Annotated in this window: 113 protein-coding genes and 1 tRNA gene (2 of these 114 only partly in view); 55 read left to right on the forward strand and 59 right to left on the reverse strand. The window is 63.2% G+C overall.

Annotated elements, in window-relative coordinates; translation table 11 throughout:
• From LOKVESSMR4R_RS07990 to LOKVESSMR4R_RS08005, 4 genes are all read left to right on the forward strand, one after another.
• On the forward strand, positions 1-1,843 hold the 3' portion of the coding sequence (locus LOKVESSMR4R_RS07990; protein WP_087212849.1) for a DEAD/DEAH box helicase. Its footprint begins 344 nt before the window's first position; 1,843 of the gene's 2,187 nt are visible here — the last part of the coding sequence; its start codon lies beyond the left edge, outside the window; it ends in the stop codon at positions 1,841-1,843.
• 105 nt (positions 1,844-1,948) lie between these two features.
• On the forward strand, positions 1,949-2,095 hold the full coding sequence (locus tag LOKVESSMR4R_RS20140; protein ID WP_157898174.1) for a hypothetical protein: 147 nt from the start codon (positions 1,949-1,951) through the stop codon (positions 2,093-2,095).
• A 50-nt stretch (positions 2,096-2,145) separates the two neighbouring features.
• A complete protein-coding gene (locus LOKVESSMR4R_RS08000) occupies positions 2,146-2,481 on the forward strand; it encodes a TfoX/Sxy family DNA transformation protein (protein ID WP_087207301.1) in 336 nt (111 codons plus the stop codon).
• Between the two features lie 117 nt (positions 2,482-2,598).
• A complete protein-coding gene (locus LOKVESSMR4R_RS08005) occupies positions 2,599-3,654 on the forward strand; it encodes a cytochrome-c peroxidase (protein WP_087207304.1) in 1,056 nt (351 codons plus the stop codon).
• Between the two features lie 98 nt (positions 3,655-3,752).
• On the opposite strand, the gene ndk is transcribed toward LOKVESSMR4R_RS08005, so the two are convergent.
• Positions 3,753-4,175 carry a nucleoside-diphosphate kinase gene (ndk, locus tag LOKVESSMR4R_RS08010; RefSeq protein WP_007204997.1) on the reverse strand — a complete coding sequence of 141 codons (423 nt, stop codon included), beginning with the start codon at positions 4,173-4,175 and terminating at the stop codon, positions 3,753-3,755.
• Positions 4,176-4,312: 137 nt separating this feature from the next.
• Between ndk and LOKVESSMR4R_RS08015 the strand changes: the two genes are divergently transcribed.
• The 3 genes from LOKVESSMR4R_RS08015 to LOKVESSMR4R_RS08025 are packed head-to-tail and all read left to right on the forward strand — an operon-like array spanning position 4,313 to position 7,389.
• Positions 4,313-6,166, forward strand: coding sequence for an ABC-F family ATP-binding cassette domain-containing protein (locus tag LOKVESSMR4R_RS08015; protein WP_087207306.1), 1,854 nt, complete (start codon positions 4,313-4,315; stop codon positions 6,164-6,166).
• Positions 6,163-6,792, forward strand: a complete 630-nt coding sequence (locus LOKVESSMR4R_RS08020) for a MarC family protein (RefSeq protein WP_087207308.1) — start codon at positions 6,163-6,165, stop codon at positions 6,790-6,792. Before LOKVESSMR4R_RS08015 ends, LOKVESSMR4R_RS08020 begins: the two co-directional genes overlap by 4 nt.
• 18 nt (positions 6,793-6,810) lie before the next feature.
• Positions 6,811-7,389 carry a retropepsin-like aspartic protease family protein gene (locus tag LOKVESSMR4R_RS08025; RefSeq protein WP_087207310.1) on the forward strand — a complete coding sequence of 193 codons (579 nt, stop codon included), beginning with the start codon at positions 6,811-6,813 and terminating at the stop codon, positions 7,387-7,389.
• Positions 7,390-7,601: 212 nt separating this feature from the next.
• Here the strand turns inward: LOKVESSMR4R_RS08025 and LOKVESSMR4R_RS08030 are convergent, their stop codons facing one another.
• On the reverse strand, positions 7,602-8,069 hold the full coding sequence (locus LOKVESSMR4R_RS08030; RefSeq protein ID WP_087207312.1) for a DNA polymerase III subunit chi: 468 nt from the start codon (positions 8,067-8,069) through the stop codon (positions 7,602-7,604).
• The gene (locus LOKVESSMR4R_RS08035) at positions 8,070-9,539 is read right to left on the reverse strand and encodes a leucyl aminopeptidase (protein WP_087207314.1); all 1,470 of its coding nucleotides are present in this window, start codon (positions 9,537-9,539) and stop codon (positions 8,070-8,072) included.
• Between the two features lie 151 nt (positions 9,540-9,690).
• Here LOKVESSMR4R_RS08035 and LOKVESSMR4R_RS08040 point away from each other — a divergent pair, with 151 nt between their 5' ends.
• Genes LOKVESSMR4R_RS08040 through rsmA form a run of 6 tightly spaced genes read left to right on the forward strand, consistent with a single transcriptional unit; the run spans position 9,691 to position 17,052 of the window.
• A complete protein-coding gene (locus LOKVESSMR4R_RS08040; protein WP_087207316.1) occupies positions 9,691-10,803 on the forward strand; it encodes an LptF/LptG family permease in 1,113 nt (370 codons plus the stop codon).
• A complete protein-coding gene (gene lptG / locus LOKVESSMR4R_RS08045) occupies positions 10,800-11,894 on the forward strand; it encodes an LPS export ABC transporter permease LptG (RefSeq protein ID WP_087207317.1) in 1,095 nt (364 codons plus the stop codon). Before LOKVESSMR4R_RS08040 ends, lptG begins: the two co-directional genes overlap by 4 nt.
• On the forward strand, positions 11,894-13,987 hold the full coding sequence (locus tag LOKVESSMR4R_RS08050) for an LPS-assembly protein LptD (RefSeq protein WP_087207319.1): 2,094 nt from the start codon (positions 11,894-11,896) through the stop codon (positions 13,985-13,987). Before lptG ends, LOKVESSMR4R_RS08050 begins: the two co-directional genes overlap by 1 nt.
• A 16-nt stretch (positions 13,988-14,003) precedes the next feature.
• Complete coding sequence (locus LOKVESSMR4R_RS08055; RefSeq protein ID WP_087207321.1) at positions 14,004-15,221, forward strand: peptidylprolyl isomerase; 1,218 nt, start codon at positions 14,004-14,006, stop codon at positions 15,219-15,221.
• Positions 15,218-16,210, forward strand: a complete 993-nt coding sequence (pdxA, locus tag LOKVESSMR4R_RS08060; RefSeq protein WP_087207323.1) for a 4-hydroxythreonine-4-phosphate dehydrogenase PdxA — start codon at positions 15,218-15,220, stop codon at positions 16,208-16,210. The genes LOKVESSMR4R_RS08055 and pdxA overlap by 4 nt, the downstream gene beginning before the upstream one ends.
• Positions 16,207-17,052 carry a 16S rRNA (adenine(1518)-N(6)/adenine(1519)-N(6))-dimethyltransferase RsmA gene (gene rsmA / locus LOKVESSMR4R_RS08065; protein ID WP_087207326.1) on the forward strand — a complete coding sequence of 282 codons (846 nt, stop codon included), beginning with the start codon at positions 16,207-16,209 and terminating at the stop codon, positions 17,050-17,052. Before pdxA ends, rsmA begins: the two co-directional genes overlap by 4 nt.
• 3 nt (positions 17,053-17,055) lie before the next feature.
• Here rsmA and LOKVESSMR4R_RS08070 read toward each other — a convergent pair whose 3' ends face one another.
• From LOKVESSMR4R_RS08070 to LOKVESSMR4R_RS08100, 7 genes are all read right to left on the reverse strand, one after another.
• Positions 17,056-17,628 carry a DUF4167 domain-containing protein gene (locus tag LOKVESSMR4R_RS08070; RefSeq protein ID WP_087207328.1) on the reverse strand — a complete coding sequence of 191 codons (573 nt, stop codon included), beginning with the start codon at positions 17,626-17,628 and terminating at the stop codon, positions 17,056-17,058.
• 212 nt (positions 17,629-17,840) lie between these two features.
• Complete coding sequence (gene prmC / locus LOKVESSMR4R_RS08075; RefSeq protein ID WP_087207330.1) at positions 17,841-18,674, reverse strand: peptide chain release factor N(5)-glutamine methyltransferase; 834 nt, start codon at positions 18,672-18,674, stop codon at positions 17,841-17,843.
• Positions 18,671-19,726 carry a peptide chain release factor 1 gene (prfA, locus tag LOKVESSMR4R_RS08080; protein WP_087207332.1) on the reverse strand — a complete coding sequence of 352 codons (1,056 nt, stop codon included), beginning with the start codon at positions 19,724-19,726 and terminating at the stop codon, positions 18,671-18,673. The genes prmC and prfA overlap by 4 nt, the downstream gene beginning before the upstream one ends.
• Before the next feature lie 18 nt (positions 19,727-19,744).
• Positions 19,745-20,191, reverse strand: coding sequence for a DUF1499 domain-containing protein (locus tag LOKVESSMR4R_RS08085; RefSeq protein ID WP_087207333.1), 447 nt, complete (start codon positions 20,189-20,191; stop codon positions 19,745-19,747).
• A complete protein-coding gene (gene speB / locus LOKVESSMR4R_RS08090; protein WP_087207335.1) occupies positions 20,188-21,129 on the reverse strand; it encodes an agmatinase in 942 nt (313 codons plus the stop codon). The genes LOKVESSMR4R_RS08085 and speB (LOKVESSMR4R_RS08090) overlap by 4 nt, the downstream gene beginning before the upstream one ends.
• On the reverse strand, positions 21,126-22,097 hold the full coding sequence (gene speB, locus LOKVESSMR4R_RS08095; protein WP_087207337.1) for an agmatinase: 972 nt from the start codon (positions 22,095-22,097) through the stop codon (positions 21,126-21,128). The genes speB (LOKVESSMR4R_RS08090) and speB (LOKVESSMR4R_RS08095) overlap by 4 nt, the downstream gene beginning before the upstream one ends.
• 49 nt (positions 22,098-22,146) lie before the next feature.
• Positions 22,147-23,307, reverse strand: coding sequence for a M20 aminoacylase family protein (locus LOKVESSMR4R_RS08100; RefSeq protein WP_087207339.1), 1,161 nt, complete (start codon positions 23,305-23,307; stop codon positions 22,147-22,149).
• A 62-nt stretch (positions 23,308-23,369) separates the two neighbouring features.
• On the opposite strand from LOKVESSMR4R_RS08100, the gene mazG reads away from it, so the two are divergent.
• The 3 genes from mazG to LOKVESSMR4R_RS08115 all read left to right on the forward strand — a co-directional run bounded on the left by mazG (position 23,370) and on the right by LOKVESSMR4R_RS08115 (position 26,109).
• Positions 23,370-24,200, forward strand: a complete 831-nt coding sequence (mazG, locus tag LOKVESSMR4R_RS08105) for a nucleoside triphosphate pyrophosphohydrolase (protein WP_087212852.1) — start codon at positions 23,370-23,372, stop codon at positions 24,198-24,200.
• Positions 24,201-24,269: 69 nt separating this feature from the next.
• A complete protein-coding gene (locus LOKVESSMR4R_RS08110; RefSeq protein WP_087207342.1) occupies positions 24,270-25,274 on the forward strand; it encodes a Fe(3+) ABC transporter substrate-binding protein in 1,005 nt (334 codons plus the stop codon).
• Between the two features lie 118 nt (positions 25,275-25,392).
• Entirely contained in the window at positions 25,393-26,109 is a 717-nt protein-coding gene (locus LOKVESSMR4R_RS08115; protein WP_087207344.1) for an SDR family NAD(P)-dependent oxidoreductase, read from the forward strand.
• On the opposite strand, the gene LOKVESSMR4R_RS08120 is transcribed toward LOKVESSMR4R_RS08115, so the two are convergent.
• Together LOKVESSMR4R_RS08120 and LOKVESSMR4R_RS08125 are read right to left on the reverse strand one after the other, a co-directional pair.
• Positions 26,110-27,918, reverse strand: coding sequence for an ABC-F family ATP-binding cassette domain-containing protein (locus tag LOKVESSMR4R_RS08120; protein ID WP_087207346.1), 1,809 nt, complete (start codon positions 27,916-27,918; stop codon positions 26,110-26,112).
• Positions 27,919-27,959: 41 nt separating this feature from the next.
• On the reverse strand, positions 27,960-28,676 hold the full coding sequence (locus tag LOKVESSMR4R_RS08125) for a GNAT family N-acetyltransferase (protein WP_087207348.1): 717 nt from the start codon (positions 28,674-28,676) through the stop codon (positions 27,960-27,962).
• A gap of 66 nt (positions 28,677-28,742) precedes the next feature.
• Here LOKVESSMR4R_RS08125 and msrB point away from each other — a divergent pair, with 66 nt between their 5' ends.
• The gene (msrB, locus tag LOKVESSMR4R_RS08130) at positions 28,743-29,135 is read left to right on the forward strand and encodes a peptide-methionine (R)-S-oxide reductase MsrB (protein WP_087207349.1); all 393 of its coding nucleotides are present in this window, start codon (positions 28,743-28,745) and stop codon (positions 29,133-29,135) included.
• Here msrB and LOKVESSMR4R_RS08135 read toward each other — a convergent pair.
• Positions 29,132-29,608 (reverse strand): outer membrane protein assembly factor BamE, encoded by a 477-nt coding sequence (locus LOKVESSMR4R_RS08135; protein WP_087207350.1) that lies wholly within the window; start codon positions 29,606-29,608, stop codon positions 29,132-29,134. The two genes, msrB and LOKVESSMR4R_RS08135, sit on opposite strands and share 4 nt — an antisense overlap.
• A gap of 91 nt (positions 29,609-29,699) precedes the next feature.
• Between LOKVESSMR4R_RS08135 and LOKVESSMR4R_RS08140 the strand changes: the two genes are divergently transcribed.
• The 8 genes from LOKVESSMR4R_RS08140 (at position 29,700) to LOKVESSMR4R_RS08175 (ending at position 35,247) form a co-directional block, all read left to right on the forward strand.
• Positions 29,700-30,236 (forward strand): YceD family protein, encoded by a 537-nt coding sequence (locus LOKVESSMR4R_RS08140; protein WP_237331938.1) that lies wholly within the window; start codon positions 29,700-29,702, stop codon positions 30,234-30,236.
• Between the two features lie 235 nt (positions 30,237-30,471).
• Positions 30,472-30,678, forward strand: coding sequence for a 50S ribosomal protein L32 (rpmF, locus tag LOKVESSMR4R_RS08145; protein WP_087207352.1), 207 nt, complete (start codon positions 30,472-30,474; stop codon positions 30,676-30,678).
• 22 nt (positions 30,679-30,700) lie between these two features.
• The gene (gene plsX / locus LOKVESSMR4R_RS08150; protein WP_087207354.1) at positions 30,701-31,813 is read left to right on the forward strand and encodes a phosphate acyltransferase PlsX; all 1,113 of its coding nucleotides are present in this window, start codon (positions 30,701-30,703) and stop codon (positions 31,811-31,813) included.
• 4 nt (positions 31,814-31,817) lie between these two features.
• Positions 31,818-32,789, forward strand: a complete 972-nt coding sequence (locus LOKVESSMR4R_RS08155; RefSeq protein WP_087207356.1) for a beta-ketoacyl-ACP synthase III — start codon at positions 31,818-31,820, stop codon at positions 32,787-32,789.
• 96 nt (positions 32,790-32,885) lie between these two features.
• Positions 32,886-33,188: an integration host factor subunit alpha gene (ihfA, locus tag LOKVESSMR4R_RS08160; RefSeq protein WP_087207359.1), complete on the forward strand. Its 303-nt coding sequence runs from the start codon at positions 32,886-32,888 to the stop codon at positions 33,186-33,188.
• 3 nt (positions 33,189-33,191) lie between these two features.
• On the forward strand, positions 33,192-33,824 hold the full coding sequence (locus tag LOKVESSMR4R_RS08165) for a MerR family transcriptional regulator (RefSeq protein WP_087207361.1): 633 nt from the start codon (positions 33,192-33,194) through the stop codon (positions 33,822-33,824).
• Between the two features lie 111 nt (positions 33,825-33,935).
• A tRNA-Pro gene (locus LOKVESSMR4R_RS08170) sits at positions 33,936-34,012 on the forward strand.
• Positions 34,013-34,164: 152 nt separating this feature from the next.
• On the forward strand, positions 34,165-35,247 hold the full coding sequence (locus LOKVESSMR4R_RS08175; RefSeq protein ID WP_204248744.1) for a 2'-deoxycytidine 5'-triphosphate deaminase: 1,083 nt from the start codon (positions 34,165-34,167) through the stop codon (positions 35,245-35,247).
• On the opposite strand, the gene LOKVESSMR4R_RS20435 is transcribed toward LOKVESSMR4R_RS08175, so the two are convergent.
• The 7 genes from LOKVESSMR4R_RS20435 to LOKVESSMR4R_RS08205 all read right to left on the reverse strand — a co-directional run bounded on the left by LOKVESSMR4R_RS20435 (position 35,237) and on the right by LOKVESSMR4R_RS08205 (position 41,851).
• Positions 35,237-35,413: a hypothetical protein gene (locus LOKVESSMR4R_RS20435; RefSeq protein WP_204248745.1), complete on the reverse strand. Its 177-nt coding sequence runs from the start codon at positions 35,411-35,413 to the stop codon at positions 35,237-35,239. The genes LOKVESSMR4R_RS08175 and LOKVESSMR4R_RS20435 overlap by 11 nt on opposite strands.
• A gap of 47 nt (positions 35,414-35,460) precedes the next feature.
• Positions 35,461-36,102, reverse strand: coding sequence for an SMC-Scp complex subunit ScpB (gene scpB, locus LOKVESSMR4R_RS08180; protein ID WP_087207363.1), 642 nt, complete (start codon positions 36,100-36,102; stop codon positions 35,461-35,463).
• Positions 36,095-36,889, reverse strand: coding sequence for a segregation and condensation protein A (locus LOKVESSMR4R_RS08185; RefSeq protein WP_087207365.1), 795 nt, complete (start codon positions 36,887-36,889; stop codon positions 36,095-36,097). The genes scpB and LOKVESSMR4R_RS08185 overlap by 8 nt, the downstream gene beginning before the upstream one ends.
• A gap of 6 nt (positions 36,890-36,895) precedes the next feature.
• Positions 36,896-37,885 (reverse strand): beta-N-acetylhexosaminidase, encoded by a 990-nt coding sequence (gene nagZ, locus LOKVESSMR4R_RS08190; RefSeq protein WP_087207368.1) that lies wholly within the window; start codon positions 37,883-37,885, stop codon positions 36,896-36,898.
• Positions 37,886-38,815 carry an SPOR domain-containing protein gene (locus tag LOKVESSMR4R_RS08195; RefSeq protein WP_087207371.1) on the reverse strand — a complete coding sequence of 310 codons (930 nt, stop codon included), beginning with the start codon at positions 38,813-38,815 and terminating at the stop codon, positions 37,886-37,888. It lies immediately after the preceding gene.
• 70 nt (positions 38,816-38,885) lie between these two features.
• Positions 38,886-40,628 carry an arginine--tRNA ligase gene (argS, locus tag LOKVESSMR4R_RS08200; protein WP_087212861.1) on the reverse strand — a complete coding sequence of 581 codons (1,743 nt, stop codon included), beginning with the start codon at positions 40,626-40,628 and terminating at the stop codon, positions 38,886-38,888.
• Positions 40,629-40,678: 50 nt separating this feature from the next.
• On the reverse strand, positions 40,679-41,851 hold the full coding sequence (locus LOKVESSMR4R_RS08205; protein ID WP_087207374.1) for a deoxyguanosinetriphosphate triphosphohydrolase: 1,173 nt from the start codon (positions 41,849-41,851) through the stop codon (positions 40,679-40,681).
• Between the two features lie 70 nt (positions 41,852-41,921).
• Here LOKVESSMR4R_RS08205 and LOKVESSMR4R_RS08210 point away from each other — a divergent pair, with 70 nt between their 5' ends.
• Entirely contained in the window at positions 41,922-42,248 is a 327-nt protein-coding gene (locus LOKVESSMR4R_RS08210) for a HesB/IscA family protein (protein WP_087212864.1), read from the forward strand.
• Positions 42,248-43,027 carry an exodeoxyribonuclease III gene (gene xth / locus LOKVESSMR4R_RS08215; protein ID WP_087207376.1) on the forward strand — a complete coding sequence of 260 codons (780 nt, stop codon included), beginning with the start codon at positions 42,248-42,250 and terminating at the stop codon, positions 43,025-43,027. The genes LOKVESSMR4R_RS08210 and xth overlap by 1 nt, the downstream gene beginning before the upstream one ends.
• A gap of 32 nt (positions 43,028-43,059) precedes the next feature.
• Here the strand turns inward: xth and LOKVESSMR4R_RS08220 are convergent, their stop codons facing one another.
• Together LOKVESSMR4R_RS08220 and dksA are read right to left on the reverse strand one after the other, a co-directional pair.
• Positions 43,060-44,193, reverse strand: a complete 1,134-nt coding sequence (locus LOKVESSMR4R_RS08220; protein ID WP_087207378.1) for an FAD-dependent monooxygenase — start codon at positions 44,191-44,193, stop codon at positions 43,060-43,062.
• A 1-nt stretch (position 44,194) separates the two neighbouring features.
• On the reverse strand, positions 44,195-44,617 hold the full coding sequence (dksA, locus tag LOKVESSMR4R_RS08225) for an RNA polymerase-binding protein DksA (protein ID WP_087212867.1): 423 nt from the start codon (positions 44,615-44,617) through the stop codon (positions 44,195-44,197).
• Positions 44,618-44,795: 178 nt separating this feature from the next.
• Between dksA and LOKVESSMR4R_RS08230 the strand changes: the two genes are divergently transcribed.
• From LOKVESSMR4R_RS08230 to LOKVESSMR4R_RS08250, 5 genes are all read left to right on the forward strand, one after another.
• Complete coding sequence (locus LOKVESSMR4R_RS08230; protein WP_087207381.1) at positions 44,796-45,635, forward strand: AAA family ATPase; 840 nt, start codon at positions 44,796-44,798, stop codon at positions 45,633-45,635.
• Positions 45,632-47,026, forward strand: a complete 1,395-nt coding sequence (locus LOKVESSMR4R_RS08235) for a DUF2927 domain-containing protein (RefSeq protein WP_087207384.1) — start codon at positions 45,632-45,634, stop codon at positions 47,024-47,026. Before LOKVESSMR4R_RS08230 ends, LOKVESSMR4R_RS08235 begins: the two co-directional genes overlap by 4 nt.
• A gap of 46 nt (positions 47,027-47,072) precedes the next feature.
• Entirely contained in the window at positions 47,073-47,243 is a 171-nt protein-coding gene (locus tag LOKVESSMR4R_RS20440; protein WP_087207386.1) for a hypothetical protein, read from the forward strand.
• A 4-nt stretch (positions 47,244-47,247) separates the two neighbouring features.
• A complete protein-coding gene (locus LOKVESSMR4R_RS08245) occupies positions 47,248-48,435 on the forward strand; it encodes a vWA domain-containing protein (RefSeq protein ID WP_087207388.1) in 1,188 nt (395 codons plus the stop codon).
• Between the two features lie 102 nt (positions 48,436-48,537).
• Positions 48,538-49,224 carry a M48 family metallopeptidase gene (locus LOKVESSMR4R_RS08250; RefSeq protein WP_087207391.1) on the forward strand — a complete coding sequence of 229 codons (687 nt, stop codon included), beginning with the start codon at positions 48,538-48,540 and terminating at the stop codon, positions 49,222-49,224.
• Here LOKVESSMR4R_RS08250 and LOKVESSMR4R_RS08255 read toward each other — a convergent pair.
• From LOKVESSMR4R_RS08255 to LOKVESSMR4R_RS08265, 3 genes are read right to left on the reverse strand one after another with little or no spacing between them, the layout of a single operon-like run.
• Positions 49,221-49,766 carry an RSP_2648 family PIN domain-containing protein gene (locus LOKVESSMR4R_RS08255; protein ID WP_087207393.1) on the reverse strand — a complete coding sequence of 182 codons (546 nt, stop codon included), beginning with the start codon at positions 49,764-49,766 and terminating at the stop codon, positions 49,221-49,223. The two genes, LOKVESSMR4R_RS08250 and LOKVESSMR4R_RS08255, sit on opposite strands and share 4 nt — an antisense overlap.
• Positions 49,763-50,968: an RSP_2647 family RNA methyltransferase gene (locus tag LOKVESSMR4R_RS08260; protein ID WP_087207395.1), complete on the reverse strand. Its 1,206-nt coding sequence runs from the start codon at positions 50,966-50,968 to the stop codon at positions 49,763-49,765. The genes LOKVESSMR4R_RS08255 and LOKVESSMR4R_RS08260 overlap by 4 nt, the downstream gene beginning before the upstream one ends.
• Positions 50,969-51,019: 51 nt before the next feature.
• A complete protein-coding gene (locus tag LOKVESSMR4R_RS08265) occupies positions 51,020-51,586 on the reverse strand; it encodes a DUF6778 family protein (RefSeq protein ID WP_087207397.1) in 567 nt (188 codons plus the stop codon).
• Positions 51,587-51,757: 171 nt separating this feature from the next.
• Between LOKVESSMR4R_RS08265 and edd the strand changes: the two genes are divergently transcribed.
• The 3 genes from edd (at position 51,758) to LOKVESSMR4R_RS08280 (ending at position 56,560) form a co-directional block, all read left to right on the forward strand.
• The gene (gene edd / locus LOKVESSMR4R_RS08270) at positions 51,758-53,563 is read left to right on the forward strand and encodes a phosphogluconate dehydratase (RefSeq protein ID WP_087207399.1); all 1,806 of its coding nucleotides are present in this window, start codon (positions 51,758-51,760) and stop codon (positions 53,561-53,563) included.
• 81 nt (positions 53,564-53,644) lie between these two features.
• Positions 53,645-54,289 (forward strand): bifunctional 4-hydroxy-2-oxoglutarate aldolase/2-dehydro-3-deoxy-phosphogluconate aldolase, encoded by a 645-nt coding sequence (gene eda / locus LOKVESSMR4R_RS08275; RefSeq protein WP_087207401.1) that lies wholly within the window; start codon positions 53,645-53,647, stop codon positions 54,287-54,289.
• 69 nt (positions 54,290-54,358) lie between these two features.
• Positions 54,359-56,560, forward strand: coding sequence for a methyl-accepting chemotaxis protein (locus LOKVESSMR4R_RS08280; RefSeq protein ID WP_087207402.1), 2,202 nt, complete (start codon positions 54,359-54,361; stop codon positions 56,558-56,560).
• A gap of 209 nt (positions 56,561-56,769) precedes the next feature.
• Here LOKVESSMR4R_RS08280 and LOKVESSMR4R_RS08285 read toward each other — a convergent pair whose 3' ends face one another.
• Both LOKVESSMR4R_RS08285 and LOKVESSMR4R_RS08290 read right to left on the reverse strand, forming a co-directional pair.
• On the reverse strand, positions 56,770-57,045 hold the full coding sequence (locus tag LOKVESSMR4R_RS08285) for a hypothetical protein (RefSeq protein ID WP_087207405.1): 276 nt from the start codon (positions 57,043-57,045) through the stop codon (positions 56,770-56,772).
• Positions 57,042-59,801, reverse strand: coding sequence for a glutamine-synthetase adenylyltransferase (locus tag LOKVESSMR4R_RS08290; protein ID WP_087207407.1), 2,760 nt, complete (start codon positions 59,799-59,801; stop codon positions 57,042-57,044). The genes LOKVESSMR4R_RS08285 and LOKVESSMR4R_RS08290 overlap by 4 nt, the downstream gene beginning before the upstream one ends.
• Before the next feature lie 79 nt (positions 59,802-59,880).
• On the opposite strand from LOKVESSMR4R_RS08290, the gene LOKVESSMR4R_RS08295 reads away from it, so the two are divergent.
• The 3 genes from LOKVESSMR4R_RS08295 (at position 59,881) to LOKVESSMR4R_RS08305 (ending at position 61,839) form a co-directional block, all read left to right on the forward strand.
• Positions 59,881-60,351, forward strand: a complete 471-nt coding sequence (locus tag LOKVESSMR4R_RS08295) for a YbaK/EbsC family protein (protein ID WP_087212870.1) — start codon at positions 59,881-59,883, stop codon at positions 60,349-60,351.
• Positions 60,352-60,461: 110 nt separating this feature from the next.
• Positions 60,462-60,890 (forward strand): DUF2852 domain-containing protein, encoded by a 429-nt coding sequence (locus LOKVESSMR4R_RS08300; protein ID WP_087207409.1) that lies wholly within the window; start codon positions 60,462-60,464, stop codon positions 60,888-60,890.
• Between the two features lie 142 nt (positions 60,891-61,032).
• Positions 61,033-61,839 (forward strand): arginyltransferase, encoded by an 807-nt coding sequence (locus tag LOKVESSMR4R_RS08305; protein WP_087207412.1) that lies wholly within the window; start codon positions 61,033-61,035, stop codon positions 61,837-61,839.
• A gap of 9 nt (positions 61,840-61,848) precedes the next feature.
• On the opposite strand, the gene LOKVESSMR4R_RS08310 is transcribed toward LOKVESSMR4R_RS08305, so the two are convergent.
• The 3 genes from LOKVESSMR4R_RS08310 to LOKVESSMR4R_RS08320 form a co-directional block, all read right to left on the reverse strand.
• Positions 61,849-64,203 (reverse strand): TRAP transporter large permease, encoded by a 2,355-nt coding sequence (locus LOKVESSMR4R_RS08310; RefSeq protein WP_087207414.1) that lies wholly within the window; start codon positions 64,201-64,203, stop codon positions 61,849-61,851.
• Positions 64,204-64,218: 15 nt separating this feature from the next.
• The gene (locus tag LOKVESSMR4R_RS08315; protein ID WP_087207417.1) at positions 64,219-65,163 is read right to left on the reverse strand and encodes a TRAP transporter small permease subunit; all 945 of its coding nucleotides are present in this window, start codon (positions 65,161-65,163) and stop codon (positions 64,219-64,221) included.
• Between the two features lie 98 nt (positions 65,164-65,261).
• Positions 65,262-66,344, reverse strand: coding sequence for a TRAP transporter substrate-binding protein (locus LOKVESSMR4R_RS08320; protein ID WP_087207419.1), 1,083 nt, complete (start codon positions 66,342-66,344; stop codon positions 65,262-65,264).
• A gap of 184 nt (positions 66,345-66,528) precedes the next feature.
• Between LOKVESSMR4R_RS08320 and LOKVESSMR4R_RS08325 the strand changes: the two genes are divergently transcribed.
• Both LOKVESSMR4R_RS08325 and LOKVESSMR4R_RS08330 read left to right on the forward strand, forming a co-directional pair.
• Positions 66,529-67,947 (forward strand): cache domain-containing protein, encoded by a 1,419-nt coding sequence (locus LOKVESSMR4R_RS08325; RefSeq protein ID WP_087207420.1) that lies wholly within the window; start codon positions 66,529-66,531, stop codon positions 67,945-67,947.
• Complete coding sequence (locus LOKVESSMR4R_RS08330) at positions 67,944-68,573, forward strand: response regulator transcription factor (protein WP_087207422.1); 630 nt, start codon at positions 67,944-67,946, stop codon at positions 68,571-68,573. Before LOKVESSMR4R_RS08325 ends, LOKVESSMR4R_RS08330 begins: the two co-directional genes overlap by 4 nt.
• Before the next feature lie 52 nt (positions 68,574-68,625).
• Here LOKVESSMR4R_RS08330 and LOKVESSMR4R_RS08335 read toward each other — a convergent pair whose 3' ends face one another.
• Positions 68,626-69,720, reverse strand: a complete 1,095-nt coding sequence (locus LOKVESSMR4R_RS08335; protein WP_237331939.1) for a LysM peptidoglycan-binding domain-containing protein — start codon at positions 69,718-69,720, stop codon at positions 68,626-68,628.
• 295 nt (positions 69,721-70,015) lie between these two features.
• Between LOKVESSMR4R_RS08335 and yghU the strand changes: the two genes are divergently transcribed.
• The 4 genes from yghU to ilvN all read left to right on the forward strand — a co-directional run bounded on the left by yghU (position 70,016) and on the right by ilvN (position 74,463).
• A complete protein-coding gene (yghU, locus tag LOKVESSMR4R_RS08340) occupies positions 70,016-70,858 on the forward strand; it encodes a glutathione-dependent disulfide-bond oxidoreductase (protein ID WP_087207426.1) in 843 nt (280 codons plus the stop codon).
• A 99-nt stretch (positions 70,859-70,957) separates the two neighbouring features.
• Entirely contained in the window at positions 70,958-71,875 is a 918-nt protein-coding gene (locus LOKVESSMR4R_RS08345) for a calcium/sodium antiporter (protein WP_087212873.1), read from the forward strand.
• Positions 71,876-72,116: 241 nt separating this feature from the next.
• On the forward strand, positions 72,117-73,868 hold the full coding sequence (locus LOKVESSMR4R_RS08350; protein ID WP_087207428.1) for an acetolactate synthase 3 large subunit: 1,752 nt from the start codon (positions 72,117-72,119) through the stop codon (positions 73,866-73,868).
• A 31-nt stretch (positions 73,869-73,899) separates the two neighbouring features.
• Positions 73,900-74,463, forward strand: coding sequence for an acetolactate synthase small subunit (ilvN, locus tag LOKVESSMR4R_RS08355; RefSeq protein WP_087207430.1), 564 nt, complete (start codon positions 73,900-73,902; stop codon positions 74,461-74,463).
• Between the two features lie 146 nt (positions 74,464-74,609).
• Here ilvN and LOKVESSMR4R_RS08360 read toward each other — a convergent pair whose 3' ends face one another.
• Complete coding sequence (locus tag LOKVESSMR4R_RS08360; protein ID WP_087207433.1) at positions 74,610-74,840, reverse strand: hypothetical protein; 231 nt, start codon at positions 74,838-74,840, stop codon at positions 74,610-74,612.
• Between the two features lie 145 nt (positions 74,841-74,985).
• Between LOKVESSMR4R_RS08360 and LOKVESSMR4R_RS08365 the strand changes: the two genes are divergently transcribed.
• Entirely contained in the window at positions 74,986-75,924 is a 939-nt protein-coding gene (locus LOKVESSMR4R_RS08365) for a nucleoside hydrolase (protein ID WP_087207436.1), read from the forward strand.
• Positions 75,921-77,315, forward strand: a complete 1,395-nt coding sequence (locus LOKVESSMR4R_RS08370; RefSeq protein ID WP_087207438.1) for a protein adenylyltransferase SelO — start codon at positions 75,921-75,923, stop codon at positions 77,313-77,315. Before LOKVESSMR4R_RS08365 ends, LOKVESSMR4R_RS08370 begins: the two co-directional genes overlap by 4 nt.
• Before the next feature lie 74 nt (positions 77,316-77,389).
• Here LOKVESSMR4R_RS08370 and LOKVESSMR4R_RS08375 read toward each other — a convergent pair whose 3' ends face one another.
• Both LOKVESSMR4R_RS08375 and LOKVESSMR4R_RS08380 read right to left on the reverse strand, forming a co-directional pair.
• Positions 77,390-77,935, reverse strand: coding sequence for a peptidylprolyl isomerase (locus tag LOKVESSMR4R_RS08375; protein WP_087207441.1), 546 nt, complete (start codon positions 77,933-77,935; stop codon positions 77,390-77,392).
• Positions 77,928-78,434 carry a peptidylprolyl isomerase gene (locus tag LOKVESSMR4R_RS08380; RefSeq protein ID WP_087207444.1) on the reverse strand — a complete coding sequence of 169 codons (507 nt, stop codon included), beginning with the start codon at positions 78,432-78,434 and terminating at the stop codon, positions 77,928-77,930. The genes LOKVESSMR4R_RS08375 and LOKVESSMR4R_RS08380 overlap by 8 nt, the downstream gene beginning before the upstream one ends.
• A gap of 129 nt (positions 78,435-78,563) precedes the next feature.
• Here LOKVESSMR4R_RS08380 and LOKVESSMR4R_RS08385 point away from each other — a divergent pair, with 129 nt between their 5' ends.
• From LOKVESSMR4R_RS08385 to LOKVESSMR4R_RS08410, 6 genes are all read left to right on the forward strand, one after another.
• Positions 78,564-79,739 (forward strand): phosphoglycerate kinase, encoded by a 1,176-nt coding sequence (locus tag LOKVESSMR4R_RS08385; RefSeq protein WP_087212877.1) that lies wholly within the window; start codon positions 78,564-78,566, stop codon positions 79,737-79,739.
• Positions 79,740-79,888: 149 nt separating this feature from the next.
• On the forward strand, positions 79,889-80,818 hold the full coding sequence (locus LOKVESSMR4R_RS08390) for a class I fructose-bisphosphate aldolase (RefSeq protein ID WP_087207446.1): 930 nt from the start codon (positions 79,889-79,891) through the stop codon (positions 80,816-80,818).
• 89 nt (positions 80,819-80,907) lie between these two features.
• Entirely contained in the window at positions 80,908-81,207 is a 300-nt protein-coding gene (locus LOKVESSMR4R_RS08395; protein WP_204248746.1) for an FtsB family cell division protein, read from the forward strand.
• Positions 81,208-81,388: 181 nt separating this feature from the next.
• Complete coding sequence (gene pdhA / locus LOKVESSMR4R_RS08400; protein ID WP_087212883.1) at positions 81,389-82,399, forward strand: pyruvate dehydrogenase (acetyl-transferring) E1 component subunit alpha; 1,011 nt, start codon at positions 81,389-81,391, stop codon at positions 82,397-82,399.
• A gap of 3 nt (positions 82,400-82,402) precedes the next feature.
• Entirely contained in the window at positions 82,403-83,791 is a 1,389-nt protein-coding gene (locus LOKVESSMR4R_RS08405) for a pyruvate dehydrogenase complex E1 component subunit beta (RefSeq protein WP_087207448.1), read from the forward strand.
• A gap of 12 nt (positions 83,792-83,803) precedes the next feature.
• Complete coding sequence (locus LOKVESSMR4R_RS08410) at positions 83,804-85,135, forward strand: pyruvate dehydrogenase complex dihydrolipoamide acetyltransferase (protein WP_087207450.1); 1,332 nt, start codon at positions 83,804-83,806, stop codon at positions 85,133-85,135.
• A gap of 87 nt (positions 85,136-85,222) precedes the next feature.
• On the opposite strand, the gene cysE is transcribed toward LOKVESSMR4R_RS08410, so the two are convergent.
• The 24 genes from cysE to fabD all read right to left on the reverse strand — a co-directional run bounded on the left by cysE (position 85,223) and on the right by fabD (position 105,129).
• Complete coding sequence (cysE, locus tag LOKVESSMR4R_RS08415) at positions 85,223-86,032, reverse strand: serine O-acetyltransferase (RefSeq protein WP_087207453.1); 810 nt, start codon at positions 86,030-86,032, stop codon at positions 85,223-85,225.
• Complete coding sequence (locus LOKVESSMR4R_RS08420; protein ID WP_087207455.1) at positions 85,998-86,381, reverse strand: hypothetical protein; 384 nt, start codon at positions 86,379-86,381, stop codon at positions 85,998-86,000. Before LOKVESSMR4R_RS08420 ends, cysE begins: the two co-directional genes overlap by 35 nt.
• Positions 86,378-90,277 carry a baseplate multidomain protein megatron gene (locus tag LOKVESSMR4R_RS08425; protein ID WP_087207457.1) on the reverse strand — a complete coding sequence of 1,300 codons (3,900 nt, stop codon included), beginning with the start codon at positions 90,275-90,277 and terminating at the stop codon, positions 86,378-86,380. Before LOKVESSMR4R_RS08425 ends, LOKVESSMR4R_RS08420 begins: the two co-directional genes overlap by 4 nt.
• Position 90,278: 1 nt before the next feature.
• Entirely contained in the window at positions 90,279-90,713 is a 435-nt protein-coding gene (locus tag LOKVESSMR4R_RS08430; RefSeq protein WP_087207459.1) for an NlpC/P60 family protein, read from the reverse strand.
• The gene (locus LOKVESSMR4R_RS08435) at positions 90,710-91,591 is read right to left on the reverse strand and encodes a DUF2163 domain-containing protein (protein ID WP_087207461.1); all 882 of its coding nucleotides are present in this window, start codon (positions 91,589-91,591) and stop codon (positions 90,710-90,712) included. Before LOKVESSMR4R_RS08435 ends, LOKVESSMR4R_RS08430 begins: the two co-directional genes overlap by 4 nt.
• Entirely contained in the window at positions 91,588-92,217 is a 630-nt protein-coding gene (locus tag LOKVESSMR4R_RS08440; protein WP_087207463.1) for a DUF2460 domain-containing protein, read from the reverse strand. Before LOKVESSMR4R_RS08440 ends, LOKVESSMR4R_RS08435 begins: the two co-directional genes overlap by 4 nt.
• An 11-nt stretch (positions 92,218-92,228) precedes the next feature.
• Positions 92,229-92,888 carry a phage tail tape measure protein gene (locus tag LOKVESSMR4R_RS08445; protein ID WP_087207465.1) on the reverse strand — a complete coding sequence of 220 codons (660 nt, stop codon included), beginning with the start codon at positions 92,886-92,888 and terminating at the stop codon, positions 92,229-92,231.
• Positions 92,875-93,084 carry a rcc01693 family protein gene (locus tag LOKVESSMR4R_RS08450; RefSeq protein ID WP_087207467.1) on the reverse strand — a complete coding sequence of 70 codons (210 nt, stop codon included), beginning with the start codon at positions 93,082-93,084 and terminating at the stop codon, positions 92,875-92,877. Before LOKVESSMR4R_RS08450 ends, LOKVESSMR4R_RS08445 begins: the two co-directional genes overlap by 14 nt.
• On the reverse strand, positions 93,081-93,395 hold the full coding sequence (locus tag LOKVESSMR4R_RS08455) for a gene transfer agent family protein (RefSeq protein WP_087207468.1): 315 nt from the start codon (positions 93,393-93,395) through the stop codon (positions 93,081-93,083). The genes LOKVESSMR4R_RS08450 and LOKVESSMR4R_RS08455 overlap by 4 nt, the downstream gene beginning before the upstream one ends.
• Positions 93,395-93,811 (reverse strand): phage major tail protein, TP901-1 family, encoded by a 417-nt coding sequence (locus LOKVESSMR4R_RS08460; RefSeq protein ID WP_087207470.1) that lies wholly within the window; start codon positions 93,809-93,811, stop codon positions 93,395-93,397. The genes LOKVESSMR4R_RS08455 and LOKVESSMR4R_RS08460 overlap by 1 nt, the downstream gene beginning before the upstream one ends.
• Before the next feature lie 25 nt (positions 93,812-93,836).
• Complete coding sequence (locus LOKVESSMR4R_RS08465; RefSeq protein ID WP_087207472.1) at positions 93,837-94,250, reverse strand: DUF3168 domain-containing protein; 414 nt, start codon at positions 94,248-94,250, stop codon at positions 93,837-93,839.
• On the reverse strand, positions 94,247-94,585 hold the full coding sequence (locus LOKVESSMR4R_RS08470; RefSeq protein ID WP_087207474.1) for a head-tail adaptor protein: 339 nt from the start codon (positions 94,583-94,585) through the stop codon (positions 94,247-94,249). The genes LOKVESSMR4R_RS08465 and LOKVESSMR4R_RS08470 overlap by 4 nt, the downstream gene beginning before the upstream one ends.
• Positions 94,582-95,175, reverse strand: a complete 594-nt coding sequence (locus tag LOKVESSMR4R_RS08475; protein ID WP_087207476.1) for a head-tail connector protein — start codon at positions 95,173-95,175, stop codon at positions 94,582-94,584. Before LOKVESSMR4R_RS08475 ends, LOKVESSMR4R_RS08470 begins: the two co-directional genes overlap by 4 nt.
• 156 nt (positions 95,176-95,331) lie before the next feature.
• Positions 95,332-96,522 carry a phage major capsid protein gene (locus LOKVESSMR4R_RS08480; RefSeq protein ID WP_087207478.1) on the reverse strand — a complete coding sequence of 397 codons (1,191 nt, stop codon included), beginning with the start codon at positions 96,520-96,522 and terminating at the stop codon, positions 95,332-95,334.
• Between the two features lie 24 nt (positions 96,523-96,546).
• Complete coding sequence (locus LOKVESSMR4R_RS08485; RefSeq protein WP_087207480.1) at positions 96,547-97,077, reverse strand: HK97 family phage prohead protease; 531 nt, start codon at positions 97,075-97,077, stop codon at positions 96,547-96,549.
• On the reverse strand, positions 97,074-97,283 hold the full coding sequence (locus tag LOKVESSMR4R_RS08490) for a hypothetical protein (protein ID WP_087207483.1): 210 nt from the start codon (positions 97,281-97,283) through the stop codon (positions 97,074-97,076). Before LOKVESSMR4R_RS08490 ends, LOKVESSMR4R_RS08485 begins: the two co-directional genes overlap by 4 nt.
• On the reverse strand, positions 97,276-98,451 hold the full coding sequence (locus LOKVESSMR4R_RS08495; RefSeq protein ID WP_087207485.1) for a phage portal protein: 1,176 nt from the start codon (positions 98,449-98,451) through the stop codon (positions 97,276-97,278). The genes LOKVESSMR4R_RS08490 and LOKVESSMR4R_RS08495 overlap by 8 nt, the downstream gene beginning before the upstream one ends.
• 232 nt (positions 98,452-98,683) lie before the next feature.
• Positions 98,684-100,006 (reverse strand): DNA-packaging protein, encoded by a 1,323-nt coding sequence (locus LOKVESSMR4R_RS08500; protein WP_087207487.1) that lies wholly within the window; start codon positions 100,004-100,006, stop codon positions 98,684-98,686.
• Positions 99,933-100,331 carry a hypothetical protein gene (locus LOKVESSMR4R_RS08505; RefSeq protein ID WP_237331940.1) on the reverse strand — a complete coding sequence of 133 codons (399 nt, stop codon included), beginning with the start codon at positions 100,329-100,331 and terminating at the stop codon, positions 99,933-99,935. Before LOKVESSMR4R_RS08505 ends, LOKVESSMR4R_RS08500 begins: the two co-directional genes overlap by 74 nt.
• Before the next feature lie 159 nt (positions 100,332-100,490).
• On the reverse strand, positions 100,491-101,648 hold the full coding sequence (mltG, locus tag LOKVESSMR4R_RS08510; protein WP_087207489.1) for an endolytic transglycosylase MltG: 1,158 nt from the start codon (positions 101,646-101,648) through the stop codon (positions 100,491-100,493).
• On the reverse strand, positions 101,648-102,910 hold the full coding sequence (fabF, locus tag LOKVESSMR4R_RS08515; protein ID WP_087207490.1) for a beta-ketoacyl-ACP synthase II: 1,263 nt from the start codon (positions 102,908-102,910) through the stop codon (positions 101,648-101,650). Before fabF ends, mltG begins: the two co-directional genes overlap by 1 nt.
• A 152-nt stretch (positions 102,911-103,062) precedes the next feature.
• Positions 103,063-103,296 carry an acyl carrier protein gene (locus LOKVESSMR4R_RS08520; protein ID WP_007205102.1) on the reverse strand — a complete coding sequence of 78 codons (234 nt, stop codon included), beginning with the start codon at positions 103,294-103,296 and terminating at the stop codon, positions 103,063-103,065.
• Between the two features lie 146 nt (positions 103,297-103,442).
• A complete protein-coding gene (gene fabG / locus LOKVESSMR4R_RS08525) occupies positions 103,443-104,180 on the reverse strand; it encodes a 3-oxoacyl-[acyl-carrier-protein] reductase (RefSeq protein ID WP_087207493.1) in 738 nt (245 codons plus the stop codon).
• Between the two features lie 10 nt (positions 104,181-104,190).
• Positions 104,191-105,129, reverse strand: coding sequence for an ACP S-malonyltransferase (fabD, locus tag LOKVESSMR4R_RS08530; RefSeq protein ID WP_087207495.1), 939 nt, complete (start codon positions 105,127-105,129; stop codon positions 104,191-104,193).
• A gap of 166 nt (positions 105,130-105,295) precedes the next feature.
• Between fabD and LOKVESSMR4R_RS08535 the strand changes: the two genes are divergently transcribed.
• Complete coding sequence (locus LOKVESSMR4R_RS08535; RefSeq protein ID WP_087207497.1) at positions 105,296-106,483, forward strand: cytochrome b/b6 domain-containing protein; 1,188 nt, start codon at positions 105,296-105,298, stop codon at positions 106,481-106,483.
• A 215-nt stretch (positions 106,484-106,698) separates the two neighbouring features.
• Positions 106,699-107,478 (forward strand): hypothetical protein, encoded by a 780-nt coding sequence (locus LOKVESSMR4R_RS08540; RefSeq protein ID WP_087207499.1) that lies wholly within the window; start codon positions 106,699-106,701, stop codon positions 107,476-107,478.
• A 72-nt stretch (positions 107,479-107,550) separates the two neighbouring features.
• Here LOKVESSMR4R_RS08540 and LOKVESSMR4R_RS08545 read toward each other — a convergent pair whose 3' ends face one another.
• On the reverse strand, positions 107,551-108,120 hold the full coding sequence (locus tag LOKVESSMR4R_RS08545) for a YceI family protein (RefSeq protein ID WP_087212889.1): 570 nt from the start codon (positions 108,118-108,120) through the stop codon (positions 107,551-107,553).
• A 300-nt stretch (positions 108,121-108,420) separates the two neighbouring features.
• Here LOKVESSMR4R_RS08545 and rpsF point away from each other — a divergent pair, with 300 nt between their 5' ends.
• Positions 108,421-108,439, forward strand: partial view of a 30S ribosomal protein S6 gene (gene rpsF / locus LOKVESSMR4R_RS08550; RefSeq protein WP_087207500.1) — the 5' end (the start) only. 365 nt of this gene lie beyond the right edge of the window; the window shows 19 of its 384 coding nt (coding positions 1-19); the start codon lies at positions 108,421-108,423; the stop codon falls past the right edge of the window.

Below are 108,439 nucleotides of genomic sequence, written 5' to 3' on the forward strand. Positions count from 1 at the left end.
GGAACGCGGCGCACAGATCGTCGTGGCCACGCCGGGGCGGTTGCGCGACCATATCATGCGCAGCACGATTGACCTGTCCGATATCAAGGCCGTCGTGCTGGATGAAGCCGATGAAATGCTTGATCTGGGCTTTCGCGAAGACCTCGAATTCATCCTCGACCAGGCCCCGCCCAGCCGCCGCACGCTGATGTTCTCGGCCACCGTGCCTGCGGCCATCGCGAAACTGGCGCAATCTTATCAAAAAGACGCCGTGCGCGTGGCCACCGCAACCAAGGAAAGCCAGCATTCGGATATCGAATACCGCGCCCTGACCGTCGCCAACCACGATATCGACGCGGCGATCATCAATGTGCTGCGGTTCTATGACGCCCCCAATGCGATTGTTTTCGCCAATACCCGCGCCATGGTCACGCGGCTGACCACACGTCTGGCCAATCGCGGCTTTGCCACGGTCGCGCTGTCAGGCGAGCTAAGCCAATCTGAACGCACCCATGCGCTGCAAGCGATGCGCGACGGGCGCGCGCGGGTCTGTGTGGCCACCGATGTGGCGGCGCGCGGGATCGATCTGCCCAATCTGGAACTGGTGATCCACGCCGAATTGCCGACCAATGCCGAAACCCTGCTGCACCGTTCGGGACGCACCGGCCGCGCCGGTCGCAAGGGCATTTCCGCGATGATCGTGCCTGCGAAAATGAAACGCCGCGCGCAGAACCTGCTGACCTGGGGCAAGCTGCAAGCCACTTGGGCGCTGCCCCCCACCGCCGATGAGGTCACCGCCCGCGACGAAGACCGGCTGCTGAATGACCCGGTCTGGTCCGAAAGCTTTACCGACAGCGAACAGGATTTCGCCGCGCGGCTGCTGGCGCAACATGCGCCCGAAAAGATCGCCGCGGCCTATCTGCGGCTTTACGCAGGCAAGCAATCCGCGCCCGAGGAATTGTCCGATTACAAAGACGGCCCCGCCACGGCGGACCGGGCGGACAAGGACCGCGCGCCGCGCGATCACAAATCCTTTGGCCCGTCCCGCTGGTTCCGCGTCGATGTGGGCCGCGAAGGCAAAGCCGAGGCGCGCTGGCTGCTCCCGATGATCTGCAAGGCCGGTGGCATCACCAAGACCGAAATCGGCGCGATCCGCATCCAGCCCAATGAAACTTTCGTCGAAATCTCGGAACCTGCCGTCGCCGGTTTCCTGGCCGCCATTGGCCCCGATATGGTGCTGGAAAATCAGGCGAAACTGACCAAGATGGATGGCGCACCGCAGATCGGTGAACGCGGCCCGCGCGCCACCAAGCGCGATTACGACAGCCCCAAACCCAAACGCCACGCGCCGCGCGGTCAGGATGCGCCACCGCCGTCGGCGCAGGCCGATGTGGCCCCGATCCAGCCGATCCCCGGTGCCGCCGATGATGATCAGGCCCGCAAACCGCGCCACAAACCCGGCCAGAAACCCGAACGCCGCGATCACGGCGATGCGCTGGTGCCTTACGGCGCCAAGCCTGCCTATAAGGGCAAATCGGACAAACCGCCCTATAAGGGCAAATCGGATAAACCGCCCTACAAAGGCAAATCCGAGGGTAAACCACCCTATAAGGGCAAATCCGAGGACAAGCCCGCATGGAAGGGCAAGACCGAGGGCAAACCCGCCTATAAAGGCAAATCCGAGGATAAAAAACCCGGTGGCTTCGCGCGTCCGGGCAAACCCTCTTTTGCCAAGTCCGGCGACAAGCCGCGCCCTTCGGCCAGCGATACATCCAAGCGCTTCACCCCGCCCGGCGGCGCTGGCAAACCGCGCAAACCGGCGGGCAAAGGCGGTGCCGCAGCCCCGAAACGCGGCAAGCCCTGACGTCACAAAATTGTCACGTCCGCACGGCGGCGGATCAGGCGGGCTGGTGCGACATACCGATCCGCCTGTAAAAGCAGGTATCGGCAGCAATTAAGGACCATGAAGATGGCCAGTTCCCAACCCGCCCAGACACAACAGCCCGCACAGATGGGCCAGATGTCGCAGGCCCCGTCACAGGCTTCATCGCAGATGACAGCCCAGATACCGGCAGCCCCGCGCAAACCGATCTTTACGGATTTCGCCAGCATCTAGCACCGCGATATCGCGCTGGATTTCGCGGCCCCGCGCGGTAAGATCGCGCCATGACCGCGCTTGAAACCATTCGCAATATCGGCCCCGCTTTTGGCGCATCATTGCGCCGCGCGGGGATCATGGATGCCCAAAGCCTGCGGGAAATCGGCGCGGATGCGGCCTATGCGCGGCTGCTGGAAAACGGCGAACGGGCGCATTTCATTCCCTATTATGTGCTGCATATGGCGCTGCAAGGCAGGCCCTGGAATGATTGCAAAGGCGCTGAAAAAGACGCGTTACGCGCCAAGTTTGACGCGCTCAAAGCGCGCCATTGCGACAGCGATCATGCAGAGATGGAAAAGATCCTGAACCGGATCGGCGTATTGCCGGCAAAAATAAAATCCTGAGATGCTCTATTCTTTTTGCACGATTTGATCCCGATCAAGAAAAGCCCTGCGCCAATCCGCTAATCTTGTGCTGACGTTATCCGCAGTCTTGTCCGCTGCATCAGCTCAGAGGCGAAAATGCATTCTATTCCCCTTGCCGCGACGGCTGCGATTGCCACGACATTTGCCGGAATTGCCCTGGCGGATGATGATTTGCGCGCGCAGGAATTACGCGAAGATGCGCAATATATGTTTGAACCAATCCCGCTATCGATGCCCGATATGCCAAACAATATCCTCAGCACGGACCGGATCGCCCTTGGCACCATGCTGTTTTTCGATCCGCGCATGTCCCGTTCGGGCGTGTTTTCCTGCCATTCATGCCATAATGTCGGCATCGGCGGGGCGGACGGGCTAGAGGTGTCCATCGGCCATGGCTGGCAAAAAGGCCCGCGCAATTCGCCGACCGTCTTTAATGCGGTCTTTAATATCGCGCAATTCTGGGATGGCCGCGCCGCCGATTTGGCCGAACAGGCCGAAGGCCCGGTGCAGGCCGGGGTCGAGATGAACAATACCCCCGACCGCGTGCTGGATACGCTGGCATCGATGCAAGGCTATGTCGATGCTTTTGCCACCGCCTTTCCGGGCGAGGACGATCCGATCACATTCCGCAATTTCGCGCTCGCCATCGAGGCATTCGAGGCCACGCTGACCACCCCCAATTCGCGTTTTGACCAATATCTGATGGGGGCCGATACGCTGGACGATCAGGAATTGCGCGGCCTGTCGGCATTCATGGATCAAGGCTGCGCCTCTTGCCATGCGGGGGTCAATATGGGCGGGCAGGAATATTACCCTTTCGGGCTGGTCGAACGCCCCGGCGCGGATGTGCTGCCCGCGGGCGATCGTGGCCGCTTTGCCGTGACGGCGACTGTGGCAGATGATTATGTGTTCCGCGCGGCCCCTTTGCGCAACATCGCGCTGACCGCGCCCTATTTCCATTCCGGCGTGGTCTGGTCACTGGAAGAGGCGGTCGCCGTCATGGGTGTATCCCAATTGGGCGCAGAGCTTGACGAAGCCGAAATCGCCGATATCGCGGCCTTCCTGCGGACCTTGACCGGGGAAATCCCGCAGGTCACGCATCCTGTCTTGCCGGTGCGCAGCGCGACGACACCCTTGCCCGAAGACATGTAACACGCTGCACAAACAAAAGGGCCGCCCCAATCAGGCGGCCCGTAGGGTGCGCTTCAGCGCACCGCGGCATGAAGGCGCGCCAAAGCGCCCCCCACCTGTTATCCGACGAGTTCGAGACCCGAGAAGAAGAAAGCGATTTCTTCGGCAGCGGTTTCAGGCGCATCCGACCCATGGACCGAGTTTTCGCCGATCGACAGCGCAAATTCCTTGCGGATCGTGCCGGGCGCGGCATCGGCGGGGTTGGTGGCCCCCATGACTTCGCGGTTTTTCGCAATCGCGTCTTCGCCTTCCAGCACCTGCACGACGATGGGTTCGGAAATCATGAATTCGCACAGCTCGCCAAAGAACGGCCGGTCCTTGTGGACGCCGTAGAACTGCTGCGCCTGCGCCAAGGTCAGGTGAATACGCTTGGATGCGACAATGCGCAGCCCGGCCTCTTCGAATTTGGCGACAATCGCGCCGGTCAGGTTGCGCTTGGTCGCATCGGGTTTGATAATCGAGAATGTGCGCTGGATCGCCATTTTTCAGGGTCTTTCATGGTTTGGGTTGAACTGCCCGCCCCCTAGCATGGGCATCAGGGCATGAAAAGGGCCGCATCCCCCGCGATAGATCATTTCCCCCGATTGACCCGGCCCCTGGGATCAGGCAAGGCAGCTGCATGTTGAAAATCTCCGATCTTACCTATTCCGTCGAAGGCCGCACCCTGGTCGAAAACGCGACTGTCACCATTCCCACCGGCCATAAGGTCGGGCTTGTGGGCCGCAACGGCTCTGGCAAGACCACCTTGTTCCGCATCATCCGCGGCGAAATGGTGCTGGATACCGGCAGCGTGACGATCCCGCGCGGCTGGAAGATCGGCGGCGTGTCCCAAGAGGTGCCGGGCAACGAGGTGTCCTTGATCGACACCGTGCTGCGCGCCGATCAGGAACGCGAGGCGCTGCTGGCCGAGGCTGAAACCGCCACCGACCCCGGCCGCATCGCCGAGGTGCAGACCCGGCTGGCCGATATCGACGCCTGGTCCGCCGAGGCCCGCGCCGCCACGATCCTCAAAGGTCTGGGGTTCACCCATGAAGAACAGCAAATGCCTTGTTCGGCCTTTTCGGGCGGTTGGCGGATGCGGGTGGCGCTGGCGGCCGTGCTATTCAGCGAACCTGATCTGCTTTTGCTGGACGAGCCGACAAACTATCTCGACCTCGAAGGCGCGCTCTGGCTCGAGGCGTATCTGGTCAAATATCCCCATACCGTGCTGATCGTCAGCCATGACCGCGAATTGTTGAACCGTTCCGTCGGCGGCATCCTGCATCTGGAAGACAAGGGGCTGATCTATTACACCGGCACCTATGACATGTTCGCCAAACAGCGCGCCGAAAAACGTGCGCTGATGGCCTCCGCCGCCAAGAAACAGGATGCCAAACGCGCGCATCTGCAAGCTTTCGTGGACCGGTTCAAGGCCAAGGCCTCCAAGGCCAAACAGGCCCAATCCCGCGTCAAGATGCTGGAAAAGATGGAAACCATCCGCGCGCCCGAAGATGCGGCGCGCACCGTGTTCACCTTTCCCGAACCCGAAGAATTGTCGCCCCCGATCATCGCCACCGAAGGTGCCGCCGTGGGATACGGCAACCACATCGTGCTGCATGATCTGAACCTGCGCATCGATCAGGACGACCGGATCGCCCTGCTGGGCCGCAACGGCGAAGGCAAATCGACGCTGTCGAAAATGCTCTCGGGGCGTCTCGATGTCGCGCGCGGCAAGATGATCACATCCAACAAGCTGCGCATCGGGTTTTTCGCCCAGCATCAGGTCGATGAACTTTACGTCGATGAAACGCCTTTGCAGCATCTGATGCGCGAACGCGCCAGCGAAGGCCAGGCCCGGTTGCGCGCGCGTCTGGCGGGGTTCGGCCTTGGCGCTGATCAGGCCGAAACCGAGGTCGGGCGCCTATCAGGCGGGCAAAAGGCGCGTCTGTCGCTGCTGCTGGCCACCCTGCCCGCGCCACATCTGCTGATCCTGGACGAGCCGACAAACCACCTTGATATCGAAAGCCGCGAAGCTTTGGTCGAGGCGCTGACCGCCTATTCGGGTGCGGTGATCCTTGTCAGCCACGATATGCATCTGCTGTCGATGGTCGCCGACCGGCTCTGGCTGGTCAAGGATGGCCATGTCACATCCTATGACGATGATCTGGAGGCCTATCGCCGCCTGCTGCTGACGCCGGACAAACCGGCCGAAAAGGACAAGCCCAAGGTCAAAACCGCGCCCAAACCCACGCGCGACGAAATCCTCGCCCTGCGCGCCGAGGTGCGCAAAAACGAAGACCGCGTCACCAAGATCAATGATATGCGCGACAAGCTGGCCAAGAAACTGGCCGATCCGATGCTCTATGAAGACGGCAAGGCAGGCGAGCTGGCCACCTGGAACAAGAAATACGCCGAAATCATGGACGGTCTGAACCGGGCCGAGACGATGTGGATGGCCAGCCTCGAAAAGCTTGAAAAAGCGCAAAACGCATGACCGAGCTGCCCGCCCTCATCGCCGCCTTCACGACGATGTTCATCATCATGGACCCGCCCGGCCTGGTGCCGGTCTTTATCGCCCTGACCCAAGGCATGAGCCCCCAACAACGCCGCGCCATTGCGCTGCGCGCCTGTCTGGTCGCGGGCCTGCTGATGATCCTGTTCTTGTTCGTGGGCGAGGCCGTGCTGGGCTTTATCGGTATTTCCATGGATGCCTTCCGCATCGCGGGCGGGATCTTGCTGTTTTTGACCGCGCTTGACATGCTGTTCCAGCGCCGCCAGGCGCGGCGCGCGGATAATGCCGCCGAAGGCCAGGCCGAACATCAAGATGACCCTTCGGTCTTTCCGCTGGCGATGCCGCTGATCATGGGGCCGGGGGCGATCACGACGATCATCCTGCTGGCGGGCAATGCAACCTCTGCCGTCGATTTCGGCGCGATTGCAGCCGTGCTGATGGCGGTGCTGCTGATCACCTTCCTGGCCTTTCTCGCGGCGCCCACGATCGAACGCGGCTTGGGCAAAACCGGGTTGAACATCGTCACGCGGCTGCTGGGCATGTTGCTGGCCGCGCTGGCGGTGCAATTCGTGCTTGATGGGCTGCGCGGCTTTGGCATCGGCGGCTGAGGCCCTATATAGGTCAGCATGACCACCGATCAGATCATGCAATTGACCTATCTTGTGCTGCTGGGCGCCGCAATCGGCGGCTCTGCCATCGTGGCGGGGCGTAACAACCTGGGCCGCATGGCGCAGCAGGCTGCGATCTGGGCGCTGATTTTCATCGGCGTGATCGGAGCTTACGGGCTTTGGGGCGATATCAGCCAGAATCTGAACCCGCGCCAGGCCACGATGGCCGACGGCCGCATCGTGATGCCGCGCGGCCAGGGCGGGCATTACCTGGTCGAGATCGCGGTCAACGGCACGCCGGTGCGCTTTGTTGTCGACACCGGCGCAAGCCAGGTAGTGCTGTCACAAAGCGACGCGCGCCGCATCGGCCTCGCCCCCGAAACGCTGCGCTATTCGGGCATGGCCGCGACCGCCAATGGCATGGTCCGCACCGCCCCCGTGACCTTGGACAGCATGACATTGGGCGGCGTGACAGACGGCCCGATCCAAGCCGTCGTCAACGGCGGCGAGATGGAGGAAAGCCTGCTGGGCATGACCTATCTGGGACTTTACCAGCGGATCGAGATTGCCAATGGCACAATGGTGCTGACAAGGTGATCTGGCCGCCAGCGCGCCCCGCGCCACAATGACCTGCCGATCCTGACGCGCGCTTTGGGCTAAAAAACTTTTCGGCCTCCGGCGGGGATATTTGGGCTCGGAAGATGGATGATGGTCCGCATCTTCTTTTTTCCAAAAATACTCAGCCTGCACCGGACTTGATCCGGGGGGGTGATCCCGGATCAAGTCCGGGAGAGGGGCAGCGCCCCTTTTCAGTCAGCGCTGCGTGCGTCACGTTCCGCTTTCTTGACCCAGCGCCCCTGCTCTTGCGCCCAATATTGCGCGGCGATCCCTGCATCGGTCAGGGTTTTCCACTGCAGTCTTGCCGCGGCCTTGGCGCTGTCATCGCTGTCGAACAGAATGCAGGCGCGCGCCAGCTGCCGCGCCTCCTCGGCGGTCACGGCGGCACCGCCCACGGCCATGACGCAGGCGAAACCCTCTGCCGGTCCATCGCCCAGCAGGATCGGCTGCGCGGCATCATGCGGCCCGCCGGCCAGCCCATGCGGCAGAAACCCCTCGACCGGGCCATGCCATAACGCCTCGTCGAGCTGCGCCAAAAGCGCGGCGTCGGTGCCGCGCACCAGCACCCGCCAGCCCTGCGCGCGCGCCTTGTCCAACAGCATGGGCAAGGTCACCTCGAGCGGCGCGCCTTGCAATTCATAGAAAAATACAGCGCCCATCTAATCCTCGTAATGATCCGCGATCAGCCGGTTCAGCGCCATCACGCCCCAGCCCGTCGCCCCCGCAGGGGCCAGCGCGGTTTCGGATGTCACATGCGCCACACCGGCGATATCCAGATGGCACCAGGGCATGTCGTCTTTGACAAAGCGTTGCAGGAATTGCGCCGCCGTGATCGCCCCGGCATTGCGCCCGCCCACGTTTTTCATATCCGCGATCCGGGATTTGATCAGCGCGTCATAGGGTTTGGCCAAGGGCATCCGCCAAGCGCCTTCGCCTTCGGCCTCGGCCGCTTGCAAGAACTGGCTGCAGAGCTTGTCATTATTGGAAAACAGCCCCGCCTTTTCATGCCCCAGCGCGACCAGGATCGCGCCGGTCAGCGTGGCCAGATCGATCATCCCGCTGGGGGTGAACCGGTCCTGCGTATACCATAGCAAATCGGCCAGCACCAAACGCCCCTCGGCATCGGTGTTGATGATCTCGACACTCTCGCCTTTCATCGAGCGCACCACATCGCCCGGCCGTGTCGCCGCACCAGAGGGCATATTCTCGACCAGCCCCACGACGCCCACGACATTGGCGCGGGCCTGGCGCAAAGCCAGCGTGCGCATGACACCGGCCACAACGCCTGCGCCGCCCATATCCATCGTCATTTCTTCCATGCCGGCGGCGGGTTTGATGCTGATCCCGCCGGTATCGAACACCACCCCCTTGCCGACCAGGGCGAAAGGCGCATCCCCTGCCTTGCCGCCGTTCCAGGACATCACCACCACCTTGGACGGGCTGTCGGACCCCTGCCCCACCGCCAGCAATGTGCGCATCCCGAGCCGGACCAGATCCGGCTCCTCCAGGATCTCGACCTGCAGCCCAAGTTCCTGCATCGCGGCCAGCCTTGCGGCGAAATCATCGGTGGTCAGCACATTGGCCGGTTCATTGGTCAGATCGCGGGTGAAAAACACGCCTTCGGCCAAAGCCGCCATCGGCGCTGCGATCTTGGCCAGGGCTTGGGGATCGGCCACCATGAAACAGATCTTGCCGGGGGTGGCTTTGTCGCCGGTCTTATGGGTGTCGAAATCATAGCCGCGCAGGGCCAGCCCCAGCGCGATATCACCCGCGCGCGGCGATGTGCCTGCCAGCACATGCAGATCCTGGCCGTTTTGCGCCTTGGCCAGCTCTGCGCCCGCCTTGCGCGCCTCGGCCTGGTTGGGGCGGCGCGGCAGTTTGACCACGCAAAGCGTCTCTGCCGCCAGCCCGGCGGGATAGCTGATCACCGCCAGATCGCCCGCTGCCATCTTGGCGAATCTCTCGCTGGCGACCAGCCTTTCCAGCGCCTTGCGGGTCAGGCTGTTCAGCTTGCGTCCGGCCGGATCCATACGCCCTTCCATATCCACGAAAACGGCAATCTTGCCCGTCAAAGTGGCGATCTGGTCAAGCGCTGTTTCGGCAAAGCGGATTTCTGCGGGGGTTGGCATGGTCTCTCCTGTCGGGTCAGTGGTCCTGAGCGATACCTAGCCCGCAGGCCCGCCGAAGGCCAGTTAGCTGTTCAACCCGGCCCCGGCTTAGGCTAGTTTGCCGCAAGGGCGGAACAAGAGGACCCAGCATTTGGCACGATTTGACAGATATATGCTGTCCCAGCTGATCATGCTGTGCGGATTTTTCGGTCTTGTGCTGGTGCTGGTCTATTCGATCAACCGGGCGGTCTTGTTGTTTGACCAATTGATCGCGGATGGCCAATCGGCGGGGGTATTCATCGAATTCACCGCGCTGACGCTGCCTGCGGTGATCCGGCTGGCGCTGCCTTTGGCGGCTTTTGCCGCCGCGATCTATGTCACCAACCGGATGACCAATGACAGCGAATTGGTGGTCGTGCAGGCGACCGGCTATTCCTTGTTCCGCATTGCGCGGCCGGTGGTCTATTTCGGGCTGATCGTGGCGCTCTTGATGTCTTTGCTGATGCATGTGCTGGTGCCGCGCAGTGCCGCGCAGCTGGCGCTGCGCCAGGCCGAGATTGCGCGCAATGCCACCGCGCGCCTGCTGACCCCCGGCACGTTTACAGAGCCGATCGCCGGCGTCACCTTTTACATCCGCGACCTTGGCCCCGAGGGCGAATTATACGATGTCTTTCTGTCCGATAATCGCGGCCCCGAGGATCACGTCACCTATACCGCGTCACGCGCCTTTCTGGTGCGCGAGGCAGAGCAAACCCAGCTGGTCATGATCGACGGCATGGTCCAGACCCTGCGTCTGGCCGACCAGCGGCTGTTCACCACGCGCTTTGCCGATCTTTCCTATAATGTCGGCGCTTTGCTGACCCCAGCGACAACGGGCGGACGGCGGGCGGCGCATCTGTCGACATGGGCGCTGTTGCATCCGACGCCCGCACTTGTTGCCGAAACCGGCAGTTCGGCGGCGCGGATGATCGCCGATGGCCATGACCGGTTCAGCCAATCGCTGCTGGGCATGGTGGCGGCGCTGATCGGCTTTGCCACGCTGATGGTCGGCAGCTACAGCCGCTTTGGCGTCTGGCGTCAGATCGTCGCGGCCATTGCGCTGATCGTGGTGGTCAAGGCGCTGGAAACCGCCGGGCTGAATGCCGCGCGGGCGGATGCGCGGCTGTGGTTCATGACCTATCTGCCCGGTGTTGGCGGGCTGGTGATCGTCTGGGCCTTGCTGTTCTGGGCCAGCAGGCCCTATCTGTTCAAGCGCCGTCCGACCGCGCAGGAAGGGCCAGCATGATCCTGCACCGCTATTTCGCGCGCCGGTTCCTGATGACCTTTCTGGGGGTCTTGGTGGTATTCTTGCTGATCATGACCTTTCTTGATCTGGTCGAGCAATCGCGCCGCTATGCCAGTGCCGAGGCCGGTCTGCGCGATCTGCTGGCGCTGACGCTGCTGAATATTCCGCGCGCGATTTATGAAATCCTGCCATTGATCATGATCCTGGCGGCTATTGCGCTGTTTTTGGGGCTGGCGCGCTCATCGGAATTGGTGGTGACACGGGCGGCGGGGCGCTCGGCGCTGCGCGCCATGGCCGCCCCGCTGACCGTTGGCCTGTTGATCGGGGTCGTGGCGGTGGCGGTGCTGAACCCGATCGTGGCGGCGACATCGAAGGAATACGAGGCCCGCGGCGGCGCTTTGCGCGGCAATGCCTCGGTCTTGGCGATCGGATCATCGGGGCTGTGGCTGCGCCAGGGGGCCAGCGACGGGCAGACGGTGATCCGCGCGGCGGGGGCCAATCTGGATGGCACGGTGCTGACGGATGTGACCTTTTTGACCTTCACGCCCGATGTCGGGCCTGCGCGGCGGGTCAATGCGGCCTCTGCGATCTTGACCGATGGTGCCTGGGTTTTGGCGGATGCCAAGGTCTGGACCTTCGGCGGCACCCTGACCCCCGAGGCGGGCGCGACCACCCAGGCCAGCCTGCGTATCCCCTCGACGCTGACACCCGACCAGATCCGCGACAGTTTCGGCACGCCCTCGTCGATCCCGATCTGGCAATTGCCCGCCTTTATCGACCGGCTGCGCGATGCGGGTTTTTCCGCGCAGCGGCATCTGGTCTGGCTGCATAGTGAAATCGCGCAGCCGGTGTTCTTGATGGCGATGGTGATGATCGGGGCCAGTTTCACGATCCGCCACCAGCGCGGCACCCGCACCGGGCTGGCGGTGATGACGGCGATTGTCGTGGCTTTCGTGATCTATTTCATCCGCAATTTCGCCCAGGTGCTGGGCGAGAACGGCCAATTGCCCGCCGCCCTGGCCGCTTGGGCGCCGCCGCTTGCGGCGATGGCGCTGTCGCTGGGGATCTTGCTGCATAACGAGGACGGCTGATGCGCTGGCTTGCCCTGATCTTGATGCTGCTGCTGCCGCGGCTGGCGGGCGCGCAGAATGTCGCCACGCTGGTCGCGGATGATGTGACGCTGACCGCCGATGACCAGCTGATCGCCAGCGGCAATGTCGTGGCGTTTTTCGAGGGCACCCAGCTGCGCGCCAGCCAGATCATCTATGACCGCGCCGCCGACCAGCTGCAGATCACCGGCCCGATCATCGTGCAGGACCCGGCTGGCAATCTGGTCACCGCCGCCAGCGGCACGCTGGATCCACGGCTGGAAAACGGCATCCTGCTGGGCGCGCGCATCGTGCTGGACCAGCAATTGCAACTGGCCGCCAACCAGATCGACCAGCGCGACGGGCGGTATCTGCAACTTTATCGCAGCACGGCCTCATCCTGTCAGGTCTGCGGCAACCGCGCGCCCCTGTGGGAAATCCGCGCTGAAAAGGTGACGCATCACACGTTGGAACAGCAGCTTTATTTCGAGAATGCGACCTTTCTGATCCGCGGATTGCCGCTGTTCTGGCTGCCCGCGATGCGGCTGCCCGATCCGACGCTGGACCGTGCCACGGGCTTTTTGATCCCGCGCCAGCGCAGCACCAGCCAATTGGGCACCGGGATCAAGCTGCCCTATTTCATCACGCTGGGTGATCATGCCGATATGACGCTATCGCCCTATGTCTCGGCGCAGACCCGGACGCTGGAACTGGAATTGCGCCGCGCCTTTGCCACCGGGTCGCTGTCGCTGCGCGGCGCGGTCAGTGACGACACGCTGCAAGATGACCTGCGATCCTATCTGTTCGCCAATGGCAGCTTTGCCCTGCCCGCCAATTACCGTCTGGCCTTTAAGATCGAGACCGTGTCCGACAAGGCCTATCTGCTGGATTACGATTATGACGACAAGGACCGGCTGGAAAGCGACCTGAGCCTGCTGCGCGTCACCAATACCACCCTGACAGAGGCACGGCTGAGCTATTTCCAGACCCTGCGCGAGGTGGAAACCAATGCCTCTCTGCCGCCGATCATCGGCGAGGCGCGCCACGAGGCCCGGATCCAGCCGGGCTTTGGCGGCACGCTGATCTATGCGACCAGCATTGATACCGCCTATCGCCCCGATCGCACCGATGGCAGCGCCGGGCGCGATGTTACCCGCGCGGGCGGGCGGGCCGAATGGCGGCGCGACTGGATCTTGCCGGGCGGGATCGTGGCCACGGCACAGACCGGCCTGCGCGGCGATCTTTACGGCGTGCGCGACGATAGCAGCTATCCGGACAGCGATCTGCGGCTGGTGCCCAGCGGCATGGCGACGCTGCGCTGGCCGCTGGCCCGGCAGGGGGCGGCCAATCACCTGATCGAGCCGACCCTGACGCTCAGCTGGGCCGATGTGCATGGCGCAGCCCCCCCCAACGAGGACAGCGCCCGCAGCGAATTTGACCCCGCCAACCTGTTCGACCGCAGCCGCTTTACCGGGCAGGATGCGGTGGAAACCGGCACCCAGCTGGCCGCCGGGCTGACATGGACACGGGCCGGACCGGGGGGGGCTGCCTCTTCGCTGACATTCGGGCGGGTGTTTCGTGACAGCGCGCAGCCCGATTTCACGCCATCCTCCGGGCTGGACGGGACGGAATCGGATTGGCTGGTCTCGGGGCAATATACAACGCCGGGCGGCTTTGTGATCGAATGGCGCGGGCTTTTCGATGATGATATCGAAACCACCCGCACCGACGGGCGCGCACGCTGGAGCAATGAAAGGCTCAATCTTGGGGCGACCTATATCTGGCAGGGGCGCGATGCGGCGGAAAACCGGTTAGACACGATTTCGGAATGGACGCTGGATGCGGGGTTCCAACTGACCGATACGCTGCGGATGGCGGCGGATGCCCGCTATAACGTGGCCGCCGACCGGCCGGTGCAGGCGGGCTTGGGTTTCACCTGGCAAAACGAATGTGTGACCCTCGCGGTTTCCGCCTCGCGCCGGTACACGGCATCCAGTAGTGTTGATCCGACCACCACTTTTGGGCTAGTCGGATCATTGGCAGGGTTTTCCACCGGCCGGTCCGCCAAAGGCCCCGCCGCCCAATGCCGGCAATGACAAGAAAGAGAACCGCATGCGTGTAATTTCGACTTGGACAGCCGTTCTGGCGCTGGCGCTGGGCCTTGGTCAACCGGCGGCGGCGCAAAACCAATTCGCCCCCGCGATCACCGTGAATGAACGCGTCATCACGCAATATGAGCTCAGCCAGCGGATCCGCCTGCTCGAAGTGTTCGGCACAAGGGGCGATATCGCGCAGGCCGCGCGTGACGCGCTGATCTCGGACCGGCTCAAGCAGCAGGAAATCGACCGCGTCGGCCTGCGCGTCCCGCCCGAGGCGATCACCGCGGCGCTGGATGAATTCGCAGGCCGCGCCGATATGGATCTGGCGCAATTCAACGCGATGCTGGCCGAAAACGGCGTCGATGCCGCGACGCTGCGCGATTTTGTCAGCATCGGCGTGACATGGCGCGATTATGTCCGCGCAAGGTTCAACCGCGAAGTGACCGTCACCGATGCCGATATCGCCCGCGCACAGGGCCAGCTGGGCCGCGCGCGCAGCGAGATGGAGGTTTTGTTGAACGAGATCATCATCGCCGCCCCCCCCGAAATGGCCGAACGCGCCGCCCAAGCCGCAGAACAGATCGCCCAGATGCGCGATTTTGCCGATTTCGAGGCTGCCGCGCGTCAGGTATCCGCGCTGCCATCGCGCGATCAGGGCGGCCAGCTCGATTGGCTGCCGATCTCGAATTATCCGCCGCAATTGCAGGGGCTGATCCTTGATCTTGAAATCGGCGAGGTCACCGCCCCGATCATGATCCCCAACGGGATCGCCTTGTTCCAGATGCGTGGTCGGCGCGAAGCCGTGCAGCCTGCACCGCCGCCCGCCAGCATTGATTATGCCGCCTATTACATCGCCGGTGGCCGCAGTGACGCGGCACTGCGCATCGCGGATGACGTGGCCAATCGCGTCGATACCTGCGACGATCTTTACGGGATCGCGCGCAACCAGCCCGCCGAGGTGCTGGACCGCCGCGCCCTGCCCCCCGCCGAAATCCCGCAGGATATCGCGCTGGAACTGGCCCGGCTTGATCCGCATGAAGTATCCACCAACCTGACACGCGACAATGGCCAGGTGCTGGTCTTCTTGATGCTGTGCCAGCGCGTGGCACCCGATCTGGCCGCCGCCGATCCCGAGACCCTGCGCAACCAGATCCGCGGACAGCGCCTGACCACGCTGGCCGATGCGCTGGTCGAGGATCTGCGCGCGCAGGCGGTGATCGTCACCCGATGAAACCGATTGCTGTCAGCTGCGGCGAACCGGCCGGGATCGGGCCGGAAGTCGCGGCCAAGGCCTGGGCTGTCCTGCGCCATGATCTGCCGATGGTCTGGATCGGTGATCCCGCGCATCTGCCAAAAGGCACGCCTGTGCGCATCGTGGATGATCTGCGCGATATCACGCCCGATGCCATGGCGGTGCTGGCGCGTGATTTCGGCAGCCCCGCGGTCGCAGGCCAGCCCGACCCCGCCCATGCCCAAGGCGTGATTGACGCGATTGCCACCGGCGTTGATCTGCTGCGCGACGGTCAGGCCAGCGCGCTTTGCACAGCGCCGATCCATAAGGCCGCGCTGATCGCGGGCGCGGATTTTGCCTATCCGGGCCATACCGAATATCTGGCCGCGCTGGCCGGAATGGACCGCGTGGTGATGATGCTGGCCTGCGAGGGCCTGCGCGTCGTGCCCGCCACGATCCATATCCCGCTGGCCGATGTGCCCGCCGCGCTGACAGCCGCGCTTTTGACCGATACGATCCTGATCACCCATGCCGCCCTGCGCCGCAATTTTGGCATCGCCGCACCGCGTATCGCCGTGGCGGGGTTGAACCCGCATGCGGGCGAGGATGGCAAGATGGGTCTGCAAGAGGTCGAGATGATCACCCCCGTGCTCGAGGCTTTGCGCGCCGAAGGGTTGCAGATTTCCGGCCCCCATTCCGCCGATACGATGTTTCACGCCGCCGCCCGCGCGCGCTATGACGTGGCGATCTGCATGTATCACGACCAGGCCCTGATCCCGATCAAGACCATTGATTTTGCAGGCGGCGTCAATGTCACGCTGGGCCTGCCGTTTATCCGGACCTCGCCCGATCATGGCACGGCTTTTGATATTGCGGGCCTTGGCGTGGCGGACCCTGCATCAATGATCGCGGCCTTGCGGCAAGCCGCGCGGATGGCGCAAAACTTTGAGGCCTCCGGCGGGGATATTTGGGCTCGGAAGATGGCATGAGCGGGATTGATGATCTGCCACCGCTGCGCGCGGTGATTGCGCGCCATGATCTGGCACCAAAGAAATCATTGGGGCAGAATTTTCTGCTGGATCTGAACCTGACCGCCCGGATTGCGCGGCTGGCGGGGGATCTGGCGGGGGCGGATGTGCTGGAAATCGGCCCCGGCCCCGGCGGCTTGACGCGCGGCTTACTGGCCTCGGGCGCGCGCCGCGTGCTGGCGATCGAGAAAGACCCCCGTTGCCTGCCGGCCCTGGCCGAGATTGCCGCCGCCTATCCGGGCCGGTTGCAGGTGATCGAAGGCGATGCGCTGGCGGTTGATCCGCTGGAATATCTGCAAGCCCCGATCAAGGTGGCGGCCAATCTGCCCTATAATGTCGGCACTGAATTGCTGGTCCGCTGGCTGACGCCGCAGGTCTGGCCGCCGTTCTGGGACAGCCTGACCTTGATGTTCCAGCGCGAGGTGGCCGAACGGATCGTGGCCCAGCCCGGTGGCAAGGCTTACGGGCGGCTGGCGCTGTTGGCGCAATGGCGCAGCGATGCCAAGATTGTCATGAACCTGCCGCCCGAGGTCTTTACCCCGCCGCCCAAGGTGCATTCGGCGGTGGTCCATCTGACCGCCCTGCCCGCGCCGCGCTATGCGGCGGACCCTGCTGTCTTGAACATGGTGGTGGCCGCGGCCTTTAACCAGCGCCGCAAGATGCTGCGCTCGGCGCTGAAATCGATCAGCCCGGCGATCGAGGATCATTTGCGGGCGGTCGGCATCGCCCCCACAGAGCGCGCCGAACAGGTCGGGCTAGAGGCGTTTTGTGCGCTGGCGCGCAGCCTGAAAGCCGCGCGCTAGGGTCTATTCGGCGGCTTCGGGCGAGCTGTCGCGCGGATCGGGGCGCGGTTTACGCGGGGCACGGGGTTTGCGCGCGCGCTGCTGGGGTTTTTCCTCGGGGGTTTCGACCAGGCCGGTATCGCTGTTTTGTGGCCCCGTGTCATCGGCCGACCGTGGATCGGGGCGTGGATCGGGGCGGGGATCAGGGCGGGGATCGGGCCGCTGCTCGGCACTGGGCTGGTCGCTGCCCGCCTGATCCTGCGCCTGCATCCGGTCATTGCGTTCCTTGTCGCGTTCGGCCTGCCGTTCGCGGTTCTGCGCTTCGAGTTCTTCGCGGCGCTGATCGACCTCGCGCTGGGCTTCGGCCAGCAGGCGGGTGTAATGTTCGGCATGCTGGGCAAAGTTTTCCGCATTCACCCGGTCGCCGGACAGCTGCGCGTCGCGGTGCAGCTGGTTGTATTTTTCAATGATCTGCTGGGGCGTGCCGCGCACTTTGCCATCCGGACCGGAGCTTTCGAAAACCCGGTTGATGATATTGCCGCCCGAAGGACGAGGCGTGCGGTTCTTGTTCCGCGACCGTGACTTGGATGATCTCATTGATATGCTTTCGAGCCTTTGGCTGACCTTGCGCTGGCGCTGTATCGCGCAGCGGCGCGTCTTTGATGTGGTGGCCTTGGAATGTTTTGGCAACTGATCGGAGAGAGATGAAAACTCTCGTACCCATCCGATATATCGCAATAAGCATGGCACGGCGGGCATGACAAGTCAAAATTGCCCCCGCCTGCCAGATTAGCGGGCCAGCGCCGCGATCAGGACGCAGCTGCACCCCATTGCCCCGCGATCCCGCGGTCGCGCCCGTCCAGATCGGGGATCACGCGCAGATCACGCAGCCCGGCCGCCGTGAAAATGGCGCTGACCGCCGCCGCCTGTGTCGCGCCGATTTCCACGATCAATCGCCCCCCCGGCACCAGATGTGCCGCCGCGCCCGCCGCGATGATCCGGTAGCACGACAGCCCGTCGGCAGCGTCGGTCAGGGCCAGATGCGGCTCGAACAGCCGCACTTCGGGTTGCAGGGCGGCCATTTCATCCGCCGCGATATAGGGCGGGTTGGCGATGATCAGATCGAATCTGCCGCTGACGGCGGCGAACCAATCCGAGCGGGCCAATGTCGCGCGCGCGTCAAGCCCAAGGGCGCGCCGGTTGCGCGCCGCCACGCCAAGCGCTGCCGCAGAGATATCAACGCCCAGCCCTGTCGCCTGCGGCCGCGCGGCCAGCAGCGACAACAGGATGCAGCCCGATCCGGTGCCAAGATCAAGCACAGAGGCAAAAGGCCATTCCAGCGCCGCCGCCACGATGGATTCGGTATCAGGGCGCGGGTCCAGCACATCGGGCGTCACGATGAACCGGTGGTCATAAAAATCGCGGTAGCCCAGCAGATGCGACAGCGGCGCGCGCGCGGCCCGGCGCGTCACCAGCGCGGCAAAGCCTGCCCTGTCGCCCGTGACATGCGCCCAGATCAGCCGCGCCTCGTGGCCGGGGTCCGCGACCCCGGCTGCCGCCAGCGCGGCGCGGCCTTGATCAAGGACCGCCTGATCTGCCGCCGTCATGTCCCAGAACCGCCCGCCTGCAAAAAAGCCGCTCACGCGCCCATCTCGGCCAGCAGGGCGGCCTGGGCCTCGGCCTGCAGCGCGTCGATGATCGCATCCAGATCGCCCGCCATCACCTGCCCCAAAGCATAAAGCGTCAGGTTGATCCGGTGATCGGTCAGCCGGCCTTGGGGGAAATTATAGGTACGGATCCGTTCGGATCTGTCGCCCGAGCCCACCTGCGCCTTGCGATCGGCGGATCGTTCGCCGTCAATGCGCTGGCGTTCCAGATCAAAGAGCCGCGTTTTCAAGACCTGCATCGCGATCTCGCGGTTGCGGTGCTGCGATTTCTCGGCGCTGACCACGATCAACCCGGTGGGGATATGCAGGATGCGCACGGCGGAATCGGTGGTATTGACATGCTGGCCGCCCGATCCGCTGGCGCGCATCGTATCAATGCGCAGATCACCCGGGTTGATCTGGATATCGACATCCTGCGCCTCTGGCAGCACGGCGACGGTGGCGGCCGATGTATGGATACGCCCGCCGCTTTCGGTTTCGGGCACGCGCTGGACCCGGTGCACGCCGCTTTCATATTTCAGCCGCGCAAAGACACCTTCGCCCGCCACCCGTGCGACGACCTCTTTGATGCCGCCCAGCTCGGTCAGGCTTTGTTCGAGGATCTCAAAGCGCCAGCCCTGATTTTCGGCATAGCGTTGATACATCCGCAGCAGATCGCCCGCGAATAAAGACGCCTCATCCCCCCCCGTGCCGGGCCGGATTTCCAGCAAGGCAGGGCGCGCATCGGCGGCATCTTTGGGCAAAAGCGCCAATTGCACGGCATGTTCCGACGCGGCCAGCGCGGCCTTCAGCTCTGGCAATTCCTCTTCGGCCAGCGCGCGCATCTCGGGGTCTTGCACCAGGGCCTGGGTATCGGCGATCTGTGCCAATAGGTCTTTATAGGCGGTGACAGTCTCGACCACGGGGCGCAATTCGGCATATTCGCGCCCCAGGGCTGCGATATCGCCACCATGGGCGGCATCGGACATCTTGGCCTCCAGAAACCGGAAACGGTCGATGATCTGTTCGATTTTATCAGCGGCTATCATGACGCCCCGATTGGCCGATCAGGGGGGCGCGGTCAAGGGGCCAAGCTGGTCCAGCCAATCCAGCACCCGCGCCCGGTTGACCCCCATATCCGACTGGCCAAAGCGTAAACGGGCATGGATCACCAGCAGATCGCCCTGCACGGCAATGGTCGTATGATCGGGAAAGCCCCAGATCAATGACCGCGTCTGATAGGTCACCATCCGTTCCGCGATGCTGCCCGCAATGGGGCGGGTGCGCGGCGTGGCGCGCGCGATAGCGTCCAGCCGGGTCAAAACCTCTTCTTGTGCGGCGGTGATCTGGCGCACGGCCTTGAACCCGCCGGGTTCCTGCACATCCCCCGCTGTCGTCACCGGATCGAGCTGGTGCCAGCGCGCAACATCGGTCGGGGCAAGGCGGACATAGGTCATGGCACCGATCACCAGCGCCAGCACAAGGACAATCACCCGGATCATGATCTCGATCATCGGTAAGGCACCCCCGGCAGGATAGACAGCATCTCGAACATCAGGTTCGCCCCGGTCAGCGCGGTATTGCCCGACGGATCATAGGGCGGCGACACTTCGACCAGATCGCAGCCCACGATATTCAGCCCGCGCAAGCCCCGGATCAGCTCCATCGCCTGGGCCGTGGTCAGCCCGCCGATTTCGGGCGTGCCGGTGCCGGGCGCATAGGCGGGGTCCAGAGAATCGATATCATAGCTGATGTAACAAGGCTGATCACCGATCTTTGCCTTGATCGCAGCGGCCAGCGGGGTCAGCGATTTATGCCACAATTCTGGGGCCAGATATTGGTTGAACCCCCAGCCTGCGGCTTCGGTGAAATCATCCGCCGTGTAACCGGTGCCGCGCAGCCCGATCTGGAACACTTTATCGGCGGTGATCAGCCCTTCCTCATAGGCGCGGCGAAAGACGGTGCCATGGGTCTCGCGCTCGCCGAACATCTCGTCATTGACATCGGCATGGGCATCGACATGGACCAGCGCCACAGGGCCATGTTTGGCCGCGATCGCCCGCAGCACCGGCAGGGTCAGTGTATGATCGCCGCCCAGGGTCATCGGGATAAAATCATGCTTGAGGTGTGCTGCGTAAGTCTCTGTAATGATGCGGATCGTGTCACTGAGATTGAAAGTATTGATCGCCACATCGCCCAGATCGGCGCATTGCAAAGCATCAAAAGGCGCGGCCCCCGTCTGGATATTATAAGGCCGGATCATCGCGGATTGTTCGCGCAGCTGTTTCGGGCCCATCCGCGTGCCGGACCGCCAACTGGTGCCGATATCCATCGGGATACCGATGAACCCGACATCCAGCCCCGCCGCAGACTCCAGCTGCGGCAGGCGCATGAAACTCTGCGGCCCCGAAAACCGGGCCAGATCATTGCCGCTGATCGGTTGATTTTTCATCCCTTTTTCCTTTTATTCCAAAGCGCCAGACAGCAAAGCTCCATCGCGACATGGGCACCGGCAATGGCGGTGGCGCCGGTGGTATCATAGGGCGGCGAGACTTCGACAATATCGCCGCCCACCATATTGATCCCCGCCAGATCGCGCAGCAGCGCCGCCGCCTGCCAACTGGCCAGCCCGCCCCAGACCGGCGTGCCGGTGCCCGGCGCAAAGGCCGGGTCCAGCGCATCGATGTCAAAGGTCACATAGGTCGGATGATCACCGACGATCCCGCGCATTTCGGCCACGACATCGGCGACACCGCGCGCGTGGCAGGATCGCGCATCAATATACCGCATCCCCAGATAATCGTCGCATTGCGTGCGAATGCCGATCTGCACCGATCGCGCAGGATCGACCAGCCCCAGCTTGACCGCCTTATACATGAAAGTGCCGTGATCAATCCGCGCCATATCCTCATCAGGCCAAAGATCGGAATGCGCATCAAACTGAATGACCGACAAAGGCCCGTATTTCGCCGCATAGGCGCGCAGGATCGGCAAAGTGATGAAATGATCACCGCCCAAAGTGATACTCGCCGCCCCTGCGGCCAGGATCCGCGCGATATGCGCCTCGACCAGCGCCGGCACGCCTGCCACCGATGCATAATCAAAAGCCATATCGCCATAATCGACGATGGAAAATTCCGACAAAGGGTCAAACCCGTCCCAGCCATAAGGCGGATCATAGGGCTGCAGGCAAGATGCCTCGCGGATCGCACGCGGCCCGAACCGCGCGCCGGGCCGATGCGTCACCGCCTGATCGAACGGAATGCCCGTGACCGCCAGATCGACGCCGCTCAGCTCCTTGCTATAAGCGCGGCGCAGAAAGGACACCGCGCCGCCAAAGGCATTCTCGAAGGCCAGCCCGCGCCTGTCTTGCCGTGTAAAGGCCAGATCGACCTGCGCTTTCGCATCTTCCAACGCCATTCTTCACACCTTCTTTTTTCCAAAAATACTCCCGCCGGAGGCATCAAAGTTATGGCGCTACCGGCAAGGCCCGCTCGACGATACGGGCAAAGAACGAGGCACCCACAGGGGCCACGGCATCATCGAAATCATAGGCGGGATGATGCAGCCCTGCGGTATCGCCATTGCCGACAAACAGATAGGCCCCGGGGCGCTGGTTCAGCATATAGGCAAAATCCTCGGCCCCCATTTCAGGCGCGGCGTCATCCACCACATCGGCGGATATTTCGCGCGCGACCGCGGCGGCAAAGGCGGTCTTGTCCGCGTCATTCACCGTCGCGGGATAGCCGATCTCGTAATCCAGCGTCGCCGTGACGCCGTAAGCGGCGGCCTGCCCCGCCACGATCCCGGCCAGACGGTCCTTGACCATCGCCTGCACGGCGGGATCAAATGTGCGCACCGTGCCATTGATATAGCCGGTATCGGGGATCACATTATCCACCGTGCCGGTGTGGATCTGCGTGACCGAAACGACCAGCTGGTCAAAGGCAAAATGGTTGCGGCTGACAATGGTCTGGATCGCGCTGACAATGCCGACACAGGCGACCACGGGATCGGCGGTGTCATGCGGCATGGCCCCATGCCCGCCGCGCCCTTGGACATGGATGTGAAATGTATCCACCGCCGCCATGATCGGGCCGGGGGTGGTATAAAACGCGCCCACCGCCGTGCCGGGGGCATTGTGCAGGGCGTAAACCTCGGCCACGTCAAAACGGTCAAGGATACCTGCGTTCACCATCACCTCGGCCCCGCCGCCCGCTTCCTCGGCGGGCTGAAAGATCAGCGCGACACGGCCCGCGAAATTGCGCGTCTCGGCCAGATATTTCGCAGCCCCCAGCAACATCGTCGTGTGTCCGTCATGGCCGCAGGCATGCATCGCGCCTGCCACGGTGGATGCGTAATCCAGCCCTGTCACCTCTTCCATCGGCAGCGCATCCATATCGGCGCGCAGCCCGATGGTGCGCCCCGCCCCCTGCCCGTTGATGATGGCGACGATGCCGCTGGTGGCGATGCTTTCATGAATTTCATCGACCCCGAATTCCCGCAGCTTTGCCGCGACAAAGGCCGCTGTCTGGTGGCAATCGAATTGCAATTCGGGATGCGCATGCAGATGACGGCGCCAGCCGGTCATTTCTGCGGTGAAATCGGCGATGCGGTTGATGACGGGCATGGGATGGCGCTTTCTGTGGCGGGGCAATAGGGTCAGTTGAACCCAAGTTGAAGGTGGCTGCAATGGCGGAAGATGCCCTGATCCATGACCCTGACGGCGGGATGCCGCGTCTTTTGGAAATCATGCGCCGGTTGCGCGACCCCGATAAAGGCTGTCCGTGGGATATCGTGCAGGATTTCGACACGATCGCGCCCTATACGATCGAAGAAGCCTATGAGGTCGCCGATGCCATCGCCCGCGCCGATTGGCCCGACCTCGAAGGCGAATTAGGCGATCTGTTGCTGCAAACTGTCTATCACGCGCAAATCGGGGCCGAGGCCGGGCATTTCACCTTCGAGAGCGTGGTGCGCAATATCGCCGACAAGATGGTCGCGCGCCATCCGCATGTCTTTGGCGATGATAACCGCGACAAATCCCCCGCCCAGCAGGTCGCCGATTGGGAAAAGATCAAGGCCGCCGAACGCGCAGGCAAGGCGCAGGGCGGCGTGCTGGACGGTGTCGCCCTGGGCCTGCCTGCGCTGATGCGCGCGGTCAAATTGCAAAAACGCGCAGCCCGGGTGGGATTCGACTGGCCCGACACATCCCATGTGCTGGATAAGATCATCGAAGAGGCCGCCGAGCTGGTCGCCGCCCGCGACAGGCTGACACAGGTCGAGATTGCCGATGAGATGGGCGATCTGCTGTTCGTGCTGGCCAATCTGGCGCGCCATCTGGGGGTCGACCCCGAGGCGGCCCTGCGCGGCACGAATGAAAAATTCACCTGCCGTTTCAAAGGGATAGAAAAAGCTTTGGCCGCGCGCGGCAAATCCCCCGCCGACAGCAATCTGGCGGAAATGGATGCGCTTTGGAATGCGCAAAAGGCGCTGGAAAGAGCGCCGGAAAAGTCCGAGTAAATTATTCAGGTATTGACCAAAGTAAAAGACTCGGATTTACAGGCGCCAGTTCAACCAAGGAGGCTTTCCATGAACCTGCGCAACATCCTTTTGGCCAGCACCTGTGCCGCCATTGCCGGCCCTGCCATTGCCGATGTGAATATCTACACCACCCGTGAACCCGGCCTGATCCAGCCGGTCATGGATGCATTCACCGCCGAAACCGGCATTCCCGTGAACCTGTCCTATATCAATGATGGCCTGGTCGAACGTCTGACCGCCGAGGGCGCCCGTTCGCCCGCTGACCTGGTGATGACGGTCGATATCGCCAATCTGAAACAGATCGTGGATGCCGGTGTGGTGCAGGCGGTGGAAAGCGACGTTCTGAACGCGGCGATCCCTGCCGAGCTGCGCTCGGATGAAAATCTGTGGTTCGGCCTGACCACCCGCGCGCGGATCATCTATGCCTCCAAAGAGCGGGTGGCCGATGGCGAAGTCACCACCTACGAGGACCTGGCCAGTGACAAATGGGAAGGCCGGATCTGCACACGTTCGGGCATGCATAATTACAACCTTGCGCTGCTCTCGGCCGTGATCGCGCATCATGGCGAAGACGGCGCGCGCGACTGGGCCGCAGGTATCCGCGAGAACCTGGCGCGCAAGCCCGAAGGCAACGATCGCGCGCAGGTCCGCGCGATCTGGGCCGGTGAATGCGACATCAGCTTTGGCAATACCTATTACATGGGCGGCATGCTGGCCGATCCGGAACAGCAGGCATGGGCCGATTCCGTGCGCATCGTTTTTCCGACCTTTGAAGATGGCGGCACCCATGTGAACGTCTCCGGCATGGCCATGACGCAATCCGCGCCGAACCGTGACGAAGCCGTGCAGCTGATGGAATTCCTTGTCTCGCCAGAAGCGCAGGCGATCTATGCGGAAACCAATCACGAATATCCAGTGCTGGAAGGCGCGGCGCGGTCCGAACTGGTCGCCAGCTGGGGTGAATTCACGCCAGATACGGTCGATCTGAACGAACTGGCTGCGAACCGTCCGGTATCCGTGCGGATCACCGAAGAAGTGAATTTCGACGGCTGAATCGCGAAAGCTGGGGGGCTGTCGGCCCCCCAGACCCCCCCGAGGATATTTGGGCTCGGAAGATGGGGTTGGCATTTCTCTTGGGCGTGGGCAATCTGCGCGGCAACAGGAGGAATGCATGGATATCTCAACAGCAGTGGCGATTGTGACCGGCGGCGCATCCGGTCTGGGGGCGGCGACGGCGCAGGCCTTTGTGGCCGCAGGCGCGCAGGTGACGATCTTTGATCGCGATCCGGCCGGGGCGGGATTTGCCAAGCAGATCGGCGCGGCATTCGCGCAGGTCGATGTCACCGATGAAGACAGCATTGCCGCAGGGCTGGACCAGGTCAGCGGGCTGAATGTCGCGGTCAATTGCGCAGGCATCGCCACGGCAGAAAAGACGCTGGGCCGCGATGGCCCGCACCGGCAGGCCAGTTTTGCGCGCACAATCGATATCAACCTTTGTGGTACGTTCAATGTCGCGCGCCTGGCCGCCGCGCGGATGGCGCAGGGCGGTGTGATCATCAACACGGCATCGGTCGCCGCTTTTGACGGGCAAAAGGGTCAGGCGGCCTATGCGGCGTCAAAGGCCGGTATCGCCGGTCTGTCCTTGCCGATGGCGCGCGATCTGGGGCGCAACGGGATCCGTGTCATGGCCATCGCGCCGGGGATTTTTCGCACGCCGATGCTGATCTCGCTGGGCGAAGAGGTCATGGCGGGGCTGGCGCGCGATGTGGTCTATCCCGCACGGCTGGGTGATCCGGCGGAATTTGCCGCTTTGGCGCGGTTCATCGTGGAATGTGATTACCTTAACGGCACCACGATCCGGCTGGATGGTGCTTTGCGGATGCCCTGATCAGCCCGCGGCTTTTTCTTCCAAGATCAGCCATTCATCCTCGGCATCCGACAGCTGCATCTGCCGCGCGATCAGCGCATCGGTGGCCTTGGCGAATTTCACCGGATTTTCGGTGAAAAGCGCCGGATCGGCGAGCAATTCTTCGAGCTTGCCGATTTCCGCGCTCAGCGTGGCGATCAGCCCGGGCAGCGCGTCAAGCCTGTGCTTTTCCGTAAAGGACAGCCCGCCGCTGGATTTTTTCTCGGCGGGTTTGTCCTTTTTGGACAATGGTTTGGTCGCCGTTGCTGATTCGGTGAAATCGCCACCGCGCTGGTCGCGGTAATCCGACCAGCCGCCCGGATAGACCACGGCCTGCCCGTTGCCTTCCATCGCGATCGTGGTCGTCGCCACCCGGTCCAGAAAATCGCGGTCATGGCTGACCAGCAGCACCGTGCTGTCGTAATCGCCCAGGATATCCTGCAACAGATCCAGCGTTTCGATATCCAGATCATTGGTCGGCTCGTCCAGCACCAAAAGATTGCTTTCGCGCGCCATCAGCCGCGCCAGCAACAGCCGCGCCTTTTCGCCGCCTGACAGCGACCGGACAGGGGCGCGGGCCTGTGCCTCGTCAAAGAGGAATTCCTTGAGATATCCCACCACATGTTTCGGCGTGCCGCGCACCATGATCTGGTCGGATTTGCCCGAAACCCCCAATTCGGGGTCCGAGGCCAGATTTTCCCACAGCGTCATATCAGGGTTCAGCGCGGCGCGGGTCTGATCAAAGACCGCGATATCAAGTTTCGTGCCGAGTTTGACCTGCCCCGCGTCAGGCGCGACCTGCCCCAGCAACATCTTGATCAGCGTGGTTTTGCCCACGCCATTCGGCCCGACAAAGGCGATCCGGTCGCCGCGCTGCACGGTCAGATCCAGCCCCTGCACGATGTTTTTGCCGTCGAATGCCTTGCTCAGACCGAAACATTCCACGACCTTGCGCCCCGAGCTGGACCCGCCGTCAAAGGCCATCGCCGCCGTGCCCTGCCGGCGGATCTGGCCGGCCTTTTCGGCGCGCAGGTCTTGCAATGCGCGCAGACGCCCCTGGTTCCGGGTGCGGCGGGCGGAAATGCCTTCGACGGCCCATCGCGCCTCGGCCTTGATCTTGCGGTTGAGTTTATGGCGCTGCTGGTCTTCTTCTTCCCAGATCTTGTCGCGCCATTCCTCGAAAGCATCAAACCCCTGTTCAGCGCGGCGCACCGCACCCCGGTCGATCCACAAAGTCGCCCGCGTCAAGGCGCGCAGGAAGGCGCGGTCATGGCTGATCAGCACAAAGGCCGCGCGGGTCTGTTTGAGTTCGTTTTCGAGCCAGGCGATGGCCTCGATATCCAGATGGTTGGTCGGCTCATCCAGCAGCATCAATTCAGGCGCTTCGGCCATCAGCTTGGCCAGTGCCGCGCGGCGCCGTTCACCGCCCGATGCCGTGGCCACAGCACCGGCAGGATCGAATTTCAGCCCTTCGGCGACCATATCGACCTTGTAGGATTCCACGGGCGGCAGGCTAGAGGCGGCATAATCGCCCAAAGTGGCAAAGCCCTTCATCTCGGGGTCTTGTTCCATATAGCCGACCTGCACGCCGGGGGATGCGACGCGCGTGCCGCTGTCAGGCAGCACAAGGCCTGCCATGACCTTCATCAAGGTGGATTTGCCCGATCCGTTGCGCCCCACCAGCGCCACACGGTCGCCCGGCTGGATCACCAGCGACAGGTCGGCAAAAACAGGATCGCCGCCAAAGGTCAGGGCGATATCGGAAATCTGAAGAAGGGGTGCGCGTGCCATGCCCGCCTGCTATTGCGTGGCTTGCGCCAGTGCAAGGGGTTTCAGCGCGCCCCCGCCACGGCGCGCAAGGCCCGTGCGCGTGCCGGTGGGATGGCGGCGATATCAAGGCAGGTAAAGACATGCAGCGTGTTCATCTGCCGGTCCACCACCGCGTGATCGCTGACCCAGCCGCCCATCGCCAGATAGGACCGCAGCAAGGACGGCATGGGCGCGGACCCGTCACCCTGGCCCTGCAGCGCCACCACCTCGGCTGCCTTGACGCCGGGGCGCAAATGCGCGGGGCCTTGATGCTGGGCGGCCAGCCGCGCCAGGGCCAGCCCATAGCGCGCAGGATCAATGCCCGCGAAACTGGTGCAGCCGAACAGGATCTGCACCCCCGCGTCATCGACGATCTGCGCCAGCGCGCCCCAGGCGACGCGCACGACATCCGCGTCCAGCACATCGGCGGCGATGCAGAACCGCCCCATTTCCATCAGCGGGCCGGATAAGCCCGCCAGACCCGACAGATCATAAAACTGCGCCGCATAGCTTTGCGCGATATCGCCGCCCTGCCCGATCAGCATGATCCGCGCCACAGCGACCAGCCGGCCTGTGCGATCCGCGATCATCAGATGCTGGCAGCGCGCGTCAAAACGATCCGCATCCCGCCCGGCCCGGCCGAAAAAGCAGCGGTGCCGCAGCTGCTGACAGGCGGCCAGATCGGCGGGGCTTGCCGCCAGACGCGCGTGATAGCCTGCGATCTCGAATGCGATTGTCATGGCCTGCCTTGGCGATAGGGGTCTTGCGCCCTACCTTATGCACAATGGCTGAAAAAGGAATATGACATGGATAAAATCATCAAATCCGATGCCGAATGGCGCGACCAGCTGTCTGATCTGGCGTTCAAAGTGACGCGCAAACATGGCACCGAACGCGCAGGCACGCATGAGGATTTTCCCAAGACCCCCGGCACCTATCTTTGCGTCTGCTGCGGCGCGCCTTTGTTCGACCAAGGCGCCAAATTCGAAAGCGGCACCGGCTGGCCGTCTTTCTATGAACCGATCGCGCCCGAACAGGTCGGGGAATCGGTGGATCGCGGGTTTTTCATGACACGCACAGAGGTCCATTGCGCCCGTTGTGACGCGCATCTGGGCCATGTCTTTCCCGATGGGCCTGCCCCCACGGGGCTGCGCTATTGCATGAACGGGGTCGCGCTGACCTTTGAACCGGCGGATTAGAAATCGTCATCCGCGCCCAGCAATGTGCCCGCATCCAGCCGCCCGAAAGACCCAAGCAGCTGTTCCAGCACGCCCAGATCCCCGATCCCGTCATCGGTGACGCGGCGGTCCAGCGTGACCACGCGCCCGTCCTCGAGCGTATAGCGGCTGACGTTGCGCAACCGGTCGGCGCTGTCAAAGCGCAGGGCAATCACAGTGCGGTCCACCTCTTGCGGGGCAAAGGGGCCGATCCGGTCGAATTGGCTGGCGACGTAATAAAGCGTATCATCGCGCAGGGCGCCGTCCGATGTGGGCGGGCCAAAGAGCGTCATCACCTCGTCGCGCGTGGTCTGGCCGACCGCAAGCTGCGCCAATTCGCGCGCATCAGGGGCGAAACCGTGGAACCTTGTCATCGGGGTGCAGGCCGTCAGCGCCACGACAGCCAGCACAAAAACCGGAGCCCGCAGGCTGGCGCGCAGTTTGGTCATGGTCATGTCAGGCCCCTTGCTTTGGCATCTGATGCCTTTTATTCCCCCTACATCACCACCCGCCCCTGTTCAAGAATCGAAAGCACCCTTGCCCCAGATGCCTCAATCACTCTTGCGTTTGGCCGATCTGGCCGCCGCGCGCGGAACCAGCTTTGTGCTGGAACCCGATGCCGCCGAACGCGCCTCTCTCGCGGATACTTTGGGGATCGTCAGCATCAAAAAGCTGCGCTTTGCAGGCAAGCTGTCCCCGCAAGGCCGCAAGGATTGGCATCTGAGCGCCCAGCTGGGGGCGACGGTCGTGCAGGATTGCGTGGTCACGCTGGACCCTGTCACGACCCGCATCGACGAGGATGTGACCCGCCAATATCTGGCTGATCTGCCCGAACCGACCGGCACCGAGGTCGAAATGCCCGAGGATGACACCACCGAACCGCTGCCCGACAGCATCGACCTTTACGCCGTGCTGGCCGAGGCTTTGGCGCTGGCGCTGCCGCTTTATCCGCGCGCCACGGGGGCGGAACTGGGACAAAGCGTCTATACCGAAAAAGGCGTCGCCCCCCTGACCGATGAAGCGGCCCGCCCTTTCGCTGGGCTGGGTGCCTTGCGTGACAGGCTCAAGGACAACGACGGCTAAAGCGCCCCTCTTTCAACATCTTTTTCGTAAAAATATCCCCGCCGGAGGCATCAACTGTGGCGCAGCCACAGGCAGACCCCGGCAGATCAGGCAAAAAAGGGTTGCGCCGGACGTTTATCGCGGTATTTAAGCGACCTCTTTCATACAGCGTCTCGACAGGGCTGCCAGATTGGCGTAGGACCCCCGACAGATGCACAAATCAGGGCCGCGCGCCCGTCTATCATAGGGTTCCGTCATGGCCGTCCAGCAGAATAAAGTTTCCAAATCCCGCCGCAACAACCGGCGCGCGCACGACTCGCTTGTCGCTGCAAACCCCAACGAATGCGATAATTGCGGTGAAATGAAGCGTCCGCATCATGTCTGCCCATCCTGCGGCCATTACGCGACACGCGAAGTCGTCGCCAGCACGACCGAGGTCGATCTGGACGAAGACGCAGCATAAGCTGTAACGCAGGCACAACAGCATGATACAGCGCCAGACGGGACCAGTCTCGACATCGGCCAATGTGCTTTCTGTTGATGCTATGGGTGGCGACAAAGGGCCTGCAACCGTGGTTGCGGGCCTTTCAAAGTTTCTGGCCGCCACACCTGATGCCCATGCCCTGCTGCATGGCCCCAAGGCCGAGCTTGATCCTTTGGTCGCCGCGCATCATCTGGCCGGTCGCGTGACCGTGCATGATGCATCCGATGTCGTAAAAATGTCGGACAAGCCCAGCCATGTGCTGCGGCATGGCAAGAAAACCTCGATGTGGTCGGCGATTGACGCGGTGCGCGACGGTCAGGCTGCGGTCTGCGTATCTTGCGGCAATACCGGCGGGCTGATGGCTTTGTCGATGCTGCGCCTGCGCAAGGCCGAAGGCGTGAACCGCCCCGCGATTGCCTGTCTTTGGCCCTCGCGCAACCCTGCGGGGTTCAATGTCATGCTGGATGCCGGGGCCGATATCCGCGCCGATCAGGATGATCTGCTGACCTATGCGCTGATGGGGGCGTCATATGCGCGCAACGGGCTGGATATCGCCCGCCCCCGCGTCGGGCTGCTGAATGTCGGCACCGAGGAACATAAGGGCCGCGCCGAATTGAAGGTCGCGCATGAGCTGATCGCGCGTGCCGCCGAGAAGGGCGAGTTTGATTATATCGGATTCGTCGAAGGCGGCGATCTGCCCTCGAACAAGGTCGATGTCATCGTCACCGACGGATTCACCGGCAATGTCGCGCTGAAAACCGGCGAAGGCACCGCCTCTTTGGTGGGCGAATTGCTGCGTGGCGCGATGATGGGCAATCCTTTGTCGATGCTGGGCGCGCTGCTGGCGCGCGGATCCTTGCGCCGCCTGCGCAAAAGGATCGATCCGCGCCGGGTGAATGGCGGTGTCTTTCTGGGGCTGAACCAGACCGTGATCAAAAGCCATGGCTCGGCTGATGCGACAGGTGTCGCCGCGGCGCTGCATCTGGCCTACCGGCTGGCGCAGACCGGTTTTTCGGACAAGCTGGCCGCGCGGGTTGCATCCGCCGCCACACTTGCCCAAGATCAGGGCCAAGATAATGCCGCCGAGACAGGCAGCAACAAAACGGGCGATTAACACGATGACACGGCGCGCAGTGGTCAGGGGCATCGGGCATTACCTGCCCGACAGGATCGTTCCCAACAGCGAATTCGAAAAGACGCTGGACACATCGGATGAATGGATCAAGACCCGGTCCGGCATCGAACGGCGTCATTTCGCAGCCGAAGGCCAGACCACATCCGACCTTGCGATCCGTGCCGCCAAAGCCGCGCTGGCCATGGCCGCGATCGACCCCAATGAGATTGACGCCATCGTCGTGGCGACATCGACCTCTGACCTGACCTTTCCCTCGACCGCGACGATGGTGCAGAATGCCATTGGCAATACCACGGGCTATGCCTTTGATATCCAAGCGGTTTGCGCCGGTTTCGTCTATGCGATGTCAACCGCGAATGCGCTGATCATCTCGGGGCAGGCCAATCATGTCATGGTGATCGGCGCGGAAACCTTCAGCAAGCTGATGGATTGGACCGACCGGGCGACCTGTGTCTTGTTCGGCGATGGGGCCGGCGCGCTGATCCTGTCGGCCGAAGACGGCGATGGCAGCACTGCTGATCGCGGCATCCTGTCGGTCGATCTGAATTCGGACGGGCGGTACAAGGATATGCTTTATGTCGATGGCGGGGTCTCGACCCGGACCACCGGCGTGCTGCGCATGGAAGGCCGCGAGCTGTTCCGCCATGCCGTCGAAAAGCTGGCCCAGACCGCCGATACCGCCCTGCATAAGGTCGGGCTGACCGCCGATGACGTGACCTGGGTCGTGCCGCATCAGGCCAATATCCGCATCATCCAGGCCACCGCCAAGAAACTGGGTGTGGGCATGGACCGCGTGGTCGTGACCGTGCAGGACCATGGCAATACATCCGCCGCCTCGATCCCGCTGGCGCTGTCGGTCGGCGTGGCCAATGGCCAGATCAAGCGCGGCGATCTGGTCGTGACCGAGGCGATTGGCGGCGGTCTGGCCTGGGGGTCGGTGGTGCTGCGCTGGTAGCCGGGTCATGTCTTGCAAAGCCCTGTTGCAAGCCCTTGTTATTGACTCTGAAATTGGCCCGCGCCAATGTGATGCGAAATCGCGGGGATATGGTGCATGACGGATAAGACTTTGACACGGATGGATCTGGCCGATGCGGTCCATAACGAAGTGGGCCTGTCGCGCAACGACAGCGCCGATCTGGTGGAAAGCGTGCTGACGCATATTTCCGATTCGCTGGTGGCGGGCGATACGGTCAAGATTTCGTCCTTCGGCACTTTTGCGGTGCGTGACAAAGCCGCCCGTATCGGCCGCAACCCCAAGACCGGCGAAGAAGTCCCGATCCATCCGCGCCGCGTGCTGACCTTTCGGCCCTCGCATCTGATGAAAGATCGCGTCGCCACCGGGAACAAGACCTGAGCCATGGCCAAAGCCCGCGAAGCCTTTCGCACGATTTCCGAAGTCGCGGAATGGCTGGATACCCCGACCCATGTGCTGCGCTTTTGGGAAACCAAATTCAGCCAGATCCGCCCCGTCAAAGGGGCCGGTGGCCGGCGCTATTACCGGCCCAGCGATATGGATCTTTTGGGCGGGATCAAGCAATTGCTGCATGAAGACGGGCTGACCATCAAAGGCACCCAGAAATTGCTGCGCGACAAGGGCGCCAAATATGTGGCCACGCTGGGCCAAAGCGTGACGCCAGAGACCGCCGAAGAGGTTGCGCCTGCACGCGCGCCCGAGAGCGTGGCAGCGCCAGAGACACATCCAGAGATTGCAGCAGCGCCCGCAGCCCCGGCGCCAGTCGTGGCCCCGGCCCCAGTCATGGCCCCGGCCCCGGCCGCCCCCCCGGCGCAGACAGCGCTGGCCTTTGATGATGCGCCGCAACCGCCGCGCCATCCGGTCTTTGCGGCCCCGCCACAAGAGCTGCCCGATCTGCCCGGCCGCCTGATCGGACGCGCACCGCTGCACCCCGGCGCCTTGCAGGCGCAAGCCGCCCGGATCGCGCCGCTGCTGGCCCGGCTGGAGGGTCTGCGCGCCCGGATGCACCGCGCCTGACAGCGCTGTCGCGCCGAAAAACTTTTTGCCTCCGGCGGGGATATTTAGGCTCGGAAGATGATGCTTTTCGGGCTTGTCCCTGCGCCAGATTCCAGTATGAACACGCCTAGTCGGGCTATAGCGCAGCCTGGTAGCGCGTCCGTCTGGGGGACGGAAGGTCGCAGGTTCGAGTCCTGCTAGCCCGACCAATACAGCGTTTCAGGACAGGCCTGGAACATGATCTGTTGCTTTTCGCGGTTTTGCGCAGCGAAACGTGACACAGGTCTTTGCTGAAACGCTGATCATCGCCCGCTTGCCTTTCTGTGCAGCGGGCGTTTTGATATCCGCAAAGGGGCGAGAGATGCAAAACGGCGTTCTGGCAGACCATCAGATCCGCGCGCTGATTGCGCGGGGCGCGATCCATGCGTCAGCGCCGATTGCGGCGGGTCAGATCCAGCCCGCCTCGCTTGATCTGCGGCTGGGGTCCACGGCCTACCGCGTGCGCGCCTCGTTTCTGGCCGGCCGCGCCCGGACGGTGACCGAACGGCTGGCGGATTTCCAGATGCATGCCATTGATCTGACCGGCGGGGCGGTGCTGGAAAAAGGCTGCGTCTATGTGGTGCCCTTGATGGAAAGCCTGTCCTTGCCTGCGGGAATGACGGGGGCGGCCTCGGCGAAATCATCCATCGGGCGGCTGGATCTGCTGACGCGGATCATCACCGATCATGGTGTCGAATTTGACCGCGTGCCTGCGGGATATAAGGGGCCGCTTTTTGTCGAGATTTGCCCGCGGTCCTTTTCGGTCGTGGCCCAGCCCGGCCAGATGCTGAACCAGATCATTTTCCGCCAGGGCAAGACCATCATGTCCGATGAAGAGCTGCGCGCGCTGCATGCCGTCACGCCTATCGTGTCGGGTGATCCGGTGATTTCGGAAGGCTTGGGCTTTTCCGTCGATCTGCGCCCCGCGGCGGGCAATCTGGTCGGGTATCGCGCCAAGCCACATACCGGCGTGATCGATCTGGCCAAGCTGAACCATTATGACCCGGCCGAATTCTGGGAAAAGGTGCATACCGATAGCGGCTGGATCATCCTTGATCCGGGTGCCTTTTACATCCTTGTCAGCCGCGAGGCGATTGTCATCCCGCCGATGCAGGCGGCCGAAATGGCCCCCTATCTGGCGATGGTGGGCGAATTTCGCGTGCATTACGCGGGGTTTTTCGACCCCGGTTTCGGCTATGCCGCCGCAGGTGGCACCGGATCACGCGGCGTGCTGGAAGTCCGCTGCCACGAGGCGCCTTTCGTGCTCGAACATGGGCAGGTCGTGGGCCGGTTGGTTTATGAACATATGGCCGCCCTGCCCGAGGCTTTATACGGACAGGCGATCCAGTCCAATTACCAAGGACAGGGGTTGAAACTGTCCAAACATTTCAAAGCTAGCGCATGAGGCGGCGCAGCAGGCGCATCCCCTGTTGCAATTTCTTGCCCTGACCGGCACCGGGCGCGGGTTTGCCCGCCTGTCCGCCGCCTTTGGACAGCTTCTGCATCCCTTTGCCGATCCCGCGGTTCATCACCTGCCGAAGGATCATCGTGACCACACGGTTCATATTCATCGTTACAGCCTTTCACACCAAACAGGCGCGAGGATAGCGCCGAACCCTCAATCTTCAAACAATTCGGATTGATCTTGATCGCCGCTGTCTTCGCCCGCATCCTCGGGCGCGGCCGTGCCGGGGGGGGGCCGGTTTTCCAACAGGCCAGCGGCGCGCAATTCCTTGAGCCCGGGCAGGTCGCGGGCGTTTTCCAGACCGAAATGATCCAGAAACACCTGCGTGACGACAAAGGTGACCGGCCGCCCCGGTGTCATCTTGCGCCGGCCAAAGCGGATCCATTCCATTTCTATCAGCTGGTCGATGGTGCCGCGGCTGACGCTGACGCCGCGAATTTCCTCGATCTCGGCGCGGGTCACGGGCTGGTGATAGGCGACGATGGCCAGCGTTTCGATCGCCGCGCGCGATAATTTGCGGGTTTCGACGATTTCCTTTTGCATCAGGAACCCCAGATCGGGGGCCGTGCGGATCGCCCAGGCATCGCCGATGCGCACCAGGTTGACGCCGCGCCCTTCATAGCGTTTGCGCAAATAAGCCAGCGCCTCGGCGGGGTCGCAGCCATGCGGCATCCGCCCGATCAATTCTTGCAGCGTGACCGGATCGGCGGTGGCAAAGAGGATCGCCTCGACCATGCGTTCCTGTTCGCCCATCGGGGGCGCGTCAAACAGGCTGTCATTTTGCGGTTTAGCCATTGCGCGGTTCTTTCTTGCGTATCTGGATCGGAGCGAATGTATCGCCTTGGCGGATTTCGATCTTGCCTTCTTTGGCCAGTTCCAGCGAGGCGGCGAAAGTCGCCGCTGTCGTGGACCGTCTGCGTTGCGGATCGGCATTCCAACCATCGGGCAGATAGCTGGAAATATCGGTCCAGTCACCGGCAAAGCCGATCAGATGGCGCATCCGTTCCAGCGCCTGTTCCATCGTCATCACATGCTGCCGGTCCAGCACGAAGGGCCGGAAATCATCGCGGGTGCGGATCCGCGCATAGCCTTGCATCAGGTCCAGCAGCGTCGCGGTATAGCTGATGCGGCGCACGCGCTGCACATCTTCGGTGATGCCACGGGCAAAGAAATCGCGCCCCAGCTGGTCACGCGCCATCAATTGCGCCGCCGCTTCGCGCATGGCGGCCAGACGTTCCAGCTGGAACGCCAGATGGGCGGCGAGTTCCTCGCCCGATGGTCCCGCCTCGCGCGGGTCAGGCGGCAGCAAGAGCCGCGATTTGAGAAAGGCAAGCCAGGCCGCCATCACCAGATAATCGGCGGCCAGTTCCAGCCGCAGCGCCTTGGCCTGTTCGACAAAGGCCAGATATTGCTGTGCCAGCGCCAGAATGGAAATCTGGCGCAGGTCGACCTTTTGGGTGCGCGACAGCGTCAGCAGCAGATCGAGCGGCCCTTCAAACGCGCCGACATCGACGATCAGCGCCTCGGCGGCGACGCGGGCGCTGATACGGTCGGTATCTTGTTCAAATTCATCGGGCTGCATCGGGCCTCACGCTATCAGCGTGTCAAATTCGGCCTCCAGCGCGGCAATGTCAATCTTTTGCGGATCACCCCGCAGCGCAAGCGCATGATCGGCGCGCCGCTGCGCTGTGGCTGACAGCGCACCGGCGGCGGCGGCGACCTGCGCCATTTCATCCGCATCCCCGTTGCAATGCAGGATCAGATCGCAGCCAGCGGCGATGGCGGCCTTGCTGCGGTCGGTCACCGAACCTGCCAGCGCCTGCATCGACAGATCATCGGTCATCAGCAGCCCGTCAAACCCGATCTGGTCGCGGATCACCTGCATCATCACCGGCGATGTCGTCGCGGGCCGGTCGGGGTCAAGCGCTGTGAAAACGATATGCGCGCTCATCCCCAAGGGCAGATCGCGCAGCGCCGTGAAAGGCGCGAAATCATGGGCGGTCAGATCATCGACGCTGGCACTGACACGCGGCAAGGCCAGATGGCTATCGGCCTGCGCGCGCCCGTGACCGGGGATATGTTTCAGGACCGGCAGCACGCCGCCCGCCAGCAAGCCATCGGCGCAGGCCCGCGCGGCGGCGATCACACTTGGCACATCGCGCCCGTAAAGGCGGTTTTGCAGGAAAGGATGGGTCGCATCCTCGGCTACATCGGCCAGAGGCGCGCAATTGACGTCGATGCCCACGGACAGCAGATCATGGGCGATCAGCCGGTAGCGCAGCCATTGTGCGCGCAAAGGATCGCGCGCGCGCGCCATCTGGTCCAGCGCGGGCAGATAGTCGCGCCAATGCGGGCTGCGCATCCGTTGCACGCGCCCGCCTTCTTGGTCGATCAGGATCGGGGCATCGCGGCCCACAGCAGCGCGCAGATCGCCGGTCAGGCGGCGCAGCTGGTCGGGGCTGTCGATATTGCGCGCGAAAAGGATGAACCCCCAAGGGTCGGCGTCACGGAAAAACCCGCGTTCCCATGGCGTGATATCCAGCGCGGCTGGCCCGAAAATCGCCGCTGTCTGCGTCACTTAATTGACCACGACCGCGATACATTCGGCCCCTTCGGCCTGCAGCGCAGCACAGAACCGGCGGGCATCGTCGCGGTCGGCAAAGCCGCTGGCGCGCAACCGGTACCAGGTGCCGCTGCTTTGGGTGCTGACCTGCACGACGCGTTCGCGCCCGGCCATCAGCGGACCAAAGCGCCCAGCCAGCCGCGCCCATTCTTCGGCGGCCAGCGCGGGCGATGAAAACGCGCCCAACTGCACCAGATCAGTGCCGGTGGCGAAACTGGCGGTGCTGACAGGCACCTCTGAAAGCGTCGCCGCAACAGGCGCGGACGGGCTGGCCGCCGCCGCCCCTGCCGCAGCCGTGCGCAAAGAGGCAGGCCGCAGCACCGGACGCAGCGACAAGGCGACACCGGGCACAGAGACAGGCACCCGGCCTGCCACGGTGGTTTCTGCGGGGGCGGCATCCTCGGCGGTGATCTGGGTGACCATGGCCAGCACATCCTCGACCGTGGCGCCCATATTCTGGGCGGGCACGGCAAGCGCGGCGGCATCGGGCAACAGGGCGACGGGTTGCATCGTTTCTTCGCCCACATCATCGACGCTGGCCATCGGCACAGCCTCGAGGTCTTCGCGGGCAAGACCGGGCATGCGCGGGGCCAGCACAAGGCGGTCCTCGGGGGCTGCGGCCTCGCCCATGGCGACCAATTCATTGACGGACAGGCCGACATGACGCGCGATATCACCGCCCGGATCATCGGGCAGCACGCGCATATCGCCTTCAATCGCGCGGACCACGGGGATGCCCGTCACGTCACGCATGATCAATTGATATCCCCAATATCCGATCCCGAAAATCAGCGACAAAGAGACCAGCGCCCCGGTCGCATTCGTCCAAGATTGCGCGGGACCATTGCCCGACCGCGGGGGAAACCCCTGCTCGTATGTTGCCATCACTGCCTCACTGCCCGCGCCGTTTACGGCTTGTCGGGTCGTCTGCTCTGCCTTTGGCCGGCGGGCTGCGTTAGCGCATTTCCTCTGCCGGTTTGACGCCAAGAATACCCAAACCGTGCGAAATAACAATCGCAACAGCCCGGATCAGCGCAATTTTCGCTTGTGTTGTATCAGAATCACCCATTTGCAGGAAGCGCAGGCTGGTATCGTCATTGCCCCGGTTCCACAAAGCGTGGAAATCCGACGCCAGATCATAAAGATAAAAGGCGATCCTATGGGGTTCATGACCCTTGGCCGCGATTTCCACCAGACGCGGCCATTCCGCGATCTTGCGCGCGACCGCCAGTTCGGCATCATGGGTCAAACCCGCCAGATCGACCGCGGCCAGCGTGGCATCATCAACGGCAATCCCGGCATCTTGCGCCTTGCGCAGCACCGAATTGACCCGCGCATGGGCATATTGGACGTAAAAGACAGGGTTATCCTTGGATTGTTCCAACACCTTGGCAAAGTCGAAATCCAGCGGCGCGTCATTCTTGCGCGTCAGCATGTGGAAACGGGTCACGTCGGGGCCGACCTCGTCCACCACATCGCGCAGGGTGATAAAGGTCCCTGCCCGTTTCGACATTTTGAAAGGCGCGCCGTTTTGATATAATTTTACCAGCTGCGTCAGCTTGATATCCAGCGGCACCTTGCCATCCGATAGCGCGGCCACAGCCGCTTTCATCCGTTTGACATAGCCGCCGTGATCAGCACCGAAGACATCGATCAGCGCATCATAGCCGCGCTGTACCTTGTCGTAATGATAGGCGATATCGGGCGCGAAATAGGTCCAGGCGCCATCCGATTTCTGCACCGGCCGATCCACGTCATCGCCATGCGCGGTGGATCTGAACAGGGTCTGTTCGCGCGGTTCCCAATCTTCGGGCGTCTTGCCCTTGGGCGGTTCCAGCACGCCTTGATAGATCAGCCCCTTGGCTTTCAATTCCGCAATCGCTTTTTCGATCAAGCCGCTGCCATAGAGTGACTTTTCCGAATAGAAATGATCCATCGTGATGTTCAGCTGCGCCAGATCCTCGCGGATCAGATCCATCATCGCATTGGTGGCGAATGCGCGCACATCTTCTAGCCAGAATTGTTCGCCCTTGTCGATATAGGCATCGCCGACCTTGTCCTTCAGCGCCTCACCCACGGGGATCAGGTAATCGCCGGGATAGGTGCCTTCGGGCCAATCCACCGATAGATCATGCGCTTCGAGATAGCGCATATAGACCGATCGCGCCAAAACATCGACCTGCGCGCCACCGTCGTTGATGTAATATTCGCGGGTCACGTCATAGCCTGCGTAATCCAACAGGCTGGCCAGCGCGTCACCAAAGACCGCGCCGCGCGTATGGCCCACATGCAGCGGGCCGGTGGGGTTGGCGGAGACATATTCAACCATCATCCGCTGCCCCTGCCCCAGATTGGACCGGCCGAACGCGGTATCTGACAGCGCTGCCTTGACGATCCCATGCCAGGCGGCGGGGACCAGACGCATGTTCAGGAAACCGGGGCCTGCGACATCGGCGCTGGCAATCAGCGGATCGGCGGCCAGTTTCACCGCCAGCGCATCTGCAATCGCGCGCGGGTTCAGGCCTGCGGGCTTGGCCAGCACCATCGCCGCATTCGTCGCCATATCGCCATGGGCCGCATCGCGCGGCGGCTCGACCGCGACGGCATCCAGCGCCAGCCCCTGCGGCAGCGCGCCCTCGGCAACCATCTGGTCAAGACAGGCCAGCACACGGCCCCGCATATCAGCGAAAAGGTTCATTTTATCGGTCCATTTTTGATCCGGCAGGTGTATCACCCCCGCCGCCCGCGTCAATTCCCGTCGATCACGCCGGGGGGGATGGTTTCGCCGCCGATCAGGCGCTTATGTTCCTGAATGGCGAAACGGTCGGTCATGCCCGCGATGTAATCCGCGACGATCCGCGCCAGCGCGGTCCGGTCTGCCGCATCGGCCACATCCTTGCGCCATTGTTTGGGCAATTCGCCGGGATTATCCATGAAAAAGGGGAAAAGTTCATTGACCATCTTGGTGACCACCACCCGCATGTCCACCACCGCAGGCGCGCGATACATCCGTTCGAACAGGAATTGCCGGATCACTTTCAGATCGGTCCAAAGGGCGGGCGAAAACTGGATCACCATACGCCCGGCATGGCGGATATCATGCACCGTTGCGGGGTTCAGATCGGCCAGATTGCGGCGGCTGACGGCGATCACATCCTCGACCAGCACGCCGAAAAAGCGGCGCAACGCCTCGTGCCGGCGGCGGTAATAGTTCAGGCCGGGATATTTCGCATCGACCCGCGCGAAACATTCGCGCAGGATCGGCAGGGCGGCCAGATCATCGGTGCTGAACAGTTCCGCGCGAAGTCCGTCATGCAAGTCATGGTTATTATAGGCAATATCATCGGATAATGCGGCGACCTGCGCCTCGGCGCTGGCATGGGTATGCAGTTCCAGATCATGGCGCGCATTATAAGCGGCCAGCGCATAGGGGATCGCGCCTGTCACCGGCCCGTTATGCTTGGCGATCCCTTCAAGCGTTTCCCATGTCAGGTTCAGCCCGTCCCATTCGGCATAATGCCGTTCCAGATCGGTGACGATCCGCAAGGCCTGCGCATTATGGTCAAACCCGCCATAGGGCTGCATCAGCGCATCCAGCGCCTCTTCGCCGGTATGGCCGAAGGGCGTATGGCCAAGGTCATGGGCCAAGGCGACCGCCTCGGTCAGTTCGACATTCAGCCCCAAGGTGGCAGCGATGGTGCGCGCGACCTGTGCCACCTCGATCGAATGGGTCAGGCGGGTGCGGAAATAATCGCCTTCATGTTCGATAAAAACCTGCGTTTTATGCTTGAGCCGCCGGAAGGCAGAGGCATGGATGATCCGGTCGCGATCCCGCTGAAAGGGGGAACGAAAGGTGCTTTCTTCCTCGGGGAAAAGCCTGCCGCGCGGGTTGGCCGGATCGGTCGCATAGGGCGCTGTCATTTGTTTGCCTGTTGTCGGGTTTGCCTGACTTGCCTATATGTCAAAGATGAACAATCCGAAAGGTGATGCAATGCTCACGCTTCCTCCCAAGGTCACGCCGCGCGCTTTTGAACGGCTGGCGGAAATCGGCGCTGCCGCGCAAGGCAAGGCCCTGCGTATCGCGGTCGAAGGCGGCGGCTGTTCGGGGTTTCAATATGAAATCGATCTGGATGATCCCAAGGACGATGATCTGATCCTGTCGGACAAGGGCGAAACCGTGGTGATCGATTCCATATCCCTGCCCTTCCTGACCGATGCGGTGATCGATTTTTCCGAAGAATTGATCGGCGCGCGCTTTGTGATCAATAATCCCAATGCCTCGTCATCCTGCGGCTGCGGCACATCGTTTGCCATGTGATGAAAATCGCGACTTACAACATCAATGGCGTCAAGGCGCGGATCGAAACCCTGTGCGATTGGCTGGATGACAGCGCGCCTGATGTGGCGATCTTGCAGGAAATCAAATCGGTCGATGAGGGTTTCCCCCGCGATCTGATCGAGGATCGTGGCTATCATGTACAAACCCATGGGCAAAAGGGGTTTAACGGCGTGGCGATCCTGTCGAAACTGCCGCTGGAGGATGTGACCCGCGGCCTGCCCGGCGATGATGCCGACGCACAGGCCCGCTGGATCGAGGCGACGGTGGTGGGCGATGTCGCTGTCCGCATTTGCGGGCTATACCTGCCCAATGGCAATCCCGCACCGGGGCCGAAATTCGACTATAAGCTGGCATGGATGGAAAGGTTGCTTGCGCGTGCCCGCGATCTGCTGGCCGATGAGATGCCCGCGCTGATGGCGGGCGACTATAATATCATCCCCCAAGCCATGGATGCCGCAAGGCCAGAGGTCTGGCGCGAGGATGCCTTGTTCCGCCCTGAAAGCCGCGCCGCCTATCGCCGTGTGCTGAACCTTGGCTTTACCGAGGCGTTTCGCAGCCGCGAACCGGGCGCGGGCCATTATTCGTTCTGGGATTATCAGGCCGGCGCTTGGGAAAAGAATAATGGCATCCGCATTGATCATTTCCTGCTGACCCCGCAATGCGCGGATTTGCTGGCGGGGGCCTGGATTGAAAAAGACCTGCGCGCCCGCGACAAACCGTCCGATCATGTGCCGGTCTGGGTGGAACTGCGCCCCTGACGGGGCTTGTGGCGCGTCGCGCGAGGATATTTTTACTCGGAAGATGCCGGGTCGAAATTGTAAAGCCAGCCCAGCCGGTTGATGAAAGCATCGGGGGCGATTTTCCCGAGCGTTTTCAGCCCCAGATGCGCCACGCGCCGTTGCAGCCCCGACAGGTGGTAATTGCGCGCATTGGCATTGGCGGCGGCGATGGCGCGGCTGACCCTTGGGCGGCGCGCCTCTTGGTAGGTGGTTAAGGCAGCGGCCAGATCGGGCTGTGCATCGGTGATGCGGGCGAGCGTCGCGGCATCCTCGATGGCGAGATTGGCGCCTTGCGCCAGAAATGGCAGCGTCGGATGGGCGGCGTCGCCAAGGAGTGCGATCCGCCCATTGTGCCAATGATCCGCCACCGGATGCCGGAACAACCCCCATAGATGGCAGGTCTGCACCCGCGCCAGCAGGTCGCGCAGCACAGGCGCGCAATCGGCGAAAGCCGCGCGCAGATTGGCGGAATCATCGGCATGGTGCCAGCCTTCGGCGGCCCAAGCGGCGCGTTCCTGCACAGCAACGATGTTCAGACGGTTTTCTGGCAGAGGATAGGTCACCACATGCCGCCCCGGCGCCATCCAGATTTGCGCCACGCGCGGCGCATCGGTCGCGGGGATGATCGCGCGCCAGGCGACCTGGCCGGTGAAGAATGGGCATTCTGTCTGGTTCAGCAGCGGGCGAGTCACCGCATGCAGCCCATCTGCGCCGATGGTCAGATCTGCGCCCGCCATTCCCGTGGCGCCCAAATCATTGATCTGCGCATCCAGATTGATCTGCACGCCTGCATCCGCGCAGGCCCGGGCCAGCAGCCCGATCAGATCGGCGCGGTGCAAAAACCGGTAAGGCGGGGTTTGGCGCGTCAGGTCGAATTGTGTGACGGCGCGCCCGCGCAGCGCATCCATCGGCTGGACGCCAGCCGCGCGCAGGCCAATCTGGTCGAGCCGGTCCGACAGGCCCAATGCGTCAAGCGCGCGCGCCCCATTGGGGGTGATTTGCAGGCCTGCGCCGACCTCTGCGATGGCGGGGGCTTGTTCGTGGATTCTGACCTGCGCGCCTTGGCGCGCAAAGGCCAGCGCCGCTGTCAGCCCGCCGATCCCACCGCCGATAATGGCGATATGGCGTCCGGCATTGGCCGCCATATCAATCGTCGCGATGGACTTTTTCACGCCGCTCGTGGCGTTCTTGCGCTTCGAGGCTCATCGTGGCGATGGGCCGCGCATCCAGCCGCTTGAGCGAGATCGGCTCGCCGGTGATTTCGCAATAGCCATATTCACCCTCGTCGATGCGGCGCAGGGCGGCGTCGATCTTGCTGACCAGCTTGCGCTGGCGGTCGCGGGTGCGCAATTCGATGGACCTGTCGGTTTCCTCGGAGGCGCGGTCGGCCACATCGGGGATATTGCGGGTCTGGTCCTTCATCCCCGCCACGGTGTCGCGGCTGTCTTCGAGGATTTCGGCCTTCCAATCGAGCAGCTTGCGCCGGAAATATTCGGTCTGTCGTTCGTTCATGAAAGGTTCGTCATCGGCCGGACGATAATCGTTCGAAAGAAACACTTCGGCTTTCATCGCATTTTCCTTGTCTGGCGATCGGGTGACGCAACCACAGGCGATGCTGTCGCGGTCCCAATTCAAGCGCCGTGTATCCCTTTGGCCCAGCCATGTCACCCCCTGAATTGATCTGCGGGGCGGCTGTTGCCCATCGTCGCAGACCTGCTAACTTGCGCCAAATCAAAGGGCACAGATCATGCAGTTCACAGGCACCGACAGCTATATCGCAACCGAGGATCTGAAGATGGCGGTCAATGCTGCCGTCACCTTGGAACGCCCGCTGCTGGTCAAGGGCGAGCCGGGCACCGGCAAGACCGAACTTGCCCGTCAGGTCAGCGCCGCATTGGGCCTGCCGATGATCGAATGGCATATCAAATCCACCACCAAGGCGCAGCAGGGTCTTTATGAATATGACGCTGTCAGCCGGCTGCGCGACAGCCAGCTGGGTGATCCGCGCGTCGATGACGTGGCCAATTACATCAAACGTGGCAAGCTGTGGCAGGCTTTTGCGGCACCCGGCCGCGTGGTGCTGTTGATCGACGAGGTGGATAAGGCCGATATCGAGTTTCCCAACGATCTGTTGCAGGAACTCGACCGGATGGAATTCCATGTCTATGAAACCGGCGAGACCGTGCGCGCGATCCATCGCCCCATCGTCATCATCACATCGAATAATGAAAAGGAATTGCCCGATGCCTTTTTGCGCCGGTGCTTTTTCCATTACATCCGCTTTCCCGATATCGACACATTGCGCCAGATCGTGGCGGTGCATCATCCCGGCATCAAACAGGCGTTGCTGACCACCGCGCTGACCCAGTTTTACGAGATCCGCGAGACGCCGGGGCTGAAGAAGAAACCTTCGACCTCCGAGGTGCTGGATTGGCTCAAACTGCTGCTGGCCGAGGATCTGACGCCCGAGGATCTGCGCCGTGACGGGGCCGATGCGCTGCCGCGCCTGCATGGGGCATTGTTGAAAAATGAACAGGATCTGCATCTGTTCGAACGGCTGGCCTTTATGGCGCGCGCCAAAAGGTGACCGCGCCGCGCGCCGGTGTGACGGGCCGGAGATATCTGGCGCTGCTTGGGCTGGTGCTGTTGGCGGCCTGTGCGCCACAAACCCAGACCCAGATCATGCCGCGTCCCGATGGGATGGTCCCGATCCAGCTTGATTTTCCGCCGATGCGCCGCTTTGCCGCGCCCAGCCCGCGCGCGCCAAGCCGCCCCAATGCGCAGATCGCGCGCGATTTTGCCGATCTGAGCTTTCAGCTGGAAAGCGGCCGGCCGATCCCGGTTTTTACCCGCTTTGAAGGCCCGATCACCGTGGCGTTCAATGGGGCTGCCCCCGCGGCTCTGGCCGCTGATCTGACCGCGCTGCTGGCGCGGTTGCGCGCCGAGGCGGGGATCGACATCCGCCAGATACAGGGCGGCGATGCGGCGATCAGGATCGAGCTGGTCCCGCCCCGCCAGCTGCAAAGAGCCGCCCCCGGTGCGGCCTGTTTCGTGGTGCCACGGGTGCGCGATTGGGCCGAATTGCGCCGCAACCGCCAAAGCCCGCTGATTGACTGGACCACCTTGCAGATCCGCGAACAGGCTGCCGTTTTCATCCCCCAAGACGCCACCCCGCAGGAAATGCGCGATTGCCTGCATGAAGAACTGGCACAGGCTTTGGGGCCGTTGAATGACCTCTATCATCTGCCTGATTCGGTGTTCAACGATGATAATATGCATGCCGTGCTGACCGGTTTTGACATGTTGATCCTGCGGCTGACCTATGCGCCCGAATTGCGCAGCGGCATGACCCAGGCCGAGGTGATGGCGCTTGTGCCGGGTCTTTTGGCGCGCATGAACCCCGCGGGCGCGGCGGGGCGCGGACCGGTCACCGCCCCCACCACCCGCGATTGGACCGGCGCGGTCATCACCGCTTTGGGCGGGACCGCCACGCCTGCGCTGCGCCGCCAGGCCGCCGCGCGCGCGGTCGCGATCGGACAGGCGCGGGGCTGGACCGGCACGCGGCAGGGATTCGCGCAATATGTCTTTGGCCGGTTGCAGATCGGCACCGATCCGGGATTGGCTTTGGGCGCGTTCAATGCGGCCGCTTTTGCCTATGGGGATGATCCCGATCTGCGCATCCATGCCGCCCATGTGGCGGCACAACAGGCCGCCTTTGCCTTGATTGCCCGCGATCCCGAGACGATATTGGCCCTGACCGCCCCTGCCATCACAGCCGCCCGCGACCATGAAAATGCCGCCTTGCTCAGTATCTTGATGATGTTCCGCGCCGAGGCATTGGATCTGCAAGGCCAGCCCGAGGCCGCCATGGCGCTGCGGCTGGACAGTCTGGGATGGGGGTTATACGGATTTGGCGACAGGGATGCGGTGATTTCGCGGCTCAATGAAATCGCAAGCCTGCCGCGCCTGCCAAGCTGAACCCTCTGGCGAAGACCACAGGCTGAACCGATAGAAAGGTGTCACGATGATCTATCCACTTTCCGGGCTGCTGATCGGCGCCGCCATCGGCGCATGGCGCGCGCGGGCGAATGGCGGCAAAGGGCTTGATATGCTGCAATGGGGCGCGGGCTTTGGCATCGCGCTGGGGCTGATCGGCCTGTTCGTGCTGATCTTTATCGAACGCAGCCTGCGCTAGCGCGATGTTCCTGCCCTTCTTCGACAATCTGCGCAAAGCCGGGGTGCCGGTCTCTTTGCGCGAATTCCTGTCGTTTCTGGAAGGGATGCAGGCGGGGCTGGCGACCTATGATGTGGACGCATTCTATTTCCTGGCCCGCACCGTGATGGTCAAGGATGAACGCCATCTGGACCGCTTTGACCGCGCCTTTTCCACGACTTTCGCGGGGCTAGAGGCGATCCCCGCCGAGGCCGTGCTGAACGCCGTCGATATCCCCGCCGCTTGGCTAGAAAAACTGGCCGAAAAGCACCTCAGCGCGGCTGAAAAGGCCGAGATCGCGGCGCTGGGCGGGTTTGATGCCTTGATGGAGACGCTCAAACAGCGGCTGGCCGAACAGAAAGCCCGCCATCAGGGCGGCAGCAAATGGATCGGCACGGCGGGCACATCGCCTTTTGGGGCTTATGGCTATAATCCCGAAGGGGTGCGTATCGGGCAGGATCAAAGCCGCCACCAGCGCGCGGTCAAGGTCTGGGACAAGCGCGAATTCCGCAATCTCGATGACAGCCTTGCGCTGGGGACGCGCAATATCAAGGTCGCGCTGAAACGCTTGCGCCGCTGGGCGCGCGATGGCGCGGCGGAAGAGCTGGACCTGGGCGGCACGATCCGCGCCACAGCCGATCATGGCTATCTGGATGTGAAAACCCGGCCCGAACGGCGCAATGCGGTCAAGGTCTTGTTATTCCTTGATATCGGCGGATCAATGGACCCGCATATCAAGGTGGTGGAGGAATTGTTCAGCGCCGCGAAATCGGAATTCAAACATTTCGAGCATTTCTATTTTCATAATTGCCTTTACGAAGGTGTCTGGAAGGACAACCGCCGCCGCTGGGATGCGCAGATCCCGACATGGGAGGTGCTGCATCGCTATGGTGCTGATTACAAATGCATCTTCGTGGGCGATGCCAGCATGTCACCCTATGAGATCGCCTATCCGGGCGGCGCCAATGAACATATGAACGCCGAGGCCGGTGCCGTCTGGCTGGCCCGCGCGCGCGACCAGTGGCGCGATACGCTCTGGATCAATCCGGTAGCCCAACAGCATTGGCCCTATACCCAGTCGATCGGCATGATCCGCGAGATTTTTGGCGCAGAGCGCATGGTGCCGATGACGCTTGACGGGATCAACCGGGGCATGAAGATGCTGGTGGGGTAAAAACTTTTGGCGCGCCGCGCGGGAGTATTTTTGGAAAAAAGAAGCTGCGGCGCGACAGCGCGTGCCATTGGCAATCCGTAGCGCGCGCCCCATATCGAGGCTATGATGAAATTCTTACCGATCATCCTTGCGCTGGTTTACGGCTATGCGATGTTCCGCTTTTCGGCCTGGCGCACGGCCCGCGAGCTGGATGACAAATCGACCGAGCTGGCCGATCCGATCCTCAAGGTGCTGATGGACCGTATGGCCGCAGCGCTGGGGATCGAGCGCATCCGCGTGCATATCTACGAGATCCCGCAGGTCAACGGGCTGGCCGCGCCGGACGGGCGGATTTTCATCACGCGCGGATTTTTCAACAAATACCGCGCCGGTGAGGTCACATCCGAAGAGATGGCCAGCGTGATCGCCCATGAGATGGGCCATGTCGCCTTGGGCCATTCGCGCCGCCGGATGATCGATTTTTCCAGCCAGAATGCCATGCGCACGGCGCTGGCGATGATCTTTAACCGGTTTTTGCCCGGCATCGGCCCCTGGATTGCCGGTGCGCTGATCAGCCTTGTCGCCGCGCGGCTGTCGCGCGATGATGAATTCGAGGCGGATGCCTATGCCTCGGCTTTGCTGGTCAAGGCCGGGATCGGCACCGGGCCGCAGAAATCCTTGTTCACCAAGCTAGAAAAGCTGACCGGCGCGCATGGGGCTGCGACCCCTGCCTGGATGCTGAGCCATCCCAAGACCCCACAGCGCATTGCCGCGATCGAGGCGCGCGAAGCCAGCTGGCAGGCGCCCTAGCGCGCCACAAGCGCCTTGGCCAGCCGCGGCAGCCGTGCCTTTTTGAGCAAGGCGCGCAGGGTCCAGTCCTGCCCGGACAGCCGCCGCGCCTCGGCCAGGACCTTGTCGGCGACCTTTTGCACAGGCTCTGCCGCATCGCGCCACAGATCCAGCAGGAAATTGTCAGGGTCGAGCCTTTGCAGACCTTCTTCGTCAAGGATGTTGCGCGGAAAATCCTTGGCGTTCATCGTCAGGATCGCATCGCAGGACCCCGCCACCGCCGCCGCCAGCACATGGATATCGCCGCTATCAGGCAGCCAGAACCGCCGTTCGATGCCCGCATCATGGCGGATCAGCGCATCGGGGAAGCTGGCGCCAAGGGCCGCGATTTCGCCGCGCGCCCAGACCTCTTGGGCGGGGCCAAGCTTGGCTGCCGCGCGCGCCCATTCCTCTAGCACACGCGGTGACCAGCGCGGCGCGAACAGCCCCTGCCCCGCGCAGCCCAGCACCATTTCGCGCATCACCGTGGGGTAAAGCACGCAGGCGTCGATCATCACCCTCATAGGCGGAAGAACACGGCCTTGAGATAGCCGCTTTCGGCCAGATGCGGCATCAGCGGATGGTCCGGTCCCGCAAAGCCCGTGTGGATGATCTGCCCGCGCCGCCCGGCCCGCCCGATCCCGCGCGCGGATGCGTTGCGGAATTTGGTCAGATCCACCGCATGCGAACAAGAGCACAGGCCCAGATAGCCATCCGGTGCCACCAAAGGGGCGGCCAGCCGCGCAACACGTTCATAAGCGCGCAAACCGGCCTCGAGCGCGGCCTTGCCCGGCGCAAAGGCGGGCGGGTCGCAGATGACAACGTCAAATTGCGCGCCTTCCTCGGCCAGTGCTGTCAGCACGTCGAAAGCATCGCCTTTGCGGGTGCTGAACCTGTCGGCCACGCCCATGGCATCGGCCCCCTGTTCGGCCAGATCCAGCGCCGGGGCAGAGCCATCCACCGCCAGCACCGAGGCCGCCCCCTGCGCCAGGGCCGCCAGCCCGAAGCCGCCGACATGGGCGAAGACATCCAGCACCCGCGCGCCCGGCGCCAAAGCGGCGGCAAAGGCGTGATTCGGCCGCTGGTCAAAGAACAGGCCGGTTTTCTGCCCGCCCATGATATCGGCCATGTAAATGGCCCCGTTCATCGGCACTGGCACCGGGGCTGTCGGGGCTTTGCCTGCGATGATATCCATCCGCTCTGCCAGGCCTTCCAGCGCGCGGGTCCGCCCGGTGCCATTCATCACGACAGTGCTGACGCCGGTCACATCCTGCAAGGCCGCAACCAGCGGCGCGATCAGCAGATCGGCCCAGGCCGCATTGGGCTGCACCACGGCGATATCGCCGAAACGGTCGATGATCACGCCGGGCAGCCCGTCAGCCTCGGCATGGATCAGCCGGTAGAAAGGATCGGGGTAAAGCCGCGCCCGATGCGCCAGCGCGCGGCTGATTTTACCCGCGAACCAGGCCTGATCAATCACCGCCGCGGGATCTTGATCCAGCATCCGGCAGATGATCTTGGAGCCCGGATTGACCGCCACCACCCCCATCGGCACGCGATTGGCATCCTCCAGCAGCGCGATACTGCCTGCGGCCAAGCCCCGCGTGCGCCGGTCGGTCACCAATTCATTGGCGTAAACCCAGGGAAAGCCGTGGCGGATTGCCCGCGCCTCGGCCTTGGGAATGAGCCGCACTGTCGCGCGGTCGGATGTGTCTTGTTGTACCATCCGCAGTCACTAGCGAACGGGGCCTTGCCTGAAAAGCCCCGATCGCGGCGTTCAGCGCAATTGTTCGGCCAAAGTCTTGGCCAGGAAATCGGTGACGCGGATCTTTTGGGTGACGCCCTGCCCATCGATCTCGGCATTGATATTGCCGCCCCATGCTTCGAGATTGGCGATCACGCGCCGGGTCGGCTCGATCACCGCATCCGTGGCCGCATCACGCACCGTCAGGTCAAAGACGATGTGATGCACACCGCCCGTCGTGAATTCCGCCCGCCGGGTCACGCCGTGAAACCGGATCAGCGTGACATCGACCACCACCTTCTTGGTATCGGGCGTGATATCGCTCCGGTCGGCCTGCACCCGCGCTGCGGCCTCTTGAAAGATCGCCGCGATCTGCGCGATCCGGTCACCCTGCACATCGCCATGCCAGACGATATCGGCATGCGGATAAATGAAATTATCCTCGGATATGGTCAGATCGGCCATCGCGGCGAAATTCAGCCCAGTCAGCTGGTAATCGCGCAAAATATCAGGACGGGGATCGCTTTGCCCGGTTCCACCGGGCGCACAGGCGGCCAAGGCACCAAGCAAGGCCATGACACTCAAGAATTTTTGAAACATGATTACTCTTTCATCTGAACACGGTCGCAACGATGTGATGATACGAAAAACCCGGTGCCAATGCAATCTGAAGATATCCCGCCATGCCAAAACGGCCGCAGCGGGGGTCCCGCCCTTGTTAGCGCTAACACGATCTGCTAGAGAGACGCCAGCAAACAGCCGAGGACCAAGATGCCGCTTCACCCGACTATCGCCGCCGTGACCGACCGTATCCGCGCCCGTTCCGAAGGGCCGCGCCGCCGCTATATGGACACGATGGCGCGCGCCGCCGCCGAAGGGCCGCGCCGGGCGCATCTGACCTGTGGCAACCAGGCCCATGCCTATGCGGCGATGGGCGCGGACAAGGATGCGTTGACCGCCAGCAGCGCGGGCAATATCGGGATCATCACCGCTTATAACGACATGTTGTCCGCGCATCAGCCGTTCGAGACCTATCCCGACAAGATCCGCGCCGCCGCCCGTGCCGCCGGTGGCACAGCGCAGGTCGCAGGCGGCGTGCCCGCGATGTGCGACGGCGTGACCCAGGGCCAGACCGGCATGGAATTGTCGCTGTTTTCGCGCGATGTGATCGCGCTGGCCGCTGCTGTGGGCCTGTCGCACAACGTGTTCGATTCCGCGATCTATCTGGGTGTCTGCGACAAGATCGTCCCGGGCCTGGTGATGGCCGCGGCGACCTTTGGCTATATTCCGGGCATTTTCGTGCCTGCGGGGCCGATGGTCTCGGGCCTGCCCAATGATGAAAAGGCCAAGGTGCGCCAGCAATTCGCCGCAGGCAAGGTCGGGCGCGAGGCGCTGATGGCCGCCGAAATGGCCAGCTATCACGGGCCGGGCACCTGCACTTTCTATGGCACGGCCAATACCAACCAGATGCTGATGGAATTCATGGGCCTGCATATGCCGGGCGCCTCTTTCGTCAATCCGGGCACGCCTTTGCGCGAGGCGCTGACAATGGCTGCCACCGAACGTGCGCTGGCAATCAGCGCGCTGGGCAATGCCTATACGCCGGTCTGCGACGTGCTGGATGAACGGGCCTTCGTGAACGGGCTGGTGGGGCTGATGGCGACCGGCGGCTCCACCAATCTGGTGATCCACCTGCCCGCCATGGCGCGCGCGGCGGGGGTGATCCTCGATCTGCAGGATTTCAGCGATATTTCCTCCGTGACCCCGCTGATGGCCAAGGTCTATCCCAACGGGCTGGCGGATGTGAACCATTTCCACGCCGCAGGCGGGCTGGCCTATATGATCGGGCAATTGCTGGATGCAGGGCTGCTGCATGATGACACGACCACAGTGGCCGGCAAAGGTCTGGAGCATTACACGCGCGAACCCAAATTGTCCGGCAGCGCGGTGACCTATGCGGCAGGGCCGAAAACATCCGCCAATGAAAAAATCCTGCGCCCGGCCGCCGACCCGTTCCAAGCCTCTGGCGGGCTGATCCAGCTGCAAGGCAACCTCGGGCGCGGCGTGATCAAGACCTCTGCCGTCGCAGAGGAACGCCACATCATCCAAGCCCCCGCACGGATCTTTCACACGCAGGATGCGGTAAAGGATGCGTTCAAGGCCGGTGAATTTACCAGCGACACGGTGATCGTCGTGCGCTTTCAAGGGCCGAAATCGAACGGCATGCCCGAATTGCACAGCCTGACACCGGTGCTGGCGGTGCTGCAGGATCGCGGGCTCAAGGTCGCTCTTGTCACCGATGGGCGCATGTCGGGGGCGTCGGGCAAGGTGCCATCGGCGATCCATGTCTCGCCCGAGGCCGCGGACGGCGGGCCGATCAGCCTGATCCGCGACGGCGATGTGATCCGGCTTGACGCCACCACCGGCACGATAGAGGTTCTGGGCGTCGATCTGGCCACCCGCAGCCCCGCCGCCGCCGATCTGACCGGCAATGGCACCGGCGTCGGGCGCGAATTATTCGACATCTTCCGCCGCAGCGTGGGACCATCCGCCGATGGCGCGGGGGTCGTCGTCTAAGGCCCCGCTTCTTTTTTCCAAAAATACTCCCGCCGGAGGCAGCGCTGCCCCCCCCGGCCCTCACTGACAGAAAGACCGGATATGACACCTCAGGATGCTTCCGCCGCCGCGTTGAAAATCTGCCTTCTCGCCCCCGTGATCCCGGTTCTGGTGATCAAGGATGCCAGCAGCGCCGCCGATCTTGCGCGCGCGCTGGTCGCAGGCGGTCTGCCCGCGCTCGAAGTCACCTTGCGCACGCCCGCAGCGCTCGACGTGATCCGCGAAATGGCCACCGTAGCAGGCGGACATGTGGGGGCTGGCACGCTGCTGACACCCAAGGATGTGGAAAATGCCAAGGCCGCCGGGGCCACCTTTGGGGTCGCGCCGGGTGCGACCGACCGGCTGCTGGATGCCTGCGAGGCCAATGACCTGCCGCTTTTGCCCGGTGCCGCCACCGCCTCCGAGGCGATGCGCCTGCTGGAACGCGGCTATTCTGTGCAGAAATTCTTCCCCGCCGAGGCCAATGGCGGCGCCGCCGCGCTCAAGGCGATTGGCGCGCCGATCCCCCAGGTCAAATTCTGCCCCACCGGCGGCGTGACCTTGCAAAACGCGCCCACCTATCTGGCGCTGTCCAATACGCTCTGCGTCGGCGGATCCTGGGTCGCCCCGGCAGATCTGGTGCAAGCGGGCGATTGGGCGGCGATCACGGCGCTTGCGGCGCAGGCGGCGGCCCTGCCCCGCGGATAAGCGCGCGGTTTCATCTTGCGTTAGGAATTGTCGCCTATGCTCTGCTGACCGAGGGAATAGGGACATTACATGCGGGATCGGTGGTCTGTCGCCTGGCGCATCAACGGCGGCTTTGTGGTGTTGGCGCTGGTCATCGCGGGGCTGTCGGCGGGGGCCGTTCTGGCGGTGGACAGGTTGCGCGATACGCTGGCCACCACGGCCGCGATCACGGCCCAGCACCGCGCGACCACAGGGTTCATCGGCCAGATGCGCGCGGTTGATCTGGCCGCGCGGGCCTATGGCACAACCGGCGCAGACAGCATGGCGCAGGCGGTGACCGACCAGATTGCCGTTTTGCGCGATGATCGGGCCTTGCCCGCGGCCTTTGCCCCCGGCAGCGCCGCGCGCGCGGAAATCGACATATTGCTGCGGCTGGCGCAGGATTATGGCAGCACCTTTCAACAGATCGCCGATCTGCGCGCCGCCGCCACCCGCCCCGGCAGCGCCCTGCACGACCAGGCGCAAGATATGCAAACCGCCCTGCGCCGGGTCACCAATAATGTCGCCGTCTCGGGCCTGCCCGATCTGGTGCAGGCGGCCCAGCGGGCCGCGCAGGCCTTTGCCACAGCCAGGCTGCATCTGGACAGCTATCTTGCCACGCGCAGCGGCGATGACGGGCGCGCAGCACGGGCCGCGCTTGCTGATTTTGACAGGGCGATGACGCCACTGACGCAGGCGGGCGGCGGCGCCTATGCCCAGGCCCAGATCGCCCGGATCGCGGGGGCTGTCCCCGCGCTGATCACGGATTTCGACGCTTATGCCGCGCGCGTGACGCAGGCTGATCAGCTGGAAAACACGCTGCTGGTCCCGCTGGGGCAGGATCTGTTGGACCGGCTTGACGCGCTGCTGGGACAGATCGCGCGCCAAGACCAGGCGCAAGGCGATGCGCGCGACCGGCTGCTGGGGGATCTGCGCCAGGCCAGCGTGATGCTGGGGCTTGGCGCGGCGATCATCGCGCTGCTGGCCGGGCAGCTGATCGCCCGCGCGATCACAAGAAGGATCACCCACCTGGGCGATGCCGCTGCCAGGCTGGCCGCCGGTGACACCGCGCAACCGATCAATGGCGGCGATGCCGATCACGCCTTGGGGCTTCTGGCGCGCGCTTTGGCCACGATCCGCGATGCCCAGATCGCGCAGGGCTTTGCCGCGCAGGCGCAACAGGCCCAGCAGCATGACCAGCAGCAGGTGATCGACCAGCTGCACCGCCAGCTGACCCGTCTGGCGGCAGGCGATCTGACCGCGCAGATCGATCAGCCCTTTGCCCCCGCGCATGAACCGCTGCGCCAGGCTTTCAACAGCGCCACCGATGCGCTGCGCGCCGCGATGGGGCAGATCACCGCCACCGCCGGGCTGATCGCGGCCAATGCGGGACAGCTGACAGCGGCCCAGGGGGCCTTATCCGCGCGCAGCGAAACCCAGGCCGCCACGCTGGACCAGACGACCGCGGCGCTGGACCAGCTGAGCGCCAGCCTGCAGGCGGCCACCGCAGATCGGCGCGCCGTGGACAGCAAAGCCGCCGCCGCCCATGCCAAGGCCAGCACCAATAGCGCGGTTGTCGCCCAGGCGGTGGCGGCCATGGCGGAAATCGGCGATTCGTCACAACAGATGTCGCAGGTCACCGGCGTGATCGAGGATATCGCCTTTCAGACCAATCTGCTGGCGCTGAATGCCGGGGTCGAGGCCGCGCGCGCGGGCGAGGAAGGCCGCGGTTTTGCCGTGGTCGCCGCCGAAGTGCGCAATCTGGCCCAGCGATCCGCAGAGGCGGCCCGCCAGATCAATGCGCTGATCGCGCGCAGCGGCAAAGAGGTCGCCCGCGGGTCAGAGCTGGTCGGCACGGCGGGCAATGCGCTGCGCGATATCATCGCCGAGGTCGGTGATATTGCCGCTGCGACCACGCGGATCAGCGCCAGCACCCAGGCCCAGACCACGGCCCTGGCGCAGATCACGACCGGCATGACCCAGCTGGACCAGCTGACCCGGCAGGCTGCGACCATGGCGCAGCAGACAGACAGCTCTGGCGCGCGGCTGGATCAGGCGGCCAGTTTGCTGACCAGCCTGACGGGCCGCTTTGCCACCGGCCCCGCCCTGGCCCCGCTGCTGCCCGAAACCGCGATCAAACCGCTCGAGGCCGCAATCGCGCGCACCCACCCCGCCCCACAGCATCTGCCATTCAAGACATCGCAGCGCAAACCCCCACCGCCTGCGGCCCCCGGCCCGCCGCGCAAGCACTAGCCGCGCGATCCGCCCCGATGCGCAAGCCTAAATCACGCCGCATAGGCCGCCGAGGCGGGGCGCAGCGCATGGTCCGGCACGCGGATCATCGGATGCGCGGGGGCAGCGGCATGGCGTGTCATCCCCACAGCATCTGGCGTTCAAGACATCCCAGCGCAAACCCGCGCGGCCTGCGGCACCCGGCCCGCCGCGCGATCTAGCCGCGCGATCTAGCCCCCGGCACGCAAACGTGCATCGCGCCCGCCGCGTCGGCGGGGCGGGGCGGTGGCGCGCAGGGATTGTTCCAGCACGCGGGTCATCGGATGGTCGGGCGGGGCATCGGCATGGCGCACCAATAGCGCGCGCACTGCGGCCCCGACATCCTGCCCATCCGGTAGGCCCAGCACCCAATCCAGAAAAATTGTGCGACATTCAGCCCCGGTGATGCCGTCGATGCGGAATGCTTCGCGGATCAGGGCCTTGGTGTCATGCAGATCACCCTTCATCCGGTTCCTTCCAGGCGGCGGCTGATGATCGCATCCGCGGCCTTGTGCAAACGGGTCATCCGCGCCAATAGCGCATCCAGCCCCGGTGTATCCGTGTCGCGCAGGATCATCCGGCGCGCCCCTTCGCCCAGATCATTCGGGTCAAGCCCGCCCCCTGTCAAGAGCCTGACCGCCGCCTGCAATTGCCACAAGAGCCGCGCCGCATCACACAGCGCCTGCGCATCCGCCGCATCCAGCCAGCCCGCCGTCACCCCCGCGTCCAATTGCGCCGCCAGATCCCGCGCCGGGCTGCCCGCGATCAGCGCCGCTGTCTGCGCGCAAAGCTCGATATCCTGCAACCGGCCCGGCCCGGTCTTGGCGTCCCATGCCTCGCCGGGGCCTTTGGCCTGGGCCAGCCGGGCGCGCATCTCGGCCACATCGGCGACGACAGCCGCCCCCTGCCCTTTGCGCCGCAGCAAATCGCGGCGGAAAGTTTCGATCGCCGCGCGAAGATCAGGCTCTCCGGTGATCGGGCGGGCGCGGGTCAAGGCCAGATGTTCCCAGGTCCAGGCCTCTTTGTTCTGGTAATCGATGAAGGACTCCAGCGATGTGGCCACCGGCCCCTGCCGCCCCGAGGGACGCAGCCGCATATCGACCTCATACAAGCGCCCCGCCGACATTGGCGCGGCCAGCGCGGTGATCAGCGCCTGCGTCAGCCGCGCGAAATAGGCCCGCGTCGCCAGCGGGCGCGGCCCGTCAGAGCTTTCGACCCCGGCCGGATCATAGATCACGATCAGATCCAGATCGGACCCCGCATTCAACCGCGCCGCCCCCAGCGAGCCCATGGCGACAACCGCCCCGCCCCGCCCCGGCGGGGCCCCGTGTTTGCGCGCGAATTCCGCCACGATCACGGGCCAGAGCGCGGCAATCACCGCCTCGGCCAGATCGGCATATTGCGTGCCGCTGGTGGTGGCACCGATCAAGCCGCGCAGATGATGCACCCCGATGCGGAAATGCCATTCGCGCGCCCAGGTCCGCGCCGCGATCAGCTGGCTTTCGTAATCGGCATGACCCGCCAGCACGGTGCCCAATTGATCGCGCAGCGCGGCCATGCCGGGCCAGGGATCAAAGAAGGCACCGCCGATCACCGCATCCAGCACGGCCGCATTGCGCGACAGATATTGCGCGAGTGCCGGGGCTGTCGCCGCGATATCGACGATCAGCTGGGTCAGCTGGGGGTTGGCCTCGAACAGCGAAAACAGCTGCACCCCTGCGGGCAGCCCCGCCAGAAAGCCATCGAATTGGGCCAAAGCCTCGTCCGGGCGGGCGGCCTCTTGCAGGCTGGCCATGATCTGGGGGATCAGCCGGTCAAAGATTTCGGTCGCGCGGGGCGATCGCAGCGCGGGATAGCCTTGCCAGCGCGCCACGACATCCTGCCCCCAGGTGATCTGGGCCTTGGGTTTCGCATCTGGCGCGAAAAAGCCTTCGGTCAGCACATGCACATCGGCCAGCCGCCGGGTCAGGTCATCGCGCAATTCCGCGACATCGCGCCCCATGAAGGCCGCCAGCCGGTCGAACCCCGCCGCATCCTGCGGCAGATGATGGGTCTGCGCATCGGCGAACATCTGCACGCGATGTTCAACCTCGCGGTGGTGGCGGTAATGATCCAGCAATGTCGCGGCCACATCCGCCCCGATCCAGCCCGCCCCGGCCAGCGCATGCAGGCCTTCGCCGGTGCCGCGCAGCCGCAAAGACGCATCGCGCCCGCCTGCGATCAATTGGCGGGTCTGGGTGAAAAATTCAATCTCGCGGATACCGCCGCGCCCCAGTTTCATATCATGGCCAGCCAGCGTGACCGGCCCGCCCAACCCCTTGTGATCGCGGATTTTCAGCCGCATGTCATGGGCATCCTGAATCGCCGCGAAATCCAGATGTTTGCGCCAGACAAAGGGACGCAAAGTTTGCAGAAACCGCGCCCCCGCCGCTTGATCGCCCGCACAGACCCGCGCCTTGATATAGGCGGCGCGTTCCCATGTCCGCCCCACGCTTTCGTAATAGCGCTCTGCCGCTTCCATCGACAGGCAGACCGGCATGACCGAGGCATCGGGGCGCAGCCGCAGATCGGTGCGAAAGACATAGCCGCCGTCTTTGACCTCGGACAGGATGGCGGTCATCCGGCGGGTCACGCGGATAAAGGCGGTGCGCGCCTCGAACACGTCATCGGGGGCGAAACGGCTGTCGTCGAACAGGCAGATCAGGTCGATGTCAGAGGAATAATTCAGCTCATGCGCGCCCATCTTGCCCATGGCCAGCACGACCATGCCTGCCGCATCCTGTGGCGGGCCATCGGGCAGCTTGCCGCGCGCGACCTCGGCGGCGACCAGCCGGGCGATACAGGCCGCAACGGCGGCATCGGCAAAGCGTGTCAGCGTCAAGGTCACGGTTTCCAGCGGCCAGACACCGCCCAGATCGGCCAGGGCCGCGACCAGCGCGATGCGCCGTTTCATCTGCCGCAGATGGATCGGCAGCGCCTCGAGCGAGATTGTTTCCAGCTCTGCCAGCAGAATCTCTACCGCGGCTTCGGGATCTTCCAATGCGGCGGGCAGCCAGTCTTTTTCACGCGTCATCAGCCCCGCCAGATAGGGGCTGCAACCGGCGGTTCCGGCCAGCAACTTGGCGATTTCGGGCGCAAAGCTGGGCAATTGCGCCAGCACATCCGCCCCAAGGGCGGCGTCATAGGGGCGTGGATAGCGGGTGATGCGACGGGCGATGCTCATGGCCGCACATTGGGTGCAACTGCGGGGCTGGTCAATCGCCAACACCCCGCTAATCTGCGCGAAAAAGGGAGCATTTCAGATGAGCAAAAGCCTGACCCGCGTGATCCGCGCATTGGCCGAACAGGGGGTGCAGATCACCCCGCTGGAAATGGGCGAACAGACCCGCACAGCACAGCAGGCCGCCGAAGCGGCAGGCTGCGCGCTGGACCAGATCGCCAAATCGGTGATCTTTGCAGGCCAGGACAGCGGCCGCGCGATTCTGTTCATCACGGCGGGCGGCCATCAGGTCGAGAACGCCAAGGCCAGCCATGTCGCGGGCGAGCCTTTGGCCAAGGCCGATGCCGGTTTGATCCGCGCGCAGACCGGCTTTGCCATCGGGGGTGTCGCGCCGATCGGGCATCTGTCGCCTGTGCGGGCCTTTTTCGACCCGCGCCTGCTGGATTTCACGGAAATCTGGGCCGCTGCTGGCACGCCGCGCCATATCTTTCCCATCGCGCCGCAGCAATTATTGCAGATATATGGCGCGCAACTGGCTGATTTCATTGCCTGATCCGCAATGATGTAAAAAACCTTTACATGCCCCCTTGCAAAGGGCGGGACCGCTGCCAATATGCGAGATGTGAAGCCTGTTCACATCAACCTGCGACCTTGAAGGAGAGCATGATGACCACCAACACCGCCTTGACCTATGACACCAGCCCCGGTTTTTTTGCCCGCGCCGAGGCTTGGCTTGATGCGCGCGGCAAAGCAGCCTGGATCGCGGCGATGGTGCTGGGCTTTATTGTGTTCTGGCCCGTGGGTCTGGCGCTTCTGGCCTATATGATCTGGGGCAAGGGCATGTTTGCCGGGTCCTGCCGCAAGACCGCCCGGTCCCCGATCCACATGACACAATCCAGCGGCAATATGGCTTTTGACGCCTATCGCAACGAAACCATCCGCCGTCTGGAAGACGAACAGCAGAAATTCCAGGCCTTTCTCAAGCGGCTGCGCGATGCCAAGGACAAGGCCGAATTCGATGCCTTCATGGATGAACGTGACCGCAAGGCTGCCGCGAAAACCGATATCACCCCGGATGCGCCGCAGGCCTGACACCGGCCCCGCGATCCTTTGCACACGGCCCGCCAACGCGGGCCGTCTGGCCAATACGGCGCGCATTGGTGCTGCGACCGACAGGGGGCTTGGCGCAGCGGGTGCGGGTTGTTAAGCTTCGCGAAACCATACGGGTTCACCCATGCGCCATACGCTTCCCATCGCGCCGCAATTTTATGTGACGGCGCCGCAGCCCTGCCCCTATCTTGCGGGCCGGATGGAACGAAAGCTGTTCACCGCCCTGCAGGGTGAAAACGCGACGAAACTGAATGATGCGCTGTCCAAACAGGGGTTTCGCCGGTCGCAAAACGTGCTCTACCGGCCGTCCTGCGCGGAATGTTCGGCCTGTATGTCGGCGCGGATCAATGTCGCAGCCTTCACCCCGTCGCGCAGCCAGCGCCGCGTTGATGCGCGCGCGCGCCATCTGCACCGCCGCGCGACATCGCCTTGGGCGACCGAAGAACAATATGACCTGTTCCGCGCCTATCTGGATGATCGCCATGCCACCGGCGGGATGGCGGATATGGATATGTTCGAATTCGCCGCGATGATCGAGGAAACGCCGATCCGCTCGCGCGTCATCGAATATACCGATCCGCAGGGTTTGCAGGCGGTTTGCCTGACCGATATCCTCGATGACGGGCTGTCGATGGTCTATTCCTTCTTTGATCCCGCCCGCGAACGGCTGTCGCTGGGGACCTATATCATCCTTGATCACATCCGCATCGCGCAGGAAATGAACCTGCCCTATGTCTATCTTGGCTATTGGGTGCCGGGTAGCCCCAAGATGGGCTATAAGGCGAAATTCGCGGGGCTAGAGCTGTTTCACGGCGGCGTCTGGTCGCCGCTAACCGCGCCTGACAGTTTTGACACCGCGGTGCATCCGCTCTCAAGCGAACCCATCGCCGAGCAGGTCGCCAAGATCAACCTGCCCGACGGGCGCAGCTAACCGCAGCGTTCAGCCCAGCAGGTTGGGCAGGATCGTCACCACCCAGGGAAAGAAGGCCAGCAACAGCAAGGCCCCGATCTGGATGCCGATAAAGGGCAACACGCCTTTGTAGATCTGCCCCGTGGTGATCGATTTGGGCGCCACCCCGCGCAGATAGAAGAGCGCGAAACCGAAAGGCGGCGTCAGGAAAGAGGTTTGCAGGTTCACCGCGATCATGATCGTCACCCATTTGGGATCAAAGGTGCCGCCATAGATCACCGGCCCGACGATGGGGATCACGATATAGATGATTTCCAGGAAATCCAGCACGAACCCCAGGATGAACAAGACCAGCATGACCAGCAGGAAGACCTGCCATTCATTGTCGAAAGACCGCAGGAATTGCTGGATATAATGTTCCCCCCCGAAAGAGATCAGCACAAGATTCAACAATTGCGATCCGATCAGGATGGCAAAGACCATGGCCGTGACCTTGGCGGTTTCGCGCACGACAGGTGCCAGAACGCCCCCCGCCAGCAGCACCCAACAGGACCATAAAAGCCCGAATATCGCGTAAAGAAAGGCCGCGAAAGCCACGATAAACCCGATCCGGTCCTCAAGCGGCACACTCTCGCGGCCCATGCGCATGTCGAAATTATAGCCCACCAGCAGCATCACGATGATCGCCCCCGCGCTTAGCAGCACGATGCGCGGTGACAGGCCCTGATCCTTGCGCTTGCGATAGGCCGCCAGCAGGATCGCGCCTCCCGCCCCCAGCGCGGCAGCCGGTGTCGGGTTGGTGATGCCCCCGATGATCGACCCCAAGACCGCCACGATCAGCACCAGCGGCGGAAAGATCACCCGCAGGATATCATTCTGCCCCATATAGCCAAAGCCGACCCGCAGCCCGCGATAGGCAATCAGCAGCGGCAGCGCGATCAGCAGCGTGGTCACCCCCGGCGAGGTCAGCGGCGAGATCAGCATGATATCGACCAGCAGTAACAGCCCGATCCCCCCTGCCCCGATCAGCAGCGGCCGGTGATCGGCCCGTGGCGCAACCCCGCGGGCCAAGGCCAGCGCCAGCCCCATGATCACGGCCCCGATGGCGATGCCACTGCCGATGGGCGGCGCGTCGACCGCGCGCGCGGCCACCAGCGCGGCGCGTTCCTCGGGCGATAGCTGGCGCGCTTGGGTCACGCCACCGGCGGCATCGATCTGGGCCTGTTCGGCGACCGCGTTATCCCAGGCCTCTTGGCCATGCAGCGCGATCATGCTTTGCGCGCAGTCCGGGCTGACGCGGGTGCGCAAGGATGCCGATTGACCCGCTTGCGTGAAACTGCCCACCAGCACCGATTGGCTGCCCACCAGGCCTGTCTGGTTCAGCCCGATCGCCAGACCGATGATCGCCACCGGCACGGCCAGCAGCCAGGTCAGCTTGTCATTGCGGCTGCCAGTGGTGCGGCCATTGCCGGCGCTGAATTGCACGGCGGGGGCCTTGCTAGGGTTCAGCAAGGCAAAGACAAAGGCATAGACCGCGTAAAGCGTGGCCAGCATGATGCCGGGCAGCAAGGCCGCCTGGAACAGCGCGCCCACCGAAACGACCGCCGGTTCGCCCAGAAAGGTCAGCGCATCATTGCACCCCGCCAGCTGCGCGCGCTGTTCTTGTGCGGTGGCATAAAGATCGCCCGCCAGCGTGCCCAAAAGCACGATCACGATGGACGGCGGAATAATCTGCCCCAAAGTGCCCGAGGCTGCGATGACGCCCGTGGCCAGCTGCGGCGAATAGCCATTTTTCAACATGGTGGGCAATGCCAGCAGCCCCATGGTCACGACCGTCGCCCCCACGATCCCGGTCGAGGCCGCCAGAAACGCCCCCACGATCACGATGGACACCGCCAGCCCCCCCGGCAGCGGGCCGAACACCCGCGCCATCGTGGTCAGCAATTCATCGGCAATGCGCGAGCGTTCCAGCACGATGCCCATCATCACGAACATCAAGACCGCCAGCATGATCTCGATGGAATTGCCCGCCAGCACCTTTTCATTGATTCGGTTGACCATGAAGCCGATATTGCGGTCCAGCGCGGTTTCCCAGCCCTGCGGGAACAAGGGCGCCTCGTAGCGGGGCAGATCGGGATAGCGGAACACTGAAATCGTATCGGGGCGCACGCCCTCGGCGATCAAGGCGCGATAGGCGTCAGAGCGCATATCCACACCGGCATGGATCGACAGGCCCGCGCTGTCGAATGCGGCAATGATCGCAAAAGAGATCACCGCCGCGCCGCTGATCGCAAAGGCCACCGGAAAGCCCGAAAGGATGCCTGCGAAAAGCGTCAGGAAAAGAATGATGATCCCGATCTCGATGCCATCTAAGCCGAAAAGCATGATCAACCCGCCTTGTTAATGTATTTTGGCGACAAGTTCGGCGGTCTGGTCGCCCGGCTTGTCCTTGTCGAGATATCTGCCTTCGCTGGCCGGGCCTTCTTTCCATTCCAGAAAGGCCCGGTAAAACACCGCGACCGCCTGCAACATGACCATGAAGGTGAAGATCAGCAGCAGGATCTTGAACAGGAAATAGGCGTCAAACCCATTGGCGGATGTGCTGATCGTCTCGATATTCCACTGAAAGGCCTGCGACCGCGTCATCAGCCGGTCCAAACTATCCGAGGCCGAGGCATTGGGCAGCACCAGATGCCGCCACATGAAAAACCAGCCGTAAATCCAGATCACGATGGATGCGGGCAGCATGAAGACCAGCGCACCGAACATATCCACACAGCGCTTGGCGCGAAACCGCATCGGCGCATAGAACAGATCGACCCGCACATGCCCGCCCTGCACGAATGTATAGGTGGCGCACATGGTGATGACGATGGCGTTATAAAGCTTGAGCTCGTCCGACCACCAGCTGACCGGCCGTTCAAAGGTGACCCCGAACCCTATGCTGATGTCAGAGACCGCGAAAATGCCTTGCAGAAAGATGATCATGATCTGTTGCAGCACCATCACCAGCCCCGCCCAGGCCGCGACCCGCCCGACGCCATTGGCGAAACCTTCCAGCGCGCGCACACAGCGCCACATGAAAGCGTTGAACAGCATCCCCGCCGCGGTCACGGCGGCAAAGATCACCAGCACCGCAAAGAACAATTCCACCGAGGCCCCGTAATAGATGAACCGCGCCAGCGCCTCTTTGGCGGCGGGATCCATCGGGCCGTTGATCTGCGGCACCCAGGCCAGCCAGAGACCGGGATTCAGCAGCGCGAAACCGATATGATAGACGGCGGCGATCAGCTGCGCCGCCAGCCAGCCAAAGGCGTTGCCGCCCCATGCATCGACCAATTCCATATGCTCTCTCCGTTCGTGCTTGCGGCGCTATAAAGAAGGCCCGCTGCACCGCTGCGGGCCTTCTTTGGGCCTGTGGCACCCTGGTGCCGGCCCCGGCCTTAGCCTTTCAGGCGGTTGCGCTGTGCCAGATAGGCGCCTTCGGAGATGCTCGACCATTGCGCCGAGCTGCGCATCGAGGCGAAATAGCTTTCATGGCATTTCGCATAGATCGGATCGCCCATCGCTTCGGCGACGACTTCGTCGGCGGCGGTGCTGAACGCGTCCCAGATCGGATCTGCGAATTCCAGCACCTGCACGCCGCCCGCTTGCAGCCGCGACAGCGCCGCCGCATTGCGCGCCATGAACAGCGACATGGTCCAGATGCTGCTGGCGCGGCTGGCGTTTTCGACAATGGATTGCTGCGCCGGTGTCAGGCTTTCATAGACATCAAGGTTCAGCACCAGGTTCAGGTTCGGCCCCGGCTCGTGAAAACCGGCGGTATAATAGAATTTGGTGATTTCCTGGAAACCGGCGGTTTCATCGGCCCATGGCCCGATCCATTCGGTCCCGTCAATCGCCCCCGAGGCCAGCGCCTGATAGACTTCGGCCCCCGGCAGGTTCTGCACCGAGGCGCCCAGCTTGCCCAGCACCTGGCCACCCTGCCCCGGCATCCGGAACCGCAGGCCCTGGAAATCCTCTGGCCCGTTCATTTCCTTGGCAAACCAGCCCCCCGATTGCGGGCCGGTATTGCCCGCCGAAAACGCCTTGAGCCCGAAGATCGCATATAATTCATCCGCCAGCGCATGGCCGCCGTCATGGTCGATCCAATTGGCATATTCCATGAAGGTCATGCCAAAGGGGATCTGCGAAAAGAACGAAAACGCCGGATGCTGGCCAAGGAAATAATAATCCACACCATGATACATATCGGCCTGACCGGCGGCGACGGCGTCGAAGACCTCGAAGGCACCGACCAATTCGCCTGCGGCCTTGAGATCGACATTCAGCTGGCCATCGGACATGGCGGTGATCATATCGGCGCAATATTGCGCGCTGTCATGCACCCCGGCCAGACCGCGCCCCCAGGTTGTTACCAGCGTCAAGCTGCGGTTGCCCTGCGCATAGGCCGGCGCGGCCAATGCGGTCGCCGCAGCGGCAGAGCCGCCAAGCGCAGAATTCTTCAAGAAAGACCGACGGTCCATGAAATCTCCTCCCAGATGATAATGGCGGGATCATGCCAAAGGATGATCGCGGCCAGACGTTAACAACCGCAAGGATATCGCGCGATACGTGCAGGCGCTATCCGCAGAACTACTTAGGCAAAACATTTTGCACAATTGCTGATTGCATTTGTCACGGGCCGGGTTTGGCCATAACGCTAGGCGCATGTTCACGCCGTTTCCCCTGCTGCCCGGCGCGCTGAGCTATGGGCAAAAACTGTTCCTGCTGGCGACGCTGCCGCTGATCCTGGCGGTGTTCCTGATCTGGCTGGTCGTCTCGGCGCAGTTCAACCAGCTGGCCGAAAGCGAATTGAAAGCGCTGGAACAACGGCTGATCGCTACAAAGCGGGCGGAATTGACCAATTATGTCGCGATTGCCATGGCCGCGGTTTCTGGCGCCACCGGCAGCGCCAGCCCTGATGATGCGGCCGCCAAGCTGGCGGTCAGCCGTGTCCTGGCCGCGATGCTTTATGGGCAAGAGGGATATTTCTTTGTCTTTGATTATGACGGCACCAATCTGGTGGCCCCGCGCCAGACCTTTTTGATCAACCGCAACTGGGCCGGCATGACCGACCGCAACGGCGTGCCGATCACCGACACGCTGATCCGCCTTGCGCGGTCTGGCGGCGGGTTTCACAGCTTTGACTGGCCCAAACCCTCGACCGGCGTGCATGGCCGGATGGAGGTCTATGTGCGCGGCTATCAAAGCTGGCGTTGGGCGATTGGCACGGGCGTGTTCATCGACGATATTCTGGACACCGCCGCCGCCGCCCGGACCGAGGTTGAAAGCCGCATCAAGCGCACGTCCTTCTATGTCGCGGGGATCGCCAGCCTGGCCGTGCTGGGGGTCTTTCTGAGCGGGATTTCCCTGACCCTGCGCCAAAGGCGCTTGGCCGATAGCCGGTTGCAGCAGCTGACCCAGCGCATCATCGACACCCAAGAGGAAGAACGCGGGCGCGTCGCGCGCGAATTGCATGACGGGATCAGCCAGATGCTGGTGGGGGTGCGCTATGCGCTGGAACTGACCCGCCGCAAATTGGGGCCGGGCAGCGGCGACAGCCTGAACAAGGGGATCGCCCAGCTTGGCTCTGCCATCCAAGAGGTGCGGCGCATCAGCCGCGACCTGCGGCCGGGCATTCTGGATGATTTGGGGCTGGGGGCGGCTTTGCGCGCGCTGACCGATGAATTCAGCGCGCGCAGCGGCGTGCAGGTCGCGCTGGAAACCGTGGTCTTTCGCAACCGGCTGGATGATGATGCGCGCATCGCTTTATACCGGATCGCGCAGGAAGCGCTGACCAATATCGAACGCCACGCCATGGCCGATAAGGTGACGATTTGCCTGCGCGGCACCCGCCAAGGCGCAGAGCTGCGGATCACCGACAACGGGCGCGGCATGATCTGGCCGCCCCCCGCCCATGGCGGCAGCGGGCTGGGCCTGCGCAATATGCAAGAACGCGCGCAGCATCTGGGCGGGTCCTTGGTGGTCCGCTCGGGGCTGGGCAAAGGCACCAGTATCGAGGCCCGCGTGCCCTTGACCCATCTGCTGGGCCCCGACAGCAAAACCACAAAGGACAGGCCGGTATGATCAAGGTCGTGATTGTCGATGACCATCCGATGGTGGCCGAGGGGATTCAATCAATCCTCGAAACCTATCCCGATATCGCGGTGCTGGCGACGCTGAACGACGGGCAAACGGCGGTGGACCGCGTGGTCGGGCTGGACCCCGATGTGATCTTGCTGGATGTCAATATGCCCGGCCTGTCGGGGCTGCATGCCGCCGAGATGATCCTTGATCTGCGCCCGCGCACAAAGGTCGTGATCCTGTCGATGCATGACAGCCCCGAATATATCCGTGCCGCGCTGAGCCACGGGGCGCGGGGGTATATCCTCAAGGATGTGCCGACCGAACAGATCCGCACCGCCATCGACGTGGTCATGGCCGGAGAGCAATATCTTTGCACCGGCGCAAAGGTCGCGCTGAACGCGCATCCGCGCGGCGGGCGCGAACCCTTGACCGGGCGCGAACAGACGATCCTGCTGGCGCTGGCGCAGGGCAAATCGAACAAGGATGTGGCTTTGGCGCTGGATATCTCGGTGCGCACGGTCGAAACCCATCGCAATAATATCAAGCGCAAGCTGGGCATCAGCTCGACCGCGGGGCTGACGCGCTATGCGCTGGAAAACGGGGTGCTGCAAGGCACCGGGCGTTAAACGGCCGCCCCGGTCGTCTGGGGCGGCCTGACTGTCCCCCGGGAGAAAAGGATCAGTTTTCGATAGCGGCCTGAATGCCCGCGCGCACGATCGAGAACCATTCCCCGGTCAGGCGCAATTGTTCCAGCCCCGCATTCAGCGCCGGCAGGGCGGCATTGGCCTCGGCATTGGATTTGGCCACAAAGACATGCAGCGTCGCGGTCGCGGTCAGCGCATCCAGCGACACCACCCTTTCGGCCATGCCAAGCGTGCGCGCGTCATCCTCGGCGGGCAGCGCGTCATAGGTCACGATATCGACATCGCCCGCATCCAGCTGGCGCCAGCACTCCAGCTGGGTGACGCGGACCATGGTGACCTGCGGTTCGGTCAGACCTTCGGCTTCCATGTCAAAGGTGAACCAGGCATCCGGCCGGCAAATCCGCGCGCCCAGCAGATCGGCATGATCGGTCGCGCCGTCATAGGGGCTGCCCGCCAGCGTGTAATAGCCCACCAGCGCGTCATAGAACGGGTCGGAATGGTTGAAATCGGTGCAGCGATAGGCATTGGGCGGCGACAAGATCTCGACCCGGTCACAATCGGGCTTGAACCAGGGAAAGGCCATATCGACCGCGCCCGAGGGCAACAGATTGTCCAGCTGCGCATTCCAGTCATTCACGAAGAAGAAATTGACCTCTTGATCGGGATTGCCCAGTGCAAAGGCGCGCAGCACCAATTGGGTGAACATGCCGCCACCGGGCAGGTCCTTGTCGGTGAAAGGCGCATAACCGCTGGCCGTGATCACGCGCAGCGGCCGGGTCGCGGTGACCGGCGGCGGCGGCGCAACCGCGGGGGCCGCCACCGCCGCACCGGGCAATGACCCATCCGCGCAGGGAATGGTGATCACCTGCCCGATCTCGACCAGATTGGGCGAGCGTAAGATATCGGTATTGGCATTGAACAGCACCTGGAAACCACCCTCGACCCCGGCGATGCGGGCCACCTGGCTGAGCGTATCGCCGCGCACGATCGTGTAACGGCTGCACAGATCCTGCGCCTGTGCCGGCTGGCTGGCGCCCAGCACCAGACCCGTGGCTGTCGCCAGCATGATGGCCAGTGCCGCAGCGCCCCCGCCTGTCACGCCTGTCATGCTGCCTGTCCTGCTGGCCATGGAATATCCCTTCCTGTTGTCGGTTTCCTGCGCCTCGACTATCCCGCACAAAAAGGCGAAATGTTGACCAAAACAGCGCAAAGACGGGTCAGCCCCCTGCGCAGAGGCGCTTTGCGGTCAAATGCGGCCCAAACGCGGCCCAAACGCGGGCCAAACGCGGGCCAAACACGGGCCAAACACGGGCCAGACCAAGGCGGATCGTTTCAGCGGCTCACGCTTTCGTGGCGCTTGCAGGGTTGTTTTTCGGTGCCCAAGGCTGATCTAAGACATCCGACACATTCATGAGGACCATAGCGTGACCGATCAGCCCGCCTATACACCGCCCAAAGTCTGGACCTGGGATGCCGAAAACGGCGGCCAATTCGCCAGCATCAACCGGCCCATCGCCGGGGCCACCCATGACAAGGACCTGCCACGCGGCAAACATGCGCTGCAGCTTTATTCGCTGGCGACGCCCAATGGCGTCAAAGTGACTTTGCTGCTAGAGGAATTGCTGGCCGCAGGTCACACGGGCGCCGAATATGACGCCTGGCTGATCGATATCGCCAAGGGCGACCAATTCGGCAGCGGTTTCGTGGATGTGAACCCCAATTCCAAGATCCCTGCCCTGTTCGACCATGACACCGGGCTGCGCATCTTCGAAAGCGGCGCGATCCTTTTGTATCTGGCGGAAAAATTCGGGGCCTTCCTGCCCAAGGATATCGCGGGCCGGACGGAAACGCTGAACTGGCTGTTCTGGCTGCAAGGCGCAGCCCCCTATCTGGGCGGCGGCTTTGGGCATTTCTACGCCTATGCGCCGGAAAAATTCGAATATCCGATCAATCGTTTCGCCATGGAAGCCAAGCGCCAGCTGGATGTGCTGGACCGGCAATTGGCGGATAAATCCTATATCATCGGGGATGAATATACGATCGCGGATATGGCGATTGCGCCTTGGTATGGGCGGTTGGTCACGGGCGGGGCCTATGGCGATGCGGCGACCTTCCTTGATACGGCCTCTTACAAGAACGTGAACCGCTGGGCCGATGCGATCCTTGCGCGCCCGGCCTTTATCCGCGGCCAAAAGGTCAACCGGTCCTGGGGCGAGCCGCATGAGCAATTGCCCGAACGCCATAGCGCGGCTGATTTCGACAGCTAGACAGATCGCCGCAATCGCGCCGGGGCGGGAATGAATTTCGATCCCGCCCTTGCACCCGGCGCTGATCTGCCCCATCTCCACCCCGAGCGTGGAGATGTCATGTTAACCTATCTTATTCTGATTGGCGGACTTTTGGGGCTGTTTCTGGGCGGCGATTGGCTGGTCAAAGGGGCCAGCGGTCTGGCCTTGCGCTTTGGCGTCGCCCCGATGATCGTGGGCGCGGTGGTGGTGGGCTTTGGCACATCGACGCCGGAATTGCTGGTCTCGCTGAATGCGGCCCTTGGCGGGCAACCCGGCATCGCCATCGGAAATGTCATCGGGTCCAATATCGCCAATATCCTGCTGGTGCTGGGCACGGCGGCGGTGATCGGGCCTTTGGTGCTGACTTTCGCGGAATTCCGCAAAGACCTGCTGTGGATGGCGGGGGCGGTGCTGATCCTGCCCTATGCCTTCTGGTCGGGCGAGGTCAGCCTTGTCGAAGGGCTGGTGCTGGTCGGCGCGCTGGCGGTCTATCTGGTCATCAGCCTCAAAGGATCGCGGGGCGAGGTTGAAGACATCGACGCGCCCGCCAATCTCTGGGCCAATATCGGGCTGACATTGCTGGGCTTGGGTGCGGTCGTCCTGGGGGCGCATTACCTGGTGCAAAGCGCCAGCATCATCGCGCGCGACTTTGGCATATCCGAGGCGATGATCGGGCTGAGCATCGTCGCCATCGGCACCTCGCTGCCGGAATTGGCCACCACGGTCATGGCGGCGATCCGCGGCGAACGCGATATCGCGCTGGGCAATATCGTGGGATCGAACATTTTCAACATTCTGGCCATTCTGGGCATCACGGCGGTGGTGACACCGGTGCCGGTGGATGCGCGCTTTATGGCGGTCGATACGCCGGTGGTGATCGCGATCACGCTGGCGCTGCTGGCGCTGGTCTATTTCGTCGGCCGGATGAACCGGCTGGTCGGGGGCGCAATGCTGGCCGGCTATGTCGCTTATATCGCGCTGACCGGCGGGCTCTGAAACAAAGTTGCGAAAAAATGCCCTTGGGCGACATTTTCTCCAGCGCGGTGGTTGACCGCCCCGCGCTGGCGCACTAGAACCCCAGACAGCAAAGGAAACCCGATGAACGTCATCGTACGAATTGTGGAACAGCTGCGCATGGGCCGGTGACGGTAAATCCATAACGATCCCATGCGCCCCCGACACATTCGGGGGTTTTTTTATGCCGAGAACGTAACAAACCGGATAGGACGCGAGTAAGATGAGCAAAACCATGACGGGCGCAAAAATGGTGGTCCAGGCCTTGATCGATCAGGGTGTGGACGTCGTCTTTGGCTATCCCGGTGGGGCCGTCCTGCCGATCTATGACGAATTGTTCCAGCAGGAAAAGATCAAACATGTGCTGGTGCGCCATGAACAAGGCGCGGTCCATGCCGCCGAAGGCTATGCGCGCGCAACCGGCAAACCCGGCGTGGCGCTGGTGACATCCGGCCCCGGTGCGACCAATGCGGTGACCGGCCTGACCGATGCGCTGATGGACTCTATCCCGATCATCGTGCTGACCGGCCAGGTGCCGACCTTCATGATCGGATCGGACGCGTTTCAAGAGGCTGACACGGTCGGCATCACCCGCCCCTGCACCAAACATAACTGGCTGGTCAAGGATACCGAAAAGCTGTCCGCGACCCTGCATGAGGCGTTTCATATCGCGCTGTCCGGTCGGCCCGGCCCGGTGCTGATCGACATCCCCAAAGATGTGCAATTCGCCACCGGCACCTATACCGAGGCGCGGCAGGTCGAAACCCATTATAACCCCCAGGTCAAAGGCGATCTGGCAATGATCACCGAATTGGCCAAGGCGATGGAAACCGCCAAACGCCCCGTGTTCTATACCGGCGGCGGCGTGATCAATTCCGGCCCCGCGGCCAGCCAATTGCTGCGCGAATTGGTGGCGGCGACCGGTTTCCCGATCACCTCGACGCTGATGGGGCTTGGCGCCTATCCGGCCTCTGGCGATAATTGGCTGGGGATGCTGGGGATGCATGGCCTTTACGAGGCCAATATGGCGATGCACGACTGCGACCTGATGATCAATATCGGCGCGCGGTTCGACGACCGGATCACCGGGCGGATCGACGCGTTCAGCCCGCGCTCGAAAAAGGCGCATATCGATATCGACGCCTCCTCGATCAACAAGGTGGTGCATGCCGATTTCCCGATCCTGGGCGATGTGGCCCATGTGCTCGAAGATCTGCTGAATGTCTGGAAAGCCCGTGGGCGCAAGACCAATGCCGAGGGCCTGTCCAAATGGTGGGACCAGATCAAGGAATGGCGCGCCGTCGATTGCCTGAAATTCGAACAGAAGGGCAAGGTGATCAAGCCGCAATATGCGCTGCAACGGCTCGAAGCACTGACCCAGAAACACGACCGCTATATCTGCACCGAAGTGGGCCAGCACCAGATGTGGGCCGCGCAATATCTGGGGTTCGAAGACCCCAACCGCTGGATGACCTCGGGCGGGCTTGGCACGATGGGTTACGGCTTCCCCGCCTCGATCGGCGTGCAGATGGCGCATCCGGACGCTTTGGTGATCAATGTCGCGGGCGAGGCATCCTGGCTGATGAACATGCAAGAATTGGGCACGGCGATGCAATACCGCCTGCCGGTCAAGCAATTCATCCTCAATAACGAACGGCTGGGCATGGTGCGGCAATGGCAGGAATTGCTGCATGGCGAGCGTTATTCCTCCAGCTGGTCGGAATCGCTGCCCGATTTCGTGAAACTGGCCGAGGCTTTCGGCGCCAAGGGCATCCTGTGCAGCGATCCCGACACGCTGGATGATGCGATCATGGAAATGCTGACCCATAAAGGGCCGGTCCTGTTCGATTGCCTGGTGGAAAAGCATGAAAACTGCTTCCCGATGATCCCCTCGGGCAAGCCGCATAATGAAATGCTGCTGGGCGATGCATCCACCAAGGATGCGATCCAGGCCGGCGGCGCGGTGCTGGTGTAACAGCTTTCAATTCAAGGATAAGGGACAGATCATGTCACCGCTGAAAATCAAAAAAGGCTCGACCAGCCATTCCGCCTATGACCTGCGGCCCAGCTATTCCGACACGGTGGAACGGCATACTTTGGCCGTGCTGGTCGAAAACGAACCCGGCGTGCTGGCGCGGGTCATCGGGCTCTTTGCCGGGCGCGGCTATAATATCGAAAGCCTGACCGTGGCCGAGGTGGACCATCAGGGCCACCGCAGCCGCATCACCATCGTCACCACCGGCACGCCGCAGATCATCATCCAGATCAAGGCTCAGCTCGGCCGGATCATCGATGTGCATAAGGTCAATGACCTGACCGTCGAAGGCCCAAGCGTGGAACGCGAATTGGGGCTGTTCAAAGTCGCAGGCAAAGGCGACCAAAGGGTCGAGGCTTTGCGCCTTGCCGATATCTTCCGCGCCAATGTGGTGGATAGCACGCTGGAATCCTTCGTGTTCGAAATCACCGGCACGCCCGAAAAGATCGACGCTTTCGCCGATCTGATGCGCCCGCTGGGCCTGCAAGAGGTGGCCCGCACCGGTGTCGCCGCCTTGTCGCGGGGCGCTGTCTGATCCGCCGCGCTGCGCGCGACTGACGCCTCCGGCGGGAGTATTTATAGAAAAAAGAAGCTGCGGATCAGCGCCTCTTGCGACTTCTTTTTTCCAAAAATACTCCCGCGCGGCGCGCTGCGAACATCCCGCCAGGGATGTGACGCCCTTTAGCGCGGCAAGATGCCCGCCGCTTCGCCAGCGGCGATTTCCGCACTGTCCAGCAAGCCATCGCCATTGCGGTCAAGGGCTGCGAAACTCTCTTGCGTGATATCGGGCGCGGCGGCCTGGATTTCGGGAAAGCTGTATTGCCCGTCGCCATTGATATCAATCGCCGTCGATTGCGCGAAAGCGGGCAGGCCCAACAGCAGGGCAGCGGGGAAAAGCGGGGATATCTTCATTTATCGTCTCCGGCAGCTTTGGTGCTATGGCCTATCTGGGCATTTTGCGCCGCGAATACCAGTCTTGGCCGATCACATCTGCGCGGCCTCTTGTTCTTGGGGCGCGCAGAGGACAAGTTGGGCCAGGACAAGCAAGGAATGCCGCATGACACCGCGCAAGATCATCATCGACACAGACCCCGGACAGGATGATGCCGTGGCCATCCTGCTGGCCCTCGCCTCGCCCGAGATCGCGGTTCTGGGGATCACCGCCGTTGCGGGCAATGTGCCGCTGGCGCTGACCGAGAAGAACGCGCGGATCGTTTGCGAATTGGCCGGGCGGCCCGATATCAAGGTCTTTGCCGGCTGCGATGCCCCTTTGGCGCGGGCTTTGGTCACGGCCGAACATGTGCATGGCAAGACCGGTCTGGACGGCCCGCAGATGGCGGACCCGACCATGCCCTTGCAGGACCAGCATGCCGTCGATTTCATCATCGAGACCTTGCGTGCAGAGCCTGCGGGCAGCGTCACGCTGGTCCCTGTCGGCCCCTTGACCAATATCGCCACGGCATTCCAGCGCGCGCCCGATATCATTCCGCGCGTGCAGGAGATCGTGCTGATGGGCGGCGCTTATTTCGAGGTGGGCAACATCACGCCTGCCGCCGAATTCAATATCTATGTCGATCCCGAAGCCGCCAAGATCGTGTTCGATGCGGGCGTGCCTTTGGTGGTCATGCCGCTTGATGTCACCCATAAGGCGCTGACCACCAAGGCGCGGATCGCGGCCTTTCGCGCCATGGGCAGCAAGGTCGGCGATATGGTCGCGGCCTGGACCGATTTCTTCGAGCGGTTCGACATGGAAAAATACGGATCCGAAGGCGCGCCCTTGCATGACCCCTGCACCGTGGCCTATCTGATCGACCCCAGCCTGTTCAGCGGCCGTTTGATCAATGTCGAGATCGAGACAGGGTCGGATCTGACCCTTGGCATGACGGTGGCCGATTGGTGGGGCGTCACCGACCGCCCGAAAAACGCGCTGTTCATCGGCGATATTGATGCCGAAAGATTCTATGCCTTGCTGGCCGAAAGACTTGCCCGCCTATGAAGATCGCCTTTGACAACAGCTATGCCGCCCTGCCCGCGCAGATGTTCACGCCGCAGCTGCCGACGCCTGTGGCCGCGCCCGCGATCTTTGCGCGTAATGACGCATTGGCGGCACTGCTGGGGATCGATCTGCAGGCGCCGGATGCGGCACAGGTATTCGCGGGCAATCACATCCCCGCAGGGGCCAGCCCGATTGCGACCGTCTATGCCGGGCATCAGTTTGGCCATTGGAACCCGCAGCTGGGCGATGGCCGCGCCATCCTGCTGGGCGAGGTTCTGGGCCGCGACGGCATCCGCCGCGATATCCAGCTCAAAGGCGCGGGACCCACCCCCTATTCGCGATCAGGCGATGGCCGTGCCTGGCTGGGTCCGGTGATGCGCGAATATCTGCTGTCAGAGGCGATGGCAGCGCTCGGCGTGCCCACCACCCGCGCGCTGGCCGCTGTCACCACCGGCGAGGATGTCTACCGCGAGACACGCTTGCCCGGCGCTGTCATCACGCGTGTGGCACAAAGCCATATCCGTGTCGGCACCTTTCAGTTCTTCGCCGCGCGCAAGGATATCGCCGCCCTGCGCGCCCTGACCGATCATGTCATCGCGCGCCATTACCCGCAGGCGGATGGGCCTGCGGCGCTGCTGGATGCGGTGATCGCGCGCTATGCCCGCCTGATCGCGCGCTGGATGGGGCTGGGGTTTATCCACGGGGTGATGAATACCGATAATGTCAGCATCGCGGGCGAGACGATTGATTATGGCCCCTGCGCCTTTATCGATGATTTCGACCATGGCGCGGTCTTTAGTGCCATCGACCAGCATGGCCGCTATGCCTATGGCAACCAGCCGCAGATCGGGGCCTGGAACATGGCGCAATTTGCCACCGCGCTGATCCCGCTGATGCCCGACCGCGACCGCGCGGTGCAGGATTTCACCGCCGCCGTGCATGGTTTTGCGCCGATCTATGCGCAGGCCTGGTTGCAGGAATTTGCGGCCAAGCTGGGGATTGCCGATCCCACGCCAGAGGATGCAGCCCTGGTCACCGATCTGTTGAACCTGATGGCGCAGGATGGCGCGGATTTCACCGCGACCTTTGCGGCGCTATCGGATGATCAGGGGCGCGATCAGTTCATGGATCGCGCGGGCTTTGACGCTTGGGCCGCGCGCTGGCGGGCGCGGCAGGCGGGTGATGCCGCGCAGATGATGGCGCAGGCCAATCCGCGGGTGATCGCGCGCAACCACCAGGTCGAGGCCGTGATCAGCGCAGGCGTTGCCGACGATTTCGCGCCATTCGAGGCGCTGCTGGCGGCGGTGACCCAGCCTTACCAGGACCATGCCGTCTTTTCACGGCCACCCAAAAGCTATGAACGGGTCACGCGGACGTTTTGCGGGACATGAGGGGGGGAGGCCCCGGATCAGGTCCGGGGCGTCTGGCACCACGCCCCGGACTTGATCCGGGGCCTCGGCGTTGTTTACTCGGTCACCCGCACGGCAGCCATCACATCAGGCTGGCCGATCACCGCGCCATTGGCACCGGTGCCGCGTTTGATCGCATCGACGATCTCCATGCCGGCGGTGACTTCACCCACGACCGTATATTGGCCATTCAGGAAATAGCCCGGCTCGAACATGATAAAAAACTGGCTATTGGCCGAATTGGGGTTCTGCGACCGGGCCATGCCGACAACACCGCGTTCAAACGGCAGATCGGAAAACTCGGCGGGAATATTGCCCAGATCGGACCCGCCCATGCCCGCGCGCGACAAATCGCTGCCCAGCACGCCGTTTTCCACATCGCCCGTCTGGGCCATGAACCCGTCGATCACCCGGTGAAAGACCACATTGTCATAACCACCCTGCGCCGCGATCGCGGTGATCTGGGCGGTGTGCAGCGGGGCCACATCCTCGAACAGATCGATCGTGATGGTGCCATTCGCCTCGCCCGCGATGTCGATTTCCAGACCGGCACCAAAGGCGGGACCGGCCAGCAAGGCCAGTGCGATCAAAGGCTTATACATCGGCAGCCACCTTGACGCTGATCATGCGGTCAGGGTTCATCGGGGGCTCGCCACGGGTGATCGCATCGACATGATCCATGCCCGAAATGACCTGGCCGTAAACGGTATATTGCCCGTTCAGGAAATCATTATCCTTGAAATTGATGAAAAACTGGCTGTTGGCGCTGTCGGGGTTGGACGAGCGTGCCGCACCGATAGACCCGCGCGCATGGGGGATCTTGGAAAATTCAGCCTTCAGATCAGGCATATCCGACCCGCCTGTGCCCGCGCGGCGGATGTTGAAATCCTTTTCCATATTGCCATTGGCCACATCGCCCGTCTGCGCCATGAACCCGTCGATCACGCGGTGGAAACAGACATTGTCATAGGCCCCGGCGCGGGCCAGTTCCTTCATCCGCGCGACATGGCCGGGGGCGACATCGGGCAAAAGCTGGATGATCACATCACCATCCTTGAGCGTCATGATGATGGTGTTTTCGGGGTCTTTGATCTCGGGCATTCGGAGGCTCCTTCATGAATGATTGGGCTTGGACATATGGCGGATGCGTGCAAATGCCAAGGTGGCGTGGTTGACGCGGGCACGTCATTGCCGCAACAAAGCGCCAAGCAACCCCAAAGGAATGGTAAGATGGGCTGGAAAACACTCGACGACATGGATTTCGCAGGCAAGCGCGCGCTGGTGCGTGTGGATATCAATGTGCCGGTGGAAAATAATGTCGTGACCGATACCAGCCGGATCGAACGGATCATCCCCACCGTGGATGATATCCATGCCATGGGCGGCAAGGTCATCTTGCTGGCGCATTTCGACCGGCCCAAGGGCCGCGTGGTGCCGGAAATGTCGCTGGAACATATCGCAGGCACGGTGGCCGATGTGCTGGGGCTGACCGTGACTTTCGTCAGTTCCAATTATGCCGAGGCCGTGGATGAGATGGAAGATGAAGAGGTTCTGCTTTTGGAAAACCTGCGCTTTCATCCCGGCGAGGAAAGCAATGATGCCGCCTTTGCCGCGCGGCTGGCCAGCCTTGGGGATATCTATGTCAATGACGCCTTTTCCGCCGCCCACCGCGCCCATGCCAGCACCGAGGCCATTGCCCATCTGCTGCCGTCCTGCGCGGGCCGCTTGATGGAAGAAGAATTGGGCGCGCTGGACGCCGCCCTTGGCAATCCGGCCCGCCCTGTCGTGGCCGTCGTTGGTGGCGCAAAAGTATCCACCAAGCTGGACCTTTTGGGCAATCTGGTGGGCCGCGTCGATCATCTGGTGATCGGCGGCGGCATGGCCAATACCTTCCTTGCCGCCCAAGGCATCAATGTCGGCAAATCGCTTTGCGAACATGATCTGGCCGAGACCGCCCGCGATATTCTGGCCAAGGCGCAGGCCGCAGGCTGCGAGATCATCCTGCCGCGCGACATCGTTGTGGCGCGGGAATTCAAGGCGGGTGCGGCAAGCGAAACCCTGCCCCCTGACGCCTGCCCCGATGATGCGATGATCCTCGACGCCGGCCCCGCAACGGTCGCCTATATCGCCGAGGTGCTGGAGCGCGCCAAAACGCTGGTCTGGAACGGCCCGCTGGGGGCCTTCGAGATCGCACCTTTCGACGCGGCCACCAATGCCGCCGCCGCCAAGGCCGCGGCCCTGTCCAAGGCGGGGGCGCTGATTTCCGTGGCAGGCGGCGGTGATACGGTCGCCGCGCTGAACCAGGCAGGCGTGGCCGATGATTTCACCTATATCTCGGGCGCGGGCGGGGCCTTTCTGGAATGGATGGAAGGCAAGATTCTGCCCGGCGTCGCCGCCCTCGGCTAGATCGGGGCGATCCCCGACAATCCGGCATAGATCCGCCCGCCCGCCGCAGGTTTGCGATAACTTCGCCACCGTTCGCGCTAACATATTTGCAACCTGCGGCGCGGCGTCCTAACCCTTGCGTAATTTCCGCTGCCAAAAGGGCCAAGCTCATGAAAACCACCCGCAACGTCCAGAAAATCCTCGGCCATTACGAAGGCGAAACCCCCGGCGTCAAAGCCAATCTCGCCCGGATGCTGATGACCGGCAAGCTGGGCGGCACCGGCAAGATGATCATCCTGCCCGTCGATCAGGGGTTCGAACACGGGCCTGCGCGCAGCTTTGCGCCCAATCCGGCCGCCTATGATCCGCAATATCATTACCAGCTGGCGATTGATGCCGGGCTGAATGCCTTTGCCGCACCTTTGGGCATGATCGAGGCTGGGGCCGATACTTTCGCAGGACAGATCCCCACGATCCTCAAGGTCAATTCCGCCAATGCGCTGATCCCCGAGGCCGCGCCCAAAACCCAGGCCATCACCGCATCGGTCGATGACGCGCTGCGGCTGGGCTGTTCAGCCATCGGTTTCACGATCTATCCGGGGTCTTCGGCCGCGCTGGACATGTTCGGTGATATCGCCGAAATGCGCCGCGAAGCCGCCGCCAAAGGCATCGCCACGGTGATCTGGTCCTATCCGCGCGGCGAGGCGCTGGACAAGGACGGCGAAACCGCCATCGATATCGCCGCCTATGCCGCCCAGATCGCGGCGCTGCTGGGGGCGCATATCATCAAGATCAAACTGTCCACCGATCATCTGTCGCTGCCCGAGGCAAAGAAAGTCTATCAAGACAAGGGCATCGACATCGCCACCCAGGCCGCGCGCGTGCGCCATTGCATGCAATCCGCCTTCAACGGGCGGCGGATCACCGTGTTTTCGGGCGGTGCCGCCAAAGGCGCTGACGCGGTCTATGATGATGCGCGCGCGATCCGTGACGGGGGCGGCAATGGCTCGATCATCGGGCGCAATTCCTTCCAGCGCGACCGCGCCGATGCGCTGGCCATGCTGGCGCGGCTGGTCGAAATCTATCGCGGACGTGACTAGAAACAGCGCATTTTAGGGATTCCCTTTGCGAATCGAATATGCGATTCTTTCTGCAGTCGCCCGCCAGAGGCGACAGCAGAGGATCGCAGATGTTCAGACGCAACCGGCCAGCCATTGGGGCGACGCTCTATTTTCTCGGGATGATCGTGCTGGGTCTCTATTTCACCTTTGCCGCCGTGCAAGGCGACAATGGCCTGTTCAAACGCGTCGAAGTGCGCGCCGAAGCCGCCGCCCTGCGCCTGGAACTGGCCAGCCTGCAGGCCGAGGTCGCGCGGATGGAAAACCTGACCACGCGGCTGTCGGATAATTTCCTTGATCTCGACCTGCTCGATGAACAGGCCCGCTCTCTGCTGGGCCTGATCCGCGCCGATGAAATCGTGATCCGCTGATCCCATCTTCAGAGAATAAATATCCTCGCCGAAGGCCCGGCGCAGCCGGCCCGCCAGCCTTGCACCAAGCGCAAAGCTGCCACCCTGCCGCCGCGTCATATTCACGGTGGCAATCCGGTTCCGGATGCGATAAGAAATAGTTTAATACTAAACTATATGCCAAAACGCTGGAGGAATGCTCATGCCGCCAAAACAGGCCGCCGCGAAATCCAATGTCTCAGCCGACGAATTGCTGGGCCATTACCGTGAAATGCTGCTGATCCGGCGGTTCGAGGAAAAAGCAGGCCAGCTTTACGGCATGGGCCTGATCGGCGGCTTCTGCCACCTTTACATCGGACAAGAAGCCGTCGTCGTCGGACTGGAAGCCGCCGCCGACGAGGGCGACAAACGCGTCACATCCTACCGCGACCATGGCCATATGCTGGCCTGCGGCATGGACCCCAAGGGGATCATGGCCGAATTGACCGGGCGCGAGGGCGGCTTTTCCAAGGGCAAGGGCGGATCCATGCATATGTTCTCGAAAGAGAAACATTTCTACGGCGGCCATGGCATCGTCGGCGCGCAGGTGCCTTTGGGCGCGGGTCTGGCCTTTTCGGATAAATACAAAGGCAATGACCGCGTGACCTTTGCCTATTTCGGCGACGGGGCCGCCAATCAGGGCCAGGTCTATGAAACCTATAACATGGCGCAATTGTGGGACCTGCCGGTGATCTTCGTGATCGAAAACAACGGCTATGCGATGGGCACCTCGGTCGTGCGGTCCACCAAATCGCCCAGCCTGTGGGAACGCGGCGCCGCCTATGGCATCAAGGGCGAAGAAGTCGATGGCATGAATGTGCTGGCTGTCAAAGAAGCAGGCGAAAGGGCCGTCGCCCACTGCCGTGCGGGCAAAGGGCCATATATTCTAGAGGTCAAGACCTATCGCTACCGCGGCCATTCGATGTCGGACCCCGCCAAATACCGCACCCGCGACGAGGTGCAGAAAATGCGCGATGAACGCGATCCGATCGAACAGGTCCGCGACATGCTGCTGACCGGCAAACATGCGACCGATGATGACCTCAAGGCCATCGACAAGGAAATCAAGGCCATCGTGAATGACGCCGCCGAGTTTTCCAAGGAAAGCCCCGAGCCGCATCTCGACGAGCTTTGGACCGATATCTACGCCACAGAAATCCCGCAGGAGGCTTGAGACATGGCAACCGAAATTCTGATGCCCGCCCTGTCGCCCACGATGGAAGAAGGCACTTTGGCGAAATGGCTGGTCAAGGAAGGCGACAAAGTCGCCTCGGGTGACATCTTGGCCGAGATCGAAACCGACAAGGCCACGATGGAATTCGAGGCCGTGGATGAAGGGATCATCGGCAAGATCATCGTCGCCGAAGGCACCGAAGGCGTGAAGGTCAATGATGTGATCGCCGTGCTGGTCGAGGAAGGTGAAAGCGCCGATGATATCCCGGATCAAGCCCCGGCCTCCGAACACACCCCGGCCGAAGAGCCGGGGCCTCGCGCCGACAAGGACGCCCCCGCCAAATCCCCCGCCACCGCCAAACCCGCAGCCCCCGCTGCGGATGCCACCCCCGATTGGCCCGACGATGTCGCAGTCAAGCCCACCACCGTGCGCGAAGCCTTGCGCGACGCCATGGCCGAGGAAATGCGCCGCGACCCCGACGTGTTCCTGATGGGCGAGGAAGTCGCCGAATATCAGGGCGCCTATAAGATCAGCCAAGGTCTGTTGGATGAATTCGGCGCCAAACGCGTGATCGACACGCCGATCACCGAACATGGTTTTGCCGGGATCGCGACAGGTGCGGCCTTTGGCGGGCTGAAACCCATCGTCGAATTCATGACATTCAACTTCGCCATGCAGGCCATTGATCATATTATCAATTCCGCCGCCAAGACGCTTTACATGTCGGGCGGCCAGATGGGCGCGCCCATGGTCTTCCGTGGTCCCAATGGGGCCGCCGCCCGCGTGGGTGCGCAGCATTCCCAGGATTACGCCGCCTGGTATATGCAGATCCCCGGTCTGAAGGTCGTGATGCCCTATTCGGCCGCTGATGCCAAAGGCCTGATGAAATCCGCGATCCGCGACCCCAACCCCGTGATCTTTCTGGAAAATGAAATCCTTTACGGCAAAAGCTTTGATGTGCCTGTTATGGATGATTTCACCATTCCCTTCGGCAAGGCCAAGATCGAACGCAGCGGCGATGATGTCACGATCGTCAGTTTCGGGATCGGCATGACCTATGCGCTGCAAGCCGCCGAAAAGCTGGCCGAGGACGGGATCAATGCCGAGGTGATCAACCTGCGCAGCCTGCGCCCGATGGATACCGAGACGATCCTTGCCTCTGTGCGCAAGACCAACCGCTGTGTCACCGTCGAAGAAGGCTGGCCGCAGGGCAGCGTCGGGGGCTATATCAGCTCTGTCATCATGCAGCAGGCATTCGACTATCTGGATGCGCCGGTGATCAATTGCACCGGCAAGGATGTGCCGATGCCCTATGCTGCGAACCTCGAAAAACACGCTTTGCTGACCGTCGATGAAGTTGTCGATGCCTGCAAGCAAGTGACCTACCGCTAAGGAGACGATGCGATGCCCACAGAAATTCTGATGCCCGCCCTGTCGCCGACGATGGAGGAAGGCACGCTGGCCAAATGGCATGTCAAGGAAGGCGACAAGGTCTCCTCGGGCGATATCCTCGCCGAGATCGAGACCGATAAGGCCACGATGGAATTCGAGGCCGTGGATGAAGGGGTGATGGGCAAGATCATGATCGCCGAAGGCACCGAAGGCGTCAAAGTCAACGATGTGATCGCGGTCTTGCTGGAGGATGGCGAGTCTGCCGATGATATCGAGGCCCCGGCTCAAGCCCGGGATGCGGCCCCCGCAAAAGAGAACACCCCGGCCCCCGCGCACACCCCGGCCCCCGCGCCCGCCCCGGCCCCCGCGCCGGGGCCTCAGGCAGCAACACCCGCCGCCCCCACCCCCACCAAAGACACCACCCGCGTCTTCGCCTCGCCCCTCGCCCGCCGCATCGCGGCGGACAAAGGCCTCGATCTGGCAAATGTGACCGGCTCTGGCCCGCATGGCCGGATCGTCAAAGCCGATGTCGAATCCGCCAAAGCCGGGGCCACACCCGCCGCGGCAGCCGCGCCAAAGGCCGATGCCCCCAAAGCCGCCGCCATGGCCAGCGGTCCCAGCACCGAGGCTGTCATCAAGATGTATGACGGCCGCCCCTTCGAGGAGGTCAAGCTTGACGGGATGCGCAAGACCATCGCCGCCCGCCTGACCGAAGCGAAACAATCGGTGCCGCATTTCTATCTGCGCCGCGATATCAATCTTGATGCGCTGATGGCCTTGCGTGGCCAGATCAACGCCCAGCTTGACGGGCGCGGCGTGAAACTGTCGGTCAATGATTTCATCATCAAGGCCTGCGCGCTCGCGCTGCAACAAGTGCCCGAGGCCAATGCCGTCTGGGCGGGCGACCGGACGCTGAAATTCAGCAAATCCGATGTGGCCGTGGCTGTCGCCATCGAAGGCGGGCTGTTCACGCCGGTGCTGCGCGATGCAGAGATGAAATCGCTCTCGGCGCTGTCATCCGAGATGAAAGACCTCGCCAGCCGCGCGCGTGACCGCAAGCTGGCGCCGCAGGAATACCAGGGCGGCAGTTTCGCGATTTCCAACCTTGGCATGTTCGGCGTCGATAATTTTGACGCGATCATCAACCCGCCCCATGCCGCCATCCTGGCCGTTGGCGCAGGCGTCAAAAAGCCCATCGTGGGCAAGGACGGGGCCTTGGCGGTCGCTACGATCATGTCTGTCACGCTCTCGGTGGATCACCGCGTGATCGACGGGGCCCTGGGCGCGATCCTGCTGCAGGCGATCAAGGATAATCTGGAAAACCCGCTGACGATGCTGGCCTGACCGGCCAGCGCTGGCCCAAGATTTTTCGTCCGAAAAATCTTGGGCTGAAGAAAAATTCTTCGGACGAAGAATTTTGGGGCGCGCCAGTTAGTGGTCGTGATCGAACAGGTGATCCATCGTCACCGAGGGCTGGGCGCAGCCCGCCTCGCCCACGATCCGTGCGGGGACACCGGCCACGGTTTTCATCGGCGGCACATCATCCAGCACGACAGAGCCTGCCGCGATCCGGCTGCAATGGCCGACCTTGATATTGCCCAGAACCTTGGCCCCTGCCCCGATCAGCACACCATTGCCGATCTTGGGATGGCGGTCGTCATCTTCCTTGCCGGTGCCGCCCAAAGTGACCGAATGCAGCATCGAGACATTGTCACCGACAACGGCGGTTTCCCCGATCACCACCGAATGGGCATGATCGATCATGATGCCTTTGCCCATCCGTGCGGCGGGGTGGATATCGACGCCAAAAACCTCGCTGACCCGCATCTGGATGAAATAGGCCAGGTCGCGCCGCCCTTGGGTCCACAGGTAATGGCCCAGCCGATACGCCTGCACCGCCTGAAAGCCCTTGAAAAACAGCAAAGGCTGGATCAGCCGGTGGCAGGCCGGATCGCGGTCATAGATCGCCACCAGATCGGCGCGCGCGGCCAGCGCCAGCGCCGGTTCCGCGGCATAGGCGGCATTGGCGGTTTCGCGCAAAATCTGTTCGGACATTTCCGCCGAGGCCAATTTCAGCGAAATCCGATAGCCAAGCGCTGCGGCGAAAGTCGCATGATGCAGCACGCCGGCATGGACCATCCCGCCGATCAACGGCTCAGAGATGATCGCATCCTCGGCCTCTTGGCGGATGCGGTGCCAGACGGGGTCAAGCTCGGTCAGGGCGGGTTTGGGCTGGCGCATGGCATCGGTCCTTTGTGCAAGGTCTTCTTTGTAGCCCAGATAGGGGGGCTGCGCCAATATCAAAGCTGTCATCGCCCAGATCACAAATCGTGATGGCCACAAAGGCCAAAGATTGCAGGTAATCGCGCGTCAGCACGGGTGGGCGCGGCGCGATGGGCAGGCGCGCCAACGCCGACATCAGCGTGCCGGTGCCGTGGACAGGATGCGCGCTGCCGGTGATCGCATGATGCGCGGCAGCCTGCCCTGCGGCCTGCAGCACCCGGCCCAGCGCGGCACCGCGCTCTGCGGCGGGCAGCAGCAGCATGGCCCGCGCCGCCAGTTCCAGATCGGCCAGCTGCAACCCCCTCATCCGATGATCCGCGCGGTAAAGGGGCCGGGGCCGAAACGGTCCGACACTTGCGCCACTTCGATACGGTAAGCCGCCCCGCCATGATCAGCCGCGATCAGGCTTGCGGGGTAATGCCACAGCGGCGCGTCCAGACTGACGCTGCGCCGGATGATCCCGTCACGGATCACGCGCAGCTGATAGGCCTCGACCGCCTCGCCCAAGGGCACCTCGCCCGCGCCCCAAAGATCGCCGTCGATCCGGCTGCAGCGGATCCATGACAGATGCAGCCCATCCACAGCCTGACGCGCGCGCAGATGCGCCACCGGATAGGGGCGCAGCCCGTTGCCCTTGAAAGCCGCCACATCATAGCGAAAACTGGGATCACCCAAAGGCCGCTTGGCTGGCCCATAGCGGAAATGCCTGTCCTGCCCGCGCGCCGAGGATGGCAGCACCAGCTGATCGACACGCGTATCCAGCACCACGATGCGCGCCCCCGCTGGCCACAGGTCCGGCATGATCCCGCGGCTGCCGGCCTGGCCACGCAACAGGCCCTGCAGCCGGAAGGCATGATCGCCCAAAGGCGTGGCATCGCGGAATTGCAGCACTTCCCAGGCGTCGGGCGATCCATCGCCGATGGCCAGCAGATTGGCCCCCGCCAGCACCGCCTGCGCCGTGGCACTGCCCAGCGCACCCTGCATCAGCCGCAGATCAAACCCCGCCTGCCGGTCCCAGAGCCCTGCCCGCCCGCGCGCCAAAGGCGTCAGCGTCTCGCCCATGCCGGCCGGGTCGCGGATGATGTCCTGCAAAGCGTAATCGCTGTCCTGTGCGGCGCTGTAAACAGCGACAGAGCCGGGCCAGGGTGCGCCCGCGATGGCCAGATGCGGCGCATGGGGGATTTCATCGCCGCGCAACAGCGGCAGATCAAGAAACAGCAATTCCACCGGCACGGGCGCGGCAAAGGGTTGCAGCACGGCGGGCTGATCCTCGGACCGGCCGGGCTGGTAGGTGCTGGCGCTGATCCGCGTGGCTTCGATCACTTGCAGGCCGGATTCCTCGATCCGGTCGATACGGTAATCCCCCGCATGATCCGGCAGCGCGAGGCTGACTACATCGCCCGCCCCCAGCGCGCGCGAGGGCGGCAGCGCGAAACGGATGCTGTCGCGCGCGACGCGGGCCTCTTGCAGCCAGCGGGTGGCGATATCGCGGCCTTCGGCGCGGGTCAGCGCCAAGGGCAATTCGTGATGCGCCACGGCCAGGCTGGTGGCATCGGCATGGGCGGCATCGGCGGCGGCGGGGGCGTAATCGCCATCGGCATCCAGATGCAGCACCTGCACCCGCTGCGCGGTTTCAGAGGCAGGCGCGCGGGTCAGCGCAAAAGCCTGATCCTGTTCGGGATCAAGCGCCAGATCGGCCATTCCCAGCTGCGCGCTGATCCGCGCCCTACGATTGCGAAAGACCAGCAGGCCGCCGGTTTCGACCGCGTCAAACCCATAGGCCAGCATCAAGGGCTGCAAGGCGGCCCGGCCAGTGCCGATCCGGTCGATCACATAGCCGCGCACAACCCCGAACAGCCGCGACACATCATAGGCCGCGATCCCCGCCGCATCACAGATTGCCGCAACAACCGCCGCCAGCGGCAGGTTGGTGGCCCGCCCGTTCAACCAATGGCCGCGCGCATAATTGCCCGCATCCGCCCAAAGCCCGCGATTGGCCGGAAAGAACGGATAGGGCCGCGCATCCCATGCCCAGACATGCATCCGGCCTGTATCGACCATCGGCCCGCCATAGACGGACGAGACGGGATTATTGGCAGGGTCGGCATAATGCTGCGTCATCGCGCGCAGATATTGCATCTGCATCAGATCATCGCGCTGGCCGTTGGAATAATGCGGCAGACCGGATTCCGATGATTTGGCATCCAGAAACTTGTTTGGCTGGTTCGCGCCCTTGTCGATGGCGGCACAGCCATATTCGGTAAACCAGACCGGTTTGGACTGCGGCACCCATGCGGTGGGGGTGGCACTGCGCACACCCCCCAGGCGGTCATGATGCGGCTGGCCCCACCAGTTCACCAGATCTTTATAGCGCCAGATCCACGGCTCGCCCAGACCATCGGTGATGGGTTCACGGCGTTGGGCATCGCGGGCCTCTGGTGTGGGATAGAACCAGTCATAGCCTTCCCCCCCCGCGATATTGCCACGCAGATAGGCCAGATCATGGATCGCGCCTGCAGCGGCATCGGCATGGCTGTCGCCATCGCGCCAATCGGCCAGCGGCATGTAATTGTCGATCCCGATGAAATCCACATTCGGATCAGCCCAGAGCGGGTCGAGGTGAAAGATCTTGTCCTGCGTCCCTGCGGGCTGATATCCGTGATATTCCGACCAATCGGCGGCATAGCTGATCTTGCAATCCGGCCCCAGAATGGCGCGCACATCAGCGGCCAGCGCGCGCAAGGCCGCCACGGCGGGAAAACTGCCATCCGCCCCGCGCACCTGCGTCAGCCCGCGCATTTCCGACCCGATGCAAAAGGCATCGACCCCGCCCGCCGCCGCACACAGATGCGCATAATGCAAAATGAACCGCCGGTAGCCGCCATTGGCGGGGCCGGTGTAATCGACCCGCGTGCCTTGGACGCTGAAATGCGCAGGTTGCGCTGCGCCCATGAAGGCCGCGACCTCTGCCTGCGCTGTCGCGGTGCCGTTGCCCGCCGCCGTAATCCGCCCGCGCCAGGGCAAGGCGGGCTGGCCAATCTCGCCGGTCCACGGGTCGGGCAAGGTATTACCCGCCAGCTGTTCCATCAGGATGAACGGATAAAACACCGTGGCAATGCCGCGCGCGCGCTGGTCCACGATCGCCTGCACCACGGATGCATCCGCAGGCGTGCCGCCATAGACCGGCGCGCCTGCGTCAAAGGCCACGCGCGCCGCTGCCGTGCGCGTCAGGCCCGACACGCGCCATGGCATCGCCTGTGCATCGACATCCTTCTGTTCGACCTTGGGCAGCAGGCTGCAATCGCCACAGCGCAGATCATCGCCAAACCAGGACACCACCAGTACCAGGGATTTGCAGGCGGGCAGATCGCCTTGCAGCGCCTCCATCGCATGGATGTAATCACTCTGGCCCGACGGCGCATTCATATTCACCGCCACCTGTGCGCCATAGCGGGGCGACAGATACACAGGCCGCGTCGCCAGCCCGTATTCGCCCGTTCCCGGGATCAGCGCCACGCCTTGCAGCGCATCGGCCAGCCCGCCCTCCGGCCCGCGCTCCGGCCCACCCTGAGACCCGCTGTCAAGTTCTGCGCGGATCACCTCGAAGGTCAGCTGCGGGATGCGGTTGCCATAGGCGCCCAGGTCCAGATCCTCGCAAAGCACATAGGCCGTGCCACGATAGGCCGGCACATGGCCCGCGCCCTCGATCGCCTCCATCAGCGGGTCGGGCTGTTGATCGGCGCTGCCGGTATAGATGCGCAGGTTCAGATCCTCTGGCGCGATTTCCACCCCATCGGCCCAGATCCGCCCGACCCGGCTGATCGGCCCCTGGCACAAAGCCACGGCAAAGCTGACACGGTAGCTATAGGTGGTGGTCCTTGGCGCGGATGGCGCGCCTTTGCCGCCGCCGGTCGTGGTGCTGGATTGGGTGAAATGGCTGGCCCAGATCACCTGCCCGCCCACCCGCATACGGCCGTAAACCTGCGCGATATCGCTGCCCTCGGCAGCCCCTGTCAGGCGGAACCGGTCGATGCGGCCGGTCTCTACCGCCAGGCTGCCCGCGCCCATCAGGCGTTGGTCGATCCGCGCGCCTATCATCGCCCCCGCAGCACGTCCCGCGACCGCCATCGACAGGCCCATCACGGTGCCGCCGATGGACCCACCCAGCGCCAGACCCGCCGCCGAAAGAAGAATCGTTGCCATATCAGGTGATCCTTTGTGCAAAAAGAAACCGCGCCGCGATCCGGCGCGCCCAAGGCGTGCTCAGCGGGCTTTCAACCACGCCATGCCCGCTATAGGCATGGATAAAGGCCGGGGCCGCCCCCGTGGCCGAGACCAGCCCCAGATGTTTGGCCACCCCGCCTGCGCGCATCCGAAACAGCAGCACATCGCCCGCGGCCAGCGGACCGGTCGCAAGGGGCATATGGCGCAAGGCGGCCTGCCACAGATATTCCTGTCCCTGCGGTTCGGACCAATCGGGGCTGTAGGCCGGAACCTGTTCCGGCTCTGCCCCGTGCAATTCACGCCAAAGCCCGCGCAAAAGCCCCAGACAATCGCAGCCGATCCCGCGCGCGGCGCCTTGATGCAGATAGGGCGTGCCGATCCAGCGCCGCGCGGCCAGTACCACGGGGGGCGTCATGGGTTGCGCCGGCTTTGGCCGGTCAGATTGCTGTCGCTGCGCGGCACGGCGACCAGCCAATCATCGCCCGGAATATCGGGAAAGCCTTGAAAATTCGCCAGATTGGCAAATTTCACGCGGCAGGTCAGCGCGGCCTTGTCGCAGCCAGCGGTCAGGCGCAGCAGATCATCACCCCCCACGCCCGCACGGATCGGGTCCCACAGCGTAATCTCGCGCACGCCCTCCAACAGCCGGTCGGATTTCACCACCGCCGACAGGCCAGCGGCAGCACCGGTCATGACCCGCAGCTGGCCCGCTTCGAACCAGCCATCATTGAACATGGCCTGCCCGGCAAAACGGAACACGCGGTTATCCTGCACCGCGACAGGCCTTGCGCTGAACTGATAGGCCGGATCATCCAGCGCAAAGCGGCAGCGCGCATCGCCCAGCACGGCGGAACATTGCGTCAGATAGCTGCGCCCCTGCGGCTGGTTCAGCGGCTCTGTCTGCCCGCGCAATTCGGCCTGAAACCCGCCCTTGGCGCGGGTGATCTCGCCCAAGGTCCCTGCGAATTGCAGCGCGCGCGCGGCCACCGCATCCCAGCGCACAAGCCAGATGCGCAGCCCGGCCCCGTCATAGCGGCCTGCGGTGATATCGGCCTCGGATATCGCATCCGAGGACAAAGCCCCCAAAGCATCGGTATTATTCACCGACAGCCCCGTGGTGCTGGACAAGGCCCGCGCCGACAGCCCCGATTCCGGTGCAAAGCGGATACCCTCAAAGGTCAGCGGCAGATCGTGGTCGGTGAAGCCCAAGGTCACACCGTCAAGGCGCGTCACCGCCCAGCAATGGCAGGTCTGCGTCGCCCCGCCCGCCAGATGATCGGCCAGCGCGGTCATATCCGCACCTCGATCACCGGCACATCGGGGGCCTCGCCCGCCTGAAAGCGCGACATCGACGTGCGGATCGTATCGGTGGCAAAGCGCACCGGCACGTCAAATTCAAAGCCTGCCCTGATTTGCGCGCCGATATCGGGCGGATCGGTAAAGGTGACGATGCCCGTCGTGACATCGACGCTGTAATCCACGCCCGCCACCATCGGATCGCCCCCGCGACTGACGCGGATCGAGCCTGCGACGGGTTTGGTGATCGGGCGGATATAGCTGGTCTCGCCCGACCGATAGGTCTTGGACAGCTGAAATTGCGTCGTGATCTCGTCGCCCAAGCCGATCAACTGGTCCGGCCCCGCAATATCCTGCGACGGCAGGCAGGATTTGTAATCGGACCAATCTTTCCAGCGAAAGCCGATCAACTGGCCCTGACGCGCCTCGAAAAACGCGATCAGGGTGGCCAGATCATCCAGCGCGCTCAGCCCCAGCCCCGCGTCATAGCGCCTGCGCGCATGCGCCCAGGGGGTGTTGCGTTCCTCATATCCATTGGCAAGGGTGACCACCTCGGTGCGCCGTTCCGGCCCGCCACTGGCGCCGAATGACAGGTTGGCGGGAAATCTGATCTCGTGAAACATCGTTTTGGTCCTTAGCTGTTGCGCTGGCCGCGCTGCATGGCGCGCGCCATCTGCTGGGCGATCTGCGACTGGCTGCGCTGAAAGCCCTGCACATCGGGGGTGGTGATATGCATGGTGACGCTGACCGCGCCGCCTGCGCCGCCGCGCACACCCAGCCGCCCGTCGGGGCCGCGCGCCAAGGGCATGATCGCCTCTGGCCCCGCCTCGCCCATCAATCCGGTGCCGCCGCGCATCGGGAAAGTCGTGGGGCTGGACACGATGCCACCCTTGGCGAAAGGCATGACGCGGCCTTGCGAAAAGGGCGCGCCATCGGCGAAGGGCATCAGGCCGGACACAAGGCTGTTCAGCCCGCCCGCCAACATGCCGCCGAAATGGTCGGTCACCGGTTTCAGCGCGGCGGTATAGACCGTGCCCGACATCGACCGGCCCAGCCCGGCAAAGACATCCGACAGGCTTTTGCCATCCAGCACCAGCCCATCGAGCGCGCGGCGCAGCCCCTGCGAAAACCCCCGTTCCAGATGGCCCAGATCGCGGGTCGTGTCATGGAGCGCGCTTTGCGTGCCGCGCAATTGCGCCTCAAAGGCGGCTGTGACGGCCGCGGTATCGCCCAGGCTGCGTTCCAGCGCGGAAATATCGCTGTCAAAAGCATCCAGCCGGTCAAGATCGGTCATTTTCATCCCCTTTCGGATCATCGGGAAAGGCGCGCGCCAGCGCATCAAGCCCCGCGCGCGTCATCGGCGCTGGTCCCGCCTGCGCGCCCAGCATCAGGTGCAATTCCGCAGGCGTCAGCGCCCAAAAGGCGGCAGGCGACAGGCGCAAATTGCAAAGCCCCGCGCGCATCAACCCCGGCCAATCCAGCGGCGTCATTGCGGCACCGTGAAAGCCCGCGCCAGCAGCGTTGCGGCCAGTTGCGCGGCCCCCATCGGCCCGCCCGGAAAATCCACCGCCAGCAGATCATCCGCCTGCCCGCGCCAGCCACCCCCGCGCAAGCCCGCCACGATCACCGCCATGACATCGCGGCTGGAAAAGGCGCAGGTTTCGAACCGTGCGACCAGATCGACCAAAGATCCGGCCTGCAGGCTGGTTTCCAGTTCGGCCAGCGCACCCAGCGTCAGCTTGGCCTCGATCACGCTGTCACCGATGATGACGGCCACTTCACCCGCGAAAGGATTGGCCATCAGATCAGCGCCACGAATTGCAAAGCCCCCGCCGAGGCCAGCGCGATTTCATAGCTGGCCTCGCCGTTATGGCTGCCGGCGTACTCAATGCCGGTGATCTGGAACGCGCCTTGCAACGTGCCGAAACCGGGGATGATGACCTGAAAATCCGGCATCAACCCGCCAAAGAAAATCTGGCGCGCGCGTTCATCGGTATCGTCATCCTTGAACACGCCCGCGCCGGAAATCGCGGCGGTTTTCACACCCGCACCGCCCAGCAATTCGCGCCAGCCACCGCTGCTGTCCAGGCTGGTGACATCCACCGTTTCCGCATTCAGGCTGATCCGCGTCGCGCGCAGGCCCGCCAGGGTTTCAAACTGGCCATCGCCGGTCATGTCGATCTTGATCAGCAGGTCTTTTCCGTTCTGGGCCACCATTGGGGCTCTCCTTTATGATCGGGGGTTAGTCGTCATCGGCCACGCGGGCGCGAAAGGTCAGGGTGATCTGGCGCATATTGCCGCTGCTGGTGCGCAGCGCCTTGGCCTTGGTAAACCGCAGGCTGACCAGCGTGCCGCGCGACAAGGCCAGCGGCAGATCCAGCAGCGCATCGCAAACGGCACCGGCAGCGGCCTTGGCGCTGGCGAAACCGGCGGCCTCGCTCAGCACATCGATGTTCAGCGCGTGATCGGCGCCATTGCCGGTCTTGTCGGACGCATCGCGCACATCCTCGGTGCCCAGCACCACATAAAGCGGCGGCAAAGGCCCTGCGGGGACCGCATCATAGATCGCGGCCCCCACCAGCCCCGCCAGCGCCGCATCAGCGGCAAGGCGCGTATAGACCGCCGTTTGCAGGGCGGCTGCGACAGCATAGGTCATGTGGCGATCTCCTCATGCGCGGTGCAAGCGAGGTAAAGCCCCTTGGCATCGGCCTCGGTCACGGCGGCAATCGCAAAGAGCCGCGCGCCCTGGCGAAAGCGCTGTCCGGGCTGCGGGCGCGAGGGCGCGCCATCGGGGGCGGCGCGCAGGATGATCTGGTAAGGCACGCGGGACAGGCTGGCCGACAGCGCCGCAGCCTCGCGCCCGGTGCCGGGTTTGATCGCGGCCCAGACCCGGCCAAGCGCCTGCCAGTCGCTGGTGAACCCACCCGCACCATCGGGGGTCTGCACACGGTGTTCCAGCACCAGCGCGCGGGTCATCTGCGGAATGCTCATGCCCGCCCCCCCAATCGCAGCACGCGGTAAGGATCAATCAGCGCCGTGACCCCCGCAGGCACCCGGCCATGCGCGCCGCCCAGATCATGGCGGGCATCGTAATGATGCGCCGCCAGCATCAGGCTGGCCTGCGCCAGATCGGCGGGCAGGTCCGACCATTCCGGCCCGAACCCTGCCAGCAGCCCGATCCGCACCGCGCCATGCGGCGGCACAGCGGGCAACAGCCCGGCCCTGGCGACCAGCGCGGGGTGCGGCCCATCCGCGACCAGCGCCCATGCGGCCGGATCGGTCGGCGTTTCGCGGCCATCCTGCGCCACTTGGGTCACATGCGTGATGGCAGCGACGGGGGCTGCGGGCAGCAGCTGGCGCCGCGGATCGCGCCAGGCGCGCAGGGTCCAGCTGAAATCACGTTCCAACAGGATCTTGCCGATGCGCGCCTCGATCGTGGCCATGGCAGCACGCAGATGGCGCGACAGCAGCCCGTCCTGATCGGCATCATCGGCAAAGCCCGTGGCAAGGCGCAGATATTCTTTCAACTGCGCCACCGGCAAGACCGCGTCTGACACCGGGGTTTCTTCGACTAACATCATGGGTTTGCTCCGAAATTCATATGGCACTTCTGTCCCGGACACAGACCCGCCCCGCCATGCTCGACGGAAGGGGGGGCTGCTAGACATGGCAGGACAGGCCTGCATCCGGGGGCCGGGCCACGCGCAAAGGATCGCGCGCGCCCTATCGGGTCAGGCTTAGCTGACCGCGAATTTCAGCAGCTTGATCGCGGCGAAATCGCTGACCGCACCGCCCACGCGCTTGGTGGCATAAAACAGCACATGCGGCTTGGCCGAGAACGGATCGCGCAGCACGCGCAGATCGGGACGTTCGGCCACGGTATAGCCCGCCCCGAAATCACCAAAGGCAATCGCGGCAGACCCGGGAGCGATATCGGGCATATCCTCGGCGACCAGCACCGGATAGCCCATCAGCCGCGCAGGTTCCCCCGCGGCCAGACCGTCCGACCACAAGAACCGGCCGTCATTGTCTTTGAGCTTGCGGATCGTGCCGGCGGTCTTGGAATTCATCACGAATGTCGCATTGGCGCGGTAGACCGCCCCCAAAGCATAGACCAGATCCACAATCGGATCGCCCGATTGGATGCCGCCCGCAACGCCCGTAGAGACGAAACCGATATTGCCCCATTCCCAGATCTCGTTTTCGACCTGCGGATAGGTCAGCATGCCCTTGGGCTTGTCCAGACCATCGCCATTGATAAAGGCCCCCGCCTCGGAGCGGGCGAATTTATCCGCGATCCGGCCTGCCAGCCAGCCTTCGATATCAAAGGCGCTGTCATCCAGCAGACGCTGCGACGCCTTGGGCAAGGCCGAAAGTTCATGCAGCGCAATGCTGATCCGGTCGATCTGCGGCGTGGTGGTTTCGGTCAGAGTGCCGGTTTCCGTGGCCCAGCCCGCGCCCATTTCGCTGTGATCGACCAGCACATCATAGGATGTGGCATCCACCGTCACAACGCTGGCCACAGCCCGCAAGGACGCGGTCGAGGACAAAGTCCCCTTGATCGTCTCGGCGGTCTGCGGGTCCACCAGATAGCCCCCATCGGCCGCCATGGCCGAGGACATCGCCTTGCCGTCCAGATCCAGCCCGCGCAGGGCATCATCATCGCCCGAGCGCAGATAGGCGGCAAAGGCTTTCTGATGCGGCGCCTCGGGCGTGGCCCCTGTGGCCAGCGCACTGCGGGCATTCATCATGGTCTTGCGATCCAGCTTGTTCATGCGGTCATCCTGTCTTTGAAGTTTGGCCTGCAGGCCGTTGGTAAAAGTGGTGAAATCAGCCAGAAATCCGGCGATGGCATCGGTCAGTTCCGGCGCGGACAGATCATCTGCGATCCGGGCCTTGGGCACGGGTGTGGGCACGGGTGTGGTCATGGGGTTTTCCTTTGACATGCGGGGTTAAAGCGGGGGCAGCAGGCGGCGCGCCTGCGCAAAGGCGCGCGCAAGACGGTGCAGATCATCTGTGTTGCGGGCCTCGGCCTTGGCGGTGACACGGGCCTCGGGCAGCATCGGAAAGGTGACCAGCGACACTTCCCACAGATCCAGTTCCGACAGGCGGCGCGCGCCGCTGGCATCTTTATGGGCGCGCAGGGTGCGATAGCCGATGGACAGCCCGTCAATCGCCCCTGCGGCGATCAGGCTCGCGGCCTCGCGGGCGCGGGCGACATCGGTCAGCAGACGGCCCTTGACCCAAAGGCCGCGCGCATCCTCGACCACCTCGTCCCAGATGCCGATGGGCTGGGCCGGATCATGCTGCCAGAGCATCTTGATCCGGCGGCCCTTGGCCAGGCTGATGCGATAAGCGCCCGGCTCGACGATATCGCCGCCCTGGTCGGATTTGCCGAACAAGGAGGCATAGCCGCTGATCACCTGCCCGTCGGTGAATGTCACATGCTGGGGGCCGGTGCAGAATTTATGTTCCAGAATCATGATATGCCTTTGCTCAATGCTTTGACGATCTCCAGGACCAGCAGCGCCGCGCCAGTGCAGACCGCGATCCAGATGTGCCACGCCAGCCGCGCGACGGTGCTTTCGATCCGGCCCAGGCGCAGATCGACCTGCGCGAACCAGAAATCCGATGCCGGCGGCGGCGGCGCGCGGCGCTGGCCGCGCAGGGTAATCACCTTGTCATCCATGCTGGCCGACCTCCTGCGCGGGCAGGCCCAACAGGCGGCGCCTTTCCGCATCACTGAGGAACGCAGCCGCCCCGACCCGCGCCCACAGGCTGTCGCGCTCATGCGACAGCGCGGCGATCTGGTCGCTGTCAGGGCGGATCTCGATGCGCTGGCCGGAAAAATCCGACAGCCAGTCCGCGATGACCGATGCCACGCGGGTCGCCAAAGGCAGCACCGTCAGGCGGTAAAAGGCGCGGTTGGCCTCTTGGTAATTGGCATAGGTCGCGTCACCGGGAATCCCCAGCAGCATCGGCGGCACACCAAAGGCGATGGCAATCTCGCGCGCGGCGGCCTCCTTGGTTTTCTGGAATTCCATATCCGAGGGCGAAAACCCCATCGGTTTCCAATCCAGCCCGCCTTCCAGCAGCATCGGCCGGCCCGCATTGCGCGCGCCCTGGTGCTGGCTTTCCATCTCGCTGACAAGGCGGTCATATTGATCGCTGGTCAACGCGGATTGACCATCCGCGCCGCGATAGACAATCGCACCCGAAGGCCGTGCCGCATTGTCGAGCAAGGCCTTGGACCAGCGTGAGGCGGCATTATGCACATCAATCGCAGCGGCACAGGCCTGGAGCGCGGAAAACCCGTAATGATCATCCTGCGGATGAAAGCTTTTGACATGGCAGATCGCAGAATGATCCTCGGCAACGGCAAAGCGGTGCTTGCGGCCATCGACATTATATTCATAGGCCATGGGCCAGCCATCGGGTCCGGGCACCACCGCCATCCGGTCCGAGCGCAGCACATGGATTTCAGCGGGCAGCGCATCGCCCGCCACCGCCTCCAGATAGCCATTGCCGGTCAGCAGCAGCTGGCCAAACAGGGCCTCCAGCAATTCGGCGCGGCCCTGGGCGGCATTGGGGCGCGCCAGCAGCGCCTGCACCGGGTGGTGGTCATAGCGATGGTCATCATCCTGCACGAGTAGCGGGATCGCGGCGGCGGCCTCTGCTATCAGGCGCACGGCGCGAAAGCCGACCGGATTGCCCAGAAACCCGGTCCGCGTCAGCGAAACCACATCGCGCGGCGACCAGGCGACGCGGCCCGCCCCCTGCAGCGCGACCACGCGCCCGGTGGCCGACGTTTTGACCTGGGCTGGCGCGGGGGGTTTGCGGTTCAGGAAATCAAACATCTTTTCTCCTCGAAACGATCATTGCGACGTTGCAAGAAGCCTAGCGCAGCAGGTTGAGGATGCGGTTACAGCAGCGTACGGTGGGGGTTGCGGCGCTGCGCCAAAAAACTTTTGGGCCTCCGGCGGGGATATTTGGGCTCGGAAGATGGGCAAGGGTGCGCCTTGCCCCTGCCTTCTTTTTTCCAAAAATACTCCCGCGCGGCGCGCCCGAGCCGCCCCAGGGCGGCGATGGTCACAGCCCCCTGATCTGGGGGTTGCGCCAGTTTTGGGCCGGGCCGATCATCAGATCATGCAGCGCCCAGACCAAAGCATCGACCCGGTCGGGCGAGCCGCGCCCTTCATAGCCCGCGCTGGTCATCTGGCACATCTGGTCTTCCAGATCGCCAAGCCCGCGCAGATGCCGCACGCGGCCTTGTTCATAAAGCGCCGCGACAGGTTCGGCGCGGGCCACTTTGCCGCGGCTGGCATGGACCGTGCGCAATGGCACCAGCGGGTCGATCTGGCGGATCACGGCGGCGACCATATCGCCGCCCTGGTTGACCTCGGCCACCAGCCTGTCGGCCTGATGGCGCGCCATGACGGCAATGGCGGCGCGCGCCCATTGATCGGGGCTGGCGCCTTGCAGGCTTGCATCTTCGAGCACATAGCCGCGCCAGTCCTGCACTGGCCCCTGCATCACCACGCCCGCGACGATGATCCCGCAGGCATCCGATCCGGCATGGGCCGTGGTGGGCGGGTCGAGCGCGACGACGATCCGCGTCAGCGGCGGTGCGATGTCGCGCTGACAGGCCGCCAGCGCACCCATCTGCCATAATGCGCCCTGCACATCATCAAGCATCACCCCGTCCAATTCCTGCCGCCCCAATGCCGTGCCGGCATATTCCGCCGCCATCTCGGCCAGGAAACCCTCGGCCAGATTGGCGCGGTTGGCGCTGGTGGGCGCATGGGTGACCACGGTGCCGGGCCGGTCCAGCACTTTGCGCAACAAGGCCTGCCGGCGCGGTGTCGTCGTCACGCAGACCCGTGGCGCATCGCCCAGCCGCAGCCCGAATTGCAGCATATCCCATGTCGCCGCCGCCTTGCGCCATTTGGCCAATTCATCCACCCAGGCGGCGTCGAATTGCGGGCCGCGCAGGGCCTCGGGGTCTTGGGCGGAAAACAGCGCCGCCTGCGCGCCATTGGGCCAGACCAGCATCTGGCGGGTCGCGATCCATTTTGGCCGCTGGCCGGGCGGGCAGACCGCCATGATCCCGCTATCGCCAAAGACCATCACTTCGCGCGCCTGGTGATAGGTTTCGCCGATCACCGCGATCCGGCGCGCCGGCCCTGTCGCCATGCTGCGCACCCATTCCGCCCCGGCGCGGGTCTTGCCCGCCCCGCGCCCGCCCAGGATCACCCAATTGCGCCAATCGCCCGGCGGCGGCAACTGATGGGGCATCGCCCAGAAGGCAAACAGATAGGGCAGCGCCTGCAATTCGGCGTCACTCAGGCTGGCCAGAAACGCCCGTTGCACCGAGACTGGCGCGGAGGCGATCAAGCCTGCGCCCAAGGTCATCGCGGATGCTGTCGAGCTGGTCGATATCGCCGGGGTTTGCGTTTTGGGCAGCATTGAAAGCCTCCTCGGCGGTCAGCACCTTCAGATGCGCCGCGATCAATTGATCCATACGGGTGATAAGAATGCGCGGCGTATCCTCGGCCAGATCGTCAGCGATCCGCAGGCTGTGATCCAGCACGCCGCGGATGCGCGCAAAAAGCGTGGTGATTTCCGTCACCCGCGCCTGCGCATCGATCTGCGCCTGTCTTTCTGTCTTGGCTTGCCTGCCGGGGCCAGATTGGTGATCGGATTGGTGATCAGGGTCGTGGTCGTGTCGTGCCGTCATGATGATGTGACCTGTTGGGAGCCTTCCGCAGGTCGAGTGGCGGACCATCCCGTCACGCCATCTAGCCTGCCGACCCTATCCCAAAATGGCCCAAAAAGCAACAAAGGGCCGCCCGGCACCCGTGCGACCCCTTGTCAATTTGTTCATCTTTTCAGGTGATTACTGGTTGGACTGGCGTTCCGCCTCGATCCGGCGCCAGACGGCCACGGCGCGGTTGTGATCGGCCAGATTGGTGGTGAACGTATGCCCGCCCGTGCCATCTGCGACGAAAAAGATATAGGCAGTCTGATCAGGGTTCACCGCCGCCGCGATACTGGCCTGCCCCGGATTGGCAATCGGCGTCGCTGGCAGCCCGTCGATCACATAGGTGTTCCAGGGGTTATCGGCGCGCAATTCGCTTTGCCGGATGCCGCGCCCCAGCACGCCCTGCCCGCGCGTGACGCCATAGATCACGGTGGGGTCGGTTTGCAGGCGCATCCCCTGGCGCAGCCGGTTGATAAAGACGCTGGCGACCTGCCTGCGTTCATCGACCTCGCTGGTTTCCTTTTCGATGATACTGGCCAGAATCAGCATATCCTCGGGGCTGGCCAGCGGCAGGTCGTCTTGCCGATTGGCCCAGGCCTCGGCGATGATCGCCTCTTGCCGCGCGATCATCTGCGCCAGAATCGCAGAGACCGGCGTGCCGGGGGTGAATTCATAGCTGGCCGGCGCCAGCATGCCTTCGGGCGGGGTTTCGGTCACATCCGCATCCAGCGCGCTGATCGCTTGCAGCGCATTCAGCACCTGCCAGCTGGTCACGCCTTCGGCCAGCACCACGCGCAAACGCGTATCATCCTGCGCGCGGACCTCGCTATAGATGGCGGGTTCTTCCTCGGTCAGCGGGTCAAAGCTGGCGCGTTCGACATAGCGGTTGGTTGCGGGGTCAAGTTCGCGCACCACGCCTTGCAGCTGGTTCACGCCGATCCTGTAGATCACCTCGGTGCCGCAGCTATTGGCCCCGCCGCGGGTGATGATCTCCATGATTTGCGCCATCGAGGCGGCCTCGGGCACCAGAAAGCTGCCTGCTTTCAACAGGCCCGATGTTGCGCTGTAATCGGCCCCGATGCGCAGGATCGTGCCACTGCTGACCGCGCCCTGCGCCACCAGCGATTCTGTCACCCGCGACATCGACGCGCCGCTGGGCACCTGGAAACAGATCGCTTGCGCCAAGGGGCCGGGATCGCGGTATTGTTTCATGCCCCAGCCGATCACCCCTGCCAACAAGAACAGGGCCACGGTCAAAAAGGTCAGGAAATTGGCCGCGATATGCCGCCACATCAGGCGATTTTCCCAAAGATCACGCTGGCATTGGTGCCGCCAAAGCCAAAGGAATTGGACAGGGCCACATCGATCCGGCGTGCGCGCTTGGCATTGGCGCACAGGTCCACGGTGGTTTCCACATCGGGGTTATCAAGGTTGATCGTCGGCGGTGCCACCTGATCGCGGATCGCGAGGATGGAAAACACGGCCTCGATCGCGCCAGCGGCCCCCAACAAATGCCCCGTGGCGGATTTGGTTGATGACATGGTCAGTTTCGCCGCCGCCTGCGGCCCGACAAGCCGTTCCACCGCGCCCAATTCGATCGTATCGGCCATGGTCGATGTGCCATGCGCATTGACGTAATCAATCTGCGCGGGGTCGATGCCCGCATTGCGGCAGGCGGCGCGCATCGCGCGTTCGGCGCCTTCATGGTCGGGGGGCGGGGCTGTGATGTGATGGGCATCGCCCGACAGGCCATAGCCCAGCACCTCGGCGTAAATCTTGGCGCCGCGCGCCTTGGCATGTTCATATTCTTCCAGCACGACAATCCCCGCGCCTTCGCCCATGACAAACCCGTCACGGTCGCGATCCCAGGGGCGGCTGGCCTTGGTCGGATCGTCATTATGGGCGGTGGACAGGGCCTTGCAGGCATTGAAACCGGCAATGCCCAATTCGCAAATCGCGGCCTCTGCGCCGCCTGCGATCATCACATCGGCATCGCCGAACATGATCAGACGCGACGCATCGCCGATGGCATGCGCGCCGGTGGAACAGGCGGTCACTGGCGCATGGTTCGGGCCACGAAAGCCGTAACGGATCGAGACCTGCCCCGAGATCAGATTGATCAACGCACCCGGCACAAAGAAAGGCGACACCCGGCGCGGGCCTTTTTCAGCCATCATCACGGCCGTGTCGGCGATGGAATTCAGCCCGCCGATGCCAGAGCCGATCATCACCCCGGTGCGGTCCAGATCGGCGCGGTCGGTGGGCTGCCAGCCTGCATCCTCGATCGCTTGCTGGGCGGCGGCCATGCCGAACAGGATAAAGGTATCGACCTTGCGCTGTTCTTTGGGTTCCATATAGGCATCGGGGTTGAAAGTCCCGTCACTGCCATCGCCCAAGGGCACTTCGCAGGCATATTGCGTGGTCAGCTTGCTGGGATCAAAACCGGTGATCCGGCCCGCCCCCGATTGCCCGGCCAGCAGGCGATCCCATGTCTTTTCGACCCCGTCAGCCAGCGGCGTGACCAATCCTAACCCAGTTACAACGACACGGCGCATCTGATGTCCTCACCTCTTGGTGTGTTTTGAACGTGATAGCCCAGCCCGCCAGCAAGGGGCAAGTGCAGCAATGATCACGCGGGCGCAAAGCTGCGCGCCAAAGCAAAACGGCGCCCCGAAGGACGCCGCCCGCAACCCCGTAGGGCCGCGTTTTACTGCGCGCTGGAAATGAATTTCACGGCGTCGCCAAAGGTCTGGATGGTTTCGGCGGCATCATCGGGGATCTCGATCCCGAATTCCTCTTCGAAAGCCATGACCAATTCCACGGTATCAAGGCTGTCTGCACCCAGATCATCAATGAAGGACGCAGTCTCCGTCACTTTGTCTTCTTCAACACCAAGATGTTCTACAACGATCTTGCGTACGCGGTCTGCGACATCGCTCATGTCAATTCCTCATGTCTTTCTGGGCAGGTGCCCGTTTTCAGATTCCCTTGCGGGATTTAGCAAAGCGGAGGTTCACCGCATCTTCAAGCTGCGAGGCTCATAGCAGAGAATTCCGTCTTAGCAAACGGATTCCCCGCCAGCCGGTGTCAAAGCATGGCCATCCCGCCATTCACATGCAAGGTGCTGCCGGTGACATAGGCAGCCTCGTTGCTGGCCAGATACAGCACGGCGGCGGCGATCTCTTGGGCCTCGCCCATGCGGCCTGCGGGCACCTGCGTCAGGATCGCGGCTTTCTGATCATCATTCAGCTTGTCGGTCATGGCGGTGGTGATGAAACCGGGGGCCACGCAATTGACGGTGATGCCGCGGCTGGCGACCTCATAGGCGATGGATTTCGACATGCCGACCATCCCCGCTTTGCTGGCTGCATAATTCGCCTGCCCCGGATTGCCGGTCGCCCCCACGATGGAAGAGATATTCACGATCCGCCCCCAGCGCGCCTTCATCATGCCGCGAATGACGCCTTTGCACAGGCGCATGGTGGATGTCAGGTTGACCTCCAGCACGGATGACCATTCCTCGTCGGACATGCGCATGAACAGGTTGTCGCGGGTGATGCCGGCATTGTTCACCAGAATATCGACGGACCCCAACAGATCAGCGGCCTCTTTGGGCAGCGCATTCACGGCATCGGCATCCGACAGGTTGCAAGGCAGCACATGGGCGCGCGGGCCAAGCGATGCGGCCAGCGTTTCCAGCGGCGCGACCCGCGTGCCGGACAGCGCGACGGTGGCACCCGCCTCGTAAAGCGCCTTGGCGATCGCGCCGCCAATGCCCCCGGACGCCCCGGTGATCAGCGCATTTTTTCCAGTCAAATCAAACATCTGTATTCCTTTATTCCTGCAAGGAAGCCGCCATGGCCACCACGTCTTCGGGGGTTCCGACAGCGCTGGCCGTCAGGTCGCGGTTGATCCGCTTGACCATGCCGGACAGCGCCTTGCCCGCGCCGATTTCATAGATATCGGTCACACCCTGCGCGGCCATGAAGGCGACACTTTCGCGCCAGCGCACCGATCCGGTGACCTGCGCGACCAGCAATCTGCGGATCTCGGCAGGGTCGGTGACGACATCGGCCAGCACATTGGCCACCAGCCCCACGACCGGCGGATTGATCGCCACAGAGTCCAGCGCCTTGGCCATCACATCGGCGGCCGGGGCCATCAGGCTGCAATGAAAAGGTGCCGAAACCGGCAACAGGATCGCGCGTTTGGCCCCCTTGGCCTTGGCGATATCCAGCGCGCGTTCCACGGCGGCCTTATGGCCAGACACAACCACCTGCCCCGGATCATTGTCATTGGCAGCCTCGCAGATCTCGCCCTGGGCGGCGTCTTCGGCGACGGCGCGGGCCTGGTCGAAATCCAGCCCCAACAGGGCCGCCATCGCGCCGACACCCACCGGCACGGCATCCTGCATGGCGCGGCCACGGATGCGCAGCAGGCGGGCGGTATCGGCAATGGTCAGGGCGCGCGCAGCAGCAAGGGCGGCATATTCGCCCAGCGAATGGCCCGCCACGAAACGGGCGGCGGTGATATCGACGCCTTCGACCTCCAGCGCGCGGATCGTGGCCAGCGACGTGGCCATCAGGGCAGGCTGCGCATTCTGCGTCAGGGTCAGCGTGTCGATATCGCCCTCCCAGATCAGCGCGGACAGCTTTTCGCCCAAAGCCTCGTCAACCTCGTCGAACACGGCCTGTGCCGCGGGATAGGCGCTGGCAAGTGCGCGCCCCATCCCGATTGTCTGCGCCCCCTGGCCGGGAAAAACGAATGCCCGCATCTAGAGCTTCTCCTTCAAATTGTCTGGTCAGGCGGGTTTACCCTGCGCAACCGGACACGGCAAGCAAACTGGGACCCGCGCAGATTTGCACAAAGGCTCTGCATGACAGCGCCTATGCGGGACCGGGGCGGGCTGCTATCTGCAAACCATGCAAAGAGGTTGATCCATGTCCGTTTCCAATACTGCCCGTAGCTATGGCACCGTTACCAAAACCTTTCACTGGCTGACCGCCGGGCTGATCCTGGCCATCGCGCCCTTGGGGATCATCGCCGAACGGCTGCCCTATGAAAATGACGCGGAACTGGCGCTGAAGGCGCAGCTTTTCTCGGTGCATAAGACGCTGGGGGTGATCCTGTTTGCGGTGGCGCTGGCGCGAATCCTCTGGGCGCTGAGCCAGACCAAGCCCGGCGATCTGAACCCGCATCACAAGCTGCAATCAGCGCTGGCCGCCATGGTGCATTGGACGCTTTACATCAGCCTGGTCGCCGTGCCGCTGACCGGCTGGGTGCATCACGCCGCCACCAGCGGTTTCGCCCCGATCTTGCTGCCCATCGGGCAAGACCTGCCCCTGGTGCCCAAATCAGCCGCGCTGGCCGATATCATGGCCAGCCTGCATTGGCTCTTTGCCAATATCATGATTGTCGCGATCTTGCTGCATGTCGCAGGCGCGCTGAAACATCATCTGATCGACAAGGATGCCACGCTGCGGCGGATGTGGTTCGGCAAGGCCGATGCCCCGCTGATGCCCGCGCATCAAGGCAGCCTTGCCGCCCCTGTCAGCGCCGCCTTGGTCTTTGCGCTGGCCACGGGGGGGGCCGCCGCAGCGGGGCTGTTCAGCGCCGAACAGGCCCAGACGCGCCCGACGCTGGCGGCTGTCGCCTCTGACTGGACGGTGACAGCGGGCACGATCGGGATCAGCGTGACCCAGCTTGGTAGCCCCGTTGCGGGCAGTTTCACCGATTGGACCGCCGCGATCAGTTTCGATCCCGCCGCCACAGGTATCGCGGGCGAGGTTACGACGACGATCTCTATTGCCTCGCTGACGCTGGGGTCGGTGACATCCCAAGCCATGGGGGCCGATTTCTTTGACAGCGCCACCTATCCGACCGCGACATTCACGGGCACGATCCTGCAAGATGACGCAGGCTATAGCGCCGATGGGATGCTGACGATCAAAGGCGCCAGCCTGCCGGTCAGCTTTCCCTTCGATCTGACAATTGCGGGCGATACCGCCGAGATGTCCGGCACCCTGACGCTGGACCGGCGCGATTTCGGCATCGGCGCGTCGATGGCGGATGAAAGCAGCCTGGGCTTTGCGGTGGACGTGACATTGGCGGTCAGCGCAACCCAATAGCGCGCGACCAAAGACAAAGCTTTGCGCCGGTGCGGCGGGGGTAACCCCGCCTTACGCCCGCCGCGCAAGATCCGGACCCGTAGGGCGGGGTTCACCCCGCCGCCCCCCAGCCGCGCAGCCCCGCCAGCATGGCCTGCGCAATTTTCTGCTTGAGCGCGAAACCGCTTACCCCCTATCATCCGCAGGGACCCAAGCCATGCCCGCCGGAGGATCCCATGCGCCGCGCTGCCATCTTGTTTTCCGTGTTTTTGACAGGCTCTGCCTGCGCCGAATTGCAAAACACGCAATATGATTATGCCTTTATATCGCAGGCGCGTAGCTTTGCCTCGGCCGCCGAATTTCCGGGCCAGGTCTATCTTTTGGACATGTCAGGCGACGGGCCGGCCCTGACCGAGCTGAACCTTGATCTGCAGATCGACGATTCGCTTTATGCCAGCCAAGGGTCGGCAAATCTGTCGTCATCGCGGGTTTTGGGGGCCTCGGCAGATCTTGTCCGGCGCGGCGTGGTGCAAGCCTCTGGCAGCCTAGCCTTTGACGCCTCGATCACGGCCACCAATACGCAGGTGCGGCGGATCACGGCCCCGCAGGCGGCAAGATTGCTGTCCGACGCCTATCGCACCGCCGCCGCCGGGCCGCATGCAGGGGAGGATCTGCCGCTTTATGCGCGCCAGGTCATCGACAACCCCGACATCTATTATGCCTTTGTCACCGGCTATATGGAAACCGATGCTTTGGTCTTGCAGCATGGCACACCGCAAGACGGCGATAATGGCGTCACGCTCTCGATCAATGGGGTCGAGTTTTCAAACGTGAATATTGGCAATCGCAACGTCTATAGCTGCAGCAAATCGGGTGAAGAGCGCGCCATCTGCGCCATCGCGGTCGAGCTGCTGGACGCCCGGCTGGTCGATGTCGACGGAGAGCTGTTTTTCCGCGCCTTCCCTGCCCCATTCGCGCCGCTGGCAATCGCGCAGGCCTTTCGCATGCGCAGCTAGCGCAGAGACGAAAAACCGCGCCGGATTGCCCCGGCGCGGTGTCTTGCAGCGCTGATGATCGCGCGACGGCGCTTATTCGGCTGCCATCGCCTCGATCGAGATCATCACTTCGACTTCATCGCTGACGAAAGGCGCGAAATTGCCAACGTTGAAATCGGACCGCAGCAGCGTGGTGGTCGCGTCGAAACCGGCCCAGGCCTTGTTTTCCATCGGATGCATGCCGGCCTGGTTCAGCGTGGCGTCCAGCACGACGCTTTTGGTCACGCCGTTCAGCGTCAGATCACCGGTGATCAGGGCGGTATTGTCGCCTGTGACCTCGATCGCGGTCGAGGTAAAGCTGACCATTTCATCATCGGCCGCGTCAAAGAAATCCGCGCTCATGAAATGGTTGAAACGGCCTTCCCAGCCGGTCAGCATTGTGCGCACGGGGAAAGACACATTGACCGAGGATGCGGCGGGATCTGCCTGGTCAAAGTCGATTTCGCCCTCAAAGCCCGAGAACATGCCATAGGTTGTCGAAAACCCCAGATGGTCATAGCTAAAGACGATCTGGCTGTGGCTGGCGTCCAGGACATAGGTTTCGGCGACGACGGGCGCGGCCAACAGCGTGGCCAGGGCGGCGGTCGAAAGGATCTTTTTCATGGGGCAACTCCAATGTTTGTGCAGGCCCCATAAGCCTGTTGAGGCCGCGAAACACAATTGCGCAATTCCGAACAGACAATGTTCGGCGACACGCCGCGCATCGCTCTGCGCGCAGGCGATTTTGCCCAAATCGCGGCGCTGCGGCAAAACCGGCGGCCAAGGCTTGCATTGCCGCCCAAGCTGCGTATAAGGCCCCATCCTTCTGCGAATATGATGAACTGCGCAGGCTCTCGTGGATGGGGTGCAGAAGGGTCACTGCCCCATGCTTTGAAATGCGCCGAGAAAAGAACTGGAGTATGCATGCCGCTGTATGAGCATG

It is taken from the genome of Yoonia vestfoldensis (assembly GCF_002158905.1).
GTDB classification, from domain to species: Bacteria; Pseudomonadota; Alphaproteobacteria; order Rhodobacterales; family Rhodobacteraceae; genus Yoonia; species Yoonia vestfoldensis_B.

Excerpts from the sequence above, each read along its gene's own strand:
- speB (WP_087207337.1), bottom strand. The coding sequence starts at position 22,097 with ATGGCGTTGGAAGATGCGAAAGCGCAGGTCGATCTGGCCTTTACACGG.
- LOKVESSMR4R_RS08485 (WP_087207480.1), bottom strand. The coding sequence starts at position 97,077 with ATGATTCTGGAACATAAATTCTGCACCGGCCCCCAGCATGTGACATTC.
- LOKVESSMR4R_RS08195 (WP_087207371.1), bottom strand. The coding sequence starts at position 38,815 with ATGGCAACATACGAGCAGGGGTTTCCCCCGCGGTCGGGCAATGGTCCC.
- mltG (WP_087207489.1), bottom strand. The coding sequence starts at position 101,648 with ATGTGGCGGCATATCGCGGCCAATTTCCTGACCTTTTTGACCGTGGCC.
- dksA (WP_087212867.1), bottom strand. The coding sequence starts at position 44,617 with ATGAAAGCCGAAGTGTTTCTTTCGAACGATTATCGTCCGGCCGATGAC.
- LOKVESSMR4R_RS08365 (WP_087207436.1), top strand. The coding sequence starts at position 74,986 with ATGACACCGCGCAAGATCATCATCGACACAGACCCCGGACAGGATGAT.
- LOKVESSMR4R_RS08125 (WP_087207348.1), bottom strand. The coding sequence starts at position 28,676 with ATGACAATCGCATTCGAGATCGCAGGCTATCACGCGCGTCTGGCGGCA.
- argS (WP_087212861.1), bottom strand. The coding sequence starts at position 40,628 with ATGAACCTTTTCGCTGATATGCGGGGCCGTGTGCTGGCCTGTCTTGAC.
- plsX (WP_087207354.1), top strand. The coding sequence starts at position 30,701 with ATGATACAGCGCCAGACGGGACCAGTCTCGACATCGGCCAATGTGCTT.
- LOKVESSMR4R_RS08320 (WP_087207419.1), bottom strand. The coding sequence starts at position 66,344 with ATGGACCGTCGGTCTTTCTTGAAGAATTCTGCGCTTGGCGGCTCTGCC.
- LOKVESSMR4R_RS08155 (WP_087207356.1), top strand. The coding sequence starts at position 31,818 with ATGACACGGCGCGCAGTGGTCAGGGGCATCGGGCATTACCTGCCCGAC.
- LOKVESSMR4R_RS08220 (WP_087207378.1), bottom strand. The coding sequence starts at position 44,193 with ATGGCGGCCAATGCCGGACGCCATATCGCCATTATCGGCGGTGGGATC.
- LOKVESSMR4R_RS08410 (WP_087207450.1), top strand. The coding sequence starts at position 83,804 with ATGCCCACAGAAATTCTGATGCCCGCCCTGTCGCCGACGATGGAGGAA.
- LOKVESSMR4R_RS08085 (WP_087207333.1), bottom strand. The coding sequence starts at position 20,191 with ATGATCGAGATCATGATCCGGGTGATTGTCCTTGTGCTGGCGCTGGTG.
- LOKVESSMR4R_RS08300 (WP_087207409.1), top strand. The coding sequence starts at position 60,462 with ATGATGACCACCAACACCGCCTTGACCTATGACACCAGCCCCGGTTTT.
- LOKVESSMR4R_RS08420 (WP_087207455.1), bottom strand. The coding sequence starts at position 86,381 with ATGAGGGGGTTGCAGCTGGCCGATCTGGAACTGGCGGCGCGGGCCATG.
- rpmF (WP_087207352.1), top strand. The coding sequence starts at position 30,472 with ATGGCCGTCCAGCAGAATAAAGTTTCCAAATCCCGCCGCAACAACCGG.
- LOKVESSMR4R_RS08135 (WP_087207350.1), bottom strand. The coding sequence starts at position 29,608 with ATGACCATGACCAAACTGCGCGCCAGCCTGCGGGCTCCGGTTTTTGTG.
- pdxA (WP_087207323.1), top strand. The coding sequence starts at position 15,218 with ATGAAACCGATTGCTGTCAGCTGCGGCGAACCGGCCGGGATCGGGCCG.
- scpB (WP_087207363.1), bottom strand. The coding sequence starts at position 36,102 with ATGGCTAAACCGCAAAATGACAGCCTGTTTGACGCGCCCCCGATGGGC.
- LOKVESSMR4R_RS08455 (WP_087207468.1), bottom strand. The coding sequence starts at position 93,395 with ATGGCCAATCCTTTCGCGGGTGAAGTGGCCGTCATCATCGGTGACAGC.
- LOKVESSMR4R_RS08120 (WP_087207346.1), bottom strand. The coding sequence starts at position 27,918 with ATGGCACGCGCACCCCTTCTTCAGATTTCCGATATCGCCCTGACCTTT.
- LOKVESSMR4R_RS08040 (WP_087207316.1), top strand. The coding sequence starts at position 9,691 with ATGCTGTCCCAGCTGATCATGCTGTGCGGATTTTTCGGTCTTGTGCTG.
- fabG (WP_087207493.1), bottom strand. The coding sequence starts at position 104,180 with ATGTTTGATTTGACTGGAAAAAATGCGCTGATCACCGGGGCGTCCGGG.
- xth (WP_087207376.1), top strand. The coding sequence starts at position 42,248 with ATGAAAATCGCGACTTACAACATCAATGGCGTCAAGGCGCGGATCGAA.
- lptG (WP_087207317.1), top strand. The coding sequence starts at position 10,800 with ATGATCCTGCACCGCTATTTCGCGCGCCGGTTCCTGATGACCTTTCTG.
- LOKVESSMR4R_RS08350 (WP_087207428.1), top strand. The coding sequence starts at position 72,117 with ATGAGCAAAACCATGACGGGCGCAAAAATGGTGGTCCAGGCCTTGATC.
- LOKVESSMR4R_RS08425 (WP_087207457.1), bottom strand. The coding sequence starts at position 90,277 with ATGGCAACGATTCTTCTTTCGGCGGCGGGTCTGGCGCTGGGTGGGTCC.
- LOKVESSMR4R_RS08545 (WP_087212889.1), bottom strand. The coding sequence starts at position 108,120 with ATGAAAAAGATCCTTTCGACCGCCGCCCTGGCCACGCTGTTGGCCGCG.
- msrB (WP_087207349.1), top strand. The coding sequence starts at position 28,743 with ATGGATAAAATCATCAAATCCGATGCCGAATGGCGCGACCAGCTGTCT.
- LOKVESSMR4R_RS08230 (WP_087207381.1), top strand. The coding sequence starts at position 44,796 with ATGCAGTTCACAGGCACCGACAGCTATATCGCAACCGAGGATCTGAAG.
- LOKVESSMR4R_RS08100 (WP_087207339.1), bottom strand. The coding sequence starts at position 23,307 with ATGCCCGTCATCAACCGCATCGCCGATTTCACCGCAGAAATGACCGGC.
- LOKVESSMR4R_RS20435 (WP_204248745.1), bottom strand. The coding sequence starts at position 35,413 with ATGAATATGAACCGTGTGGTCACGATGATCCTTCGGCAGGTGATGAAC.
- LOKVESSMR4R_RS08540 (WP_087207499.1), top strand. The coding sequence starts at position 106,699 with ATGCGCCGCGCTGCCATCTTGTTTTCCGTGTTTTTGACAGGCTCTGCC.
- LOKVESSMR4R_RS08370 (WP_087207438.1), top strand. The coding sequence starts at position 75,921 with ATGAAGATCGCCTTTGACAACAGCTATGCCGCCCTGCCCGCGCAGATG.
- LOKVESSMR4R_RS08250 (WP_087207391.1), top strand. The coding sequence starts at position 48,538 with ATGATGAAATTCTTACCGATCATCCTTGCGCTGGTTTACGGCTATGCG.
- LOKVESSMR4R_RS08385 (WP_087212877.1), top strand. The coding sequence starts at position 78,564 with ATGGGCTGGAAAACACTCGACGACATGGATTTCGCAGGCAAGCGCGCG.
- LOKVESSMR4R_RS08445 (WP_087207465.1), bottom strand. The coding sequence starts at position 92,888 with ATGACCGATCTTGACCGGCTGGATGCTTTTGACAGCGATATTTCCGCG.
- mazG (WP_087212852.1), top strand. The coding sequence starts at position 23,370 with ATGGCGGAAGATGCCCTGATCCATGACCCTGACGGCGGGATGCCGCGT.
- pdhA (WP_087212883.1), top strand. The coding sequence starts at position 81,389 with ATGCCGCCAAAACAGGCCGCCGCGAAATCCAATGTCTCAGCCGACGAA.
- LOKVESSMR4R_RS08405 (WP_087207448.1), top strand. The coding sequence starts at position 82,403 with ATGGCAACCGAAATTCTGATGCCCGCCCTGTCGCCCACGATGGAAGAA.
- LOKVESSMR4R_RS08435 (WP_087207461.1), bottom strand. The coding sequence starts at position 91,591 with ATGACCGCGCTGGCCGATCATCTGGCGGGCGGGGCGACGCAGACCTGC.
- LOKVESSMR4R_RS08175 (WP_204248744.1), top strand. The coding sequence starts at position 34,165 with ATGCAAAACGGCGTTCTGGCAGACCATCAGATCCGCGCGCTGATTGCG.
- edd (WP_087207399.1), top strand. The coding sequence starts at position 51,758 with ATGCCGCTTCACCCGACTATCGCCGCCGTGACCGACCGTATCCGCGCC.
- ilvN (WP_087207430.1), top strand. The coding sequence starts at position 73,900 with ATGTCACCGCTGAAAATCAAAAAAGGCTCGACCAGCCATTCCGCCTAT.
- ihfA (WP_087207359.1), top strand. The coding sequence starts at position 32,886 with ATGACGGATAAGACTTTGACACGGATGGATCTGGCCGATGCGGTCCAT.
- LOKVESSMR4R_RS08035 (WP_087207314.1), bottom strand. The coding sequence starts at position 9,539 with ATGCCAACCCCCGCAGAAATCCGCTTTGCCGAAACAGCGCTTGACCAG.
- LOKVESSMR4R_RS08335 (WP_237331939.1), bottom strand. The coding sequence starts at position 69,720 with ATGGCCAGCAGGACAGGCAGCATGACAGGCGTGACAGGCGGGGGCGCT.
- LOKVESSMR4R_RS08430 (WP_087207459.1), bottom strand. The coding sequence starts at position 90,713 with ATGACGCCCCCCGTGGTACTGGCCGCGCGGCGCTGGATCGGCACGCCC.
- LOKVESSMR4R_RS08255 (WP_087207393.1), bottom strand. The coding sequence starts at position 49,766 with ATGAGGGTGATGATCGACGCCTGCGTGCTTTACCCCACGGTGATGCGC.
- LOKVESSMR4R_RS08460 (WP_087207470.1), bottom strand. The coding sequence starts at position 93,811 with ATGGTGGCCCAGAACGGAAAAGACCTGCTGATCAAGATCGACATGACC.
- LOKVESSMR4R_RS08140 (WP_237331938.1), top strand. The coding sequence starts at position 29,700 with ATGCCTCAATCACTCTTGCGTTTGGCCGATCTGGCCGCCGCGCGCGGA.
- LOKVESSMR4R_RS08475 (WP_087207476.1), bottom strand. The coding sequence starts at position 95,175 with ATGATGTTAGTCGAAGAAACCCCGGTGTCAGACGCGGTCTTGCCGGTG.
- LOKVESSMR4R_RS20440 (WP_087207386.1), top strand. The coding sequence starts at position 47,073 with ATGATCTATCCACTTTCCGGGCTGCTGATCGGCGCCGCCATCGGCGCA.
- LOKVESSMR4R_RS08030 (WP_087207312.1), bottom strand. The coding sequence starts at position 8,069 with ATGGGCGCTGTATTTTTCTATGAATTGCAAGGCGCGCCGCTCGAGGTG.
- LOKVESSMR4R_RS08345 (WP_087212873.1), top strand. The coding sequence starts at position 70,958 with ATGTTAACCTATCTTATTCTGATTGGCGGACTTTTGGGGCTGTTTCTG.
- LOKVESSMR4R_RS08490 (WP_087207483.1), bottom strand. The coding sequence starts at position 97,283 with ATGGATGACAAGGTGATTACCCTGCGCGGCCAGCGCCGCGCGCCGCCG.
- LOKVESSMR4R_RS08000 (WP_087207301.1), top strand. The coding sequence starts at position 2,146 with ATGACCGCGCTTGAAACCATTCGCAATATCGGCCCCGCTTTTGGCGCA.
- LOKVESSMR4R_RS08310 (WP_087207414.1), bottom strand. The coding sequence starts at position 64,203 with ATGCTTTTCGGCTTAGATGGCATCGAGATCGGGATCATCATTCTTTTC.
- LOKVESSMR4R_RS08380 (WP_087207444.1), bottom strand. The coding sequence starts at position 78,434 with ATGCCCGAGATCAAAGACCCCGAAAACACCATCATCATGACGCTCAAG.
- prfA (WP_087207332.1), bottom strand. The coding sequence starts at position 19,726 with ATGATAGCCGCTGATAAAATCGAACAGATCATCGACCGTTTCCGGTTT.
- LOKVESSMR4R_RS08315 (WP_087207417.1), bottom strand. The coding sequence starts at position 65,163 with ATGGAATTGGTCGATGCATGGGGCGGCAACGCCTTTGGCTGGCTGGCG.
- LOKVESSMR4R_RS08465 (WP_087207472.1), bottom strand. The coding sequence starts at position 94,250 with ATGACCTATGCTGTCGCAGCCGCCCTGCAAACGGCGGTCTATACGCGC.
- LOKVESSMR4R_RS08295 (WP_087212870.1), top strand. The coding sequence starts at position 59,881 with ATGAGCAAAAGCCTGACCCGCGTGATCCGCGCATTGGCCGAACAGGGG.
- LOKVESSMR4R_RS08020 (WP_087207308.1), top strand. The coding sequence starts at position 6,163 with ATGACCGAGCTGCCCGCCCTCATCGCCGCCTTCACGACGATGTTCATC.
- LOKVESSMR4R_RS08325 (WP_087207420.1), top strand. The coding sequence starts at position 66,529 with ATGTTCACGCCGTTTCCCCTGCTGCCCGGCGCGCTGAGCTATGGGCAA.
- LOKVESSMR4R_RS08115 (WP_087207344.1), top strand. The coding sequence starts at position 25,393 with ATGGATATCTCAACAGCAGTGGCGATTGTGACCGGCGGCGCATCCGGT.
- LOKVESSMR4R_RS08285 (WP_087207405.1), bottom strand. The coding sequence starts at position 57,045 with ATGAAGGGTGATCTGCATGACACCAAGGCCCTGATCCGCGAAGCATTC.
- LOKVESSMR4R_RS08495 (WP_087207485.1), bottom strand. The coding sequence starts at position 98,451 with ATGTTTGATTTCCTGAACCGCAAACCCCCCGCGCCAGCCCAGGTCAAA.
- LOKVESSMR4R_RS08500 (WP_087207487.1), bottom strand. The coding sequence starts at position 100,006 with ATGACCTTGGGCGCAGGCTTGATCGCCTCCGCGCCAGTCTCGGTGCAA.
- LOKVESSMR4R_RS20140 (WP_157898174.1), top strand. The coding sequence starts at position 1,949 with ATGGCCAGTTCCCAACCCGCCCAGACACAACAGCCCGCACAGATGGGC.
- LOKVESSMR4R_RS08015 (WP_087207306.1), top strand. The coding sequence starts at position 4,313 with ATGTTGAAAATCTCCGATCTTACCTATTCCGTCGAAGGCCGCACCCTG.
- speB (WP_087207335.1), bottom strand. The coding sequence starts at position 21,129 with ATGAAAAATCAACCGATCAGCGGCAATGATCTGGCCCGGTTTTCGGGG.
- LOKVESSMR4R_RS08440 (WP_087207463.1), bottom strand. The coding sequence starts at position 92,217 with ATGTTTCACGAGATCAGATTTCCCGCCAACCTGTCATTCGGCGCCAGT.
- eda (WP_087207401.1), top strand. The coding sequence starts at position 53,645 with ATGACACCTCAGGATGCTTCCGCCGCCGCGTTGAAAATCTGCCTTCTC.
- LOKVESSMR4R_RS08330 (WP_087207422.1), top strand. The coding sequence starts at position 67,944 with ATGATCAAGGTCGTGATTGTCGATGACCATCCGATGGTGGCCGAGGGG.
- LOKVESSMR4R_RS08050 (WP_087207319.1), top strand. The coding sequence starts at position 11,894 with ATGCGCTGGCTTGCCCTGATCTTGATGCTGCTGCTGCCGCGGCTGGCG.
- LOKVESSMR4R_RS08025 (WP_087207310.1), top strand. The coding sequence starts at position 6,811 with ATGACCACCGATCAGATCATGCAATTGACCTATCTTGTGCTGCTGGGC.
- cysE (WP_087207453.1), bottom strand. The coding sequence starts at position 86,032 with ATGCGCCAGCCCAAACCCGCCCTGACCGAGCTTGACCCCGTCTGGCAC.
- fabF (WP_087207490.1), bottom strand. The coding sequence starts at position 102,910 with ATGCGCCGTGTCGTTGTAACTGGGTTAGGATTGGTCACGCCGCTGGCT.
- LOKVESSMR4R_RS08185 (WP_087207365.1), bottom strand. The coding sequence starts at position 36,889 with ATGCAGCCCGATGAATTTGAACAAGATACCGACCGTATCAGCGCCCGC.
- LOKVESSMR4R_RS08470 (WP_087207474.1), bottom strand. The coding sequence starts at position 94,585 with ATGAGCATTCCGCAGATGACCCGCGCGCTGGTGCTGGAACACCGTGTG.
- LOKVESSMR4R_RS08210 (WP_087212864.1), top strand. The coding sequence starts at position 41,922 with ATGCTCACGCTTCCTCCCAAGGTCACGCCGCGCGCTTTTGAACGGCTG.
- fabD (WP_087207495.1), bottom strand. The coding sequence starts at position 105,129 with ATGCGGGCATTCGTTTTTCCCGGCCAGGGGGCGCAGACAATCGGGATG.
- LOKVESSMR4R_RS08395 (WP_204248746.1), top strand. The coding sequence starts at position 80,908 with ATGTTCAGACGCAACCGGCCAGCCATTGGGGCGACGCTCTATTTTCTC.
- LOKVESSMR4R_RS08280 (WP_087207402.1), top strand. The coding sequence starts at position 54,359 with ATGCGGGATCGGTGGTCTGTCGCCTGGCGCATCAACGGCGGCTTTGTG.
- LOKVESSMR4R_RS08505 (WP_237331940.1), bottom strand. The coding sequence starts at position 100,331 with ATGACGGCACGACACGACCACGACCCTGATCACCAATCCGATCACCAA.
- rsmA (WP_087207326.1), top strand. The coding sequence starts at position 16,207 with ATGAGCGGGATTGATGATCTGCCACCGCTGCGCGCGGTGATTGCGCGC.
- LOKVESSMR4R_RS08110 (WP_087207342.1), top strand. The coding sequence starts at position 24,270 with ATGAACCTGCGCAACATCCTTTTGGCCAGCACCTGTGCCGCCATTGCC.
- LOKVESSMR4R_RS08265 (WP_087207397.1), bottom strand. The coding sequence starts at position 51,586 with ATGTTTCAAAAATTCTTGAGTGTCATGGCCTTGCTTGGTGCCTTGGCC.
- LOKVESSMR4R_RS08070 (WP_087207328.1), bottom strand. The coding sequence starts at position 17,628 with ATGAGATCATCCAAGTCACGGTCGCGGAACAAGAACCGCACGCCTCGT.
- LOKVESSMR4R_RS08055 (WP_087207321.1), top strand. The coding sequence starts at position 14,004 with ATGCGTGTAATTTCGACTTGGACAGCCGTTCTGGCGCTGGCGCTGGGC.
- LOKVESSMR4R_RS08390 (WP_087207446.1), top strand. The coding sequence starts at position 79,889 with ATGAAAACCACCCGCAACGTCCAGAAAATCCTCGGCCATTACGAAGGC.
- LOKVESSMR4R_RS08290 (WP_087207407.1), bottom strand. The coding sequence starts at position 59,801 with ATGAGCATCGCCCGTCGCATCACCCGCTATCCACGCCCCTATGACGCC.
- LOKVESSMR4R_RS08480 (WP_087207478.1), bottom strand. The coding sequence starts at position 96,522 with ATGACCACACCCGTGCCCACACCCGTGCCCAAGGCCCGGATCGCAGAT.
- LOKVESSMR4R_RS08205 (WP_087207374.1), bottom strand. The coding sequence starts at position 41,851 with ATGACAGCGCCCTATGCGACCGATCCGGCCAACCCGCGCGGCAGGCTT.
- LOKVESSMR4R_RS08260 (WP_087207395.1), bottom strand. The coding sequence starts at position 50,968 with ATGGTACAACAAGACACATCCGACCGCGCGACAGTGCGGCTCATTCCC.
- LOKVESSMR4R_RS08305 (WP_087207412.1), top strand. The coding sequence starts at position 61,033 with ATGCGCCATACGCTTCCCATCGCGCCGCAATTTTATGTGACGGCGCCG.
- LOKVESSMR4R_RS08520 (WP_007205102.1), bottom strand. The coding sequence starts at position 103,296 with ATGAGCGATGTCGCAGACCGCGTACGCAAGATCGTTGTAGAACATCTT.
- LOKVESSMR4R_RS08360 (WP_087207433.1), bottom strand. The coding sequence starts at position 74,840 with ATGAAGATATCCCCGCTTTTCCCCGCTGCCCTGCTGTTGGGCCTGCCC.
- ndk (WP_007204997.1), bottom strand. The coding sequence starts at position 4,175 with ATGGCGATCCAGCGCACATTCTCGATTATCAAACCCGATGCGACCAAG.
- LOKVESSMR4R_RS08535 (WP_087207497.1), top strand. The coding sequence starts at position 105,296 with ATGTCCGTTTCCAATACTGCCCGTAGCTATGGCACCGTTACCAAAACC.
- LOKVESSMR4R_RS08450 (WP_087207467.1), bottom strand. The coding sequence starts at position 93,084 with ATGACGCCGCTGGATTGGCCGGGGTTGATGCGCGCGGGGCTTTGCAAT.
- LOKVESSMR4R_RS08165 (WP_087207361.1), top strand. The coding sequence starts at position 33,192 with ATGGCCAAAGCCCGCGAAGCCTTTCGCACGATTTCCGAAGTCGCGGAA.
- LOKVESSMR4R_RS08005 (WP_087207304.1), top strand. The coding sequence starts at position 2,599 with ATGCATTCTATTCCCCTTGCCGCGACGGCTGCGATTGCCACGACATTT.
- LOKVESSMR4R_RS08375 (WP_087207441.1), bottom strand. The coding sequence starts at position 77,935 with ATGTATAAGCCTTTGATCGCACTGGCCTTGCTGGCCGGTCCCGCCTTT.
- LOKVESSMR4R_RS08245 (WP_087207388.1), top strand. The coding sequence starts at position 47,248 with ATGTTCCTGCCCTTCTTCGACAATCTGCGCAAAGCCGGGGTGCCGGTC.